The organism is Pseudomonas sp. IPO3747 (assembly GCF_013385245.1).
GTDB lineage: Bacteria > Pseudomonadota > Gammaproteobacteria > Pseudomonadales > Pseudomonadaceae > Aquipseudomonas > Aquipseudomonas edaphica.
In genome coordinates, this window is sequence record NZ_JACAQL010000007.1 from 1 (window position 1) to 102,551 (window position 102,551).

The window sequence follows — 102,551 nt, forward strand, 5'->3', positions numbered from 1 at the left end:
CCAGATGTGGGAGCTGTCGAGCCCCAGCGAGGCTGCGAAGACGGCGGCACAGGCGAGATATAAGGTGCCTGACCCACCGCTTTCGCAGCCTCGCTAAAGCTCGACAGCTCCCACAGGGGATCGGCTTTGTTGCTTGGGTCTTGGTCAGCAGGGCCATCGCGTCGAACGCAGATTTTGCCAGCGACAAAGCTCAAATGTGGGAGCTGTCGAGCCCCAGCGAGGCTGCGAAGGCGGCGGCACAGGCGAGATATAAGGTGCCTGACCCACCGCTTTCGCAGCCTCGCTAAAGCTCGACAGCTCCCACAGGGGATCGGCTTTGTTGCTTAGGTCTTGGTCAGCAGGGCCATCGCGTCGAACACAGATTTTGCCAGCGACAAAGTTCAAATGTGGGAGCTGTCGAGCCCCAGCGAGGCTGCGAAGGCGGCGGCACAGGCGATATATAGGGTGCCTGACCCACCGCGTTCGCAGCCTTGCTAAAGCTCGACAGCTCCCACAGGGGATCGGCTTTGGTTTGAAGTCCGCATTCCCTATTCAGGCAATACCCGAGGAAACACCAGGCGAAACAAGGTAAAGCCACCGGGCAGGCTGCGCACATCAACCTGCCCCTGGTGCAGGGCCATGATTGATTGCACGATGGCCAGGCCCAGCCCGGTGCCGCCTTCGGTACGGGCGCGGCTGCTGTCCACGCGGTAGAAACGTTCGAACAGGTGCGGCAGGTGCTGCGCCTCAATCCCCGGGCCGGGGTTGCTGACCGACAGCGCAACCTGATTGCCATAGGCCTCCACCAGCATTGAAATATGCGACTGCGCCGGGCTGTGGCGAATGGCATTGGACAGCAGGTTGGACAGGGCTCGTTGAATCATCAGGCGATCGCCCTGTACCTGGGCATCGCCGCTGAGGGTCAGGGTCAGTTGTTTGTCTTCGGCACTCAAGGCGAATAAATCCATCACTCGATGGGCCTCTTCTGCCAGCGACACTTGGGTAAATGAGCCTCGCGCGGCCGGATGGCTGACCTGGGCCAGAAACAGCATGTCGGAGACGATGCGCGCCAGGCGTTCGAGCTCTTCGGTGTTGGACTCCAGCACTGCTTTGTATTCCTCCGGTGGCCGCTGGCGGGACAGCGTCACCTGGGCCTTGCCCATCAGGTTGGTCAGTGGCGCGCGCATTTCGTGGGCAAGGTCATCGGAGAACTGCGACAGCTGTTGCACGCCCGCGTCCAGGCGGTCGAGCATCACGTTGAAGCCATGGGCCAGTTCGCCCAGTTCCTGGGGCAGGTTGTCGATGGATAAACGGTGGGTCAGGTCCTGGGTGGTGACCTTGGCCGCCACATGACTGAACTGCTTCAGTGGCGCGAGCCCGCGTTGCACCAGCCACCAGGCGCCCATGCCGATCAGGATCAGCAGCATCGGCAAGGCAATCAACGTGGCGCGCAGGTAGGCACTGAGCAACGCCTGGTCGTCCATGCGGTCCAGCGATAGCAGTACGCGAACCCGTTCGCCATTGGCCAGACGCATCAGGCTGGAGGCGCTGAGCACCTGGTTGCCATTGCTGTCGGCCCAATTGAGGTAGCCGAGGGTTTCCCTGGGCGTGAAGTCCGTCAACAAAGGCTCCTGGGGCTTGGCGCCGATGCTCAGCAAGACGCTTTCATCCGGTGCGGTGCCGACGATGGTCAGGTAGAAGTTGTCGTGGCCGATCACCAGGTCCATCAATGAGTGCGGGCGGGCGCGGATGCGGTTGGCATCCAGGCCTTGGGCCAGGCTGTGCTGGATCTGCTCCATCTTGCTTTCCAGGTTCTTGCGCGCCAGCTTTTCCAACTCGTGGGTCAGTGCCACGTACGCCAGGGTCGCCAGCAACAACACCAGGCCTGCGCCCATCAGGCTGACCGTCAAGCCGAGGCGCATCGACAAACTCCCGGTTCTCATCCACGTGCCTCCAGCACATAACCCACGCCGCGAATGGTGTGGATCAGTTTCACTTCGCTCTGGTCATCGACCTTGGCCCGCAGGCGGCTGATGGAGACTTCCACCACATTGGTGTCGCAGTCGAAATTCATGTCCCATACCAGCGAAATAATCTGCGTGCGGGTCAGTACTTCGCCGGTCTGGCGCATCAGCACCTGCAGCAGCGCAAACTCCTTGGTGGTCAGGTCGATACGCCGGGTGCCGCGATAGGCGCGATGGCGACGCGGGTCCAGTTCCAGGTCCAAAACGCGGAACACGTCCGGCTGGGGGATATGCTCACTGCGCCGCAACAGGGTACGCACCCGCGCCAGCAGCTCGGGAAACTCGAAGGGTTTGACCAGGTAATCATCGGCGCCCATGTCCAGGCCCTTGATCTTGTCGGCCAGGCGGCCACGGGCAGTCAGCATCATCACCCGTTGTGTGCCATTGCGGCGCAATTGCTCCAGCACTTCCCAGCCATCCTTGCCCGGCAGGTTGACGTCGAGGATGACCAGCTCATAGGCGTGCTGCCCGGCCAGGTACAGGCCGTCGATGCCATTGGACGCGCAGTCCACCACATAGCCGCTTTCATTCAGGCCCTGTTGCAGGTAGTCGGCGGTTTTTTGCTCGTCCTCAACCACAAGGATACGCATGGGGGGTTACCTTTTACTGAGGGATAAGGGCTCCATTTCCTTATGGAATCAGGTGTTTTGGGAGTAGGAAAAGTCTGAGCCGTGAAGTAGCTTCAGGGTCAACTGCGACCATTGGTCGCTGCTAAACCTGCCCGCAAAAAAAAACGCCCCGAGGGGCGTTAAAAATTCATCTCTTTCCAAAGGAGCTACAAAAAAGCTTCTAGAGACGAATGTTGCTCGGTGCAAATAAGTTGATGCGAGTATAGGAACTTCAACTTAACGGGAAGCTGAGCTCAATATTACAGTTTTGATACCTGGCTATTTGTGAACAGATGTTAGTTAACGGCAAACGAATGTAAGGGCTCACAGTGCAACCAGTGGATACTCGGCAATCAAGCGAACTTCCTCCAGGTCTGACTCGAACGCACTGGAGCGCACCGTGGCCTGGCGTAAACGCAAGGACAAATCCTTGAGGCTGCCACTTTGCACCACGTACTTGGCCTCGATATCCCGCTCCCATCGGCGTTGATCGGTCAGCGGGTTACCGGCTGCATCGCGGCGCATGTACACCGCGTTGGCATTGCTGTAGTCGGCGCCGGTGCCTTTGGCGTAGCGGGTCATGAATGAGAGGCCGGGAATGCCGAAGGCCTGCATGTCGAGGTCGTAGCGGGCCATCCATGAGCGCTCCTTGGGCGAGTTGAAGTCGCTGTACTGGATCGAGTTATTGAGGAAGATCGAGTCCGACTGGCGCAGGTAGTCGAAGTCGTCATTGCCATTGTTGCGCTGGTGCGAGAGGGCCAGGCTGTGGGCGCCGACCTTGACCCCGAGCCTGGCGCTCCAGATGTTGTTGTTGAATTCGCCCAGCAGTTTTTTGCCTTCGTCCACGGCCTTGTAATAGTTCACGTCACCGAACAAGGACACGTTTTCACTCAATGGGTAACTGGCGTTGGTGCCGACGTAGTACTGGTCCCAGGCGTCCTTCAGGCGGCTGCTGTACGCACTGACACTGAGGTGTTTGTTCACCGCGTATTCGCCGCCGAAATAGCCGATCCAGGGCGAGTCGACCTTACCTGCATAGAAGGTCGCAAAGCCCTTGTTCATGCCGCTTTCACTCGGCTGGCTCATGCCGCTCAAGCGCCCGCCTTGCAGGCTCAGGCCCTCAAAGCTGGTGTTGTGAGCGGTGACGCCGCGAAAGCTTTCCGGCAACAGGCGCGAATCGCCAGCGGCCACCACCGGCGTGGCGGGGAACACATCGCCAGCTTTTATCACCGTATCCAGCACCCGTAGTTTCGCCGCGCCGCCGAATTTGCTGTAGCTGCTTTCGGGGTGGTTGTCGCTGTCTACCGGCAGCACGCCGAACGACCCCTTGCCGCCGCTGCGACCGGTGCCCGAGTCGAGCTTGAGGCCGTACATGACGAACGCATCCAGGCCGAAGCCAACGGTGCCTTGGGTAAACCCGGATTCGAATTTGCCGATCAAGCCCTGCGCCAGGGCTTCAGAGTAACCGTTGCCGGTAGGGCTGGACTGGCCCTTGCGGTCATCGCGGTTGAAGTAAAACGTGCGCGCCAGCACGTTCACGCTGCTGCCTTCGATAAAACCGTCGGGCTTGTCCTCTAAGGCCACGGCCGCCAGGGGCAGTGCGGCGAGCAAGGAAAAGGGAAGGATATGGTTAGTAATGCGCATGGTTCGCTCCTGGGTAGTGGCAGTTTTCAGCTTCTTATAGAGGCGGGCGTTCTTATTGATCTGGCCCGGGCCGATAGTTGCAAACCGTGGATAACGAACTCATGGCGTGAACATTACAATTCTGGAAACTCACGGCCACCTAACAAATAAGTAATGTTTTGGTGAACATTGCGTCAGGGTTGGTTGATTAATCTCGTCACTGAACTTTTCTGACGAGGAACTAATGATGAACGCTTATAAAGTTGCCCTGGGTGTATTGGTCGCGGTCCTGTCTTTTGGCGCGTTGGCCGAAGGCGGCGGGGACCGCACCTTTGCCCTGATGATGGAGCGCAATGAAAAAGCCATGGCTGCTTACGCCGAAAAGAAGGGCAAGCCCGCACCCGAGGTGCAGGCCTACCGCTATGGCATGAAGCTGGACATTGAGAGGGTGGTCAACGTAACGCCGCCGATCCGCTCCTGCGAAGCGGTGCCGTCACGCATGACCTATGAAGACTCCACCGGCAAGCTCAATACCCTGGAATACCAAGTGATGGGTGTGTGTCGAAACAACGGCGGTTAATGGATCCAAAAAAAGACAGCTGGCTGCGGCGAAAAAAACGCTTCAGAAAACGCCCGCAGCGCCGATGCAGGTCAGATACACCTCACCCAATGCCATCGGTGCCCCATGTTCAATACCCGCCTGAAGCAAGAGCTGTCTGCTCTTCGCGAAGAATTGTCGAGCTTGCAGCAGGTCAAGGAGAGCCTGGAAAGTGAAATGCTGTGCCTGACGCTGGATGCCGACGGCCGGGTGGAGTGGGCCAATGCCAACTTCCTGCAAGAACTGGTTTACCAGGCCAGTAACATTGTGGGGCGTCACATTGATGAGCTGGTGCCGCCGCATGTGCGCCAGGACGAATTCCAGCTGCGCTTTAAAAATGCCCTGGTGCGCGGCGAACACTTCGCCGGCACCGTGCGCCTGATGCGTGGCAACGGCAAGGAAGCGTGGCTGCGCTCGATTGTGCAGCCGGTGCGCAACTCGGAGGGGCGCATCAAGCATTTTTCGATTTACTCAAGCGACCTCACCCGCACCATCGAGGCGTCGCGCGAGCATGAAAACCTGATTACCGCGCTGGTGCGTTCCACGGCGGTGATCGAGTTCGACCTCGACGGGCATGTACTCACGGCCAACGATCGCTTTCTCGGCGGCATGGGTTACAGCCTGGCGCAGATCCAGGGCAAACATCACCGCATGTTCTGCGAACCGCAGGAGTACAACAGTGCCCAATACCAACAGTTCTGGAAGCGCCTGAACGCCGGTGAATTTGTTGCGGCACGCTTCAAACGGGTCGACAGCCATGGCCGCACGGTTTGGCTGGAAGCCACGTACAACCCGGTGCTGGACGCCAATGACCGCCTGTACAAAGTGGTCAAGTTCGCCACGGTGATTACCGATCAGGTCAATCAGGAACAAGCCGTGGCCGAGGCTGCCAATATCGCCTACAGCACCTCGCTGCAAACCGACAACAGCGCCCAGCGCGGCACCACCGTGGTAACCCAGGCGGTGGATGTGATGCGTGATCTGGCCAAGCATATGCAACAGGCCGGTGACGGCATCGAGGCGCTGAATGCCCAATCCCAAGTGATCGGCACTATCGTCAAGACCATCAGCGGTATCGCCGAACAGACCAACCTGCTGGCGCTCAACGCAGCCATTGAAGCGGCACGTGCCGGTGAACAGGGCCGTGGCTTTGCGGTGGTGGCCGATGAGGTACGTCAGTTGGCCTCGCGTACCAGCAAAGCTACGGAAGAGATTGTCGGCGTAGTCCGCCAGAACCAGGACATGGCCCGCGATGCAGTGACCTTAATGAACGATGGCCGCCTGCAGGCCGAACAAGGCCTGGCCCTGGCGGCCGAGGCGGGCACGGTGATCGTGGAGATCCAGGACGGCGCGCAAAAAGTCGTCAGCGCGGTGGGCCAGTTCGCCAATCAGCTGTCGAGCTGACCCGTAGGGCGTGTGCTTGAGGTATCGTAGGTTTTTTCTTGCTTGAAGAGCCGACCCTCCATGAGCCCGACCCACCGTCGCCCCGTTCCGCTGTCCAAGGCCTACCGCTTGCTCAACCACGGCCCGACTGTGCTGGTCAGCGCAGCCCACGATGGCAAACGCAACATCATGGCCGCCGCCTGGGCGATGCCGCTGGATTTTGAACCGCCCAAAGTCGCCGTGGTGTTGGACAAGTCCACCTGGACTCGGCAACTGCTGGAAGGCGCCGGCACGTTTGTGTTGCAAGTACCCTGTGTGGCGCAGGCCGATCTGGTGCAGACGGTCGGCAATACCAGCGGTTCCGAGACCGACAAGTTCGCCGCCTACGGCCTGCACACCTTCAGTGGCGAGCACACCCAGGCGCCGCTGCTGGAAGGCTGCGTGGCCTGGCTGGAGTGCCGCTTGCTGCCCGAGCCGCACAACCAGCAGACCTACGACCTGTTCCTCGGCGAAGTGATCGGCGCCTATGCCGACGAGCGCGTGTTCAGCGACGGGCATTGGCACTTCGAAGGGCATGACGAATTGCGCACCTTGCACCATATCGCCGGCGGAAATTTCCTCAGCATCGGTGCGCCGGTTGTCGGGCGCCAGCTGTAAGCCACGGCTGCAGCGTGCTGCAGGCCGGGTGAGTGTTTTTGCCGGCGACCCCGCATTGTGGGAGCTGGCTTGCCTGCGATAGCGTGTGTCAGGCACCCAATATATTGACTGATGCACCGCAATCGCAGGCAAGCCAGCTCCCACAGGTTTAATCGCATTTCAGGTGGGCCAATCAGCGCCCTAGCATCTTCACCCATCGCGACGGCGGCATGCCGTAGGTGCTGCGAAATTGCCGGGTCATATGGCTCTGGTCGGTGAACCCTGCGGTCAGGGCCGCGTCCACCAGCGATTGGCCCTGGGCCAGCAAGCTGCGCACCAAGTCCAGCCGGCGCATGGTCAGGTAGCGGTAGGGGCTGGTGCCGAACAACAAACGAAAGTCTCGCGACAGCGCCCAGCGATCGCGACCGCAGTGGTCGGCCATTTCATCCAGGGTGATGCTGCGGCCCAGGGCGCTGTGGATAAACTCGCGGGCGCGCTCGGCAGCCACATAATCGAACGACTTGCGGCTGATGATCGCGCCGGATGCCGCGTTCAGCGCGTGGGCCAGGTCGAACAGGGCGTCCTGTTCCTGCATCGGGTCAACCGGGCAGTCGAGGTTTTGCAGCAACACTTCGCTGGCGCGGAAAAGGCGTGGGTCAGTCGACAAACCGTTGTGGATAAACGGCAATGGCCGACCACCGAGAATCTGCTGGATCAGCGCCGGCTCCACATAAATCATCCGGTACTTGAACCCCTCCACGCTGCTGGCGCGGCCGTCATGGGATTCATCGGGGTGAATCACCATGGTCCTGCCCGGCAGGCTATGGGTCATGCAGCCACGGTAGTGGTAGCTTTGCACGCCAAACAAGGTGCGGCCGATGGCGTAGGTGTCGTGGCGATGCGGGTCAAACGCAAAGCCTGCAAAGTACGCCTCGATACGGTCCAGGCCGCTGGCGTGCGGGGCGCGGTGCAGCCAGTCGAGGGTGGAAGTGGGGTGGCCCATGATGACTTGTCACATGTAGAGGTGGAAACACGTTAACCGAGTCTGCATCGGTTGTCTGCCGAGGTCTTGTACGATTGTGCAGGCGTTGGGCGAGGCCTATGATCCGGGTTCGTGTACTGCGCTGACGGAGCTGCCCATGGACGTTATCAACCCTGCCTATGTGGCCCCGCTGGTCTCGCTGGCGCTGCTGTGGACAGTCGCTGTCGTAACGCCTGGGCCGAACTTTTTCAACACCGCGCAGTTGGCTGCCAACTGCTCCAGGCGCCATGGCGTTGTGGCGTCGGCGGGTGTAGCCAGCGGCACGATCATTTGGGGCTTGGCGGGCGGCTTGGGCATCAAGTCGCTGTTTACCGCCGCGCCGATGCTCTACCTGGCATTCAAGATCATCGGCGGTTGCTACCTGATCTACCTTGGGCTCAAGTTGTTCAAACGCTCGGCTCCGGCTGCGGGCCAGACGGTTCTGCCCGACGCACCGCGCCGCTCATTGTTCTCTGCCTGGCGGTTCGGGTTACTGGGCAACTTGTCCAACCCCAAGGCTGCGCTGTTCGTCGCGACGGCCTTTGCCTCGACCATGCCGCCATCTCCTTCGCCCGCGCTGCTTACCCTGGCCGTCATCACCATGGCCACCTTGTCGTTCAGTTGGTATTCCAGTGTTGCCCTGGTGTTTTCCAGCGAGCGCATGGCCAGCCTTTACGCGCGTTCACGCAAATGGCTCGACCGCTTTGCCGGTGGTTGCTACCTGCTGTTCGGCGCACATCTGGTAGCGAATCGCTGACCGCTCATGGTAAGAAGCCTTACTTTCAACAGTGAGGCCGGGTCATGAGCAAGGTGCGTGTAGGTATTATTTTTGGTGGCCGTTCGGCCGAGCACGAAGTCTCGTTGCAGTCGGCGCGCAATATCGTCGATGCGCTGGACCGTTCGCGCTTTGAGCCGGTCTTGATCGGCATCGACAAGGCCGGCCACTGGCACCTCAACGACACGTCGAACTTTCTGATCAACCAGGAAAACCCGGCGCTCATCGCTCTTAACCAATCCAACCGTGAACTTGCAGTGGTGCCGGGCAAGGCCAACCAGCAAGTGGTGGAAACCTCCGGTCAGGGCCTGCTGGAACATATCGACGTGATCTTCCCCATCGTCCACGGCACCCTCGGCGAAGACGGCTGCCTGCAAGGCCTGCTGCGCATGGCCGACCTGCCTTTCGTCGGCTCCGACGTGCTGGGTTCGGCGGTCTGCATGGACAAAGACATCAGCAAGCGTCTGCTGCGCGATGCCGGTATTGCTGTCACACCGTTTATCACCCTGACTCGCCGCAACGCGGCGCGTACCTCGTTTGAAGCGGCTGTGAACAAGCTCGGTTTGCCGATGTTCGTCAAACCCGCCAACCAGGGTTCTTCGGTGGGTGTGAGTAAGGTTGGCAACGAGGCCGAGTACCACGCCGCTGTTGAACTGGCCTTGGGCTTCGATGAAAAAGTGCTGGTGGAGTCCGCGGTCCAGGGCCGTGAAATCGAATGCGCCGTATTGGGCAACGACAACCCCATCGCCAGTGGCTGTGGCGAGATTGTGGTGAGCAACGGCTTCTATTCCTACGACAGCAAATACATCGACGGCCAGGCGGCCCAAGTGGTGGTGCCGGCCGATATCAGCGTCGAAGCCAGCGAGCGCATTCGCCACCTCGCCATTGAGGCGTTTGAGGTGCTGGGCTGCGCCGGCCTGGCGCGGGTTGATGTGTTCCTCACCGATGACGGTGAAGTGCTGATCAACGAGATCAACTCACTGCCAGGTTTCACACGTATCAGCATGTACCCGAAGCTGTGGCAGGCGGCGGGGATGAGTTACAGCGAGTTGGTGGGCCGGTTGATCGAGCTGGCGCTGGAGCGGCATGCCGGGCGTAAGGGGCTTAAGATCAGCCGATGAAATGACTCGAGTAACATGTGGCCTCTGTGGCGAGGGAGCTTGCTCCCGTTGGGGCGCGAAGCGGCCCCAACACCAGACAGCACGGTTCTACCTTGAAATAACGTAGTGGCTAAATTGGGGCTGCTGCGCAGCCCAACGCGGGGCAAGCCCGCTCGCCACAAAAGCGCCCTTGGCACTGATCAGGGGTTGCAAGCAATCCACGAATAGATCAACGTCTTCGCTTCTTCAGGGTGATGCGTGCGCCTGCGATAGCTGGCGAAAGTGGAGGATGTGCAATACGTACACACTTCACTGACTTCGATCTGCTCACGCTTAAGCCCTGCTGCTAACAGCAACATTACCCCGAAGCTGCTCAAATCAAACCAGGCACTTCCTGTTTGCCTGGCATAGGGCGGGGCAATTTCGGGGGGCAGCAATGGCGCCGGTTGTACGAAGCTCCACGGTGCCCGGCCGTCAGGCCACAGATGGCCTTGATCCGTTTGAAACTGCGCAATAAAGTCCTCGCTCACTTCATAGCAGCACGGTTTGATTGACGGTCCGATTGCCACCTGCAACTGCTCCACGGCGATGCCTTTGTCGGCAAATTGTTGCACGGCATTGGCGATGATCCCGCCTTGCAACCCCTTCCAACCGCCATGCACCGCTGCGACCGTCGCACCGTCTTCAGCCGCGATAAGAATGGGCAGGCAATCGGCTGTGATCACCGCAATCGGCTGATGCTCGCGCGTGAACACGCCATCCGCCGCCACGCTGTTGGTTGCCAGCTGCGCCTGCCATTCAATCACCGTCGCGCTGTGTACCTGCTTGCAGATGAACACTGCGTCCGGGCGCTGCGGGTCATTGATCGAGCAAAAACCATGGTCGACGCCGCCAAGGGCGCCGAGGTTATCGGCCTGTTGCACAGCACGCTCTCCGTTCGTAGAACATTCAGTCACCGACCGCTTCGCCTTCACGCCGAGGGTCGGCGCCACCGCTCAGGGTTACCTTGCCTTGAGCATCGCGCGTGCGAACAATGGCCTGGATGCCGCTGGTCATATCGATTTCGCTCAACGCGTGGCCCTTGTCACGCAGCGCTTGTTTCAACGCAGGGCTGAACAGGCCGGCCTCCAACTCGGTCGCGCCGTTGCGGCTACCAAAGTTGGGCAGGCTGATGGCGGCTTGCGGGTCGAGGTTCCAGTCGAGCATTGCCACCAGGGATTTGCTCACGTATTCGATGATTTGCGAACCGCCCGGTGAACCCACCGTCGCCAGCAGCTCGCCGCTCTTGCGGTCGAACACCAGGGTCGGCGCCATGGCTGAGCGAGGGCGCTTGCCGGGTTCGACGCGGTTGGCCACGGGCTGGCCGTTTTCTTCAGGGAGAAACGAAAAGTCGGTCATCTGGTTGTTGAGCAAAAAGCCCTGAACCATCACGTGGGAGCCGAACGCCGCTTCTACCGTGGTGGTCATCGACACCGCGCCGCCCTGGTCATCCACTGCCACCACTTGCGAGGTGGAGATGCGCAGCGGCGAGCGGTCCGGCGCGTAGGCCACTTGGATGCCCGCCGGTGTGCCCGGCTTGGCAATGCCCATGCTGCGTTCGCCAATCAATGTGGCGCGCTGTGCCAGGTAGTTGGGGGCGACAAGGCCCGCGACCGGTACTGGGGTGAAGTCCGAGTCGGCCACATACAGCGCACGGTCGGCAAACGCCAGGCGGCCGGCTTCGGCGATCAGGTGTACGGCTTCGGGCACAGGCTCAAGGCCGGCAGGCGATGCACTCTTCACCGGTTTCATCGGCGCGATGGCCAGGCGCGGGTCACGGGCCTCCACTGCCTGCAAGGTGCCGAGGATCTGTGCGACGGCTATCCCGCCCGACGACGGCGGCGGCATGCCGCACACCCGGTATTGCTTGTAGTCGGTGCACAACGGCGTGCGTTCCTTGGCGGTGTAGCCCTTAAGGTCAGCCTGCGAGAGGCTGCCCGCATTGCGATTGCCCTGGACCTTGCGCGCGATTTCATCGGCAATCGGCCCGTGGTACAGCGCGTCTGGCCCTTCCTTGGCGATGCGCTTGAACACAGCAGCCAGCGCCGGGTTTTTCAACAGTGTGCCGGTGGCTTTAGGCGAGCCATCGGCGTTCAGAAAGTAAGCCGCCATTTCCGGCGACTGGGGAATGTAGCGGTCGGCCGCAATCAGTGCGTGCAAGCGTGGGGAAATCGCGAAGCCTTGCTCCGACAGCCTGATCGCCGGTTCAAACAACTTGGACCATTGCAGGTGCCCGGTCTTTTGATGCGCCATCTGCAGTGCCCGCAAGACGCCCGGAGTGCCGACCGAACGCCCGCCAATCTGCGCTTCGGGAAACGCCATCGGCGTGCCGTCGGCCTTCAGGAACAAGCGCTCAGTCGCGCCGGCGGGCGCCGTTTCACGGCCGTCATAGGCGTGTACGTTCTTGCCATCCCACAGCATGATGAACGCGCCGCCGCCGATGCCGGAAGACTGCGGTTCCACCAGGGTCAGCACCGCCTGCATCGCTATCGCGGCGTCAATCGCCGAACCGCCCTGGCGCAACATCTCCCGCCCGGCTTCGGCCGCCAGCGGGTTGGCGGCGGCGGCCATATGGCGTTCGGCGTGGCGGGTGGTGAGGTCGGTGCGGTAACCCGAGCCCAGTTCCGGTGCCAGAGGCTGTTCGTTGACAGGTGTGTGGCAGCCGGCCAGCACCAGGGCTGCGGCAACCATCGACAGTTGACGGCGGGAAATCGTGAACACGCGCTGAACTCCGTTCATTTTGAGAATGATCTGTTGTCCTTGGGCAATCCCTTTTACAGGTAAATCGTGCCTTGCAGGTAGAGTGCTGCATGGCCTGAGATGATCACGCGGTCACCTTTGAGTTCACACCGCAGTTGCCCACGGCGCCTGCCGCCCTGTTCGGCGCTCAACTGCGACTTGCCCAGGCGCTCGGCCCAGAACGGTGCCAGCGAGGTGTGTGCCGAGCCGGTGACCGGGTCTTCATTGACGCCCACATTCGGGCCAAACCAACGGGAAACAAAATCAAAGCGCGTGCTTTTGGCCGTCACTGCTATCCCGCGTTTGGGCAGGCCCTTGAGGCGTGCAAAATCTGGCGTGAGTGCCGCGACCTGGGCTTCGTCATCAACGACAACGATATAGTCATCAGTGGCATACACCTCGGCGTGTTCGAGCCCCAGCGCGCTCAACATGCCGGCTGGCGGCTCGCAACGCTCGGGCTGTTTGGCCGGGAAGTCCATTGCCAGTTCGTCGCCATTGCGCGTCACGCGAAGCTCACCGCTGCGGGTGGCAAAACGCAAGATCTCAGGGGGATTCGGGAGTTTGTGAATCAGCACCCAGGCAGCGGCCAACGTCGCATGGCCACACAGGTCCACTTCGACTTCGGGGGTGAGCCAGCGCAGCTCATACACCTCGCCACGAGGCACGAAAAATGCGGTTTCGGAAAGGTTGTTTTCGGCGGCGATGTGGTGAAGCTGCTCTGTGGGCAACCACTCGGTCAGCGGGCAGACGGCCGCCGGGTTACCACCGAAGACCTGTTGGCTGAACGCGTCGACTTGATAGATATCCAGTTTCATCACAGGTGCTCCATGTAGGGAGGCAGGACACTAGCAGCGGGTTGCGTGGAGCGTCAAAGTACAGATCCTCAGTTTTTTTGCGCGCATGTGTCCTGGTCAGCCCAGGCGCAACACCATCGCCCCGACGGCAATAATGCCGGCGGCAATGATGCGAGCCTGCGTTAGATGCTCTTTGAGCACCCACGCCGAAATCACTACGCCGAACAGGATCGAGGTCTCACGCAAGGCCGAAACCGTCGCGATGGGCGCGTGTGTCATCGCCCACAACGCCAGGCCGTATGACGCCACAGTGCCTGCGCCCCCGACGGCGCCAAGCTGCCAGTTACGGGCGACGTAGTGACAGAACGCTGCACGCCGCGCGGCTAAGGCCCACGCGGCGAGCGGGATGCCGGTCAGCAAAAATATCCACAGCGTGTAAGCCGCGGGTGCGCCGGACTTGCGCACGCCAAGGCCATCAATCAGCGTATAGCCGGCTATCACCAAGGCGTTTATCAGCGCCAGCACCAGTCCTTTTTTATGACCGGTCGAGGGCGCTGCGGCCATGCTCAAGATACCCAGGCAGATCACGCCAATGCCAAGCCAGGCAAACGCCGAGAGTGGCTCGTGCAACACCAGCACACTCACCAACGCCACCAGCAGTGGCGCAGTGCCACGCATGATCGGATAGGTCTGGCTCATGTCGGCAATGCGGTAGGTCGAGGCCACCAGTACGAAATACAACACCTGCAAAACCACCGATGCGCCGATGAAGGGCCAGCTTTCTCTGGCCGGTAGCGCCAGAAACGGGATGGCCGCCAGCGCAATCAATGAAGCGGCGGATGCAATCATGCAGGTGGTCAGCAGCTTGTCGACGCCGCCTTTGACCACCGCATTCCACGTGGCGTGAAGGGCGGCGCCCAGCAGGATGATTGCGAATACGCTGAGGCTCATGCGTCACCGTTCGTGGGGTTGATCAGCGACGTCAATACATGGTCCGCCCACACGCCATTGATCTTCAGGTAGGCCCGCGCGTGCCCCTCACGCTCAAAGCCCAACCGCTCAAGCAGGCGTGCGCTGCGTTGGTTTTCTGGCCTGTAGTTGGCCATGATACGGTGCAGTTTCATCTCTGCGAACACATAGTCAATCGCGGCGCTCAGCGCTTGGCGCATCAACCCTTGGCCTTGGGCCGTCTCATCAAGGGCGTAGCCCAGATGGCAGGCCTCGAATGCGCCGCGCACGATGTTGCTGAAGTTGCAGCTGCCGATTATCCGGTCGTCGCGCAGTATCAGCAGATGCAAGGCTTCGCCGCTGGTGGTTTTCTCGGCCATGGCTTCGAGGCGCTGGGTAATGGCGCCGAGTTCGAAGAAGTCATCATCGCGAGTCGGTTCCCAGGGTTGAAGGTAGGCGCGGTTTTGCACCAGGTGCGTTTGCAAGTCTTGAGCGTGACGAGGGTGAGCTGCGTGCAGTGTCAGCCGTTCGGTGGTGATGCCATGGGTGGGGAAGAGGGGGTTCACGTATCGCCTCCTTGTGGTTGGGGGCGAGTATGCCTGAGGGCTTTTCTGCAGGCATAAAAAAACGGCCTACCTTTCGGTAAGCCGTTTTTAGTACTTGGTGGCTACGCAGGGACTTGAACCCCGGACCCCAGCATTATGAATGCTATGCTCTAACCAACTGAGCTACGTAGCCAAGTGGCGCGCATTATTCGCGTAGAACGCATATGCGTCAAGCGTTTATTTTAAAATTTTATCTACGCTTTCAACTGTTTAAACAAAATCAGGCCAAACGGCGACGAGTGGTGTGGCGGATACGGGTATTTCAGCCACGAAGATCCCACATGGGTTTTGCGGTGTTCTGCTGACGGTATTCAACGCGTGATCGCAAGGGTGTGGCGCTGTAAACACTTTGACGATGATCCCCAAGGTGCCATTCGGCGCGGCTTGTGATCCTATTCTGCGCACGGTAAAGCGTCATTCGGTTGGGCAGATATCCCTGCCGCCCAACGCTTGCCCCCCCAGGGCTTGCTTACGGATGCTGCGGTGTGTGGGTGACGCGCTTCAGGTGTTCGCGCGCCCGTGACAGACGTGAGCGAACGGTACCGATGGGGATGTCCAGCACGTCGGCGGTGTCCTGGTAACTGCCATCGGTTTCCAGGGAGGCATATAACGTCTTGCGCATCTCAGCCGGCAAATGATCGATGGCGTTCAAGGTTTTTTCCAGCCGGCGGTTGACCTCGAATTCCCAATCCAGATTCTTGTTTTCTTCCTGGCCGTGCCACAGCGATTCATCGAACTCGCAATGCACCGGTTTGGCATACAGGCGCCGGAAATGGTTGCGGACCAGGTTCTGCGCAATGCCGCACATCCAGGTACTGAGGGTAGCCTGGCCACTGAACCGCTCTCTGTTACGCCATGCCTCCAGGTAGGTCAGTTGCAGGATGTCGTCGGCGTCTTCGGGATTGAGTACGCGTTTATGAATAAAACGCCGGAGTTTTTTTTGCTGGTCGTCCGTCAGTTGGAGCATGAATTGAGGCGAGTCGCCAACGAGCTGCGCTAAAGCTTCAATAGGAATATTCACGATTTTTTCCTCAGGGTAGACGCTATCGAAATAATTTCGACGGGAACCCCTTTAGCACTGGCTGTGCCAAACAAAAAAATCTTATAACTTGCTGATTTATATATATAAATAAATTGAAATAGTGTGATTTTGCGCAGGTACTTGCAAAACGATTGGCGGCTTTGTGCAGGTATTTTCAAAGCGGGGAGTGTGGGTGGTTTTTATGGAACCGTATGGCACCGGGTTGCCACATAGAGACACAAACTCCCTGTCCTGGCATGCCCATGAAAGTCGAATTCAACCCCGATCTGCACAGAATCCAGCGCTTGGACCCATCCGTTTCAGAGAAGGTCGCCACGACCCCATCGCAGGATGCAGCGCCAGGTTTTGATGCGCTCGCGGGCATCTTCAGCCAGGAAGCTGCGGCCCATGGCACTGCGTTGACCCGACGTGCCATTGGGGGGCCTGTTACGCCGGTCGAGCAGCTCGCGCAGTTGTATGATCGACTGGGCCATCCCGCCCAGAAAAGCCTGGCAAAGATGGTCATCGTGGCCAGGCAGTATCTGGAGCGCCAGCTTAGTCTCGAAAAATTGGTGGACCTCACGGGTGGAGACCCTGCACGTACCTATGTCGTGCTTCGTCAACTTACGGCGCAGGCCGAGGCGCAGGTGCGCCAGACCCAATCCGCGTTGACGCGTGATGCGCAAGTCAAGAGCGAGGCAGCGCTGGCTCGGGCAGCGCTGGCGAGGCTGGAGATTCAGTACAAGAGGGAAATACAGGCGGGCCTTAATATTGCCCTGGCGTTGCAGTCAGGCAGTGACGATCCGGCGCAATGCCAGGCGATACGTACGCTCTACTACGCCAATGTGGTCGTGCGCCAATCCCTGGCCAGCATGATGCAGGCGCTTTTGAAAGAGTACGGTGGCGAGCAGTTTACGGTCGGGCTCAACCTCATGCGCCGGGCCCTGGCGGATGATATTGCGGCGTACGTCTCATCGATTCCCTCCGCCAAATTGCGCACGCTTTTGTTGGGGTTACAGAGCTGCGGTCAATTGGGCGGGGTACTGTCCAATTGCCAGGACCTGATTCAGCGTCTGAACGTTGAGCACGACGCCGTTGACCTGTTGCAGCGTCTGTTGGGTTATGCCGGCAATGGCATAGCCCCCTCCGAGGTTCAACTGCTGGCGGATGAATTGGCTGGGGATGCGGCGGCCCGCCAACTGGCCTCTCTCAATGCGCTCTATCCCGTGATCAAAGGTTTGCCTGCGGCCTTATGGCGCGACTCGCGGGGGCGCGAGGAGGCTTTGCATAACTTCCTGCTGGTGATGGATGAGTTCACGCGCCTGGAGAAGGGCCAGATTGAGCCGAGGGCGTTGATGTGACGGTGCTGGCGTTTATCAACCACTGGCTGCTCAAGGTTGCACAACGTGCTGAAGTCCTTGGTGCTGTGGTGGTACTGGCCATCGTCTTTATTTTCATCGTGCCGCTGCCGACCTGGCTGGTGGACATCCTCATTGCGCTCAATATCTGTATTGCCTGCTTGTTGATCGTGCTGGCGTTGTACCTGCCCGGGCCTTTGGCGTTTTCGTCGTTCCCCTCGATTCTGCTGTTGACCACGATGTTTCGCCTGGCACTGTCTATCGCGACCACGCGTCTGATCCTGCTGGAGCAGGACGCCGGCGACATCGTCGAGGCGTTCGGCAACTTTGTGGTCGGTGGCAACCTGGCGGTAGGGTTGGTGATCTTCATGATCCTCACCCTGGTCAACTTCCTGGTCATCACCAAGGGCTCGGAGCGGGTTGCCGAAGTGGCCGCACGCTTCAGCCTGGACGCGATGCCCGGCAAGCAGATGTCCATCGACAGCGACTTGCGTGCGGGACTGATCGACGGCAATCAGGCGCGGGACAAGCGTGACCAGTTGTCCCGCGAGAGTCAGTTGTTCGGGGCCATGGACGGCGCCATGAAGTTCGTCAAGGGTGACGCTGTTGCAGGCCTTGTGATCGTGCTGATCAACCTGTTGGGCGGTTTTTCCACGGGTATGTTCCAGCATGGCATGAGCGCCAGCGAATCCATTGCGTTGTATTCGGTGCTGACCATCGGTGATGGTTTGATTGCGCAAATCCCTGCGCTGCTGATCTCGCTGACGGCGGGCATGATCATCACCCGCGCCGCACCGGATGGGCGCCGGGGCGTGACTAACATGGGCGCAGAAATTGCCCGTCAGATGACCAGCGAACCCAAGAGCTGGATGATTGCGTCAGTGGGCATGCTCGCGTTTGCGGCGTTGCCCGGCATGCCGACCCTGGTATTTATTCTTATCTCACTGATGACCGGCTCCCTGGGCTATTACCTTGCGCGCCAACGTCAACGGCAAGAGGCGCCCGAGGCCGAGGCCACGCAGGCCGTGCGCCCGGAAGAAAACGGTGACGAGGACTTGCGCGGGTTTGACCCGTCGCGCCCCTATCTCTTGCAATTTTCTCCCGTCTTGCGCGGAACGCCTGAGGTGATCGAGCTGGTTCATGGCCTTCGTCAGACGCGTAATGCACTCGTTGCGAATATCGGGCTCACGCTGCCGCCGTTTGAAGTCGAACTCAACGACTCGTTGGCGGACGACGAAATGCGCTTCTGCGTACACGAGGTGCCGATGATCAAGGCCTCGGTTGTCACCAATGTGGCCGTAGAGCGTAAAGCCTTGGCACAGGTGCCTGAGCACGCAATACCAGGCCTGGCTGAACGCGATGAGCAAGATTGGGTGTGGTTGGCGCAGGATGATCCTTTGCTCGATGACCCCCTGCTGGAGCGCTTCAGTGCGACGAGCTTGATCGTCGAACGCATGAAGCAAGCGATGATGCTGTCCGGCCCCCAGTTTCTGGGAATCCAGGAGAGTAAGTCGATCCTCAGTTGGCTTGAACATAACCAGCCGGAATTGGTACAGGAGCTGCAGCGAATCATGCCGCTGTCGCGTTTCTCGGCAGTCCTGCAACGCCTGGCAGGCGAAGGCGTACCGCTGCGTGCTGTGAGGCTGATCGTCGAGTCGCTGATTGAATACGGCCAGCATGAGCGAGAGCCGGACGCGTTGGCGGACTACGCGCGCATTGCGCTTAAAGCGCAGATTTTTCACCAATACAGTGAGGCCGACGGCCTGCATGCCTGGTTGCTGTCCCCACAGACCGAAAACGTGCTGCGCGAATCGCTGCGCCAGACCCAGACCGGGGTGTTTTTCGCCCTTGATAATGACAGCAGCGCTTCACTGATCAACCTGCTCAACCAAGCCTTCGTGGCCCGGCCAAAAAGCAAAAGCGTGATGTTGGTTGCACAGGATTTACGCAGCCCTTTGCGCACTCTTTTGCTTGAAGAATTCAACCATGTACCTGTGATGTCTTTTGCCGAATTGGGGAGCACCTCAAAGGTAAAAGTGTTGGGGCGTTTTGACCTCGGTCAGACTGACCTGATGCGTGGTACTGCGGCATGAGAAGTGCGCCAGTTTCTGCACAGGAGAGCGCTCAATGATGTTTGAGCTGCGTGTTCTCGATGGCCTGCACCAAGGGGCTGCGCTGCCGCTGTTTGGTGAACAGTGGAGCATCGGTGCTCATGCAGAGGCTGACTTGGTGCTCAGCGATCCGGGGATCGCCGAGCAGCATGCGTTGTTGCGGCTGGTCGGATCCAGTTGGTCGGTGCAGGCCCAGGCAGGGCTGTTGCAGGATGCGAAAGAGCAGGTAGTGGCACAGATCACGAATCTGGCGCTGGGCGAACAGTTTGGCGTGGGCGCCATACGGTTGTATGTCGCCGTGGCGGATCAGCCCTGGCCCGAAGCACCCGCCCCGGCCACACCGGCCAAGGTTTCGGCCAAGGTGACGGCCAGGAAAACGTCCCCGCCGTTGACGTTGTCGTCGTTGGGACACTCGCAGCAAAAGCGCCTGATCAGTGTGGTGCTGGTGGTTGCCGTCATCCTCATGGTGGTGGGTATTGCCTCCACGGGTGAGCGTGATCCCCAGGCCTCGTTGATGCCGGCAGTGCCCCACAGAGTCGAGCTGGCCTCGCCATTCGAGGTGCGCCAACAGTTGCTGAATATGCTCAGTGAGCGTGATTTGAGCCAGCGGGTCAGTTTGCAGGTCATCAATGGCCAGGTTGCACTCAACGGCGATGTTTCCGAGGAGGATCTGGCGTTGGTGACGCGCATGCTCGACCGCTTTGGTGAGCAGTTCGACAGCGTTGTACCGGTGATCAGCCGGGTGCGTGCGCGTAACAATGAGTTGCCGTTCAAGATCGTTCAGATTATCGGAGGGGCGAACGGTCACGTTGTGCTGGAGGACGGAACCCGACTGTTTGTGGGGGACCAAGTGGACGACTTGCGCCTGGTGATGATTGACAACAGCAAGGTGGTTTTCGAAGGCGCGCAGCGTTATGAGGTGCGCTGGTGATTAAGGATTTGCAGGCGCGTCTCGACACTTGGCAGCGGCACCAGACCCAGACGTTGGCAGGTTTTGCTCCGGTGACAATGCGCGGGCGTGTGCAACGTGTGAACGGCATGTTACTGCAATGTCGGCTGCCTCAGGCACGTATAGGTGACTTGTGCCAGGTGGAAAAACAAGGCGATTACATGCTCGCCGAAATTATTGGTTTCGACCAGCAGGATGCCGTGCTCAGTGCGCTGGGTAACCTGGAAGGTGTGCGTGTGGGGGCCAGCGTAGAGCGCCTGGGCATATCCCATCAGGTACAGGTCAGCGAGAAGCTGCTGGGCCAGGTACTGGATGGATTTGGGCGGCCAATTACCGGCGAAGGCGCCAGCGCTTTTGCACTGGTCGACTCACCGGATACCAGCGCTGTGTTGTGCGAAGCGCCTTTGCCCACCGATAGGCCGCGAATCAACCGCGCGCTGGCCACCGGCGTGCGTTCGATCGATGGGCTGTTGACGCTGGGGGAGGGGCAGCGTGTCGGCCTGTTTGCTGGGGCCGGCTGCGGCAAGACCACATTGCTGGCGGAGATAGCCCGCAACGTTGAGTGTGACGTGATTGTGTTCGGCCTGATCGGCGAGCGAGGCCGAGAGCTGCGCGAGTTTCTTGATCATGAACTCGATGATCAACTGCGCGCCAAAGCGGTGTTGGTGTGTGCCACCTCTGATCGTTCGAGCATGGAGCGGGCACGCGCAGCCTTCACGGCGACAGCCTTGGCCGAAGGCTTCCGAAGCAAGGGCAAGCGCGTGCTGCTTTTGATCGATTCCCTCACACGGTTCGCCAGGGCCCAGCGAGAAATTGGCCTCGCCGCCGGCGAGCCTCTGGGCCGTGGTGGCCTGCCACCTTCGGTATACAGCCTGCTGCCGCGGTTGGTCGAGCGTGCCGGGTTGACGCGCGAAGGCGTGATCACGGCGATCTACACAGTGCTGATCGAGCAGGACTCCATGAGCGACCCGGTGGCCGATGAAGTTCGCTCGCTGCTCGACGGCCATATCGTGCTGTCTCGCAAGCTGGCCGAGCGTGGGCACTATCCGGCGGTGGACGTATTGGCCAGCCTTTCGAGGATCTTGAGCAACGTCGCCGAGCCTGGGGATATCCAGGCTGGCACGGCGTTACGTCGGCTGTTGTCGGCGTACCAGCAGATCGAGCTGATGCTCAAGCTGGGCGAGTACCAGCCGGGTAGCGATGTATTGACCGACTTGGCGGTAGACAGTCGCAGCGCAGTGGACAGTTTTCTGCGCCAGGACTTGCGTGAACCCTCGCCAATGGCGGAAACACTGGAGCAACTCAAGGAGCTGACGGCCTATGTCCCATTCTGACGTGTCGATGGCTGAAATCGAGACCCTGCGGCACCTGCGCCGTCATCGGGCCGACCGCGCTGAGCGTGCATTGCGTGAGGCCAAGCGAGCACGGCAAACCCTGCAGGCACATATCCAGGATGCCCAGCAAACCCTTGAGCAAACCCGCCAGGAGGAGGCTCGGCAAAGTGCGCAGTTGCTCAGCCAGCATCAGGGCCAGGTGCTGACGCTCAAAGCGCTGAAGTCCTGGGGGTTACAAGAACGCTCATTGTCGGCAAGCACCCTGCGGGACGAAGGCCAGGTGCAAGCACTGCGAGCGCAGCACACGGAAAAGGAAATAGAGGTTGGCAGTGCCCAGAAGTACGCCACGGAGTGTTTGCGCCAGGTGGAAAAACTTCAGGAACTGTCCAAATTGCTCGCTCAGGAATCAATATGAAACAGGTTTCAAATGCCGCTCCTGAGCAGCGACGCATGCGCGAACTCCGGGAGGAGCGCGAACCCTCCGTGGCGGCCTACGTTCCCGTGGAGCAAGGGCGACTGTTTGCTTATCTGCTTGCAGGCGGTACTGCAGAGAAACGTTTCGGACATTCGCGCATGGACATCAAGGTCTCAGTCGAGGCAGCCAGGGCCGATATGTTGGTCGAACAATTGGTGGCGCCTATACAGGCCGGTGGGCAGTGGCCGCTGCAGTTTGTGCTGTGCATGCCGCGCCTGGGGCGGGTTAACGCACTTGTACACCGTGAGCAGAACACCTGGGCCATTGAGCTGGACGCAGAGGAAGAGGCAACCAACCGTTGGCTGCGTGGCGTGCGGCAGCAATGCCAGGAACGATGCACGCAAGCCTTGGGGCAGCCCGTCAAGTTCTACCTGCCAGGTACCCGTTCATGATGAAGGTGCCCTTTTTGACATTGCCTGTGGTCAAGCACAGCACGGTCGCTGCGCGCCGAAGGCTGGGGCGTGGGCTGCGCTTGCCGTTTAAGGTTGCCGGGCAAGAGGGTGAACTGCTCATTGAACCCGGGCGTGCCCCTGTTGGCGGCGAGGCGTTGTGCTTCGAAACCGCCCTCGGTGTATTGGCGCTCGCTGAAGCGGGGCCGCTGTTGAGCCTGCTGGGCGAATGCCCTGTGCCATTGGCCAAGGCAGGCAACGATCCACATTCTTGGTTCTGGCCGCTGTTTGAGCAGCACCTCAGTCCCCAAGTCAAAGCGCTGTTTGGCTATATGCGATTGCTGGTGACTGCGCGTCCCGCAGGTTTCGGCTGCAGGTTGAGCGTGACGTTGGGGGCCTCTCGGGTCGTAGGTTATGTGTGGCTGGCTCACCAGAGCTTTCTAGCGTTGTGCGATGCCGCACCTTGGCGCTCTATCGCCGCGCCGATGCCGGCGTCGTTCAAGCTGGCCATTACCGTGCCCCTTGGGCGCGCGCAGTTACCGCTGGCACAAGTGCGCAACCTGCGGGCTGGCGATGTGTTGGTGCTTGAGCAGGCTTTTTTTCAACCCCAGGGCAATGGCTACGTGCAGGTTGGCAGGCAGCGCCTTCATGGCTGCATTGACGACGACACCGGGCCGCTGTGCCTGACCCTGACTTCTATAGAGGACACGAGTGTGGACGAGGACTTTTCAGCAGCCTATTACGCTGAGCCGGAAGACGAACCAGTGATGGAAGTGTTCGGGCATGAACCGTTCGATGAGCTGAGCATGTCGCTGAGCGTGCGTTGCGGTGTGCTGAACCTGACCCTGGGCGAACTGCGCAACCTGGTTGAGGGTTCAGTATTGGGTATTACCGGTTATGCGCCGGGAATGGCCGGCCTGTACTACGGTGATCGGCCGATCGGCCAGGGGCAGTTGGTGGAAGTGGATGGGCGCTTGGGCCTGCAAGTGACGCGAGTGGTTTTTTCTCGATGAGTATTCAGGGCATAGATCCCTTCGTACTTGCGCTGTTCCTGGGGGCATTGTCGCTGATGCCCATGCTGCTGATCGTGTGTACGGCGTTCTTGAAGATTGTCATTGTGCTGATGATCACCCGCAACGCTATCGGCGTGCAGCAAGTGCCTCCCAGCATGGCTATCAATGGCATCGCGCTGGCGGCGACGCTGTTTATCATGGCGCCTGTGGGTTACGAGATCGCCGAGAGCGTCAAGGTTTCGCCGCTGGATTTGAGCAGTGTGCAGATGGCTCTGCACACCGGCGGTGAGGCAATCAAACCCTTGCGTGCATTCATGCTGCGCAATATTGACCCGGATGTGTTGACGCACTTGCTGGAAAACACCGGGCGCCTGTGGCCGGCAGCCATGGCGCAGGAAGTCCAGCGAGAAGACTTGATTCTGTTGGTGCCTGCCTTTGTGCTGTCGCAATTGCAGGCGGGGTTCGAGATCGGCTTCCTTATCTACATTCCGTTCATTGTGATCGACCTGATTGTCTCCAATTTGCTACTGGCATTGGGCATGCAAATGGTCTCGCCGATGACCATTTCCTTGCCGCTCAAACTGTTGTTGTTCGTGATGGTTTCCGGGTGGTCACGGCTGCTCGACAGCCTCTTCTTTTCTTATCTCTGAGTGGCGTATGGAACCGATCGTGCTGTTCAAGCAGGGCATGCTGCTGGTCGTGGTGTTGTCGGCACCGCCGTTGATTGTGGCGGTGGTGGTCGGCGTATTGACCTCCCTTGTACAGGCGCTGATGCAGGTACAGGACCAGACCTTGCCGTTTGGCATAAAGCTGGTGGCAGTGGGTGTCACGCTGGTCATGACGGGGCGTTGGATCGGTGTGGAGTTGATTCAGCTGATCAATCTGACATTCGACATGATCTCTCGCTCTGCGCTGAACTGAGGTCTTGCCTGTGCTGCAGTATCTTGACTACCTGCCCAGCCTGTTGATTGGCATGGCGCGAATCTACCCTTGTGCCTTTCTGGTCGCGGCGTTTTGTTTTCAACATATCCGCGGGATGCCGCGCCACGCCATTGTGGCAGTACTGGCACTGCTGCCTGCACCGGGTATATATGCCACCTTCGCCGACCAGGAACTCTCTACGCTGATGCTCAGCGCGTTGGTGCTCAAGGAGGCGGCCCTGGGGACCTTGCTGGGCGTATTACTGTCGATGCCGTTCTGGATGTTCGAGGCGGTGGGGGCGCTGCTGGATAACCAGCGGGGAGCCTTGGCGGGTGGCCAGCTCAACCCTTCGCTTGGGCCGGATGCCACACCCATCGGGCATCTGTTCAAGGAGCTGGCGATTTTTTTGTTGATGGCCACCCTGGGGCTTGGAGCACTGACGCAGGTGATCTGGGACAGCTACTCGGTCTGGCCGCCTACCGTTTGGTTTCCACTTCCGCACGCCAATGGGTTTGGCATGTTTCTCAACCTGCTCGGCGACACGTTCACCCACATGATGCTCTACGCTGCACCTTTTATCGCGGTGCTGCTGTTGTTGGAGTTTGGCGTTGCCCTGTTAGGACTTTATAGCCCGCAGTTGCAGGTGAGTACGCTGGCCCCACCGGTCAAGTGCCTGGCGGGTATTGGTATTTTGCTGTTGTATTTTGAACTGTTGCAGGACCTGATCGTCGGCCGCTTAAGCCTGCTGGGCGAGCTCAAGCACGCCCTGGGGCTGATGTTCAAGGTGGCGATGCCATGAGTGATTCCGGTGAGAAAAAACACCCGGCCAGTGCCAAGAAACTGCGTGATCAACGCAAGAAAGGCCAGGTTGCCCAAAGCCAGGATGTCGGCAAGCTTCTGGTGCTGACAGCCATCAGCGAGATCGCGCTATGGACCGCTGACCGCAGCCTGCAGCGGTTTCAGGAAATGATGCTGCTGCCGATATCCCGCATCAGCCGACCCTTTGTGTCAGCCTTGGAAGAGGTGCTGCTCGACGCCATGGTGGTGTTTTTTTCCTTTGCGTTGCTGATGGCTTCAGTGGCAATCGCCGTCAAGCTGCTCAGTAGCTGGATGCAGTTCGGCTTGCTGTTCGCGCCGGAAATCCTGAAGTTGGATTTCAAGCGCCTCAACCCCCTTAGTCAGCTCAAACAGATGTTCTCCGCCCAGTCGCTGATGAACCTGCTGATGGGGGTCGCCAAGGCGGTGTTGTTAGGCGTGGTGTTGTACGCGGTGATCGGTCCTTCCCTTGGGGCCTTGATCAACTTGGCCAACAGCGACCTGTCCAGTTATATCCTGGCGCTGATTGATCTGTTTCGTTACCTGTTGCATGTGTGCCTGGGCCTGTTGCTGGTGTTGGCACTTCTCGACCTGACGCTGCAGAAACACTTCTTTGCCAAGCGCATGCGCATGACCCAGGTCGAGGTGGTCAAGGAATACAAGGACATGGAAGGCGACCCCCATGTGAAGGGCCAGCGACGGTCGCTGGCGCAGCAATTGGCTCAGGAGGAGCCAAAGGTCAAGTTGCCCAAGCTGGAAGAGTCCGACATGTTGGTCGTCAATCCGACGCACTTTGCCGTCGCGTTGTATTACCGCCCCGGCAAGACACCGCTGCCGTTGCTGGTGGACAAAGGCACGGATGCCGACGCGCGTGCACTGATCAAAAGGGCTAAAGCGGCTGACGTGCCGGTCATTCAGTGTGTATGGCTGGCCCGCACGCTCTACACCAATAAGCTCGGCGCCAGTATCCCTCGTGAAACCCTGCAGGCTGTCGCGCTGATCTACCGCACCTTGCGTGAGTTGGATGATGAAGCCAAGCGCGAAACCCTGGAGTTGCCTGAGCTGGAACAACGCTGATCAACGCGTGGCGCGGGCATCCAATGCATCAAGGTTGGCCAGTGAAAGCAAGCGGCTGACGGCACTATCAAGCGCGTTGTGGTGCGTAGGCAGCGAGCGCCAGATGACCAGGGTCCCTTGGGCGTCGAGATAGACAAAGCAACCGTCGTACCTCACTGCTTGTTCAAAACGTCGCTCCAGTGCCCGCTGCACCTGCCCGGCTTGCAATGCTTCGCGCGCGATGTGTAAGGCCAACCCCGGGCGGGTGCCGGCTTGCAGCGTACACAGGTGGATACCTGGGAGGAGTTGCAGGTGGGCGGCAACGCCTCTGCGCACGTCGGCCAAAAAAACCTGACGATGCAATGCATCGTCAGGCTGTGTCGTGAGGCTCATCGTTCCAGGGAAATGGTCTGGTAGTCTGCCCGCTCCCCAGAGGGGCCGGAGTCTACGCGCATCTCTGGTGGCCACCAGACCACCATTTTGTCACTGCTCGATTGCGGGCGCGTGCAGGAGTCGCCCTTGCAGGTTGGCGTACAGCCGGCGGCGATCATTGCTGCGCCGATCAGGATAATACTCAAGAGTCCGTGCTTCATGGCGTGGTCTTCAAGGGGGCGGTGAGAAGGGAAGGGCGGGGTACGCCGATGTGTTCATCTTTCACAACGGGCCGCATGGCGATAAACACTTCAGCTTCTTCACCCGGTTTAAGCCAGGCGCGTGGCCAGACACTGACCGCCAGCGTTTGTGAGTTGCTGCATTCTTTTTCATCGATGCGCACGTTGCGTTTGATCTGGTTGCGCACGACCACCACCGCCACATTGAACTGCGCGCCGGTATACCACTGGCTGCGCTCGCTGTTGAGCGCCAACAGATCGCGCGTGGCGCACAACGTGTCCAGTTGCAGGGGCATTGGCCCTGCCTTGAAACCGTCTGGGACTTCGCCGCTGACCAGGTGCGCCAGGGTGCTGGTGATATCGCTTCGGTTTATGGGCGGCAGATGGGCGGCTTGCCGGCGCGCCAGAGGCTTGAGGGCAGCCTGCAATTGGGCCTGGTCCTCCTGGGGCAAGTAACGCGAAGGGTCAGATTGGTCGCCGATGACCCGTGGGGTGAGGATGAACAGTCGCTCGCGTCGACTGTTCTGTCGTTCAGTCGAGGAGAACAATGCCTTGCCCAGCAAAGGAATATCGCCCAGGAGCGGTACTTTGCTTTGTTTGTCCTTGTTGTCTGTGACATGGAAACCACCGACCACCAATGAGCGCTTTTCCGCCATTACCGCCTGGGTGCTCACCTTGCCACGGCGAACATCGAGGTCATCGGGCTGTAGGTTGAGTTCGTCGAAGTTACCGTCTTCAATATCCACCACCAAATGGATCTGGTGGCCACCACGGCTGGTGATCACCCGTGGTACCACCTGAAAGCTGGTGCCGACGGTCACGGGTAAAATGGTTGCGTAGTCTCTGCCGGCCTTCAGGTATCGCGTGCGGTTGAAATCGATGACCGCCGGCTGGTTCTCCAGGGTGAGCACGGAAGGGTTGGAGACCAGGGTTGCCAGCCCTTGGGACTCCAGGGCACGTATGTGAGCGTAGAAGCGCCCGGGGTTGCCAATCGACAACTGAGAAGTCGTGCCCGGTGCCACGTTGACGCCGCCGCGCCAGCGGCTGTTTTGAAAGCCCCATTCAACCCCGAACTCTTGCAACTTTGTGCGTTCGATGTCGAGGATGATGGCGTCTATCTCCACCAGCTTGCGTGCAACGTCGAGTTGGGTGATCAACTCGCGGTACATCGTTTGGCGCTCAGGCAGGTCGTAGATCAGAATCGCGTTATTACGCACGTCGGCTTCGACCCGGATTCGGCTGGTTGCGCGTGGGGCGCGAGGGCCGAGTGAGGCGCCCGTCGACAGCCCTCCTGCATTCGTGGGGTTGGCGAGCATCTGCTCCAGCAGAGGGTTGTTCAACCGCGGGACGTTGGGCGTAATCAGGGCCGACGGTGAAGAAGCGCCGGAAGATTGGGTGGCGTTGGCAACTGTGGAGGTGGAGCGCGGCTCCAGTAACCCACGCAGCACGCTGGCCACGCCCGCGATGGTCAGCTTCTCTCCGCGATAATCGATGATCCGGTCCGCCGCGTTGGCGTACTTGAGCGGGTAAGTCAGCACGCTCTGTTTTTCATCCGGAGATCTGCGTTGGCTGCTGAACTGTTTGATCTGCTCGATATAGCGTTTAGGACCGGAGACGAGTACAACGCCATCATCCGGCAATTCACCCCAGCCAAATCGGCTGTCGAGCAGGCCGATATCGGTCAGGGCCTTTTTAAGGTCAGCGATCGTTTCCGACGAAACTTCCAGCCGCGCAGACTCTTGCTGATCCAGCGTGCTGATGTACAGGGTGTTGTTGTACAGGTACCACTGGAAGCGGTGTTCGACCCCCAGCCTGTCGAGCATGGACTGGGGAGTATTAGCGCGTATTTTGCCATTGACCACGCCCTCCAGCAGGCCCTCGATTTGCAGTTGGGTGCCGAAGGTCTGGGCGAAGTCTTCGAGCACTTCGCGTACAGGCTTGTACTGGGTTTCGTAGGCATACGCCGTGTTTTTCCATTCCGCTGGAATGGCGGCAAGGGGGCTTTGCAGAGGTATCAACAGGCACATCAGAACTATTGGAATACGCCAGTCGGCGTGTTTGAAACGCGCACAGGGCGAGCTGATAGACAAGCGTAAACGCTTGTAAATGAGGGTGTTCATATAGGATTCTCTAGTTAATAAAACTGCGCACGCAGTGGAGTTGGCCCACATTTTTTGGGCGTTCTGGCCAGCCGCTTGGCCGTGGATCGCCAGGTGTCGCGCTGATTGAGAAGGGATTCGAGTTGGTTAAACAGAACGGCCTGATGGTCTTCCTGCGTGACGCATTGAAGTAGCCAGAGCTGCCCCGTGGAGGGCTCGACTGAAAGCGCTCCCTGAAAGTACGCCAGGCTTGCTCCACCCAGTTGTAGCCAGGTTTCCATTGTTGTTTGTGCGTGCTTTGGCTGATGGGTAAGTTGAGCGCTGAGCAAAAAACACTGCGGGTAACGACGCAGGGTTATGGCGTCGTCGCCCTCCAGCAGCGTGATTTCTTGCTCTGCCCCCGCCAGCCACTGAGTGAGCCGCGCGCTGAAACACTCAGGTCCCATTGAAAATGATTTTTCCCATCTCGGCTCGGTGGCCGAGAACCGCTCCGGCGGCAGTCGTCTGTAGCATCAAGTTTTGTTTCAGCCTGAAGTGTTCACCCAGCAGTGATGAAAACTCTTTCGAGGTTATTTCATCAGGGATGCCCTGACCGAGTTGTTCGAACTGCCGGTTGTTTTTGCTTAAATCCCTGAAGATTTGCCCGCCCTCGCGTGCGTCGAGTTTCATATGCTGATCTCCGTTGAACGTGTATTTTTTATGTGGTTTGCCTTTGGGATCCGTTCCACGATTTTTTAAATATCTGGATAAAAAATGCAGCAGGCGGTTGAGAAGTTAATCCTCTGAAACAAAGTCTGTGTGAGACACCAACAGGGCATTGATCGAAGAGGCCCAGTCGATACGAAAGCTGCCTTCCTCTGCCTCCAGGATCAACATCTGTGGCTGAACAGACTCGTCACACAGCAGGCGCCAGGGCGCTTCGGTGTGTTGATCCAGCCAATGTTCCACATCCGCCTGATCCTGCGGGTTGCAGACCAACTTTGCGCGGATCGCCGGGGCCTGGGCTGCGAGCATTTGCTTGAGCATGGCAGACACCCGTTGAGTGGGCGTTGTGTCCTCGAGCAAGCTGCGAATGGCACTGTGGGTGACTGATGTGGCGATGCGTTCGATGTTGTCGAGGACCGCTTGCTGCTGCGTGTGCCACAGATGCAATTGGCGATTGGCGCGTTGCCAGAACTCATGTTGAGCCTGCAGCAGCAATTGGTCGCGTTGCACATAGGTCTGGCGCAGGATCTCATCTGCCTGAACCTGGGCACTGTTTAACAATTCGGTGTCGCGGGCGCAGTCCGCCAACGTTTCCAACGGAATCAGCGAGCAGGTCCGTGAAGGAAGCGGCTTGCGTAGCTCAATCGTGCGTTTGCACAGCATCGTCCTGGGCCTCCTCGGCGAAGGAAAACACCGGCTCGTTGTTTGACGCGCCGGTGCGCCATATTGCGGCCTTCCAAATAGTTTCAAGCTTGTCGTGGGCATCGATCAGTCGAGGGTTCTTCTCTAGGGCGAGCACCCGATGGCGGTCAAAGCTCAACCGCAGCCGCTGCCACACAGAGGGTTCTACCCAGGCGCGTAGATAGTGCAGGGGGTCTTCAGTGTGGGTTTGCAGGCTGTTGGGCAGCAGTGCCTTGGAAAGGCGTACGCACCAGAGTTGCAGGTCTTGGCTCAATGGCGTGCGGTTCTTGATCTGGTAAACACCGCCGACCAGCGCGAGGATGAGGTCTCTGCGTTGTTCAGGTTCAAGTACCAACTGCAACAGTGCTGGAGACGGTTCGACAGGCAGGCATGGATCAATTCCCAACGCCGTTGCCATTGCCGCGTGCTGGCTCTGGCAGAGTGTTCTCGAATAGGGCACTGAAGGGACGAAAGGCGTCCAGTCATGGGGCGAATCGAGCCATGGGCAGGCCCACCACTTGGCCCAACTGAGGCTGTCATGCGTCATTCGTGTTCGGCTCGGCTTGTTGGGCGCCGCGCGCCTTTTTCACCCAGAACCCCGCTGCAGCGCACCCCACTAACAGGGCGATAAAGAACAATGTCACCATGGTCTGCCAAAAAGCGAGGTCCCCGGGCTTAATCAGAAACGGCCCGAAGTAGGCGAGTTGCTGCTTTTCCTTGTAGGCGGTAGCCGGTACGAAGATCACGGTCAGTTTTTGCGGGTTTGCAACGGCTGTTGTCATGCCCGGTATGCTACTGGCGACCATCCGCCGAATGCGCGGCAGCAAGCTGTCGGGTTCCAGCCGTGGATCATGCTTGATGAAGACCGATGCCGAGGCCGGCTGTACCGGCTCTCCCGGTGCGACCCGCTCGGGCAGTACCACGTGTACCCTGGCGACGAGAACCCCATCGATATTGGACAAGGTCGCTTCCAGCTCCTGAGACAAGGCATAGATATAGCGCGCCCGTTCCTCAAGCGGTGTCGAGATGACACCTTCCTTGCGAAATACGTCGCCCAGCGTAGAGCGCGCAGTCTTTGGTAACCCGGCGGCGGCAAGCGTGTGGACCGCAGCAGCAATATCATCTGTGCGCACGCGAACGACCACGCCGTCTTTCTCCAGCTGTTTTTGTGCCCGAATGTGCTTGTCTGCCAATTCAGCGATTACCTCATTGGCTTCCTGCTCGGATAACTTGCGGTGCAGTTCGACGCTTTCACCGCATCCGCTCAGCACCGATAAGAGGGTCAGCCACAAGAGAATAAAGCGGCAGCGGCGCATGGTTCACCTATTGCAGGTTAGTGGTTTTCTCAACAAACGAAGTGCAGTGTTTTATTACCTTGACGCCGATGTTGAGGATTTCTTTTGATTCAATAATGGTCTGTGTGGCGTCCGCCATTTTCAGCTCGTTTTGGGTCTTGGTATATTCACGCAGGAGCTTGGGGATTTTTTCGTTGTTGGATTTCAACCGCTCTGATTGGCTCACCAGCGACCGACTGTTTCCTGGGGCGGGGGGGGCCGACGGATAGGGATTGTTCTGCTCCAGTGCTGCACTGAAGAAATGCGCGTCGTGGGCGCTATCACTGCTTTTTTCGACGGGAAACACAGGGGCACCTGAATAGGTTTCCCGCTCTTTTTCAAGCGTTGTGCGCATATAAACCTCCCTCAGGAAAATAGACAGGCTTTCTCTATTTAATACACTAGAGAAAGCCTGTGTTGCTTATTGTACTTTGTTAATTACCTGGCTCCACTTGCTGGCAATCGAAGCATCTTTATCCAGCTTTGCCATCTCGAGCGTTTCTTTGTTTTTTTCCTCAGTGAGCGTTTTCATTTGATCAAAAAGCTGTTTGCTGGTAATGCTGCCGACTGGAGATGTCATGATTTCACCTTTGGGTTGTCTATCGGATAGTTGAGTATTCGTCATGAGGCATTCGATTAATCGTGCTACATCGTTATTTGATAATCGATGCTCGTACACTGAGTGGCGATGCCTCTGGAAACAGTTCCATCGGCCTATTTCTACTTGTTTCAGCGTTTATTGCACTTCCTGAGCGTGCAAACACGCGTTGAGTGAAACACCCAGTTGCTTCATTCGGTAGTAGAGCGTGCGCTTGGCAACCCCCAGTTCCAACGCCACACAATCCACGCTGTAAGTGTGACGATGTAAAGACTCTTCAATGAGCGTTTTCTCAATACGCTGCAGACGGTCTTTCAGGCCCAGTTCCAGCGGTTCTGCATTCGATGCCGATAAAGGCGGCAGCCCAAGGACAAAACGCTTGGCCGTGGAGCGTAGTTCGCGGACATTGCCCGGCCACGTATGACACAACAACTGCTGGAGCAGTTCGGTTGGGGGGTGAGGGGCTATGCAGTTGAAGTGCTCCGCCTCTTGTTTAATCATCTCCAGAAACAACGGTACGATACGCTCACGTCGGTCACGCAGCGGCTGCAGCTTGATGTTAATAACGTTCAGGCGAAAATACAGGTCTCGCCTGAAGCTGCCTTGCTCGACCATGTCATGCAGTGATTGTTGAGCGGACGCGATGACGCGCATGTCGACGGGGATGAAGCGTGTTGAGCCCAGCCGTTCAACCCCTCGTGATTCGAGCATACGCAATAGCTTGGCCTGCAGCGAAAGCGGCATGCTGTCGATTTCATCCAAATACAACGTACCCAGGTGAGCCGCCTCGATAAACCCTGCGCGTGATTGTACAGCCCCGGTATAAGCACCACTGTTGACACCGAATAATTGGCTTTCGGCGAGGCTCTCCGGAATGGCGGCGCAATTGACCGCAACAAAGTTACCTCGACGGCCGGACAGGCGATGTATTCGTTGTGCCAGGGTATCTTTGCCAGTGCCGGTTTCCCCCAGCAACAAGATGTCAACATTCAGTGTCGCGGTGCTATTGATCGTGTTCTCAATATCCGAGCCTTCAATGAATGGCGTATCGGTTTCGCTTTCTTTTTGATCGGCGGCCGACATCGGGTGGGTGCTCCACTAGCGTGATTGTTTACGATTAAAAGGCTGTGATTTAGACGGTGTTTGGGCAGAGCGTAAAGTATAAGATTTATCATCGAGTATGCAGGTAAGAGTAAGCCAGGCTTGCGTAGGAAAAGTCATTAACTTGTCGCTTAACGTCACTCGAGGTTGTTGGGCTGTTTTTGTTACGACAAATAGGAAACGTCTTAAGGTTTCAAATAGATAAGAGGATAGCTATTGTCGAAATACAAACAACCGCCCACAAAAAAGCCGATGCAGTGCATCGGCTTTTTTGTGGGCGGCAAAACCGCGATGGCGCTTAGACGTTGAAACGGAAGTGCATCACGTCGCCATCCTTGACGATGTACTCTTTGCCTTCCAGGCGCCATTTACCGGCTTCCTTGGTACCGGCTTCACCCTTGTACTGGATGAAGTCGTTGTAGGCGATGACTTCGGCGCGAATAAAGCCTTTTTCGAAGTCGGTGTGGATCACGCCGGCGGCCTGCGGTGCAGTGGCACCGACCTTGACGGTCCAGGCGCGGACTTCTTCAACACCGGCGGTGAAGTAGGTCTGCAGGTTGAGCATTTCGTAGCCAGCGCGGATCACGCGGTTCAGGCCAGGCTCTTCCAGGCCCAGGGCCTCGAGGAACATGTCTTTTTCCTCGCCGTCATCGAGCTCGGCGATTTCCGCTTCGATCTTGTTGCACACCGGCACCACGATGGCGCCTTCTTCATCGGCGATGGCCTTGACCACGTCGAGCAGTGGGTTGTTCTCGAAGCCGTCTTCGGCAACGTTGGCGATGTACATCACAGGCTTGGTGGTCAGCAGGTGGAAGCCTTTGATCACGGCTTTCTCGTCGACGCCCATGTTCTTCATCAGGCTGCGTGCCGGCTTGCCTTCGGTGAAGTGTGCGATCAGTTGTTCCAGCAGGCCTTTCTGAACCACTGCGTCCTTGTCACCGCCCTTGGCGTTACGCGCGACTTTCTGCAGTTGCTTTTCGCAGCTGTCGAGGTCGGCGAAGATCAGCTCCAGGTCGATGATCTCGATGTCGCGTTTCGGGTCAACGCTGTTGGAGACGTGAATCACGTTCTCGTCTTCAAAGCAGCGGACCACGTGGGCGATGGCATCGGTTTCACGGATATTGGCCAAAAACTTGTTGCCCAGGCCCTCACCTTTCGACGCGCCGGCTACCAGGCCCGCGATGTCGACGAACTCCATGGTGGTCGGCAGGATACGCTTGGGATTGACGATCGCTGCCAACGCGTCCAGGCGCGGGTCTGGCATCGGCACGATACCGCTGTTGGGTTCGATGGTGCAGAAGGGGAAGTTCTCCGCCGCAATACCGGACTTGGTCAGGGCGTTGAACAGGGTGGATTTGCCGACGTTGGGCAGGCCGACGATGCCGCAATTGAATCCCATGGTGTTTCCCCTCGGTAAGAGTCAGGCCTTCTGGCTGTGCAGGTTTTTCATCGCGCGGTTCCATTCACCGGCGAAGATATCCGGCAGCACGCCGAGGGCAAAGTCGATGCTGGCATCGAGTTTTTCCTGTTCGGCGCGTGGCGCACGACCCAGGACGAAATTTGAAACCATACTGGCAACGCCTGGGTGGCCAATGCCGAGCCGCAGACGGTAAAAATTATTCTGATTACCCAACTGCGCAATGATGTCGCGCAGGCCATTGTGGCCGCCATGCCCGCCGCCTAACTTGAGTTTGGCAACGCCGGGTGGCAGGTCCAGTTCGTCATGGGCCACCAGGATTTCTTCGGGTTTGATCCGGAAGAAGCCCGCAAGCGCCGCGACAGCCTGGCCGCTGCGGTTCATGTAGGTGGTAGGAATCAGCAGACGAACATCCTGACCCTGGTGCGAGAAGCGCCCGGTCAGGCCAAAATATTTGCGATCGGCCACAAGGTTCACACCTTGTGCGTGGGCGATACGCTCAACAAAAAGGGCCCCCGCGTTATGCCGGGTCTGTTCGTATTCGGCGCCTGGATTTCCCAGGCCAACGATCAGTTTAATGGCAGTCACGACAGGGGCCCTTCCTTTGGAGTTGTGGATAACATCGCCGCAACCTGTGTGCGGCGAAAGCGGTCAACAAAAGATCATTTACTCAAGAGTAAACGCCGCGTTATCGCCCGCTTTCTCGCTACGTTCCGGTCCGCGATGTTTCCTCAAGCTCCGACATTACAGAGTGAATTACTCTGCAGCGCCTTCTTCAGCTTCTGGTGCAACGCGTGGAGCGTGAACGTTTGCAACAGCTTTGTCATCACCGTGAGCCAGTGCAACAAACTCAACGCCTTTAGGGGCTTTGAGGTCGGACAGGTGAACGATGTCGCCGATTTCCAGAGCCGACAGGTCGACTTCGATGAACTCAGGCAGGTCTTTCGGCAGGCAGGTCACTTCGATCTCGGCAACAACGTGCGAAACTTCGCCGCCTTTCTTGACCGGAGCTTCTTCACCAACAAAGTGCACAGGCACGATAGCGGTCAGTTTCTGACCGGCTACTACGCGTACGAAGTCAGCGTGCAGCACGTGGCCTTTGGCTGGGTGACGTTGCAGGGCCTTGATGATGACGTTCTGCTTCTTGCCACCAACATTCAGCTCGATGATGTGGCTGTAGGCCGCATCGTTTTCGAGCAGTTTGGCGATTTCTTTGGCCAGCATGCTGATGGATTCAGGGGCTTTGTCGCCACCGTAAACTACAGCTGGAACCAGGCTTGCGAGACGACGCAGGCGGCGGCTCGCACCTTTCCCCAGGTCGGAACGCGCTTCAGCATTCAGAGTAAAATCGTTCATGTTGTATCTCCAAAATAACCACATTCGCCCCAGCGTTTGCGACCAGCGCTAAAGGCGATATGGGCAAAAAAGCCCCGCCCCAACAGAATGCTGGGGCGGGGCGCTTTTCGTCAGTGGGATGTTTCGTAAGGTTTGACCCTTATCGGAACATCGCGCTGATCGATTCTTCGTTGCTGATGCGGCGAACCGCTTCGGCAACTACCGGTGCGATATCCAGTTGACGGATACGCGAACAGGCTTGAGCTGCTGCGGACAACGGGATGGTGTTAGTCACCACCAGTTCGTCCAGCATGGAGTTCTCGATGTTCTCGATCGCTCGGCCCGACAGCACAGGGTGTGTGCAGTAGGCGAAGACTTTTGCTGCACCGTGCTCTTTCAAGGCTTTCGCCGCGTGGCACAGGGTGCCGGCGGTGTCGACCATGTCATCAACCAGAATACAGGTACGCCCTTCGACATCACCGATGATATGCATCACTTCAGAGTGATTGGCTTTCTCACGGCGTTTGTCGATGATCCCGAGGTCCACGCCCAGGGATTTGGCAACAGCCCGTGCACGCACGACGCCACCAATGTCCGGGGACACGATCATCAGGTTTTCAAAGCGCTGGTCTTCAATGTCATCCACCAATACTGGGGAGCCGTAGATGTTATCTACCGGAATATCGAAGAACCCCTGGATTTGGTCAGCGTGCAGGTCAACCGTGAGAACACGGTCGATGCCTACCACGGTCAGCATGTCAGCAACGACTTTCGCGCTGATAGCCACACGTGCGGAACGCGGACGGCGATCCTGACGGGCATAACCAAAGTAAGGGATTACAGCTGTGATTCGAGTCGCTGAGGAGCGGCGGAAGGCATCAGCCATCACGACGAGTTCCATCAGGTTATCGTTGGTCGGAGCGCAGGTCGGCTGAATAATGAAAACATCTTTACCGCGGACGTTTTCATTGATCTCGGCTGTAATTTCGCCGTCGGAGAATTTACCGACAGAGATGTCACCGAGAGGGATATGCAGCTGACGTACGACACGTCGAGCCAGATCGGGGTTGGCGTTCCCCGTAAAGACCATCATCTTGGACACGCGCAGTACCTAGAGGCTGAGGGTAACCTGGATGAGTATTAGAAAATGGCAGGGGCGGCTGGATTCGAACCAACGCATGGCAGGATCAAAACCTGCTGCCTTACCGCTTGGCGACGCCCCTGTATCTGTTGCAACGAGTACCCAGTACTCGGTTCCTTTTAGAGCAGACTTTGCAGCTTGCGATGCAACATCGAAACGTTGCTTCCCTTTGCTACAAACCCTGTAAGGGTCTCTGTAAGAAGGGCCGAGACTTTATCAGCTTCAGCTTTGCTTGGGAAGCCCCCAAACACACAACTTCCAGTTCCGGTTAATTTTGCTTCGGTAAATTTACCTAACAAATTCAAAGCGTTACGTACCTCTGGATAACGCCTTGCTACAACCGGTAAGCAGTCATTTCGACTGTTTCCCTTGGGAACGGGGCGCACTTTAATGGGAGGAGAGTTACGTGTCAACAGTGGATCTGAAAAAATTTCTGCTGTACTTACAGATACTTGCGGAACAAGCACGACATACCAAGGCTCTTCGGGGTATTCCGGGGTGAGTTTCTCCCCGACGCCTTCGGCAAAAGCCGCGTGCCCACGCACGAAAACCGGCACGTCGGCGCCCAGTGTCAGGCCCAGCGTGGCCAGGCGATCGTGGTCCCAGCCCAGTTGCCACAAGTGATTCAAACCGAGCAGCGTGGTCGCGGCATTTGAGCTGCCGCCACCGATGCCGCCGCCCATGGGCAAAATTTTATCGATCCAGATGTCGATGCCGAGTGAGCAACCGGATTGCGCCTGAAGTTTTTTCGCGGCCCTGACGATCAGATTGCTGTCGTGGGGCACGCCTTCGAATTCGGTGTGCAGCTGGATCACGCCATCGTCGCGCACGGCGAAGGTGAGTTCATCGCCGTAATCGAGAAACTGAAACAGCGTCTGCAACTCGTGGTAGCCGTCTTCACGGCGACCCAGAATGTGCAGCATCAAATTGAGTTTGGCCGGGGAGGGCAGTGTCAAGGTGGTGGCGGTCACGTTATTGCCCCAGCTTGCGCGGTTGCCATTCCTTGATCACCAGCGTGACGTCAAGGTCGGTGCCATGCAGTTTGATGCGCTCGGGCAGCCAGTAGGCGCCCTGTTGCACGTAGCTGAGGTATTCAACCTGCCAGCCATCCTGCTCAAGCGTGGCCAGGCGGCTGTCGCCGTTGAGGCTCAGCCTGCTTTTGCTGTCCGGCGCAGGCAGGCCGCGTACCCACCACACAAGGTGCGAAACGGGGAGCTTCCAGCCAATCTGTTGTTCCAGCAGTTCTTCCGGCGTGGCTGCCTCATAGCGGCCTTGATTGGCCACTTCCAGGCTCACTTGCCCTGGCCGGCCGGTCAGGCGCGCAGCACCGCGGCCAAGTGGCCCGGACAAACGGATATCGTAATAGTCCTGGCGCTGCAGCCAGAACAACGTGCCGCTGCCGGAATCTTTCGGCGCGCGAACCCCGACCTTGCCGTCGATCTGCCAGCCGTCGATGCTGCTGAGCTGCTCTTTGTGCTGTTTCCATTGCGCCGGGTTGCCCTGGCCTTCAACGGATTCACGACTGCCGATGCCCGCGCAACCGGCGAGCAGGGCGATGAAACTGAAAACAATAACGTGGCGCAAAAACATAAGCTTAAAGGGTCTCGGATCCGGTCAGGCGCTTGATGGTGCCGCGCAGGATGGGGCTTTCGGGTTGTTCCTTGAGGAATTTTTCCCAGATTTGTCGCGCTTCGCGCTGTTTGCCATTGGCCCACAGCACTTCACCCAGGTGGGCTGCCACCTCTTGGTCAGGGAAACGTTCGAGTGCCTGGCGCAGCAGGCGTTCGGCTTCGTCCAGATTGCCCAGGCGGTAATTCACCCAACCCAGGCTGTCGAGCACGGCCGGGTCTTCCGGGTTGAGCTTGTGGGCTTGTTCGATCAGCACCTTGGCTTCGGCGTAACGCGTGGTGCGGTCCGACAGGGTGTAGCCCAGGGCATTGAGCGCCATGGCATTGTCCGGGTCGCGCTTGATGATCAGGCGCAGGTCTTTTTCCATCTGCGCCAGGTCATTGCGTTTTTCCGCCTGCATGGCGCGGGTGTACAGCAGGTTCAAATCGTCGGGGTATTGCAGCAAGGCTTGTTGCAGCAATTTCCAGGCGCGTTCGCCCTGCTTGTTGGCCGACAGTGTTTCGGCCTGGATCAGGTACAGCTGAATCGCATAGTCCGGTTCGGCATCACGTGCCGCCGCCAGGCGTTTTTCCGCTTCGTCGGTGCGGCCGTTGCTCATCAGGATATCGGCCTGACGCAGCTGGGCCGGCAGGTAATCGTTGCCGGGGCCGACCTGGGCGTACTCAAGCAGCGCAGCCTGCGGGTCGTTGCGTTCTTCCGCGATGCGGCCGAGGTTCAGGTGCGCCGAATCCACATGGCTTTCGCGCTCGATCAGCTCCTCCAGATAACCCTTGGCCTCGTCCCAGGCCTTGGCTTCCAGGCAGACCAGTGCCAGGGAGTAACGCAGCTCGTCGTCGTCGGGGTATTGCTGGACCAGGTTGGCGAACTGCACTTTGGCGTCTTCCATGCGGTCTTGCTCCACCAGCATTCGCGCATAGGTCAGCAGCAAGCGCTTGTCGCCCGGGTATTTCTTGATGCTTTTTTCCAGCAGTGGAATCGCTTCCTTGCCGCGATTAAGGTTCTGCAGCAAGCGTGCGCGCAGCAGAATCGGGGCGATCTCGCCGTCTTCCGGCGGGTTCTGCTCCAGCAGCTTGAGGGCGGCATCGGCTTCATCATCCTGCTGCAGCAGCAAGGCTTTGCCGAAAATCAGTTGGCTGTTTTTCGGATGCTTTTGCAGCAGGCGGTCAAAACTCTTCATCAAGCCATTGCGCGTGTCCTGGTCAGTGTCGGCAGCCGACAGCGCGAGGAAGTCGAAATGCGTGTCGCCCTTGCCCTGCAGGACTTTCTCCATATACACCATGGAGTCGTCATAGCGCCCGGCGCGTGCCAGTTGCACGGCCGCCGCACGTTGCGCTTCCAGGTCTTGCGGAGCGTTTTTCGCCCAGATCAGCGAAGTATCCAGCGCGGCCTGGTCAGCGCCCAGGTATTCGGCGATGCGAAACGCACGCTCCGAAATGCCCGGGTCCTGGGTGTTGATGGCCTGGGTCACATAGTTATCCAGGGCAATATCGAAACGATTGCGCTGGCCGGCGAGTTCCGCGGTCAGCAGGCTGTAGATCGTTTCTTCATTGAACGAGGAGTAAACCTTGGGCTTTTCAGGGGCTGGGGCGCTGTCTTCGACCGGCGGCGTACCGTCCGGCGACACGGGTGCCAAGGCCTGGCAGCCGCTGAGGAAGACAAAAGCAAGGAGCAACGCGGAAGATCTATTCATATAGGAAGAGGACGACTAACCTGCGGTCGGATCATCATGACACAAGCCTTCGGCCAAACATAACCGAGTCTCAGTGGGCGCCTTTATAGGCACAAGCTACTAGGACAATAGACGACGGTGGTTGTTCTGGATCTTTCGAAGTAGGACAATTGTCGGCTTCCCGACATCATCAGCGATATTGAATGGCCTTCCTCGCACTCGGTATTAACCACAAGACTGCAACCGTAGACGTGCGCGAGCGCGTGGCGTTTACGCCAGAGCAGTTGGTTGAGGCCTTGCAGCAGCTCTGCCGGCTCACCGACAGCCGCGAAGCTGCGATCCTTTCGACCTGCAATCGCAGCGAGCTTTATATAGAGCAGGAACATCTCTCAGCGGATGTGGTGCTGCGCTGGCTGGCCGATTATCACCATTTGGATCTCGAGGACCTGCGCGCCAGTGCATATGTGCACGAAGAGGATGCGGCAGTTCGTCACATGATGCGCGTCGCCGCAGGGCTCGACTCGCTGGTGTTGGGCGAGCCGCAGATCCTCGGCCAGATGAAATCCGCCTACGCCGTGGCCCGCGAGGCTGGCACCGTCGGCCCGTTGCTTGGGCGTTTGTTCCAGGCTACGTTCAATTCGGCCAAGCAGGTGCGCACCGATACCGCCATCGGTGAAAACCCGGTGTCCGTCGCGTTCGCCGCCGTGAGCCTGGCCAAACAGATTTTCAGTGACTTGCAGCGCAGCCAGGCGCTGCTGATCGGCGCCGGTGAAACCATCACCTTGGTCGCTCGCCACCTGCATGACCTGGGCGTCAAGCGTATCGTGGTCGCCAACCGCACCCTGGAGCGCGCGAGCATCCTGGCCGAGCAGTTTGGCGCCCACGCGGTGTTGCTCTCGGACATCCCGGCCGAGCTGGTGCGCAGCGATATCGTCATCAGCTCCACCGCCAGCCAGTTGCCGATCCTGGGCAAAGGCGCGGTCGAGAGCGCGCTGAAGCTGCGCAAGCACAAACCGATCTTCATGGTGGATATCGCTGTTCCCCGTGATATCGAGCCTGAAGTCGGCGAGTTGGACGACGTTTACCTCTATAGCGTCGATGATCTGCACGAAGTGGTCGCCGAAAACCTCAAGAGTCGCCAGGGCGCAGCCCAGGCCGCCGAGGAAATGGTCAGCACCGGCGCCGAAGACTTTATGGTGCGCCTGCGTGAGCTGGCGGCGGTCGACGTGCTTAAGGCGTATCGTCAGCAGGGTGAACGCCTGCGCGATGAAGAATTGATCAAGGCCCAGCGCTTGCTGGCCAACGGCAGCAGCGCCGAAGAAGTGCTGATGCAATTGGCACGTGGCCTGACCAACAAATTGCTCCACGCCCCCAGCGTTCAGTTGAAAAAGCTTACCGCCGAAGGCCGCCTCGATGCGCTGGCCATGGCCCAGGAACTCTTTGCCCTCGGTGAGGGCGCGTCAGATAGCTCTTCGGATAAAAAACCGCAATGAAAGCGTCACTGCTCAATAAACTGGACGTGCTCCAGGACCGTTTCGAAGAACTGACCGCCTTGCTCGGCGATGGCGAGGTCATCTCCGATCAGACCAAGTTCCGCGCCTATTCCAAGGAATACGCCGAAGTTGAGCCGATTGTGGCCACCTATAAAAGCCTGATGAAAGTGCAGGCCGACCTCGAAGGCGCCCAGGCGCTGCTCAAGGACAGCGACCCGGACATGCGTGAAATGGCCGTGGAAGAAGTCCGCGAAGCCAAAGAGAAGCTGGCCGAGTTGGAAGGCGACCTGCAACGCATGCTGCTGCCCAAAGACCCGAACGACGGGCGCAACGTGTTCCTCGAAATCCGCGCCGGCACCGGTGGCGACGAGGCGGCAATCTTCTCCGGCGACCTGTTCCGCATGTACTCGCGCTACGCCGAGCGACGTGGCTGGCGGGTCGAGATTTTGTCCGAGAATGAAGGTGAGCACGGCGGCTATAAAGAAGTCATCGCCCGGGTCGAAGGTGACAACGTCTACGGCAAGCTTAAATTCGAGTCCGGCGCGCACCGCGTGCAGCGGGTTCCGGCGACTGAATCCCAGGGCCGTATCCACACCTCGGCGTGCACCGTGGCCGTGTTGCCCGAGCCGGACGAGCAGGAAGCCATTGAGATCAACCCGGCGGACTTGCGTGTCGACACCTACCGTTCGTCGGGCGCCGGTGGTCAGCACGTGAACAAGACCGACTCGGCGATCCGGATCACCCACTTGCCGTCGGGCATCGTGGTCGAATGCCAGGAAGAGCGTTCCCAGCACAAAAACCGTGCGCGGGCCATGTCCTGGCTGTCGGCCAAGCTCAACGACCAGCAGACCAGCGCCGCCGCCAACGCGATTGCCAGCGAGCGCAAGCTGCTGGTGGGCTCGGGCGACCGCTCCGAACGCATCCGCACCTACAACTTCGCCCAAGGCCGGGTCACCGACCACCGGGTCAACCTCACGCTTTACTCCCTCGACGAAATTCTCGCCGGCGGCGTTGATGCGGTGATCGAGCCTTTGCTGGCCGAATACCAGGCCGATCAATTGGCGGCGATAGGTGAATAAATGACCATTATTGCCAGCCTCCTGCGCGCCGCTGACCTGCCTGACTCGCCCACCGCGCGTCTGGATGTGGAACTGTTACTGGCCGCTGCCTTGGGCAAATCGCGCAGCTACTTGCACACCTGGCCGGAAAAAATCGTCAGCAGCGAAGATGCGCTGACCTTTGCCGATTACCTGCAGCGTCGCCGCACGGGTGAGCCGGTGGCCTACATCCTCGGTCAGCAGGGTTTCTGGAAGCTCGACCTGGAGGTCGCGCCGCACACGCTGATCCCGCGCCCGGAAACCGAGCTGCTGGTGGAAGCCGCCCTTGAATTGTTGCCGGCCACGCCTGCCAAGGTCCTCGACCTGGGCACCGGCAGCGGCGCGATCGCCCTGGCCCTGGCCAGCGAACGCCCGGCCTGGCAGGTCACTGCCGTTGACCGTGTGCTCGAAGCCGTAGCCCTGGCCGAACGCAACCGCCAGCGCCTGCACCTGAAGAACGCCACGGTGTTGAACAGCCATTGGTTCAGCGCGCTGCAAGGCCAGCGCTTCGAATTGATCATCAGCAACCCGCCTTACATTGCCGATAATGATCCGCACCTGGTGGCAGGCGATGTGCGCTTTGAACCGGCCAGCGCCTTGGTGGCGGGCCATGATGGGCTGGACGATCTGCGGTTGATCATCGCTCAGGCCCCAGCCCACTTGAATACCGGTGGCTGGCTGCTGCTCGAACACGGTTACGACCAAGCTGCGGCGGTACGTGATTTGTTGTCGGGTGAGGGCTTTGAAGAGGTCCACAGCCGCATCGACCTCGGCGGCCACGAACGCATCACGTTGGGGCGCCGCCCGTGCTGACCGACCAGGAGCTGTTGCGCTATAGCCGACAGATTCTGTTGCAACATGTCGACATCGAAGGCCAGCTGCGTCTTAAAAACGGCCATGCGCTGATTGTCGGCCTCGGCGGCTTGGGTGCGCCAGTCGCGTTGTACCTGGCCGCTGCCGGCGTGGGCGAGTTGCACCTGGCAGACTTCGACACTGTCGACCTGACCAACCTGCAACGCCAGATCATCCACGACACCGACAGCGTCGGGCAGGCCAAGGTCGATTCGGCCATGCGTCGCCTGGCCGGCATCAACCCCGAAATTACGTTGGTCGCCCATCGCACTGCGCTGGATGCCGATTCACTCGCCGCCGCAGTGGCCGCGGTAGACGTGGTGCTCGATTGCAGCGACAACTTCGCCACCCGTGAAGCCGTCAACGCCGCTTGTGTTGCGGCTGGAAAACCATTGGTCAGCGGTGCGGCCATTCGCCTGGAAGGGCAATTGTCAGTGTTCGACCCGCGCCGCGACGAAAGCCCGTGCTACCACTGTTTATATGGGCACGGCAGCGACACCGAGCTGACCTGCAGCGAAGCCGGTGTGGTCGGTCCGTTGGTCGGGCTGGTCGGTAGCCTGCAAGCACTGGAAGCGCTGAAGTTGCTGGCAGGCTTTGGTGAACCCTTGGTGGGGCGCTTGCTACTGATCGACGCCTTGACCACGCGTTTTCGCGAACTGCGCGTCAAGCGCGACCCCGGCTGCAGCGTTTGCGGGACGGCCCATGGTTAAGGACGCGCCCATCGGTGTGTTCGATTCCGGCGTCGGCGGCCTGTCGGTGCTGGATGAAATCCAGCAGTTGTTGCCCCATGAGTCACTGCTGTACGTGGCTGATGGCGGGCATATCCCCTACGGTGAAAAATCCCCGGCGTTCATTCTTGAGCGTAGCCGTTTGGTCGCCGAGTTTTTTCGTGAACAAGGCGCCAAAGCCTTTGTGATTGCCTGCAACACCGCAACCGTCGCCGCCGTGGCTGATTTGCGCCAGGACTATCCCGACTGGCCTTTGGTGGGTATGGAGCCGGCGGTCAAGCCAGCCGCCGCTGCCACCCGCAGTGGCGTGGTCGGCGTGCTCGCCACCACCGGCACATTGCAAAGTGCCAAGTTCGCAGCATTACTCGACCGCTTTGCCACCGACGTGCGGGTGATTACCCAGCCGTGCCCGGGCCTGGTGGAGTTGATCGAAACCGGTGACCTCAACAGCACCGCGCTGCGCCAGCTGTTGCAGGGCTATGTCGACCCGCTGCTGAGCGCCGGTTGTGACACCATCATCCTCGGCTGTACCCATTACCCCTTCCTCAAGCCGCTTCTGGCACAGATGCTTCCTCCTAGCATCATCCTGATCGACACCGGCGCTGCCGTGGCGCGTCAGCTCAAGCGTCTGTTGGGCGAACGTAACCTGCTGTCGCCCGGCAAGCCTGAGCCAGCGCAGTTCTGGACCAGCGGCGACGTCGATCACCTAAGAAATATCCTACCGACACTCTGGAAATCTCCCGGTGTTGTGCGTAATTTTGGCTTGTGAAAAATTCGTGAAACATCGCGGTTAGAAGCTGAACTTCTGGCATCGCGCAAGCTTCTATAGCGTTAGCCTGTACAAAACCATACGACTTCGATCTCAAAGGATGTGCTCTTATGAAGCGCTTGTTCTGTTTGGCTGCGATTGCGGCCGCTGTGGTGGGACACTCAGTTTCGGCCCAGGCCGCCGGCCTGGAATTTGGGGTGGGGGGCACCAGCGATTCGACCATGACCTATCGGTTGGGGCTGACGTCGGATTGGGATAAAAGCTGGTGGCAGAGTGATACGGGCCGACTGACCGGCTATTGGAGCGGCGCTTACACCTACTGGGATGGCGACAAACGCGCGAGTGTCAGCAGCCTGTCGTTCTCGCCGGTGTTTGTGTACGAGTTTGCCGGGGAGAAGGTCAAGCCCTATATAGAAGCCGGGATCGGTGTCGCGGTGTTTTCACGTACGCGGGTTGAAGACAACAACATCGGCCAGGCCTTCCAGTTCGAAGACCGACTGGGCTTTGGTTTGCGCTTTGCCGGTGGGCATGAAGTGGGCATTCGCGCCACGCACTATTCCAATGCGGGCATCAGCAGCAATAACGACGGGGTAGAAAGCTACTCGTTGCACTACACCTACCCGTTGTAACTCTCAAGCCTGAGCAAAACCATGTGGGAGCTGGCTTGCCTGCGATGCAGACACCTCGGTTTATCAGTTACACCGAAGTGATGCTATCGCAGGCAAGCCAGCTCCCACATTTTATATCCACCACATTTTGGCTCAGCGATACGCCGTCGCAATGCCCTGGCGCTCTTCCAGGCACTCCGGCGCACCCATCTCGAATTCCCGACAGATCAACGGCCGCAGCTCGTAGATCGTGCACATCATCGTGTCCCGATCCAGCGCCGCGCACCAGCCGTCATCCAGGCGCAGCATCACTTCACCGCCCCAGTCGTCGGTATCGATATAGCGTTGCGGCACACCCGTGTCGGTAATCAGCATGACTTCCAGCTGGCAGCAGCAGGCCGCGCACGTCGAGCAGGTGACGGCGGGTTCGGTGATTTGAGTGTGGGGGATGTTGGTCATAGGCGCGCAGTGTAAGGCAAGCGCGCTGGGTGCGCATGAATGCTCTGACGGACGTCAGTGGCCAAGCTGTCGCGCCACCCAGTGCATGACGGGGAACAGGATCGCCCAAAGCAGCGCCAGGCCGATCAGCGTTAGCGTTGTGTCGTAGCCGAAACGCACACCGGCCAATTGGCTGCCGGCGTAGTAAGACAACGGCCCGCCCACCGCACCCAGCAGGCTGGCGCGCCACCAGGGTTGTGCGCTCCAGGCCAGGCAATGGCGCAGCGTAGTCGCGAGCAGTGCCCATAGCATGATTAGCCAGAAGGGAATCAGCGGCCCTGGAAAACCGAAGTGAAACACGCCAAAGGTGCGCAACGAGGTATCGACCACGGTGCCCAAAAGGGTCACGGCCAGGAGCACTTGGCCGTCTTCAGACCATGAGCTTGTCCACAGCAGGTGGATGACCAGCACGCCAGCGCCCACCCATAACCAGCGGGTGTCACCGCCCAGCACACAGGCAAACCAACCGCACTGGAACAGCACGGCATTGGCCAGCGTTTTAAGCACTGAAACGCCCGAGCAACGGCGGGTTGATCGCCGCAGGCTTGGCCAGCAGCAACTGCGCGGTACCGATCGTTCGCTCCATAAACCCACCTTCGCAGTAGCACAAGTAGAATTCCCACAGGCGCAGGAAGTATTCATCGTAGCCCAACTCGGCAAGGCGGCCATGGGCGCGACGGAAGTTCTCATGCCACAGGCGCAAGGTGCGCGCGTAGTGCAAGCCGAAGTCTTCCATGTGCAGCAGGTTCATGTCGGTGTCGCGGCTGACGATCTGCAACATGTTCTGCACGGAAGGCAGGGCGCCACCGGGGAAAATATAGCGCTGGATAAAGTCGACGCTGTTCTTGGCCTGCTCAAAACGCTGCTCACGAATGGTGATGGCTTGCAGCAGCATCAGGCCGTCGCTTTTGAGCAGGTGCGCGCATTGCTTGAAGTAGGTGGGCAGGAAGCGATGGCCGACCGCTTCGATCATCTCGATGGACACCAGCTTGTCGTACTGACCGGTCAGGTCGCGATAATCTTGCAGCAGCAGCTTCACCTGATCCTTGAGGCCCAAGGCCTCGATGCGTTTTTCGGTGTAGGCAAACTGTTCTTTGGACAAGGTCGTGGTGGTGACCTTGCAGCCATAGTGCTGCGCCGCATACAACGCCATGCTGCCCCAGCCGGTGCCGATTTCGAGCAAATGGTCAGTGGGTTTGAGCGCAAGCTTCTGGCAGATGCGTTCCAGCTTGTTCAACTGCGCCTGTTCCAGGCTGTCGTCGGGCGTCAGAAACTGCGCCGCCGAATACATCATGGTCGGGTCGAGGAATTCCTCGAACAGGTCGTTGCCCAGGTCATAGTGGGCGGCGATATTTTTCTGCGAGCCCTTGCGGGTGTTGCGGTTAAGCCAGTGCAGGCCTTGGGTGAACGGTCGCGCCAAGCGCGCCAGGCCGCCTTCCATTGCGTCAAGCACATCAAGGTTGCTGACCATCACACGCACCACGGCGGTGAGGTCCGGGCTGCTCCAGTAACCGTGGATAAACGCCTCGCCGGCGCCGATCGAGCCATTGGCGGCCACCAAGCCCCAGACCGCCGAATCGTGGATCTGGATTTCGCCCAACAAATGCGCTTCGCGTGCGCCGAACACCTGGCGTTCACCCTCTTCAATCACTACCAACTGGCCGTGGCGCAGTTGGCTGAGCTGGCGCAGTACACCTTTGCGCAACAGCGCACTGGTCACGCCGTTGACGTTCAGGCGGTTGGTCTTGACCGATAAGCTAGGGGATTTCATGGCGGCGATCCTTGGTATACCCGACTGCGGTGCGAGAGGCGCCATCGGCGGCCTGATGGGAAAAAATCGGTGTGCGTTTGAGCAACAGGCGCATGGCTTGCCAGTAAATCGCCAGGCAGGTCTTGGCGGTCATCCACGGGAAGCGCCACAGGTAACGATGCAGGCTGGCGCGGGTCAGCGTTTCTTTTTGCAGGCTCAAGGTGGCGTCGAAGACTTTTTGCGTGCCCCGCCAATCGGCCATGTGCACACCCAGCCTGTCGGCCGGGGGGCTGAAACTCATGCGGTATTCCAGGTCGCGGGGTAAAAACGGCGACACATGGAACGCCTTGGCCACGGCGAAGTGCTGGTGTTCCTCGGCGCCGAGCGCCTGGGCCGGCAGCACATAGTGGTAACGCTCGCGCCACGGGGTGTTGGTTACTTCACACAGGATCGCGGCCAGTTGCCCGTCGGCCTCGAAGCAGTAGAAGAAACTCACCGGGTTAAAAGCCAGGCCCCAACTGCGGGCCTGGGTCAGTAGGCAGATAACGCCCCGGGGCTCGCGCCCCAGTGCCTTGCCGACTTCCTGGCGCACGGCATCGCTCAAGCTCATGCCGTGACGCGTGAATTCACGCAGGTAGTCCTGCTGGCGAAAGCCGAAGGGCGCCAGGCGGCTGTTGCCGGCCAGGTGTGATAGGCCGAGCACTTCGTCTTGTTCGCTCAAGTCCAGGTACAGCAGGCCGATGCGGTAGCGAAAGGCGTGGGCCTTGGGCGCAAACCGGCGATGGGCGATCCAGCCGCTGTACAGGGCGCTGTTCATAGGGTTTCGCCAAAGGCCTGGGCCACGCGTAATGCGCTGCTCACGCCGTCTTCATGAAAACCGTTGGCCCAGTAGGCGCCGCAGTAAAAGGTGTGCCGCGCACCGTGCAATTCTTCCCAGCGGTTTTGTGCGGCCACTGCCGCAAGGCTGTATTGCGGATGCGCATAGGTGTAGCGCGCGAGGATCTTCAGCGGGTTGATCATCGGCGTCTGGTTGAGGCTGACGCAAAAGGTGGTGTCGCTGTGGATGCCTTGCAGGATGTTCATGTCGTAAGTGACGGCCGCCTGGGTTTGCGCGCTGCCGCTCAGGCGATAATTCCAGCTGGCCCAGGCCAGTTTGCGATCGGGCAGCAGGCGCGTGTCGGTGTGCAGCACCACGTCATTGTCGGCGTAGGGCAGGGCACCAAGAATGTCCTGCTCAGCCTGGCTCGGGTCGGCCAGCAACGCCAAGGCCTGGTCGCTGTGACAGGCGAACACCACGCGGTCAAAGGTCTCGCTGCCGGCGAGGCTGTGGATAACCACGCCGTCGCCTGTGCGTTCGACTTTATCCACAGGGCAGTTCAGGCGGATCTGCTCGCGAAAACTGCGGGTCAAAGGTTCGATATAACTGCTGGAACCACCTTCGATCACGCACCATTGCGGCCGATTGTTCACCGACAGCAACCCGTGGTTCTTGAAGAACCGCACAAAGAACTGCAACGGAAAACCGAGCATGTCCGCCAGCGACATCGACCAGATCGCCGCGCCCATCGGCACGATGTAATGGCGGATAAAGCGTGGGCCATAACCCCCGGCCTCGAGGTAGTCGCCCAGGGTCATATCGGCACTGATGCGTTGCTCTTGCAGGTCCAGCGGTGCCTGGCGATTAAAGCGCAGAATGTCGCGCAACATGCCCCAGAATCCCGGCGAGAGAATATTGCGGCGCTGGGCAAACAGGCTGTTGAGGTTATTACCGTTGTACTCGAAACCTGCGTTCTGGTCGCACACCGAAAAGCTCATTTCGGTGGGCTTGAAGGTCACGCCAATCTGCCCGAGCAGACGGATGAAATTAGGGTAGGTCCAGTCGTTGAACACGATAAAACCGGTGTCCACGGCATAGGGTTTACCTTTGACCGTGACGTTGACCGTGTGAGTGTGCCCGCCAATGCGCTCGCCCGCCTCAAACAGCGTGATGTCGTGGCGCCGACTGAGCAGGTAAGCGCTGGTCAGCCCGGCGATACCGCTGCCGATGATGGCGATCTTCACAGGTCGTCCTTCTTCGGTGGCGGGCTGCGCAGCATGCGTTTGCCGATAATCAGTTGCGCGCGGTTGGGCAGTTTCGACAATGGCCACAAGGTGGCGATAAACATCGCGGGGAAGGCGATTTCCAGCGGGCGCTTTTCCAATTTGGCGAAGATATGCCGCGCAGCCTTTTCGGCGGACCAGCTCAGCGGCATCGGGAAATCATTGCGTTCGGTCAGCGGGGTGTCGACAAAGCCCGGGCTGATCACCGTGACGTCGATGTTCTCCGGCGACAGGCTGATGCGCAGCGATTCGAACAGGTAACGCAGCCCGGCCTTGGACGCGCCATAGGCTTCGGCGCGTGGCATTGGCAGGTAGGTCACGGCGCTCGCAACGCCGACCAGATGTGGGGTGAGCCCTTTGCGCAACAGCGGCAGTGCAGCTTCGATGCAATAGCTGCTGGCAAGCAGGTTGGTGCGCACCACGTGCTCGACGATGGAGGAGTCGAATTGCCGGGCGTCGACATACTCACAGGTGCCGGCGTTGAGGATCACCGTATCCAATGAACCCCAGACCTCGCCGATGCGTTCGCCGATCTCGCGCACGGTCTGGCTGTTGGTCAGGTCGCCGGCTACCACCAGCACTTGGCCTGGATAACGCTGGGCGAACGCTTCCAGCGGGCCTTTGCTGCGCGAGCTGAGCGCCACATGCGCGCCACTGTTGAGCAGTTCGACGGCCAGTGCGGCACCGATGCCACTGCTGGCGCCGGTCAACCAATAACGGCGGGGCGGTACAAGGCTCATCCCATTCTCCTTTTTAGCCAACTGACCACACGGCCGACTACCGGTAAGTGTTCATAGAGCAACGCGCCCGCATCGAAATAATCGCGATGGCGGTAGACCTTGTCGCGCCACATCAGGTGCGAGCAACCTTCCACCCGGATTACCTTGCCATTGGCCAGGCGCGGGTGGCAAAAACTCATTTTCCAGCGCAGGTAGCCTTCACCTTCGGCGACCTGGTCGAAGCCATGGAAGTCAAAACGCAACTGGCTGATGTTGCTGTACATCTCGGTGAAGTAACCGCGCAAAGCGGGCAGCCCATGCACTTCGTGCAGCGGATCGGTGAAGGCAATGTCCTGGCTGTACAAGCTGTCGAGCAGGTGCAGGTTGTGCTTGTCCAGCGTGGTAAAGGCTTGGGCGAACCGGTGCAGGAAGTCACTCATGTTCGGCGACCTCCTGGCGTGAAGGCAGGTTGCGGAAGGCGGCGAGGGCGCGCTCGCGGGATTTTTTCAGGTCGACAATCGAGCGTGGGTAATCTGCCGCGCCGAACAGGCCACCGGCGGCTTCGGGGTTGTGCACTTCTTTTTTGTTCAGCGCCGCCAACTCTGGCAGCCAGTGCTTGATGAACACCCCTTCGCTGTCGAACTTTTCCGACTGGCTCAACGGGCTGAAAATCCGGAAGTACGGTGCCGCGTCGGTGCCGGTGGACGAACTCCACTGCCAGCCGCCGTTGTTGGCGGCCAGGTCGCCGTCGATCAAGTGGCGCATAAAGAAGCGCTCGCCTTCGCGCCAGTCGATCAGCAGGTTCTTGGTCAAAAACATCGCCACCACCATGCGCAGGCGATTGTGCATCCAACCGGTTTCCAGCAGTTGGCGCATGGCTGCGTCAATGATCGGCAGGCCGGTGCGCGCTTGCTGCCAGGCGGCCAAGTCCTTGGGCGCATCGCGCCAGGCCAGTGCCTCGGTTTCGGGGCGGAACGCACGGTGGCGTGAGACCCGTGGGTAACCGACCAGAATGTGTTTATAGAACTCGCGCCACAGCAACTCGTTGATCCAGGTGATGGCGCCGATATCGCCGCTTTCGAACTCGCCCTGGTTGGTTTGCAGGGCGGCGTGCAGGCACTGGCGCGGCGAAACCACACCGGCGGCGAGGTAGGCCGAGAGCTGGCTGGTGCCGGGTTTGGCCGGGAAGTCGCGTTCGTCTTTGTAGTAGCTGATCTGTTGGTCGGCGAAGGCGTCAAGGCGACGCCGGGCTTCTTCTTCACCGGCGGGCCAGAAAGCGCGCAAGGTCTCGCTGGGCGGCGCGAAACCGTCGACCTGATCCGGGATGGCGTCGCTGTGCACATCCTGCGGTGCCTGTTGTTGCGGCGTGGCCACCAGGCGCGGCAAGGCGCTGTGCAGGCGGCTGTAGCAGACCTTGCGGAACTGACTGAACACCTGAAAGTAAGTGCCGGTTTTGGTCAGCACGCTGCCGGGTTGGAAAAACAGTTGGTCGAGGTAGCTGTGGAACGTCACACCGTCAGCCTCCAGGGCGTTGGCCACGGCCACATCGCGACGGCTCTCGTGGATGCCGTATTCCTCGTTGACGTGCACCGACTCCACTGACAGTTCCCGGCACAGTTTGCCCAGCACGGCGGGCGCCTGGTCCCAGGTGTCGGCGGTGCGAATCAGCAAGGGAATGTTCAGTTCGCCAAGGGCCTGGCTCAGGTGCTTGAGGTTACGCAGCCAGAAATCGACTTTGCAGGGTGCATCATCATGGGCCAGCCATTGCTGCGGCGTGATCAGGTACACGGCGGCAACCGGGCCGCGCTGGCAGGCGGCGGCGAGGGCGGTGTTGTCGTGTAGGCGCAAGTCGGTGCGCAGCCAGATCAAATGCATTTAGACAATTCCACGCTGGATCAGTAACTGGTGGGCTGACAAGGGGTCTTCGGCCACGAACAATTCAGGAGTGTCACGGGTTAATACGGCTAACTCGTCCTGGTGGATGCATACCGTTGGTCCGGCAATCAAAATTGGGCAACTGATGCCGCCCAACAGTTTGCCGAGTGCCGACAAGTGGAGGGCTTTGCTTGAGTACAGCAGCACCGCACGCGGTTGCAGGTGTTCCACGGACAGGGCCAGTTCGCCGGTCGGCAAAGGCCAATCAAAAACCTCCACGGGGCAGTCGGCGCTGCTGGCCAGCCAGGCGCTAAGCCACAGGTGTGGCTCCAGGGGCACGTCTGACTGGTTGACCAGCAGCAACGGCGCGCCCTGGAGCTGGCGGTTGTTGTGGTAAATGCGCGCGCCGAACTTGCTGCGCAGCCAGGACAGAAAAAACACTCGCTCCATTTGCGCGCCGAACTGGCCCTGCCAGCGTTGCTCCAGCGCGTTGAGCAGCGGCAGCATCAATTGCTCACACAAGGTGCGCGGCGGGTACAGCGCCATGGCCTGGTTGAACAGGTCGTCGACCCGGCGTTCGGCCAATTCGCTGATTGCGGTGAGCAGTTTATGACGCAGCACATGCCATTCATTTTCGACGCTGTCGGGGCTGGCCTGGGCGGAATCGATCAAGCCTTTGACCTGGCTGACCGGCACACCACGGTTGAGCCAGGTCAGAATGGTGTGGATGCGTTGTACATGTTCGGCGCTGAACAGCCGATGGCCCTTGGGCGTGCGCTGGGGCACGATCAGGCCATAACGGCGCTCCCAGGCGCGCAGGGTCACGGCGTTGACGCCGGTCTGGCGCGCCACTTCGCGAATCGGCAGCCAGCCGTCTTCGATGGCTTGGGCGATGTCTTCGACAGGGTCGTCTTGCAGGGCAGGTGTCATGGTCTAGATCGCATTACGCAGGCTGAGGTTTTCCGGGTGCGGCTGCAGGTACGCCTGCTGCGCGATGTAGCGGTCCGGGTGTTGGCGAAAGTGATGTTTGAGCAAGGTCAGCGGCACTACCAGCGGCACGATGCCGGTGCGGTATTGGCCGATGACGGTTTGCATTTCCTGCTTGTCATCGGCGCTGATGGCTTGTTTGAGGTAGCCGCTGATGTGTTGCAGCACATTGGTGTGGGTGCCGCGTGTGGCGCACTTTTTCAGGCCGGTCATCAGCTCGCTGAAATAGCCGGCGGCCAGTTCATCCAGGTTGATGCTCTTGCCCATGCTGCCCAGCAGGTGGCCAAGGCTTTTGTAATGCACAGGGCTGTGGGCCATCAGCAGGTATTTGTAGCGCGCGTGGAACGCCAACAGGCGGTGACGGGTGATGCCCTCAGCCAGCAATTCTTGCCAGCTGGCGTACACGAACACGCGGGTGAGGAAGTTCTCGCGCAGCACCGGGTCATTCAACCGGCCGTCTTCTTCCACCGGCAGGTTGGGGTGGCGTGCGCAAAACGCCTGGGCATAAATGCCGCGCCCGCCGCCATCAACGGGCGTGCCGTTGTCGCGGTAGACCTTGACCCGCTCCAGCCCGCACGACGGCGACTTCTGCATGAAGATGTAGCCGCACAGGTCTGTGTGTTCCACAGCCATCTGCTGGCCGTAATCATCCAATGGCTGCGTCACATTGAGGTCACGGTGCACGGTGCCGACCGCCTGCGGGTGGACAGGGTCGCCCACCAGGCGAATCGGTTCGCGGGGGATGCCCAGGCCGATCGCCACTTCGGGGCACAACGGCACGAAGTCGAAATAGTCGGCGAGCGTTTGGCTGCACAGCAGGGATTGTTTGTGTCCGCCGTTAAAGCGCACGTTTTCGCCGAGCAGGCAGGCACTGATGGCGATCTTCGGTTTTGCGCTGCTGGACATGCTCAACCCTCTGCGAAATTCCTATACAGATTTATAACTCTGTACAACTAAATCTCATCATAGGTTTGATGCTGTACAAGTCAAATTATTTGTATAAGTATTTTCAGCGCCCGCTATTTCCAACCCATGCGCCAGTCTTCGGCATTTTGCAGGGTTTGCCACGGGAGGCGTTCGGCGCGGCGGGTCATGACCGCTTGCAGCTCGATTTCGAGCACGGTGCCTTCGTCATCACGGAACAGTTCGGTGACGAGGAAGTGTTTTTCCTTGTTGCGCGGGCGTGCTGCTGTCCACTTCGACAACAGCAATTTCGTCGGGTTGAGACGGTTCATTGCAGGTGTTCGATCAGGCGGCGTGCGGCCTCCTGGCCGCTGAGCCACGCGCCTTCGACCCGCCCGGACAGGCACCAGTCACCACACACATACAAGCCCAGGTCGGCGTCGGCCAGCACGCCAAATTCATGCCGCTCCGACGGCCTGGCGTAGAGCCAGCGATGGGCCAGGCTAAAGGACGGTGCGGGCATGGCGCTGTGCAGCAGTTCGGCGAAGGCACCGTGCAGGTGTTCGATTACCGCCTCTTTGGGCAAGTCGAGATTGGCCTTGCTCCAGGCGCTGGTGGCATGCAACACCCAGGTGTCGAGGGTGGCGTCACGCCCGGGTTTACTGCGGTTGCGCGCCAGCCAGTCGAGCGGGCTGTCTTGCACAAAGCAGCCTTGCATCGGCGTATCCAGCGGCGTGTCAAAGGCCAGCGCGACGGCCCAGGTGGGGTCCATCTTCACCCCGGCGGCGGCACTTGCAAGCTTGGGCGCAGCGGCCAGCAGGGCGGTGGCCTGGGGCGCCGGCGTGGCAATGACTACGTGGCTGAACGGGCCATGATTGCCGCCGTCGGCGTCCAGCAGGTTCCAGTGCTGCTTGCCTTGGAACACTTCGGTGATGCGGCAACCGAACTCAACCGGCAAGTCGTCAAGCAGTGCGCGGGTAATAGCGCTCATGCGCGGCGTGCCGACCCAGCGGATCTGCTCGTCGGGGGAGGGCGTGAGCTGGCCGGACTTGAAGTTGTACAGCTGCGGTTTCCACTGTTCGGCCCAGCCGTTGCTTTGCCAGCGCTGTACTTCGTTGACGAAGCGCCGGTCGCGGGCCGTGAAGTATTGTGCGCCCATGTCCAACGCGCCGGCATCGCTGCGCTTGCTGGACATGCGGCCACCACTGCCACGGCTTTTATCGAAGAGTTGTACAACGTGCCCCGCGTCTCGTAACGCTCGGGCGGCGGAAAGACCGGCGATGCCGGTGCCGATGATCGCGATGGGAACAGTCATTGGGGGCCTCGTTTTACCTTTGGGTACAGACTACGCCGACACCCATAGCTGTACAATATTGTTTTTTGGTATAAGTTTTGGCGTACCTGTTCTAACGGCGTGACCTAAGGTTAAGGGTGAGGGGTTAAGAAGGAGGCCTGAACCGGCCTCTGAAACCAACGTAACGCCCACTTACAAAAGATCCATGCTTATAAAATAGACTAGCGATGGGCGGCAAACGTTACATGAGGAGAAACCCATGCATATTTTGCTGACCGGCGGTACGGGCTTGATCGGTCGCCAACTCTGTCTGCACTGGCTTGCCCAAGGGCATCGCCTGACCGTGTGGAGCCGCGAGCCGGATACCGTGGCCAAATGGTGCGGTGCCGAGGTGCTCGGTGTTGGCCGCTTGCAAGACGTGATCGGCACGGTGGATGCGGTGGTCAACCTGGCGGGCGCGCCGATTGCCGATCGCCCATGGACCAAAAAGCGCAAGGCATTGCTGTGGAGCAGCCGCATCGGCCACACCGAAACCTTGCTGGCTTGGATGCAAGGCCTGGCGCAAAAGCCGGCGGTGTTGATTTCCGGCTCTGCAGTGGGCTGGTATGGCGACGGCGGCGAGCGCGAACTGACCGAAGCCAGTGGCCCGGTGCAGGATGATTTCCCCAGCCAACTGTGCATCGCCTGGGAAGAAACCGCGTTGCGCGCCGAAGCCTTCGGCACCCGCGTGGTGCTGGTGCGCACTGGCCTGGTGTTGGCGGCCAAGGGCGGCTTTTTGTCGCGCCTGCTGCTGCCGTTCAAACTGGGGCTGGGCGGGCCGATCGGCAATGGTCGGCAGTGGATGCCGTGGGTCCATATCAAAGATCAAATCGCCCTGATTGATTTTCTTCTGCACAACGACGACGCCAGCGGTCCTTATAATGCCTGCGCGCCACACCCGGTACGTAATCGCGAGTTTGCCAACACCCTGGGCCAGGTGCTGCACCGCCCAGCGTTCATGCCGATGCCGGCGTTTGCCTTGAAGGTCGGTCTGGGCGAGTTGTCCGGGTTGTTGCTGGGCGGGCAGAAGGCCGTCCCCGAACGGTTGCTGGCCGCCGGTTTCACTTTTCAGTTCACTGAGTTGCACGCGGCACTGGAAGACTTGTCCAGCCGCCTCTAGCCATAGGATGTTGCATGACGGATCACGCGTTGTTACTGGTCAACCTGGGTTCACCGGCGTCCACTTCGGTGGCCGATGTGCGCAGCTACCTTAATCAGTTCCTGATGGACCCTTATGTGATCGACCTGCCGTGGCCGGTGCGGCGCTTGCTGGTGTCGCTGATCCTGATCAAGCGCCCTGAGCAATCGGCGCATGCCTACGCCTCGATCTGGTGGGAAGAGGGTTCGCCGCTTGTGGTCCTGAGCCGTCGCTTACAAGCGCAAATGACCCAGCAGTGGACCCACGGCCCGGTGGAGCTGGCGATGCGCTACGGCGAGCCGTCGCTTGAAACCACCCTCACGCGCCTCGCGGCTCAAGGCATTCAAAAAGTCACCCTGGCGCCGTTGTATCCGCAGTTCGCTGACAGCACCGTGACCACGGTGATCGAAGAAGCCAAGCGTGTGGTCCGCGACAAGAAGCTCAACGTGCAGTTTTCTATCTTGCAGCCGTTCTACGATCAGCCGGAATACCTCGACGCCTTGGTCGCCAGCGCTCGGCCGTACGTGGCACAGGAATTCGATCACTTGTTGCTGAGCTTCCATGGGTTGCCTGAGCGCCATCTGAAAAAACTCGACCCCACAGGCCAGCATTGCTTCAAGGATGCTGACTGCTGCAAGAACGCTTCGCCCGAGGTGCTTGCCACCTGCTACCGCGCCCAGTGCTTCAGCGTGGCGCGCGACTTTGCCGCGCGCATGGGCTTGCCGGAGGGCAAGTGGTCGGTGGCGTTCCAGTCACGGCTGGGCCGTGCCAAGTGGATCGAACCCTACACCGAGGCCCGCCTGGAGACCTTGGCCCAGCAAGGCGTGAAAAAGCTGCTGGTGATGTGTCCGGCGTTTGTAGCGGACTGCATTGAGACGCTGGAAGAGATTGGTGATCGCGGGCTGGAGCAGTTCCGCGAGGCAGGGGGCGAGGAGTTGGTGTTGGTGCCGTGCTTGAACGATGAGCCGCAGTGGGCGGTGGCGCTCAATACGCTGTGCGAGCGGGCGCCAGTAGCGCTGTAGTCCGAGTGTCGAAACGATAGAGATCAACTGTGGGAGCCGGGCAAGCCCGCTCCCACAGTGTTTTTCAGGGTCTATTCGTGGTGCGGTTCACCGAGGAAGGTCAACGAAGTAAACAGCCCGCGGGTGGCCACGTCGGCGTTGTCCTTGAGCGGAATCTCCACCTGCGCGGCAATCACATTCAACCCTTCATTACGCACCAGCACCTGGGCGCGGCCGTCCTTGTCGGTCTCAGTGCTCAAGGTGTTCGGCGCATTGCGATAATCGCCCACCAGCTTGATCCCCGCCGCCGGTTTGCCGTCCAGCAGCACCCGCACCGGCAGTGACTTGCCTGGCCCTACGGTCAGCGGGTCGACTTCCGGCAGGATCAGCAGCTTGATCTGATCCAGTTTGGGCAGCTTCGCCCCCGGCTGGTAAATCGCCAGGCTGTACTTGAAGGTCTGGGTCGACTCAATCGCGCCTGGCACTTGGCTACGGCCCTGGTTGATCCACTTCTTGTCCGGCGTCTGCGACCACATCCCGTTATCCAACGCCACGGCTAAAACGGCGGGCGATTTGAGTGGCTTGAGGCGTGCGTGGTCGGCCAGGCGCTCCACGGTGACCGGGATCATTTTGCCGCTGGCGTCATACGCCCAGGCGCCGCTGATTTTCTGCGCCTTGAAGGCATTGTCTTCGGCGCCGTGGCCGTAGATCACTTCGATATTGCCGCGTCGTTGTTCGGTCCACAGGCCGTGGGCCGAGACTTGGCTGGCAAACAGCAGGCCGATCACGGCCAGGGATTTGAAGGCTTGCATGGGGCATCCTTTTACAGGTTAAGGGTCAGGCTGACGGTGAAGTTGCGCGGCTCGCCGGGAGTGACCCAGTAATTGCTGTAGGAGCGCTCGTAGTACTTTTCGTCGAATAGGTTGTTGAGGTTCAGGCCCACCGTGACGCTATCGCTGGCTTTGTAATGCGCCAGCAGGTCGACGGTGTGGTAGGCGGGCAGTTCGAACTGGCTGCCGGCCTCGCCGGAGCGATCACCGACGTAGGTGAACGCCGCGCCCAGGTCCGAGCCGCGCAGCGCGCCATTCTGGAATTCATACACACCCAGCAGACTGCCGCTGCGCTTGGCTACGCCCAGAATCCGGCTGCCGGTGGGGATGGATTTGTCGCCCTTGGTCACTTCGGCGTCGATATAGGCAAAGGCGCCGATCACGCGTACCGCGTCCGTCACTTGCCCGCTCAGTTGCAGGTCAAAGCCCTGGCTGCGCGCCTTGCCTATGGCGCGGCTGTTGTTGAGGGTGGCCGGGTCCTGGGTCAGAACATTTTCTTTTTCGATATGGAAGGCGGCGAGCGTGGTGCTCAAACGGTCGTCGAACAGCTCGCTCTTGATCCCCACTTCATAGCCCACGCCTTCTTCGGGCTTGAAGGATTTGCCGCCGGCATCCACACCGTTGTTGGGTTTGAACGAGGTTGACGCGTTGGCGAACACCCCGACTTGCGGCGTTAGCTGATAGAGCAGACCGGCGCGTTGAGTCAGGGCGTCGTGGGTATGCCGGCTCTTGGCGTGGTTGCGGGTGAAGTCGTCGGTGCGTTGTTCGACATGCTCGAAGCGCGCACCGAGCATGCCGCGCAGGCGGTCGGTGAAGATGATCTGGTCTTGCAGGTTCAGCGCCTGGCTTTTCGTCTGTTCGAAGACGTCGGTGCCGGTGCGTGCGCCGTTGGGTTTGGTCTGGCCGTAGATCGGGTTATAGATGTCGATGGGGTAGAGGCTGCCGGCAACCGCCGACACGCGTTCCTTCTTGCGGTAGTCCTCGTATTCGCCGCCGATCAACAGTTCGTGCTGCCAACTGCCGATGTCGAACTGGCCGCGCAGTTCCAGCTGGGTGATGCTGTCGTGCCAACCGGTGGAGCGTTCGCGCAGGCGGCGGTTAACGGTATGGCCGTTGGCATTCAGCGCACGACTTTCCGAGGCGTCACCCCACAGGCTGCCCTGTTTGTAGTGGCTGGCCAGGCGCAGTTTCCAGGCGTCATTAAGGTGATGTTCCAACGCGGCCTGGATGCGATTGTTGTGGTTGCGGATATTGCCGTCGTTGGGTTCGCCGAGGAAGGTCGAGCGGGACATGCCATGGTTGGCGACGATGCCCCGGTCGAAGGTGGAGCTGTGGCGCACGAACTCGCTTTCTACGAGAAGGCTGGTGTCGGGGTCCAACTGCCAACTGAATGATGGCGCGACGAACACGCGCTGGGCGTCGACGTGATCGCGGAAGCTGTGGTTGTCTTCCACGGCCAGGTTGACCCGCGACAGCACGCGGCCTTCGCTGTCCAGCGGCGTGTTCACATCCAGTGCGGTGCGATAGCGGTCCCAGCTGCCGGCACTGGTTTGCACGGTGGTAAAGGCTTCGGGCTGCGGCTTCTTGGTGACAATGTTCACGGTGCCGCCCGGATCGCCACGGCCGTACAGGCTGGCTGCGGGACCTTTGAGCACTTCAATGCGCTCGATGTTGGCCGCGTCCGGGGTGCTCGGGTAGCCACGGTTGGCGCTGAAACCGTCCTGGTAGAACTCCGACGTGGTGAAGCCGCGCACGCTGTACTCGTAAAGCGTCAGGCCGCCGAAGTTGTTTTGCTTGGACACGCCGCCGGCAAACTCCAGAGCACGTTCCACGCTGGTGCTGCCCAGGTCCTCGAGCACCGTGGCAGGAATCACGCTGATTGATTGTGGGATGTCGCGCAGATCGGTGTCAGTTTTGGTCGCGCTGGCGGAACGGGTGGCGCGGTAGCCTTTGACGGGGCCGGTGGCGGATTCATAGGCGTCGGAGGTGACGCTGATGGTGTCCAGTTCGACAGTGTTGTCATCGGCGTAGGCGGGGTCCAGCAGCAAACCCAAGGCCAGGCCAGCAACGGGGGCGAATCTTTGAGACGGCATGATAGAGCGTTCCAATAGCGATATTGAAACAATATAACATGACCATTGAGAATGGATTTCTTTTGAAATATTCGGTAACAGGAGCCCGCGAACGGGCTCCCGTAGCCGTTATTCCTCTTCTTTCACCGGGGCGGGTGGCGGGCGCAGGCCGATCTCTGCCGACAGCTTGATCTCTTTGCCGTTGCGCATTACCAGGATCGACACCTTATCGGTCGGCTTGATCCGCGCCACCTGGTTCATCGACTTGCGGCCATCACCGGCCGGTTCCCCGTCGATGCTCAGGATCACATCGCCCAACTGCAGGCCGGCTTTCTGCGCCGGGCCGTCGCGGAAGATCCCGGCCACCACGATGCCCGGGCGCCCGGTCAAGCCGAACGACTCGGCCAGTTCCTTGGTCAACGGCTGTACTTCGATGCCCAGCCAGCCACGGATTACCTGGCCGTGCTCGATGATCGACTTCATCACTTCCATTGCCAGCTTCACCGGGATCGCAAAGCCGATGCCCTGGGAACCGCCGGACTTGGAGAAAATCGCCGTGTTGATACCGGTCAGGTTGCCATTGGCATCCACCAATGCGCCGCCAGAGTTCCCCGGATTGATCGCCGCGTCAGTCTGGATAAAGTCTTCGTAGCTGTTGAGCCCCAACTGGTTACGCCCGGTGGCGCTGATGATGCCCATGGTCACGGTCTGGCCGACGCCGAACGGGTTGCCGATGGCCAGCGCGACATCACCGACGCGCAGCCCTTCGGATCGGCCGATGGTAATCGAGGGCAGGCTCTTGAGGTCGATCTTCAGCACCGCAAGGTCGGTTTCCGGGTCGCTGCCGACCACGCGGGCCAGGGTTTCACGGCCGTCGCGCAGGGCCACTACAATCTGGTCGGCGCCGGTGGTCACGTGGTTGTTGGTGAGGATGTAACCTTCCGGGCTCATGATCACCCCGGAACCGAGGCTGGATTCCATCCGGCGCTGCTTGGGCCCGTTGTCGCCGAAATAGCGGCGAAACTGCGGGTCTTCAAACAACGGATGCGCCGGTTTATTGATGACCTTGGTGGTGTACAGGTTGACCACTGCAGGCGCGGCGATGACCACCGCGTCGGCGTAGGTGACCGGGCCTTGCACCACCGAGCTGCTTTGTGGGGCCTGTTGCAGGTTCACATCAAGGCTGGGTAAGCCCACCCATTGGGGATAACGCTGAATAATCAGCATCGCGATCAGCACGCCAGCCAACAATGGCCATCCAAAAAAACGCAGTGCCTTGAGCATCAAGTAAGTCCTGACAGGTTGCAGGGGGCGGGATAGCGCCCATAATGTCGCGCATTATACGAGGCTGCGAGCGCCTCGGAACGGGATATTTAGGAGTCTTTTATGGCTGTCCCCCTTAGCACCCTGGTCGAGGAAGCGGACCGCTACCTTGGCAGCGCAAAAATTGCCGATTATTGCCCCAATGGCTTGCAGGTCGAGGGGCGCCCGCAGGTGATGCGCATTGTCAGCGGCGTCACGGCCAGCCAAGCGTTGCTGGACGCCGCCGTCGAAGCCCAGGCCGACCTGGTGCTGGTGCACCACGGTTATTTCTGGAAAGGCGAAAACCCGTGCATTACCGGCATGAAGCAGCGCCGCCTGAAAACCCTGCTCAAGCACGACATCAGCCTGCTGGCCTACCACCTGCCGCTGGACCTGCACCCGGAAGTGGGCAACAACGTGCAACTCGCCCGTCAGCTGGATATCACCGTCGAAGGCCCGCTGGACCCCAGCAACCCGAAAATCGTCGGCCTGGTCGGCTCCCTGGCCGAACCCTTGTCGCCGCGTGATTTTGCCCGACGCGTGCAGGATGTAATGGGTCGCGAGCCACTGTTGATCGAAGGCAGCGAGATGATCCGCCGGGTGGGTTGGTGCACCGGCGGCGGCCAAGGCTACATTGATGATGCTATTGCCGCAGGCGTTGACTTGTATCTGAGCGGCGAAGCGTCCGAGCAGACCTTCCACAGCGCGCGGGAAAACGACATCAGCTTTATTGCTGCGGGCCATCACGCTACTGAGCGTTATGGCGTGCAGGCACTGGGTGACTATCTGGCACGGCGTTTCGCGCTGGAACATCTGTTCATCGATTGCCCCAACCCAATCTAAGGAACACCAAGGCTCAAATGTGGGAGCTGGCTTGCCTGCGATTGCATCACCTCGGTTTGCCTGAATGACTGAGGTGCCTGTAGAGCAGACAAGCCAGCTACCACAAGCCAAACTGAGGGGCATATTCATATACCGTTTCGATCTAGCTGGCTCCCTGAATAGAAGAAGGTGCTGTGCTAGCATGCCCCGCTCGAACACGGCCCGCTGGCCGTCCATAAGATCGTTTTTCCGTGAGTAGCCATGGTCGACAAACTGACGCATCTGAAACAGCTGGAGGCGGAAAGCATCCACATCATCCGCGAGGTCGCCGCCGAGTTCGACAACCCGGTGATGCTCTACTCGATCGGTAAAGACTCCGCCGTGATGCTGCATCTGGCGCGCAAGGCCTTCTTCCCGGGCAAATTGCCGTTCCCGGTGATGCACGTCGACACCCGCTGGAAATTCCAGGAGATGTACAAGTTCCGCGACAAAATGGTCGAAGAACTGGGCCTGGACCTGATCACCCACGTCAACCCTGATGGTGTGGCGCAGGGCATCAACCCGTTCACCCACGGCAGCGCCAAGCACACCGACATCATGAAGACCGAAGGCCTCAAGCAGGCCTTGGACAAGCATGGTTTCGACGCAGCCTTCGGCGGTGCCCGTCGCGATGAAGAGAAGTCCCGCGCCAAAGAGCGTGTGTACTCGTTCCGTGACAGCAAACACCGCTGGGACCCGAAGAACCAGCGCCCGGAGCTGTGGAACGTCTACAACGGCAACGTCAACAAAGGCGAGTCGATCCGTGTGTTCCCGCTGTCCAACTGGACCGAGCTGGACATCTGGCAGTACATCTACCTCGAAGGCATCCCGATTGTGCCGCTGTACTTCGCCGCCGAGCGCGACGTGATCGAGAAGAACGGCACGTTGATCATGATCGACGACGACCGCATCCTCGAGCACTTGTCCGACGAAGACAAAGCCCGAATCGTCAAAAAGAAAGTACGTTTCCGTACCCTTGGCTGCTACCCGTTGACGGGCGCGGTGGAGTCCGAAGCCGAGACGCTGACGGACATCATTCAGGAAATGCTCCTGACGCGAACTTCCGAGCGCCAGGGCCGGGTCATCGATCACGATGGCGCAGGCTCGATGGAAGATAAAAAACGTCAGGGTTATTTCTAAGGGGCTGTCACCAATGTCGCATCAATCTGATTTGATCAGCGAGGACATCCTCGCCTACCTGGGCCAGCACGAGCGCAAAGAGATGTTGCGCTTCCTGACCTGCGGCAACGTCGACGACGGCAAGAGCACCCTGATCGGGCGCCTGCTGCACGACTCCAAGATGATCTACGAAGATCACCTGGAAGCCATTACCCGTGATTCGAAAAAATCCGGCACCACGGGCGATGATATCGACCTGGCCTTGCTGGTTGACGGCCTGCAGGCCGAGCGTGAACAGGGCATCACCATCGACGTTGCCTACCGCTACTTCTCCACCGCCAAGCGCAAATTCATCATCGCCGATACCCCCGGCCATGAGCAGTACACCCGCAACATGGCCACCGGTGCGTCCACCTGTGACCTGGCGATCATTCTGATCGACGCCCGCTACGGCGTGCAGACCCAGACCCGCCGCCACAGCTATATCGCCTCGTTACTGGGCATCAAGCACATCGTGATTGCCGTCAACAAGATGGACATCAATGGCTTTGACCAAAGCGTGTTCGAGTCGATCAAGGCCGATTACCTGAAGTTTGCCGAGGGCATTGCGTTCAAGCCGAGCACCATGGCGTTCGTACCGATGTCGGCGCTCAAGGGCGACAACGTGGTGAACAAGAGCGAGCGTTCGCCCTGGTACACCGGCCAGTCGTTGATGGAGATTCTTGAAACCGTCGAGATCGCCAACGACCGCAACTACACCGACCTGCGTTTCCCGGTGCAGTACGTCAATCGTCCGAACCTGAACTTCCGTGGTTTCGCCGGCACCCTCGCCAGCGGCATCGTGCACAAGGGCGATGAAGTCGTGGTGCTGCCGTCGGGCAAGAGCAGCCGCGTCAAATCCATCGTCACCTTCGAGGGTGAGCTGGAACACGCAGGCCCAGGCCAGGCCGTGACCCTGACCATGGAAGACGAGATCGACATCTCCCGTGGCGACCTGTTGGTGCATGCCGACAACGTGCCGCAAGTCACCGACGCTTTCGACGCCATGCTGGTGTGGATGGCCGAAGAGCCGATGCTGCCGGGCAAGAAATATGACATCAAGCGCGCCACCAGCTACGTGCCGGGTTCGATCACCAGCATCGTGCACCGCGTGGACGTGAACACCCTGGCCGAAGGCCCGGCAAGTTCGCTGCAACTGAACGAGATTGGCCGGGTCAAGGTCAGCCTCGACGCCGCCATTGCGTTGGATGGCTATGACAGCAACCGCACCACTGGTGCGTTTATCGTCATCGACCGTTTGACCAACGGTACTGTGGCTGCGGGCATGATTATTGCGCCGCCGGTGGGCCATGGTGGCGCTGCGCAACACGGCCGCCTTGCTCATGTAGCCACCGAAGAGCGCGCCCAACGCTTCGGCCAGCAACCGGCTACCGTGTTGTTCAGCGGCCTGTCCGGCGCCGGCAAAAGCACCTTGGCCTACGCGGTTGAGCGCAAGCTGTTTGACATGGGCCGTGCGGTATTCGTACTGGATGGCCAGAACCTGCGCCGCGACTTGAACAAGGGCTTGCCGCAGGACCGCGTCGGGCGTACCGAAAACTGGCGCCGTGCTGCTCACGTGGCGCGTCAGTTCAACGAAGCCGGCCTGCTGACCCTGGCCGCGTTTGTTGCCCCGGATGCCGAAGGCCGTGAACAGGCCAAGGCGTTAATCGGCAGCGACCGCTTGCTCACCGTCTACGTGCAGGCCTCGCCGCTGGTGTGCGCCGAGCGTGATCCGCAAGGCCTGTACGCGGCGGGCGGGGACAACATCCCAGGCGAGTCCTTCCCGTACGACGTGCCGTTGAATGCCGACTTGGTGATCGACACCCAGGCCACGTCGCTGGAAGACAGCGTCAAGCAAGTGCTGGAGCTGTTGCGCCAGCGCGGCGCGATCTAAACCTCGCCGCCACAAAAAAGCCCGCCACCGATCATTCGGTGGCGGGCTTTTTACTTTCTCAAGGTCTGGCGCGGTCACTGTGGGAGCTGGCTTGCCTGCGATAGCGGTGGGTCAGCAACATACCCATCAACTGACAGTCAGCTATCGCAGGCAAGCCAGCCCACATTAGATTGCATTCACAGGTCGGTCAGTGGCGGCCTGGGTATTCCGTGTGAAGCTTATCCAGCAGCGCATCCTTGTCTTCCCACAACCGGTTGATCCACCCCTGGAACGCCAACCGATACTCCCCATCCTGCTCATAATTCTTGCCGATAAACCCGGCTGGAATCTGCACTTCCTCAAAGTGCACCACCACGTCTTTCACATTCCCGCACAACAAATCCCAATACCCTGGACGCCCGGCCGGGTAGTGGATGGTCACGTTCACCAATGACTTGAGCTGCTCGCCCATGGCATCCAGCACAAACGCAATGCCACCGGCCTTGGGCTTGAGCAGGTAACGGAACGGCGATTTCTGCTGTGCGTGCTTGCCCGGCGTATACCGCGTGCCTTCGGCAAAGTTGAAAATACCCACCGGGTTGTCGCGAAACTTCGCGCAGGTCTTGCGCGTGGTTTCCAGGTCTTTGCCTTTCTTCTCCGGGTGCTTCTCCAAGTAAGCTTTGGTGTAGCGCTTCATAAACGGGAAGCCCAGCGCCCACCATGCCAGGCCAATCACCGGCACCCAGATCAGTTCCTGCTTGAGGAAGAACTTCAGCGGCCGAATCCGGCGATTGAGCACGTATTGCAGCACCATGATGTCGACCCAGCTCTGGTGGTTACTGGTCACCAGATACGAGTGCTGGTAGTCCAGGCCTTCAAGGCCAGTCAGGTGCCAGCGTGTGCGTCGCACCAGGTTCATCCAGCCCTTGTTGTTGGTCACCCAGGCTTCGTGGGTGTGGTTCATCAGCCATTCGCTGAAGCGTTTGGCAAATGGCAGCGCCTTGAACAGCGCGACAACAAACAGGAACGAACACAGCAGGATCGTGTTCAGCGCCAACAACAAGGACGCGATTACCCCGCGTACGGCGGCAGGTAGAAAATCCAGCATTTAGATATCCATAGGTCGGTTGGCGGCTTGAATCGCCGTCAGGGCGATGGTGTACACGATGTCGTCCACTTGTGCACCGCGCGGCAGGTCGTTCACCGGTTTGCGCAAGCCTTGCAGCATGGGGCCCAGGCTTACGCAGTCGGCGCTGCGTTGCACGGCCTTGTGCGTGGTGTTGCCGGTGTTCAGGTCCGGGAACACGAACACCGTGGCTTTACCGGCGACCTGGCTGTTGGGCGCCAACTGCCTTGCCACGGTTTCATTGGCCGCGGCATCGTATTGCAATGGGCCGTCGATCAGCAGCGAGCTTTGCTGTTCGTGGGCGAGCAAGGTGGCTTCGCGGACTTTCTCCACTTCTTCGCCGCTGGCCGAATCACCGCTGGAATAGCTGATCATCGCCACCCGTGGCGTAATGCCGAAGGCAGCGGCGGAGTCGGCACTTTGCAGGGCGATTTCCGCCAGTTCCACGGCGCTTGGGTGCGGGTTCATCACGCAGTCGCCGTACACCAGCACCTGCTCGGGGAACAGCATAAAGAACACCGACGACACCAAGGTGCAGCCCGGCGCCGTTTTAATCAGCTGCAGGGCAGGGCGGATGGTGTTGGCGGTGGAGTGAATAACCCCGGAAACCAGGCCGTCCACTTCATCCAGCGCGAGCATCATGGTGGCGATCACCACCGTATCTTCCAATTGTTGCTCGGCCATCGGCGCGTTGAGGCTCTTGCTCTTGCGCAGTGCGACCATTGGCTCGACATAGCGCTGGCGAATCAGGTCCGGGTCGAGAATCTCCAGGCCTTCGGGCAATTCGATGCCGTGGGCGCGGGCGACGGCTTCCACGTCGGCAGGTTTGGCCAGCAGCACGCAGCGCGCAATGCCCCGGGCCTGGCAGATGGCGGCGGCCTGCACGGTCAACGGCTCGCTGCCCTCGGGCAACACGATGCGTTTGTTGGCGGCCTGGGCGCGCTGGATCAACTGATAGCGGAACACCGCGGGCGACAGGCGCATTTCCCGTGGCGTGCCGCAGCGTTGGTGCAGCCAGCGTGCATCGAGGTGGCTGGCGACGAAATCGGTGATGATCTCCGCGCGCTCGCGGTCATCAATCGGGATTTCTTTGTTCAGGCTGTTGAGCTGGTTGGCCGTGTCGTAGGAGCCAGTGCTCACGGAAAGGACTGGCAGCCCGGCCTGGAAGGCGCCACGGCACAGGTCCATGATGCGCGGGTCGGGCAGGGTGTCGCTGGTCAGCAACAGGCCGGCCAAGGGGACGCCGTTGATCGCGGCGAGGCTGACGGCCAGGATGATGTCGTCACGGTCGCCCGGCGTTACCACCAGCACGCCCGGCTTTAGCAGCTCCACGGTGTTACGCATGGTGCGCGCGCAAATGATGATCTTGGTCATGCGCCGGGTTTCGTAGTCGCCGGCGTTGAGGATCTGTGCGCCCATCAGGTCGGCCACGTCGCGGGTGCGCGGGGCGTTGAGTTCGGGCTGGTAAGGGATGCAGCCGAGCAGGCGGAAATCGCCGCTGCGCAACAGGGGCGAGTGCTCCTTGAGGCGCGCCGAGAAGTCTTCCATGCTTTCGTCGGTGCGCACTTTGTTGAGGATCACGCCCAGCACTTTCGGGTCTTTGGGGCCGCCGAACAGTTGGGCCTGCAATTCCACGCGGCCCGATAGTTCGGTGAGCACTTCGTTTTCCGGCGCCGACACCAGGATCACTTCTGCGTCGAGGCTCTTGGCCAGGTGCAGGTTGACCCGCGCCGCATAGCTGGCGCTGCGGGTCGGCACCATGCCTTCGACGATCAGCACGTCTTTGCCCACGGCGGCTTGCTGGTACAGGGTGATGATTTCTTCGAGCAGCTCGTCGAGCTGACCGTCACCGAGCATGCGTTCCACATGGGCCAGGCCCAAGGGTTGTGGTGGCTTAAGGCCGTGGGTGCGCGCCACCAGTTCGGTGGAGCGCTCGGGGCCGGTGTCACCCGGATGTGGCTGGGCAATCGGTTTGAAGAAGCCGACTTTCAGCCCGGCCCGCTCAAGGGTGCGCACCAGCCCAAGGCTGATGGAGGTCAGACCCACACCAAAATCGGTGGGCGCGATAAAAAAAGTCTGCATGCGAATTCTCTGGAGGTGCATGGCTTCGGTGGCGTTCTATGGCTGAGCGCCTACCGGGAATCAGGCACCAAGGTTATCGTTATTCAGGCGCTTGCGCACACCAGCCGCACGTAAAGGGTTGGCCTATTTTTTCAAGACGTTGCGCGGTATCGAGTACCCAGGCGCGCGACTGCCATGGCGGCTGGTGGCGCAGGTGCTGGGTGTGGCCGCAAGACAGCTCGGCCACCCAATGGTTGTCCTCATCCTGATGGAAACCGATGATGAAGGATGCCGTTGATCGGTTCCGTCTGTCCGGGTTCTGTTCGCTTTCGGGCAAATCCTTGTTTAGACTTGTCCGTTCTTCATTCTTATGCAAAAGGTCTCGCCCCATGACGATCGCCGCTAACAAGGCTGTCTCCATCGACTATACCCTGACCAACGACGCTGGTGAGGTCATCGACAGCTCCGCCGGCGGCGCGCCGCTGGTCTACCTGCAAGGTGCAGGTAACATCATCCCGGGCCTGGAGAAGGCTCTGGAAGGCAAGAACGTCGGTGACGAACTGACTGTCGCCGTAGAACCTGAAGATGCTTACGGCGAATACTCCGCCGAACTGGTCAGCACCCTGAGCCGCAGCATGTTCGAAGGCGTTGATGAGCTGGAAGTGGGCATGCAGTTCCACGCATCCGCTCCGGACGGCCAGATGCAGATCGTCACCATCCGCGATCTGGACGGCGACGACGTGACTGTCGACGGCAACCACCCTCTGGCTGGTCAGCGCCTGAACTTCCAAGTGAAGATCGTTGCTATCCGCGACGCCTCCCAGGAAGAAGTGGCCCACGGCCACGTCCACGGTGAAGGCGGTCATCACCATTGATTGTGGTTTGATCAATAGGTAGCAAAAACGCCCCGACTGGTTCGGGGCGTTTTTTTGCGCCCGAAAATACACTGCAGTTCAAGTGTGGGAGCGGGCTTGCCCGCGATGAGGGCGTGTCAGCCGCCTTATACATCACTGACCCACCGCAATCGCGGGCAAGCCCGCTCCCACATTTTTGATCTTATCGCGCACAAACAAAAATGCCCCGGACCTTTCGGTTCGGGGCATTTCTTAACTGTTACGCAACCTGAGTTACGTGGCAGTTGTTACCACTTAGGCTGCTGCAGCGACGTTCAGAGCCTTGATGTGGCCATTCAGGCGGCTCTTATGACGAGCGGCTTTGTTCTTGTGGATGATGCCTTTATCGGCCATACGGTCGATAACAGGCACAGCCATGTGGGAGCGGGCTTGCCCGCGATGGGGGCGTGTCAGCTGGCCTGTTCACCACTGAACCACCGCAATCGCGGGCAAGCCCGCTCCCACATTTTGATCCGTGCGCCCAAGTTATTGAGCACAAACAAAAATGCCCCGGACCTTTCGGTTCGGGGCATTTCTTAACTGTTACGTAACCTGAGTTACGTGGCAGTTGTTACCACTTAGGCTGCTGCAGCGACGTTCAGAGCCTTGATGTGGCCATTCAGGCGGCTCTTATGACGAGCGGCTTTGTTCTTGTGGATGATGCCTTTATCGGCCATACGGTCGATAACAGGCACAGCCAGAACGTAAGCAGCTTGAGCTTTTTCAGCGTCTTTGGTGTCGATGGCTTTAACTACATTCTTGATGTAGGTACGAACCATGGAACGCAGGCTGGCGTTGTGGCTGCGACGCTTCTCAGCCTGTTTTGCACGTTTTTTGGCGGAAGGTGTGTTGGCCACCGTCGAGCTCCTCGAAAGACTTTTTAGGAAATAGCAAACAAAATAGGCCGCGAATCATGCCGATGACTTGATGGGTTGTCAAGGGCGGCTGATGCGAACTGCTGAGTGGTCGATCTGAAGAGGCGGGTGATTTATTTCCGGCGCTTGACCTGTAAACTCGCGAGCTTTGGCTCTGTGCTGTTGCAGGCGCGCAGTATCGCATAAGTGGGCGCTTTGTTCGCCTGCTCTTTATCTAAAGGCGCAAACTCTTTCAATGAATCTGCTCAAATCGTTGGCTGCCGTCAGCTCTATCACGATGATCTCCCGGGTTTTAGGGTTTGTGCGTGACACCCTGCTGGCACGCATTTTCGGCGCCAGCATGGCCACGGATGCGTTCTTTATTGCCTTTAAACTGCCCAACCTGTTGCGGCGGATCTTCGCCGAGGGCGCATTTTCCCAGGCGTTCGTGCCGATCCTGGCCGAATACAAAACCCAGGAGGGTGAAGAGGCGACCCGTACCTTTATTGCCTATGTCTCGGGCTTGCTGACCCTGGTACTGATGCTGGTAACCCTCGTCGGCATGCTTGCCGCGCCCTGGGTGATCTGGGCCACGGCCCCCGGTTTTGCCAATACCCCGGAAAAATTCGCGCTGACCACTGACCTGTTGCGGGTGACCTTTCCTTATATATTGCTGATCTCGCTGTCATCCCTGGCCGGGGCGATCCTCAATACCTGGAACCGTTTCTCGGTGCCGGCCTTCGTGCCGACGTTGCTGAACGTCAGCATGATTATTTTTGCGCTGTTCCTGACGCCGTACTTCGACCCGCCGGTTATGGCCCTAGGCTGGGCGGTGCTGGCCGGCGGCCTGGCGCAGTTGCTTTACCAACTGCCGCACCTGAAAAAAATCGGCATGCTCGTGCTGCCGCGGCTGAACCTCAAGGACACCGGCGTATGGCGCGTGATGCGCAATATGCTGCCGGCGATCCTGGGCGTGTCGGTGAGCCAGATTTCCCTGATCATCAACACTGCGTTCGCATCCTTGCTGGTGTCCGGTTCGGTCTCCTGGATGTACTACGCCGATCGCTTGATGGAGTTGCCGTCCGGCGTACTGGGTGTAGCCTTGGGCACAATCTTGCTGCCGACGCTGTCGCGCACCTATGCCAGCAAGGACCGCCAGGAGTACTCGCGCATCCTCGACTGGGGCCTGCGCCTGTGCTTTATGCTGGTGTTGCCGTGTTCCCTGGCCCTGGGCATTCTGGCTGAGCCGTTGACCGTGTCGCTGTTCCAATACGGCCAGTTCAGCGCGTTTGACGCGTCAATGACCCAGCGCGCACTGGTCGCCTACTCCGTCGGTCTGCTCGGCATTATCGTGATCAAAGTGCTGGCGCCGGGCTTCTACGCCCAGCAAAACATCCGCACGCCGGTCAAGATCGCAATCTTCACCCTGATCGTCACGCAACTGCTCAACCTGGTGTTTATCGGCCCGTTGGCCCATGCCGGCCTGGCCCTGGCGATCAGCGCGGGTGCCTGCATCAACGCGGGCCTGCTGTTTTATCAACTGCGCAAGCAGCAGATGTATCAGCCGCAGCCGGGCTGGGGCCTGTTTGCCCTCAAGCTGCTGGTGGCGGTGGCGATGATGTCGGCGGTGTTGTTGGGCCTGATGCACTTCATGCCCGCCTGGGATCAAGGCCATATGCTTGAACGCTTCATGCGCCTGGGTGTTCTGGTCGTGGCAGGTGTGGTGGTGTACTTCGGGATGTTGCTGTTACAAGGCTTCCGTCTGCGTGATTTCAATCGAAAGTCGCTTGGCTAGAGACTTTGCCGTGATAAAACGGTTGTTTTATCGATTCGATCCATTTGGCCTGCGCTGTTGCCTGTCGTCCGGGGCCGGGTGTGGTTATAATCGACCACTTTATGAGCAAGAAGCGCGTTATGCAGCTGGTTCGAGGTCTCCACAACCTGCGCCCCGAGCATCGGGGCTGCGTCGCCACTATTGGCAACTTTGACGGTGTTCACCGTGGCCACCAGGCTATCCTGGGCCGGCTGCGTGAACGTGCGGTCGAGTTGGGCGTGCCCAGCTGCGTGGTGATTTTTGAGCCACAGCCGCGGGAATACTTTACCCCCGAGACGGCTCCGGCGCGCTTGGCCCGCCTGCGCGACAAGCTGCAACTGCTGGCTGAAGAGGGCGTGGACCGTGTGCTGTGCCTGGCCTTCAATCAGCGTTTGCAAAGCCTCAGCGCCGCCGAGTTCGTTGACCGTATCCTGGTAGATGGCCTGGGCGTGCAGCACCTGGAGGTCGGCGACGACTTCCGTTTCGGCTGCGACCGCGTCGGCGATTTCGACTTCCTGCAACACGCTGGTGTGAATCAAGGTTTTACCGTCGAAGCCGCGCAAACCGTCGAACTGGACGGCCTGCGCGTGAGCAGTACCCAGGTGCGTAACGCACTGGCGGCTGCCGACTTCGCCTTGGCCGAGCGTTTGCTCGGTCGCCCGTTCCGCATTGCCGGGCGGGTATTGCACGGTCAGAAGCTGGCGCGCCAACTGGGCACGCCAACCGCCAACGTGCAGCTCAAGCGTCGTCGTGTGCCACTCACCGGGGTTTACCTGGTGAGTGTCGACATCGACGGCCAATCGTGGCCGGGAGTCGCCAACATAGGCGTCAGGCCCACGGTTGCAGGTGATGGCAAGGCCCACCTGGAAGTTCACCTTTTGGATTTTGCCGGTGATTTGTATGACCGGCGTTTAACGGTGGTTTTCCACCAGAAGCTGCGTGAAGAGCAGCGTTTCGCCTCCCTTGAGGCGTTGAAAACGGCGATCAATGCGGATGTCGCCGCCGCCCGTGCACTAGCCGCACCTAGCGCCCATCGCTAACCGAAGAGCCTTAAATGACCGACTATAAAGCCACGCTAAACCTTCCGGACACCGCCTTCCCAATGAAGGCCGGCCTGCCACAGCGCGAACCGCAGATCCTGCAGCGCTGGGACAGTATTGGCCTGTACGGAAAGTTGCGCGAAATTGGCAAGGATCGTCCGAAGTTCGTCCTGCACGACGGCCCTCCTTATGCCAACGGCACGATTCACATCGGTCATGCGCTGAACAAAATTCTCAAGGACATGATCCTGCGTTCGAAAACCCTGTCGGGCTTCGACGCGCCTTATGTTCCGGGCTGGGACTGCCACGGCCTGCCGATCGAACACAAAGTCGAAGTGACCTACGGCAAGAACCTGGGCGCGGATAAAACCCGCGAACTGTGCCGTGCCTACGCCACCGAGCAGATCGAAGGGCAGAAGTCCGAATTCATCCGCCTGGGCGTGCTGGGCGAGTGGGACAACCCGTACAAGACCATGAACTTCAAGAACGAGGCCGGTGAAATCCGTGCCTTGGCTGAAATCGTTAAAGGCGGTTTCGTGTTCAAGGGCCTCAAGCCCGTGAACTGGTGCTTCGACTGCGGTTCGGCCCTGGCTGAAGCGGAAGTCGAGTACGAAGACAAGAAGTCCTCGACCATCGACGTGGCCTTCCCGATCGCCGACGACGACAAGCTGGCCCAAGCCTTTGGCCTATCCAGCCTGCCAAAGCCTGCAGCCATCGTGATCTGGACCACCACCCCGTGGACCATCCCGGCCAACCAGGCGCTGAACGTGCACCCGGAATTCACCTACGCCCTGGTGGACGTCGGTGATCGCCTGCTGGTGCTGGCCGAAGAAATGGTCGAAGCCTGCCTGGCGCGCTACGAGCTGCAAGGTTCGGTCATCGCCACCACCACCGGCACTGCGCTGGAACTGATCAATTTCCGTCACCCGTTCTATGACCGTCTGTCGCCGGTGTACCTGGCTGACTACGTGGAGCTGGGTTCGGGTACTGGTGTGGTTCACTCCGCGCCGGCCTACGGCGTTGATGACTTTGTGACCTGCAAAGCCTACGGCATGGTCAACGATGACATCCTCAACCCGGTGCAGAGCAATGGCGTGTACGCGCCGTCGCTGGAGTTCTTTGGCGGCCAGTTCATCTTCAAGGCCAACGAGCCGATAATCGACAAACTGCGTGAAGTCGGTTCGCTGCTGCACACCGAAACCATCAAGCACAGCTACATGCACTGCTGGCGTCACAAGACCCCGCTGATCTACCGCGCTACCGCGCAGTGGTTTATCGGCATGGACAAAGAGCCGACCAGCGGCGACACCCTGCGTGTGCGCTCGCTCAAAGCCATCGAAGACACCAAGTTCGTCCCGGCCTGGGGCCAGGCGCGCCTGCACTCGATGATCGCCAACCGTCCGGACTGGTGCATCTCCCGCCAACGTAACTGGGGCGTGCCGATCCCGTTTTTCCTGAACAAGGAAAGCGGCGAGCTGCACCCACGTACCGTTGAACTGATGGAAGCAGTGGCGCTGCGCGTTGAGCAGGAAGGCATCGAAGCCTGGTTCAAGCTGGACGCCGCCGAACTGCTGGGCGACGAAGCGCCGCTGTACGACAAGATCAGCGACACCCTCGACGTGTGGTTCGACTCGGGTACCACCCACTGGCACGTGCTGCGCGGTTCGCACCCGATGGGTCACGCCACCGGCCCGCGTGCCGACCTGTACCTGGAAGGCTCGGACCAACACCGTGGCTGGTTCCACTCGTCGTTGCTGACCGGCTGCGCCATCGACAACCACGCGCCGTACCGCGAACTGCTGACCCACGGCTTCACCGTCGACGAGACGGGCCGCAAGATGTCCAAGTCGCTGAAAAACGTGATCGAGCCGAAAAAGATCAACGACACCCTGGGCGCCGACATCATGCGTCTGTGGGTCGCCTCGACCGATTACTCGGGCGAAATCGCCGTGTCGGACCAGATCCTGGCCCGTAGCGCCGATGCCTACCGCCGTATCCGTAATACCGCACGCTTCCTGCTGTCGAACCTGACCGGTTTCAACCCGGCCACCGACATCCTGCCGGCCGAGGACATGCTCGCCCTGGACCGTTGGGCCGTAGACCGTACGCTGTTGCTGCAGCGCGAGTTGCAGGAACACTACGGCGAATACCGTTTCTGGAACGTGTACTCCAAGATCCACAACTTCTGCGTGCAGGAGCTGGGTGGTTTCTACCTCGATATCATCAAGGACCGCCAGTACACCACCGGCGCCAACAGCAAGGCGCGCCGCTCGGCGCAGACCGCGCTGTACCACATCTCTGAAGCGCTGGTGCGCTGGATCGCACCGATCCTGGCCTTCACCGCTGACGAACTGTGGGAATACCTGCCGGGCGAGCGTAACGAATCGGTGATGCTCAACACCTGGTACGAAGGCCTGACCGAATTGCCGGCCAACTTCGAACTGGGCCGCGAGTACTGGGAAGGCGTGATGGCCGTCAAGGTTGCGGTGAACAAGGAGCTGGAAGTTCAGCGCGCGGCCAAGGCCGTCGGTGGCAACCTGCAAGCCGAAGTCACCCTGTTTGCCGAGGAAGGCCTGACCGCCGACCTGGCCAAGCTGAGCAACGAACTGCGCTTCGTACTGATCACCTCGACCGCGAGCCTGGCACCGTTTGCCCAGGCACCCGCGGACGCAGTGGCCACCGAAGTGCCGGGCCTCAAGCTCAAAGTGGTCAAGTCGGCCTTTCCTAAGTGCGCCCGTTGCTGGCACTGCCGTGAAGACGTCGGCGTGAACCCGGAGCATCCGGAAATCTGCGGTCGTTGCGTCGACAACATCAGCGGTGCTGGCGAGGTTCGCCACTATGCCTAATGCTTCCAGTCGTTTCGGACGTCTGGGTTTGCTCGTGCTGAGCGTGCTGGTCCTGGTCATTGACCAGGTCAGCAAGGCTCATTTCGAAGGCTCCCTGCAGATGTTCCAGCAGATTGTGGTCATTCCTGACTACTTCAGCTGGACCCTGGCCTACAACACCGGTGCTGCCTTCAGCTTCCTGGCGGACAGCGGCGGCTGGCAGCGCTGGCTGTTTGCCTTGATCGCGGTGGTTGTCAGCGCTGTGCTGGTGGTCTGGCTCAAGCGTCTGGGCCGTGATGATACCTGGCTCGCCATTGCCCTGGCCTTGGTGCTGGGCGGCGCGCTGGGCAACCTGTACGACCGCATTGCCCTGGGCCATGTGATCGACTTTATTCTGGTGCATTGGCAGAACCGCTGGTACTTCCCTGCGTTCAACTTTGCCGACAGCGCCATCACCGTCGGTGCAATCATGCTGGCGTTGGACATGTTCAAAAGCAAGAAAACCGGAGAGACCGTCAATGACTGATCAGGTATTGGCTGAGCAACGCATCGGCCAGAACACGGAAGTCACTTTGCATTTCGCACTGCGCCTGGAGAATGGCGACACGGTCGACAGCACGTTCGACAAAGCCCCGGCGACCTTCAAAGTCGGTGATGGCAACCTGCTGCCGGGCTTTGAAGCGGCACTGTTCGGTTTCAAGGCCGGCGACAAGCGCACCTTGCAGATCCTGCCGGAAAACGCCTTTGGCCAGCCCAACCCGCAAAACGTGCAGATCATCCCGCGCTCGCAGTTCCAGGACATGGACCTGTCGGAAGGCCTGTTGGTGATCTTCAACGATGCGGCGAACACCGAGCTGCCCGGCGTGGTTAAAACCTTCGATGACGCGCAAGTGACCATCGACTTCAACCACCCGTTGGCCGGTAAAACCTTGACGTTTGACGTTGAAATCATCGACGTTAAAGCGCTCTGACTGACGAAACCGGCGCTTATGGGGCCGGCTTGTGTGGGAGCTGGCTTGCCTGCGATAGCATCACCTCGGTGTACCTGATACACCCGGTCGTCTGCATCGCGGGCAAGCCCGGCTCCCACAGGGGCTCACTCCTGTAGAGTTGAGTTGATCCAATTTCTTGCCCTGCAAGACACGAGGCACAGCATGCAAATCAAACTCGCCAACCCCCGTGGCTTCTGCGCCGGTGTGGACCGGGCGATCGAAATCGTCAATCGCGCCCTGGAAGTGTTCGGGCCGCCGATTTACGTGCGCCATGAAGTCGTCCACAACAAATTCGTGGTTGAAGACCTGCGCGCACGCGGGGCTATCTTTGTCGAAGAACTCGACCAGGTGCCGGACGACGTTATCGTCATCTTCAGCGCCCACGGCGTGTCCCAGGCAGTACGTACCGAAGCGGCGGGCCGTGGCCTCAAGGTGTTTGACGCCACCTGCCCGCTGGTGACCAAGGTGCATATCGAAGTCGCGCGCTATAGCCGCGACGGCCGTGAATGCATCCTGATCGGCCACGCCGGTCACCCGGAAGTCGAAGGCACCATGGGGCAGTACGACGCCAGTAATGGCGGCGCCATCTACTTGGTAGAAGACGAAAAAGACGTGGCCGAGTTGCAGGTTCAAAACCCTGATCGCCTGGCCTTCGTGACGCAAACCACCCTGTCGATGGACGACACCAGCCGTGTGATCGATGCCCTGCGCACACGTTTCCCGGCAATTGGCGGCCCACGTAAGGATGACATCTGCTACGCCACGCAAAACCGCCAGGACGCGGTCAAGCAACTGGCCGACGAATGCGATGTGGTTCTGGTGGTCGGCAGCCCCAACAGCTCCAACTCCAACCGCTTGCGCGAACTGGCTGAACGCATGGCCACGCCGGCCTACCTGATCGATGGCGCTGAAGACATGCAGCGCAGTTGGTTCGACGGCGTTGAGCGTATTGGCATCACCGCAGGGGCTTCCGCTCCAGAAGTGCTGGTGCGCGGTGTGATCCAGCAACTGCAGGCCTGGGGCGCCACCGGCGCGGATGAATTGGCCGGTCGCGAAGAGAACATCACGTTCTCCATGCCCAAAGAGCTGCGGGTTCGTTCGCTGCTCTGAGTGCCACGGTGCCGGAGCCGCACAGCGCCTGCTCGGTGGCCTCACTGCGCAGGCTGATGCGCCCGCTGGGCGCCAGCACCACTTGATAGAGGCTCTGTACCGGGTCGGTGCCGCAGATGTGCACCGTACCGGCGCGGAAGCCACCTCCCGCAAACACCGGCTCACCCAGCCCGCTGAAGCGTACCTGGCTCTTGACTGGCCCATTGCCCGCCATCAGCACGCGCCCATTGCCCTGCCGTTCCAGCAGTATAGGGTTGTCGGTACCCGGCTCGCCGCGCCCGCTTGTATCCACGATGATTTGCCATCCTCGGCTCCAATCGTTCTCCAGCGCCTGAATGATCACTGCGCGATTGCGGGTGATTGCCTCAGTGCGCGCCAACCGCAGGCCTTCGGCAAGTGAGTGTGCCGCGCTGCGTTGCTGCTGCGACGCAAGCAACCCCTTGAAGGCGGGCACTGCCACGGTCACCAGGATGCCGCCCAGTAACAGGCCGAACAGAAGTTCGATCAGGGTGAAACCGCGTTGTTGCATAGTCTGTCCCTCCATGGGCAAGGGTAAAAATGGGTTTGGAGACCTAGGTATAGCGCCCGGCGGCGGGGCTGAATGATGGCCTTTATGTCCAAAGTATTTCCCTTTGTTCCGATAGCAGCGCGAGCCAAAAACCGGCGCTAGTCTTGGGTCTCACAGCAGCATTGCGCTGCTTTTTTCAGCCTTCGACACGGATGACGACGGTAATGCTTGCCTGCCCGAACAGACTTTTTCCCTGCGTGCTGCCTCGACAGCAAACCGGCATGACCTTGATCGAAGTGCTGGTGGCGGTGCTGATTCTCGCCGTCGGGTTGCTGGGCGCCGCAGTGACCCAGCTCAATGCACTCAAGTACACCGACAGCTCAAGGATGACCAGCCAGGCCAGTTTCATTGCCTACGATATGCTCGACCGAATCCGCGCCAACTCAGGCGCCGACTATGCATGGGGGGTCGCGCAAACCGCCCCCGTCCTTAGCGCGACGGCCAGCGTGCGGGACCTGGACCTGCATGACTTCGAAGCCAATATCATCGGCTTCGCCGGCGAGGACGCCAAAGGCTCGGTGGTGATCAGCAGTGGCGAGGTAACCGTGAGCATCAGTTGGGATGATGCCCGTGGGGCGAATACGCCCGGGGCGCGGGAAACCTTCATCCTCACCAGCCGCATTACCAGCGACCCGCAGGCGCCTCAATGAGAAGCTTTGTCCGTGGCTTCAGCCTGGTGGAGTTGTTGCTCGCGCTGGCTGTCGGGTTGCTGCTGGTGCTGGGTGTCAGCCAGGTGACGATCAGCGCTCGCGCGACTCAAGCCAGCCAACAGGCCGCCATGCTGCTGCAGGATGACGCGCGGTTTGTGCTGGGCAAGATGATCCGGGATATCCGCCAGGCGGGCATGTTCGGCTGCCTGGCGACAGCCGCTATCGACAACGCACCCCCAGCCTTTGATCAACCTGTGGGTTGGCATTCTGCAGGCAGTTCCTGGTCGCTGACGCTGGTCACCGCCGATGTCGCAGGTGAGGGCGGCACGCCTGACTGGACGGTGCTCTCTGACTGCCTCGGCACGGCCCAGGCCTACGCGGGGAATTCACCGCCACCGACGCCAGGGCAGATCCGCTTTGCGCTGCGCCAACTCACCTACACCTATGAAACTGGGCAATTGAAGGTCAGTACGCATGCGGCGCCGGCCAAGGCGGTGCTGTTGGACAACGTGCAGGCCTTCGACATCAGTTTCGGCGTGGCGGGCAAGCCAGGTTCGCCGCAGGTAGCGCGCTATGACGCCAGCCCGGCGGATGAATCGCTGATCCGCAGCGTACGCCTGCGCATGACGCTGCAAGACCCGACCGGGCGCGTGAAAGATCAGGCCTACAGCGTCGTCGCAGCCCTGCGAAACCGGTTGGGGTAGGGCAGCATGTTCAATCATCAACGCTTTTATGCAGGGCAAGCCGGCATGGTTTTACTGATCAGCCTGGTGTTTCTGCTGGTGCTGTCACTGATCGGCCTGGCATCGATGCAAGGGGCGGTGTCCCAACAAAAGATTACCGGCAGCGTATGGCATCGAAACCAGTCATTCCAAAGCGCCGAAAGTGGCCTGCGGTTGGGTGAGTCGGTGATCCGGCGGGCAGGCGCGACACTGCCGGTGTGTCGGGCAATCAATTCCTGTGCGCCGCCGGTCGAGTCGTCGCAGGTGATAGAGGCAGGCACAAACCCCGTGTCAGCAGTCACTTGGGTTGCCCTGAAGGGCGGCCTGTATGGCGTGCAATCCCTGGGAGCGGGCGTGGGGATGGCGGGTTTGCCTGCCGAAACACCGGCCGCGTTGTACCGCGTGACGGCGGTTGGGAGCAGTGGCCAAGTGCGCACGGTGCTGGAGGCGGTCTATGCACAGGCAGAGGGCGGTCTGAGCGTTCATCGGGTGCTATGGCGACAACTTCACTAGTAAGGAGCGTATCAATGGGCAAGGATTGCCAAGGTTTTACCCTGATCGAGTTACTGGGCGCGGTCGCGATCATCGCGTTTTTGGCCGGGATTGCTTACCCCGCGTATACCGGGCAGGTGAAAAAAGCCTACCGCGCGCAGATCGTTGCACTGTTGATTGAGCAGGCGCAGCACCTCGAACGTTTTTACACGCGCCACGGCACTTTTATTGATGCAAGCGGCGCCAGTGCCGGCAATGATCACTATAGAATCAGCACTGCATTGAGCCCCCAGTCATTCACACTGGTCGCCTCGCCTGCAGTCGGCGCCATCATGGCAAATGACCCATGCGGTGAGTTCAGCTTGTCCAGCACCGGCGTGCGCAGCAACCCGGGCGCGATACCTGAAATGTCGCGCCAGGCGTGTTGGGGGCAATGATGAGAGTACTGGATGAATGGGCGCCGGGTGCGCTTTTCCCTTTTTATCGGCTGGATCAAATGATGGCTAAGCAACAGCAAGTGGTGATTGTCGGTGGCGGTGTCATCGGCTTGTTGACCGCGTTTAACCTGGCCACGGAGGGGCAGGCCGTGGTGCTGCTGGAGCGGTCGGGGCTTGGGCAGGAGTCTTCCTGGGCGGGTGGCGGCATTGTTTCGCCGCTGTATCCATGGCGCTACAGCCCGGCGGTCACCGCACTGGCCCATTGGTCGCAGGATTTTTACCCGCAGTTGGCAGAGCGGCTGTTTGCGGCCACCGGGGTTGATCCAGAGGTTCACACCACAGGCCTGTACTGGTTGGACCTGGAAGATGAAGCCCAAGCGTTGGCTTGGGCTGCCCGAGAAGGTCGCCCGTTGAGCAAGGTAGATGTGTCGGCCGCCCATGATGCCGTGCCGGTGCTGGGCGGTGGATATTCCCAGGCGATCTACATGGCGAACGTGGCCAATGTGCGCAACCCGCGTCTGGTCAAATCCCTCAAGGCTGCGCTGTTGGCGTTGCCGGGCGTGACCCTTCATGAGCAGTGCGAAGTGGAGGGGTTTGTTATTGAAGGTGGCAACGTCGTGGGTGTAAATACCGCTGCGGGGCCGATCCTGGGCGATCAGGTGGTGCTGGCTGCGGGCGCCTGGAGCGGCGAAATACTCGGCAAGCTGGGTCTGTCGCTGCCAGTGGAGCCGGTCAAAGGCCAAATGATTTTGTACAAATGTGCGTCGGATTTTTTGTCGAGCATGGTGCTGGCCAAAGGGCGTTATGCGATCCCGCGGCGTGACGGGCACATTCTGATCGGCAGCACGCTGGAGCATGAAGGGTTCGACAAGACCCCGACCGAGTCGGCCTTGGAAAGTCTCAAGGCATCGGCGGTGGAGTTGATTCCCGCGCTGGCAGACGCGCAGGTCGTAGGTCACTGGGCCGGTTTGCGCCCCGGTTCACCGGAAGGTATCCCTTACATCGGTGAAGTGCCCGGTTTCAAAGGGCTTTGGCTCAACTGCGGGCATTATCGCAATGGGCTGGTGCTCGCGCCGGCATCCTGTCAACTGTTCGCTGACTTGCTGTTGGGGCGTCCCCCGATCATTGACCCGGCGCCGTATGCGCCCGCCGGTCGGATCAACGCTGAATAGACTTCGGCCCTTGTTCCAGGTGCGCCTGGGTGCAGTACCACTCCTGGCGTGAATTGAGTGCGCGATCCTGCGGCAGGTGCACGCCGCAGTGGGCGCAGCGCACCATCAGGGCCGCGCCCGGCTCGGCGGAGCGTTGCTGTTTAGCCGCCGGGCTTTTGAATTTGCGCCAGAACCATACCGCGGCAGCAATGACGGCAATCCAGAACAGTAGACGAAGCATGATGGGCAGTTTCTCGACAGGGAATGCGCCAGTTTAGCCAAGCGCGTGGCAAGCGCACAGCGCAATAACAAGACGCCCACAAAAAAGGAGCCTCGAGAGGCTCCTTCTTGATGACGCTGTGTGCAATCAGTCAAACACGCCGAAGGTCATGTAGCTGAACCACGAACGGTCTTCATTGTTGCCCAGGGCCTGCGGTGCTTCTTCTTCGATCACGTCGCCATTGGCGTCATGCGGCTTGAGCTCCGAAGGAATGGCTTCCTTGGCGTCCTGGAACTGCTTCATCACGTCCTGGTTGGCGCGGGTTTCGCCCGGCGGCAACGGTGGGCGGGAACTGATCAGGCCCAGGGTGTATTTGCTCAACCAGGAACGGTTGTCTGCTTCAGCTACCCGAGGCACGAACTGGCCGTCTTTCAGACTTGGGGAGTCCGGGTAGTTGAGCTTCAGGGTTTCCAGGCTGGTGGTTGCCAATGCATCCAGGTGCAATGCCTGGTAAGCCTGGGTCATCACCGCCAGGCCATCACCCACGGATGGGGTCTCCTGGAAGTTCTCAACTACATAACGACCACGGTTGGCGGCAGCTACATACGCCTGACGGGTCAGGTAGTAGTCGGCCACGTGAATCTCGTAGGACGCCAGCAGGTTGCGCAGGTAGATCATGCGCTGCTTGGCGTCCGGCGAGTAGCGGCTGTTGGGGTAGCGGCTGGTGAGCTGGGCGAACTCGTTGAAGGAGTCGCGGGCAGCACCAGGGTCACGCTTGGTCATGTCCAGCGGCAGGAAGCGTGCCAGCAGGCCAACGTCCTGGTCGAACGAGGTCAGGCCCTTCATGTAGTAGGCGTAGTCCACGTTCGGGTGCTGCGGGTGCAGGCGGATGAAACGCTCGGCGGCGGATTTTGCAGCTTCCGGCTCCGCGTTCTTGTAGTTGGCGTAGATCAGCTCGAGCTGTGCCTGGTCGGCATAGCGCCCGAACGGATAGCGCGACTCCAGGGCCTTCAGCTTGGCTGTGGCACTGGTGTAGCTATTATTGTCCAAGTCTTTTTGAGCTAATTGATACAGCTCGACTTCGCTCAGGTTTTCGTCGACGACTTCCTTTGTTGACGAGCAAGCAGCAGTCATGGCGAGGATGGCGATCAGCAGCAGGTGTTTCACTTGCATGGCGGCTTGCGTCCCTATGACGGCCGCTGTCTTGGGCGGGGCCGTCCTGTTATGATGAGCGCCCCGTTGAAAGCCTCGGGGCAAAAGACGCCGTATTTAACCACAAGCGCGCAGCCGAAACCAAAGGCTGTGCCACGCCTAGTCTGAGCATGTCCGATAAAATTGAACTTCGCGCAGAGGTGCCGTCCGAATTGGGCGGCCAACGCCTCGATCAAGTCGCCGCACAATTATTCGCTGAGCACTCGCGCTCGCGCCTTTCCGCCTGGATCAAAGACGGCCGCCTGACTGTGGATGGAGCGGTTATCCGCCCGCGAGACATAGTCCATGGCGGTGCGATTCTTGAGCTGACTGCCGAGCAGGAAGCCCAGGGAGAATGGGTCGCCCAAGACATCGAGCTGGATATCGTCTATGAAGACGATGACATCCTGGTCATCAACAAACCTGCAGGCCTGGTGGTTCACCCGGCGGTCGGGCACGCTGATGGCACTTTGCTCAATGCCTTGTTGCACCACGTGCCGGACATCGTCAACGTGCCGCGCTGCGGCATCGTGCACCGCCTGGACAAGGACACCACCGGCTTGATGGTGGTGGCCAAGACCATTCAGGCGCAGACGCAGTTGGTCACACAATTGCAGGCCCGCAGTGTCAGCCGGATCTACGAATGCATCGTGATCGGCGTGGTGGTGGCGGGTGGCAAGATCAACGCCCCGATCGGCCGCCACGGCCAGCAGCGCCAGCGTATGGCTGTGATGGAAGGCGGCAAGCCGGCCGTCAGCCACTACCGTGTGCTGGAGCGTTTCCGCTCCCACACGCATGTGCGGGTGAAGCTGGAGACCGGCCGCACGCACCAGATTCGCGTGCATATGGCGCACATCAACTTCCCGTTGGTCGGAGATCCGGCCTACGGTGGTCGCTTCCGTATTCCGCCAGCGGCCAGCCAGACCATGGTTGAATCGCTGAAAACCTTCCCGCGCCAGGCACTGCATGCACGTTTCCTGGAGCTGGATCATCCGACGAGCGGTAAGCGGATGAGCTGGGAATCGCCTCTGCCGGACGATCTGGTCTGGTTGTTGTCGCTGCTCAAGCAGGATCGCGAGGCGTTTGTAGGATGAGTGACTGGCTGATTCCTGACTGGCCCGCGCCGTCGGGAGTCAAAGCCTGCGTCACCACCCGTGCGGGCGGCGTCAGTCTGGCGCCGTTCGACAGCCTTAATCTGGGCGATCATGTCGAGGACAGTCTTGGGGCCGTCCTTGAAAATCGCCGCCGTCTTACCGACGCTTTTACTATCCAGCCTGCCTGGTTACGCCAGGTTCACGGGATAACCGTGGTGGAGGCTGACCCTTCGCGTATCGCTGAAGCCGACGCCAGTTGGACCAGCACACCCGGCATTGCCTGCACCTCAATGACCGCCGATTGCCTGCCCGCGTTGTTCTGCAACCGCGCCGGCACACGTGTGGCGGCTGCCCATGCCGGTTGGCGCGGGCTGGCGGCTGGTGTATTGGAGGCTGCGTTTGAAAGCTTGAATGCCGAGCCCGATGAAGTACTGGTGTGGCTAGGCCCGGCCATTGGCCCGCAAGCGTTTGAGGTCGGCCCCGAAGTGCGTGAAGCCTTCATGCAGCAATTGCCGACCACGGCCGAGGCCTTTGTACCTAGCCGCAACCCCGGCAAGTACATGGCCGATATTTACCAGTTGGCGCGCCTGCGCCTGGCCGCGCGCGGTGTCACCGCTGTATATGGTGGCGGTTTATGCACCGTTACCGACCCACGCTTCTTTTCCTATCGTCGCAGCCCGCGCACCGGTCGGTTCGCCTCCCTTATCTGGCTTGAGCGCTAGACTCTCCTGACTTGGGTCAATGCTGATCCACATCAAGGATCAGTTGCTTGAATCTTCCAGAATCCACCCCATCTATAAGGGTATCTGGCAGGTTTCTTCATTCAGGATGTGTATTTCTAGCTCCGGCCTGCTCAAAAGGAAGGTGACTAATGCGTATTGATCGTTTAACCAGCAAATTGCAGTTGGCACTCTCGGATTCCCAATCCCTGGCGGTCGGCCTCGACCACCCGGCGATTGAGCCTGCGCACTTGATGCAGGCGCTCCTGGAACAGCAAGGTGGTTCTATCAAGCCCTTGCTGATGCAGGTGGGCTTTGACGTCAACAGCCTGCGCAAGGAGTTGAGCAAAGAGCTCGACCAACTGCCGAAAATCCAAAACCCTACCGGCGACGTGAACATGTCGCAGGACTTGGCGCGTCTGCTTAACCAGGCCGATCGCCTGGCCCAACAGAAAGGTGACCAGTTCATCTCCAGCGAACTGGTGCTGCTCGCCGCGATGGACGACAACAGCAAGCTTGGCAAATTGTTGCTCGGCCAGGGCGTGAGCAAAAAAGCCCTGGAAAACGCCATCAACAACCTGCGTGGCGGCGAGGCGGTGAATGACCCCAATCATGAGGAGTCGCGCCAGGCCCTGGACAAATACACCGTCGACCTGACCAAGCGCGCCGAAGAAGGCAAGCTGGACCCGGTGATCGGCCGTGACGACGAAATTCGTCGCACCATCCAGGTGTTGCAACGCCGCACCAAGAACAACCCTGTGCTGATCGGTGAGCCTGGCGTGGGTAAGACCGCGATTGCCGAAGGCCTGGCCCAGCGCATCATCAATGGTGAAGTGCCGGACGGCCTTAAAGGCAAGCGCTTGTTGTCGCTGGACATGGGTTCGCTGATCGCCGGTGCCAAGTTCCGTGGCGAGTTCGAAGAACGCCTGAAGTCCCTGCTTAATGAACTGTCGAAACAGGAAGGGCAGATCATTCTGTTTATCGATGAACTGCACACCATGGTCGGCGCCGGCAAGGGCGAAGGTTCGATGGACGCCGGCAACATGCTCAAGCCGGCGTTGGCGCGCGGTGAGTTGCATTGCGTTGGCGCGACCACGCTCAACGAATACCGCCAGTACATTGAAAAGGACGCGGCCCTTGAGCGCCGCTTCCAGAAAGTATTGGTGGAAGAACCGAGCGAAGAAGACACCATCGCCATCCTGCGTGGCCTCAAAGAGCGTTATGAGGTGCACCACAAGGTGGCGATCACTGACGGCGCGATCATTGCGGCGGCCAAACTGAGCCATCGCTATATCACCGACCGTCAGTTGCCGGACAAGGCCATCGACCTGATCGACGAAGCGGCCAGCCGCATTCGCATGGAGATCGATTCCAAGCCGGAAGTGCTCGACCGCCTGGATCGGCGCCTGATTCAGCTGAAAGTTGAATCCCAGGCACTTAAGAAAGAAGAGGACGACGCAGCGAAGAAACGCCTGGAAAAACTTCAGGAAGAAATCCTGCGTCTGGAACGCGAGTATTCGGACCTCGAAGAAATCTGGACCTCGGAAAAAGCCGAAGTGCAGGGTTCTGCGCAGATCCAGCAAAAGATCGAGCAGTCCCGTCAGGAGCTGGAAGCAGCGCGCCGTAAAGGCGACCTGAACCGCATGGCCGAGTTGCAGTACGGGGTGATCCCGGACCTGGAGCGCAGCCTGCAAATGGTTGACCAGCACGGCAAGCCCGAGAATCAGCTGCTGCGCAGCAAGGTGACCGAGGAAGAAATTGCCGAAGTGGTCTCCAAGTGGACCGGCATTCCCGTGTCGAAAATGCTTGAAGGCGAGCGCGACAAGCTGCTGAAAATGGAAAGCCTGCTGCACCAGCGCGTCATCGGCCAGGAAGAGGCCGTGGTGGCAGTGTCCAATGCGGTACGGCGTTCGCGGGCCGGTTTGTCCGACCCGAATCGTCCGAGCGGCTCGTTCATGTTCCTCGGCCCAACCGGCGTGGGTAAGACCGAGCTGTGCAAGGCATTGGCCGAGTTCCTCTTTGATACTGAAGAGGCCATGGTGCGCATCGATATGTCCGAATTCATGGAGAAACACTCGGTGGCGCGCCTGATCGGTGCTCCACCAGGCTATGTGGGCTATGAAGAAGGCGGTTACCTGACCGAAGCCGTGCGGCGTAAGCCTTACTCGGTGATCCTGCTGGATGAGGTCGAGAAGGCCCACCCGGATGTGTTCAACATCTTGCTGCAGGTGCTGGAAGATGGCCGGTTGACGGACAGCCACGGGCGCACTGTGGACTTTCGCAATACGGTGATCGTGATGACCTCTAACCTGGGCTCGGCGCAGATCCAGGAGCTGGTCGGTGATCGTGAGGCCCAGCGCGCTGCGGTGATGGATGCGCTGACCTCGCACTTCCGTCCGGAATTTATCAACCGGGTCGATGAAGTGGTGATCTTCGAGCCTCTGGCGCGGGATCAGATCGCGGGTATTACCGAGATCCAGTTGGGCCGTCTGCGTAGCCGCCTGGCCGAGCGTGAGCTTGACCTGGAGCTGAGCAGCGAGGCGTTGGACAAGTTGATCGCGGTGGGTTACGACCCCGTGTACGGCGCACGGCCTCTGAAACGTGCGATACAGCGCTGGATCGAGAACCCGTTGGCGCAGTTGATCCTGTCGGGCAGCTTCATGCCGGGGACCAGCGTGGCGGCCACGGTGGAAAACGACGAAATCGTCTTCCACTAAGCCCGGCCTGTATGGCGATAAGAGGAGGCCCCGCATTGCGGGGCCTTTTTTTTCGATAGGGCGTTGAACTGTAAGGCAAAGGCTTGTAAAGTGCGCCCCGCAGCAACGTCAGCCCACGGGTTTCTTCTCCCCAAGAAGAAATCAGAAACAAGCGCAAATCATTGTCTTAAAAGCAATTTAAAGGGTTGACAGGGGTTTTTAAGATTGTAGAATAGCGCGCCTCAGAGACGTGAACGTAGCGATACGGACAAGCCGATGAGAAGGTTGTAAAGCAGTAGAAGTTGTAAATTTGAAATATGTAGTTCCGTGATAGCTCAGTCGGTAGAGCAAATGACTGTTAATCATTGGGTCCCAGGTTCGAGTCCTGGTCACGGAGCCAATTTCAAAACCGGGGTATAGCGCAGTCCGGTAGCGCGCCTGCTTTGGGAGCAGGATGTCAGGAGTTCGAATCCCCTTACCCCGACCATTTTTGGGTCGTTAGCTCAGTTGGTAGAGCAGTTGGCTTTTAACCAATTGGTCGTAGGTTCGAATCCCACACGACCCACCATTTTTGAGACCAGTTAACGCTGGAATCGAATCTTAAGATCAGAGGCCAAAAGCACTGATCGAAGAAGGCGACTGAGAGGTCGCCTTTTTTTTACCGGGGTATAGCGCAGTCCGGTAGCGCGCCTGCTTTGGGAGCAGGATGTCAGGAGTTCGAATCCCCTTACCCCGACCATATTAAAAATCCTCGTATCGAAAGATACGGGGATTTTTTTTGTGCGCGCAAATCTTAAATATTACGCAAAAAATGTGGGAGCTGGCTTGTCGAATCGTCGCACCGCTGCGATAGCGGTGTATCAGCCTGTGCATCTTGTGCTGATCGATCGCCATCGCGGGCAAGCCAGCTCCCACATTAGTTTGTGTTGTTAATGGAGCTTGAGCCGCGGCTCAGTCCCGCGCCCAATCTTGCTGCCCAGCATCAACATCGCCGTGCGGAAGAACCCGTACAGCGCCATCTGGTGCATGCGGTACAGCGACACGTAGAACATCCGCGCCAGCCAGCCTTCGAGCATCACGCTGCCCGTCAGGTTGCCCATCAAGTTACCCACCGCCGAAAAACGCGACAGCGAGATCAGAGAACCGTAGTCGGTGTACTTGTAGGACGGCAGGTCCTTGCCTTCGATCCGCAGTTTCAGCGACTTGGCCAACAGTGAAGCCTGCTGGTGAGCGGCCTGGGCGCGTGGCGGCACATTGCGGTCGGTGCCCGGTTGCGGGCAGGCGGCGCAGTCGCCAAAGGCGAAGATGTTTTCATCACGGGTGGTTTGCAGCGTCGGCAATACCTGCAATTGATTGATGCGGTTGGTTTCCAGCCCGTCAATATCCTTGAGGAAGGCCGGTGCGCGGATACCCGCAGCCCAGACCTTGAGGCTCGCTGGAATGACCTGGCCGCTGCTGGTGATCAAGGCATCCGCGGTCACTTCGCTGACCGCCGAGTTGGTCAGTACCGTTACCCCAAGTTTCTCCAGGGTTTTGTGCACAGGCCCGCCGATCCGCTCCGGCAGCGCGGGCAATACCCGTGGGCCGGCTTCGATCAGGGTGATGTGCATGTTTTCCGGTTTGATGCGGTCCAGGCCATAGGCAGCCAGCTCATGGGCGGCGTTGTGCAGTTCAGCGGCCAATTCGACGCCCGTCGCACCAGCGCCGACGATAGCGACGCTGATGTTCTCTTCCACGTCGGTCTGGCCCGCATGGGCGCGCAGATAGTGGTTGAGCAATTGTTGATGGAAGCGCTCGGCCTGTTTGCGGGTGTCGAGGAACAGACAGTGTTGCGCCGCGCCCTCGGTGCCGAAATCGTTGGTGGTGCTGCCGACTGCGATCACCAGGCTGTCATAACCCAGCACGCGCGCAGGCACCAGCTCACGGCCTTCTTCATCGAGGGTCGCGGCCAGCTGGATTTTTTTCTGTTCACGGTCAAGCCCGCTCATGCGCCCCAGTTGGAACTCGAAGTGGTTCCATTTGGCCTGGGCGACGTAATTGAGCTCGTCTTCCGAAGAGTTCAGCGAACCGGCGGCCACTTCGTGCAGCAGCGGTTTCCAGATATGGGTGAGGTTGGCGTCCACCAGCGTGATGCTGGCGGTGCCGCGCTTGCCCAGAGTCTTACCCAGGCGGGTAGCCAACTCCAGGCCGCCGGCGCCGCCGCCGACGATAATAATACGATGGGTCATGGGGATATCTCGCAAGGCTAAAAGAAATCGGAGCAGTTACCCTCGCGAGCGCGATGCAGCTCATAGCGTCAGGTAACTCAAAAGGCGGCTCAGCAGGCCGAGCCCGATCACCACCAACAGCACCACACCCAGGAGCAGCCACGGCCGGAAAGGCTTGCGCTCGACTCGGTTTTGGGAGAGTTGCAGGTACTCTTCGACATGCTGTTGGTCATCGGGGTTCAGGCGGCTGGTCATAAAGGCCTCGTCAGGTAGACGTTGCAAAAGGGCGCCACGTTACAGCCAGAAGGTTGGCGGGCTCGCCACAAGCGTAGCCGGTGCCCGCGTCACAGGCTGATGCCCACATCGAATACTATGCTGCGCCCCAGGTTGTTGCGCAAGAAGTCCGGTGCGTCCGGGTGGGCAAACAGTACGCGCGCAAAGGTCGGGCCTACCAACGACAGCGAGCGCCAGCCTTGGCGCAGGTATTCGGTAGGCGGTGGGAAATGGCTGTTGAGGTCCAGCACTTCACGCTTGAGGCTGGTGAAGGCAATCAGGTCCAACTCGCCCAGGTCTATGCCGCGTTCTTTGTAGTTATGTGCCTTTTTGCGCAACGTCGGCGCCAGGCGCAGCAGGAATTCATGGGCCGGAATGCGCCGTGGCTTGGCTTCGCGTCGCACCAACTGGCTCAAGGAAAACGCACTGCGCCGCCGCAGCAACTCATCACGCCATTCGTCGTTCAGGCGCCGGCCTTCATCCAATACGAAAAAAACTTCGAAACTGGCGTCGCGAAACAACACGTCCGGCGGCTCTTGGCCGGCGGGGTGAAACTCTTCGGCACGGTAAGGCACGTTCAAGCCTTGCAGCAGGCGCTGGCAGACCCAACGCTCACGCTCCCATTTGCGGGCATTGGACAGGAACGCATTGGCTTGTTCGGCCGCTACGGTGAGCAGGCGCAAATAATCTGAGTCATCCATATTGGCAGCTTAGCGTCCAATTGATGACCGCAGGAAGTCTTGCTTTGAAACGCCGGTGTAGACTGCTCATTCAACAGCAACTGCATGGACGAGGTGTGTGGTGAGGTTTTCTGCAAAGGCATTACGCTCGTGATCAGCGCTGCAGTGTTGGCGCCGCAAACGCTCATCATTGGCTGGCTGTTTTACGCGCCATTGGTCATGTGGGCGATCCTGCGCGCACCGTGGGTCGAGTTGTTTGCCGACCGGCGGCGCCAGCATTTGCTGTTCGGCACCGTGTTTGCCCTGTTTATGCTCTGGCTGGTACGGCGGGATTTCGACACCGGTGTGTCTTACCACTTTATCGGCATGACCGCCGTGACCCTGCTGCTGGATTGGCCCCTGGCTATCGTCGGCGGGTTGGCCGCGCAATTGGGTTTGGTGCTGCTGGGGCGCCAGGACCTGGCGGCGGTCGGGGTCAATGGTTTGCTGCTGATTGGCTTGCCGGTGCTGGTCACCGAGACCTGCGCGCTGCTGGTGGAGCGGGCGCAAACGCGCAACCCCTTTGTGTATATCTTCTGTTCCGGCTTTTTCGCCGCAGCGCTGTCGGCACTGCTGTGCCTGCTGGCGGCGTTGGGATTGTTGTGGTTTGACGGCCGTTTTGCCATGCCCGAGTGGCTGGAAGACTTCGTCGGTTACCTGTGGCTGATCATCTTCCCCGAGGCGTTTATCAACGGCATGGTCATCAGTGCCCTGGTGGTGTTCTGCCCGGAATGGCTGGAGACCTTCAACCGTACGCGCTACCTGTCGGCGCCGTGGAAGGATGACGATTCGCGGCGTTGATCCAGATCAAATCCCAGGCGGCCGCGCAGGCCCATGCTCTGCGAAATTTTACTGAGCAGGGCGGGGCACAGACTATGAGTGTGTACGAATGGGCGCGGCAAGAGTTGCGCAGAAGCCAGGATGCGGCACAGGAAATTGGTTTTGACCCAGGTCTTACCCTGCGCGCCATGCTCAGTGCGGTGGTGCAGCAGAGCAAGGGTGTGCGCAGTTTTGAAGACCTGGCCGACGAGCTGCAATACCTTGCAGAAAACCTCGACGACCAGCAGGAATACGCCTTTATGCGGCCTTAGTGGCGCGGCGGCAGGTCTTCTGAGAACAGCTCGTCCTCGGCATCCGGGCTCACCGGAATCTTGTGTTCTTCCGCGGCCCAGGCGCCAAGGTCGATAAGCTTGCAGCGGTCCGAGCAGAACGGCCGGTTGAGGTTGTCGGGTTTCCATTCCACGGGTGCGCCGCAGGTTGGGCAGTCGACGGTCAAGGGTTGGCTCATGATCGGCCTCCACGCAAAGTAAGGTAAAAGTGGTGCAGTCGCTCGACCTCGCTGTGCAGCCAGGCGAGGTCCTTGTCGTTGACCAGCACGTCATCGGCATGGTTCAGACGGCCTTCACGGCTGGACTGAGCCTTGAGGATCGCCTGCACCTGCTGTTCGCTGATGCCGTCGCGCTGCAGGGTACGCTGAATCTGCAGCGATTGCGGCACGTCGATCACCAGGATGCGCTGGGTCATGCTGTACTGGCCGGACTCGATCAGCAGCGGTGAGACCAGGATCGCGTAAGGCGATTGGGCGCGCGCCAGATGGCTGCGAATTTCTTCGCCAATCAACGGGTGCAGCAGGGCTTCCAGCCAGCGACGTTCTTCGGGAACTTCAAAGATCAGCTTGCGCAGGGCCGCGCGGTCCAACTGGCCGTCCGCCTGCAACACGCCTGCACCAAAATGCTCGGCAATGCGTGCGAGTGCTGGCCGGCCGGGTTCGACCACCCAGCGTGCGGCATGGTCGGCATCGACCAGGTCAATGCCCAGGTCGATAAAGTGCTGGGCGGCCGCGCTTTTACCGCTGCCGATGCCGCCGGTGAGGCCTAAAATCCAGGGTGTTGCGACACAAGTGGTCATCTGAAACCGACAGACTGCAAATAGAAGTCGGTTATTTGACCACCCCAGAGCAATGCAATCCAGCCGGCAATTGCCAGGCACGGGCCAAATGGCATCGGCACCGATGCCTGGGACTTGCGCAAACGCATCAGGACAAGGCCTGCGAACACGCCCAGCAGCGACGCTATCAGCAGCGTCATCGGCAGAATCTGCCAACCACCCCAGGCACCGAGCAGGGCCAATAGCTTGAAGTCGCCATAACCCATGCCGTCCTTGCCGGTGACCACTTTGAACACCCAGAACACGCTCCACAGGCACACATAGCCTACGACTGCGCCCCATAGCGCATCGGGCAGCGTCGCCAACAAACCGCCGCTATTGAGGACCAGCCCCAGCCACAGCAGTGGCAACACCAGCACATCCGGCAGCAGTTGATGATCGATGTCGATCAGGCTCATCGCCAGCAGGCCCCAACTCAGCAGCATCACTGCGCCAGCTTGCCAGCCGAAGCCAAAATGCCAGGCGACCATGGCCGAGAGCAGCGCACAGGCCAGTTCGGTAAAGGGGTAACGCGCGCTGATAGACTCGCGGCAGCGGGCGCAGCGCCCCTTGAGTAGCAGGTAGCTGAGTACCGGGATATTTTCCCAGGGGCGAATCGGCTGGCTGCAATGCGCACAGCACGAGTTGGGATGCATCAGGTTGTAGACAGGGCCGGCGGGGTCGGCCGGCAGGCCGAGTATTTCCTGGGCCTGGGCGCGCCATTCGCGTACGAGCATCTTCGGCAGGCGCCACACCAGCACATTGAGAAAGCTGCCGACGATCAGGCCGAGCACCAACGCCATCCCGACAAAGACCCAGGGTTGTTCACCCAGCAGCAGGCTCAAAACGCCGACCCCAACTGGAACACCGGCAGATACATCGCAATCACCAACGCGCCGACAATGCCCCCCAACACCACCATGATCAGTGGCTCCATCAGGCTGGTGAGGTTATCGACCAGGTTTTCCACATCGGCTTCATAGTGGTTGGCGACTTTATCCAGCATGAGGTCCAGGGTGCCCGACTCTTCACCGATGGCCGTCATCTGGATGGCCATGCCGGGGAACAGCCCGCTGTGGGCCATGGACTGGTTCAACGGCACACCTGTGGATACATCGTGCCGCATATGTTCGATCGCCTTTGTGAACAACCCATTACCTGCCGCGCCTGCCACGGAGTCCAGAGCCTGCACCAATGGCACGCCCGCGGCAAAGGTGGTTGAAAGTGTACGGGCGTAACGGGCGATGGCTGAGCGCCTCAGCAGTGTGCCAGCCAGGGGCGCGTTCAACAAAGCGGCATCCAGCCCGTCACGAAACCCCGGGTAAGCCCGATAGGCATGGCGCAGCGCAGTTATTGCCATACCCAGCCCCAGGGCAAGCATCCACCAGGCGTGCTGCAGGAAGTTGGACAGCGCAATCACCAGCAAGGTAAAGCCTGGTAGTTGGCCGTTTACCCCGGCGAAGAGGTTCTGGAACTGCGGCACCACGTGGATAAGCAAAACTGCACTGACCAGGCAGGCGACGACGATTACGGCGATAGGGTAGGTCATGGCTTTTTTGATTCGCGCCTTGAGCTGCTGGCTTTTTTCCAGGTGAATCGCCACCCGTTCGAGCAATGTTTCCAGGGCGCCTGCCTGTTCGCCTGCGGCAACCAGGTTGCAATACAAATCATCAAAGTGACGCGGCTGTTTGCGCAGCGCTGCTGCCAGGCTACTACCGGCGGCAATCTCCTGCTTCAAGCCTTTTATCAACGCGCGCATCTGCCGGTTTTCGAAGCCTTCGCAGATGATGTCGAGCGCCTGCAGCAGCGCAATGCCGGCCTTTAACAGGGTCGCCAATTGGCGCGTGAACAGCGCGATGTCGGCGGGTTTTATCGGCGCGGCAAAATATGGCCGGTGCGAAGCCTTTTTGCGCACGCGTCCGGGGTAAATCCCCTGCTGGCGCAGCTGTGCCTTGATCAGTGCCAGGTTATGCCCGGTGGCTTGCCCGGACACCCGGCGGCCTTTGCGGTTGGTGCCTTCCCAGGCGTAGATCGTTGAAGCTTCATTCATGGCACAGGTCCGCACACAGGTCGTCGTAGATTTATAGCTTAGTCAGATGACGGATTCGGACCGCTCGTGGGCGCGCGATAAAATGTCAGAATGTGCGTCTTACCCACAATTGGGCGCTCACGGATGAGTACACTGGCGCCGCTGCACACTGCGGGGCGCAGGACGCGCCTTGATAAGGTTTTTATTCTGGAGAGTGAATGTGATGCGTCAGAAAGGCTTTACCTTGATCGAGTTGTTGATCGTCGTGGCAATCATCGGCATTTTGGCCACCATCGGTCTGCCCATGTACACCAAGCACCAGGCCAAGGCCAAGTTCACGGCGGGGCTGGCTGAAATTGCGGCGTTGAAGGCCGGTTTTGAAGACACCCTTAACCAGGGCACTGTGCCGACCTTGCCTTTGATTGGTGGCACCAGCCCGACTGCCAACTGCACGATCACCGTAACCGGCGATGTGGCCACGGGCGTCGGTTCCATTACCTGCGAAATCCTCGATGCACCTGCGCCGGTACTGGGCAAGACCATCACCTTGACGCGCAGCGCCACCCAGGGTTGGGCCTGTGCCACCACGGTCGAGGCGCAGTACGCCGCCAAGGGTTGCGGCGCCGACGGGGCGTAATGCCTGCCGGGCGGTCAGCGAGTTTGTTGCTGCCTGCCCAATGCGGTGCTAGCTTTAGCCCACCGCCCGTGTAGCTCAGTTGGTAGAGCAGCGCACTCGTAACGCGAAGGTCGCAGGTTCGACTCCTGTCTCGGGCACAAGGCAACACTGTTTCAACGGCGACACTGTTTCAAAGGCAACGTTTTCAGATGATCCCAGAATGGTTCTGAAGGCCAGACGAGGCGGCATTCGTGCCCACTCTTTTGTATCTGCGCAACCTTGATGACCCAGATGCATCCCCATTCCATGATCTAAGAGAACAACATGACCACACAAGAAATGACCCAGGAACAGCGGCACGAAGCAGCCCTCAAAAAATACGTCGCGGAATCGCCGGAACTGCTCGACGAGATCAAGGACCTTAGCGCCGATGATCAAAAGGACCAGATCCAGTGGGCCTTCGAGGATGAGGCCGAGGCCCAGGGCCTACAGCCATGGGAACTGACCCTCAAGTACACCTCGACGCCGCAAGAGTTCGAAGCGGCGCGCCTGGCCTTGCACAAGGAGGCCGCCGAGGTACTGGGCGTTGACTGGAACGAGTATTGCGGGATGAATAATCTCGCGATCTGAGCGCGAAATTGAAGGAGCGAGCAACCTCGCTCCTTTTGCTCGGATGTTGCTTGCTCAGATGCTCAGGCGCATCGACAAATCCACCGCCTTCACATCCTTGGTCATCGCACCGATGGAAATGTAATCCACCCCGGTCTGCGCGATAGGCAGCAAGGTGGTTTCATTGATCCCGCCGCTGGCTTCCAGCTTGGCCTTGCCGGCATTCAGGCGCACGGCCTCACGCATGTCATCCAGGCTCAACTCGTCGAGCATGATGATATCGGCGCCCGCCGCCAAAGCTTCACGCAGCTCCTCCAGGCTTTCCACTTCGATTTCCACCGGCTTGCCCGGCGCGATCTTGTGGGCGGCGGTAATCGCCTCGGCAATCCCGCCACAGGCGGCGATATGGTTTTCCTTGATCAGGAACGCGTCATACAACCCGATGCGATGGTTGTGGCAACCGCCGCAAGTCACGGCGTACTTCTGCGCCAGGCGCAGGCCCGGCAGGGTTTTGCGGGTGTCCAGCAACTTGACCTGAGTGCTGGCGACAAAGTCCGCCAAGTACTGCGCGCGCGTGGCGACGCCTGACAACATCTGCAGAAAATTCAGCGCACACCTTTCGCCGCTCAGCAGTGAGCGTGCCGGGCCTTCAAGGTGGAACAGCACTTGATTGGGGCTCACACGCTCACCGTCGGCCACCTGCCAATGCACCGCAACCCGTGGGTCGAGCTGGCGGAACACCGCGTCCACCCAGGCGGTGCCGGCGATAACGGCTGCGTCGCGGGTAATGATGGTGGCCTTGGCCAGCCGTTCGGCCGGGATCAGTTGCGCAGTGATGTCGCCGCTGCCGATGTCTTCCAGCAGTGCGCGGCGCACGTTGGCTTCGATTTCGGCGGTGAGGTCGGCAAGACGGAGATTCGGCATAACAGGCTCCACAAACAAAGTGCCTCGATTATAGGGGCAGCGCGCCGCCGAACCCATACTCGCCACTCATTTACAGCGCATTGGCAGAGTTCACTGGCGCAACAGCCCCCATTTGCAAGATAATCTCGCGCCTTGCGATTGGCGTCATAGCTTTGACGTCCTTGGAGATAACCGGTGTTTGCAGCCCGATGGGGCCTGTAGCCGATTTTTCCCCAACTCATCACCGCCGTTTCAGGAGGCCAGGATGCACATTGACGGAAAGGTGGTGCCCATCAATCGGGCACAGGCCACGCCATCGCCGCTCGCGCGCCTGCCGGTGGTGTTGCTGCAGGTTCGCGACAAGGCTGCACAGCAGTTGCAGCAAGGTTTGCAGGAGCTGTTCGATAACGCTGACGACACCTTGTTTGAAATGGCCGACAAGGCCCGCAGCAACGTCGACCACCATATTTTCTTTGAAGCCATGCGTGACCTGCGCCTCAAACGCAAGAATTTCGAGCGCGTGTTCATGGAGCAATTGTTCGCCGCATTTATCGACCTGGGCCAGGCCGAGCGCGGTGAGTTTCACCTGGTGCCGATGGTGTCCTATGAGGCGGCGCCGGGTACGTCCAGTGATGAGCTGGAAAAAGCCGTCGCGCTGGAGGCCATGCTCGGCCGGGTGCGCCATCGCGATGGCCTGGCGCTGGGGCAATTAACCGCGCGCCTGGGCGCGTTGCTCGGCAACCCCCTGGATGAGCGCGATAACCCGCTTGGCCCGGCACTGCTGTGCGAGTTCTTCCTGCGTGCGGGGCGCAGCCTGGGTGTGGAGATTCGCGTCAAGCTGATCATGCTCAAGCTGTTCGAAAAGTATGTGCTCAGTGACGCCGACCAACTGTACGCCGAGGCCAACCAACTGCTGGTTGCCACTGGCGTTTTGCCGCAGCTCAAGGCTGTGCCGTCACGCCGCCCAGGTGGGCGTGAAGCTCGCGAGCAGCAGCGCGAAGGCAGTGTGCAGGCCGTTGATCAGCCCATGGATGAAAACGGCCAGCAAGCCTTCGCCGCGTTGCAGAAGTTGCTCGCTGCCGTGCGTGGCAGCGTCGCGCCCACCCTGGAAGCCAGCGCCGAACCCCAGCCCATCGCCACCCGCGATTTGCTGCGCCTGCTCTCCCACCTGCAGCAATATGTGCCGGAGCCCGAGGCCGAAGACGACTTCGACCTGCGTAACCAGCTTGAGCAGTTGCTGACTCGCGTGAGCGTCAAGAGCGGCAAGTCCCGTGTGGTGGAAGACGCCGATGAGGATGTGATCAACCTGGTCGCGCTGTTGTTCGAGTTCATCCTCACTGACCACTGCGTGCCTGACGTATTCAAGGCCTTGATCGCACGCTTGCAGATTCCGCTGTTGAAAGTGGCGGTGCTGGACAAGAGTTTTTTCAGCCGCGCCAGCCACCCGGCGCGACGTCTGCTCAATGAAATCGCCAGCGCCGCCATGACATGGAGCCCGCGCGATGATTATCAGCGTGACAGCCTGTACCTGCGCACTGAGCAGGTGGTGCAACGGCTGTTGAATGAGTTCGTTGAAGACCTGGCGATTTTCCGCCAGGTGCTGGCGCAGTTCAGTGCCTCTACTGCCGACGAGCGCCACCGCAGCGAATTGCTCGAACAGCACACCTGTGAGGCCGAAGAAGGCCGGGTGCGCAAAGACGCCGCGCGTCAGCGGGTGGCCGAGGTGCTCAATCGACGGTTGGTGGGCCGAGTGTTGCCGCAGTCCGTGGTGCAGTTTATCCAGCAGGCCTGGAGCCAGGTGCTGTTGCTGGCCAGCCTCAAGCAGGGCGAGCAGTCAGTGCAATGGCAGGCGGCCGTGCGCACCATGGACGAATTGATCTGGAGCGTCAGCCTGCAAAAAGACACCGAGGCCGGCCGGCACTTGCTTGAGCAACTGCCCGGCCTGCTCAAAGCCTTGCGTGATGGGTTGACCAGTGCTGCGTTCGACCCCTTCAGCACCCGCGAATTTTTTGTACGTTTGCAGGCCATGCACCTGCAGTCGTTCGAAGGCGAGCGCCTGGACACGCTGATCGAGGTGCGTGAGCCGTTTTCGCTCAGTAACGAGGTGCCTGACGCCATCCCGAGTCTGCCCAGTGATGATCCGGAGTTGCTCAAGGTCCAGCAGTTGCACATTGGTCACTGGTTTGAGTTCCAGCAGGAGGACGGCAGCCGGCTGCGTTGCAAGCTGAAGGCCATCATGGCGCCGGCCAACCGCTATATTTTTGTCAGCCGCACCGGGCTCAAAGCCCTCGAGAAAAGTGCCGGCCAATTGGCCATGGCCCTCAAGCAGGGCGCGCTGCGCAGCCTTGATGAGGGGCTGCTGTTCGACCGCGCGCTGACGTCGGTGATTGGCACGCTGCGCCAACTCAATCGCGGCAAGTGATCGCAACCGCAGGGCTGAACGCGGCATACTGGTAACACCTCGTCTCATTCAAGGAACCCGTATGCAGTTGGACCCCACCAGCGGTTGGTGCCAGGGCATCCGTCATTGCCCGTCGCCCAACTTCAACGAGCGCCCCGCCGGCGAGATCTCACTGTTGGTGGTGCATAACATCAGCCTGCCACCGGGGCAGTTTGCTACTGGCAAAGTGCAGGAGTTTTTCCAGAACCGCCTGGACGTCACGGAGCATCCCTACTTTGAAAGCATTGCCAGCCTACGGGTGTCTGCGCATTTTCTGATTGAGCGCGACGGCTTGGTGACACAATTTGTGTCGTGCCTGGAGCGTGCCTGGCATGCCGGGGTGTCCAGTTTCGAGGGGCGTGAAGTGTGCAATGACTTTTCCCTCGGGATCGAACTGGAAGGCACGGACGAGCTACCGTTCACCGATGCGCAATATGTGTCGCTGATCGACCTGGCCCGGCAACTGTTGTCGGCCTACCCAGGCATTACCCAGCAGCGTATTTGTGGTCACAGTGATATCGCACCGGGACGCAAGACCGATCCAGGCCCGGCTTTTGATTGGACGCGCTTTCGCAGCGCCCTGCAGGATGGAGGACACGCACGATGAGTTTCCTGGTGTTGGTGCTGGCGGTGTGGATCGAGAAGTTCTCGGCCCTGCGTCGGCGGTTGCAACGTGACGGCGGATGGCTGCGCGAGCTGGCCAAGCTGGAGTCGAGCCCGCGCATGGGCAAGCAGCCTTGGCTGATCCTGGTACTGCTGGTGTTGTTGCCGGTGGCCGTGCTGGGGTTGTTGCTGTTGGTGCTGGAGCCCGTGGCTTATGGCCTGTTGGCACTGCCGGTGCATTTGCTGGTGGTGATCTACAGCCTGGGGCGCGGCGACCTGCTGGGCGAGCTTGGGCCGTTTCGCGACGCCTGGCGGCGCGGCGACCTGCAAGCTGCCGAGCACGTCGCCGAGCGCGACCTGAAGGTGGCCGCCGACAGTGGCGAGCAACTGCTGGAGCGGGTTCAAGGCCATTTGCTGTGGCAGGCCTACCAAAGCTTTTTTGCGGTGATTTTCTGGTATTTCCTGCTTGGCCCGGTCGCGGCCCTGGCTTATCGCCTGTTGGCATTGGCCAGCGAGAACAGCCAGAACCCGCTGGTCGCCGAACGCGCCGGGCAATTGCGTCACGCATTTGACTGGCTGCCGGTGCGTCTGTTGGCGGCCAGCTTTGCCCTGGTGGGTAACTTTGTCGCGGTCAGCCGGGTGATGCTGCATGAGCTGTTGAGCTGGGACATCAGCGCTGCGCAACTGATGGAAAAAGTTGGCTTGGTGGCGGCTGAAATTCCACCACCGGTGGTGGGGGCCGATGGCATCAACAGCCTGGATCGTCTGTGGGAACTGCTGCTGCGGGCTGCGGTGCTGTGGTATGCGGGGTTTGCGATTTGGACGGTGTTGCCTTAGCTCCGTACGGTCAAAATGTGGGAGCTGGCTTGCCTGCGATGGCGGCTTGTGGGTGTACATATCCATTGCTGCGGTAACGGCTGCTTAGGGTTCCGCCCTTACGGCGGGTCACTTTTGTAAAGACACAAAAGTAACCAAAAGGTCTTCGCCCCA

General features: G+C 59.8%; 106 protein-coding genes, 7 tRNA genes and 3 pseudogenes. 55 read left to right on the top strand and 61 right to left on the bottom strand.

The window, feature by feature from the left end; genetic code table 11:
• Nucleotides 1-527: 527 nt before the first annotated feature.
• The 3 genes from HX790_RS10780 to HX790_RS10790 all read right to left on the bottom strand — a co-directional run bounded on the left by HX790_RS10780 (nt 528) and on the right by HX790_RS10790 (nt 4,255).
• Complete coding sequence (locus HX790_RS10780; protein WP_099549205.1) at nt 528-1,922, bottom strand: heavy metal sensor histidine kinase; 1,395 nt, start codon at nt 1,920-1,922, stop codon at nt 528-530.
• Nucleotides 1,919-2,593: a heavy metal response regulator transcription factor gene (locus HX790_RS10785; RefSeq protein ID WP_176991522.1), complete on the bottom strand. Its 675-nt coding sequence runs from the start codon at nt 2,591-2,593 to the stop codon at nt 1,919-1,921. The genes HX790_RS10780 and HX790_RS10785 overlap by 4 nt, the downstream gene beginning before the upstream one ends.
• A gap of 342 nt (nt 2,594-2,935) precedes the next feature.
• Nucleotides 2,936-4,255, bottom strand: a complete 1,320-nt coding sequence (locus HX790_RS10790) for an OprD family porin (protein WP_169986784.1) — start codon at nt 4,253-4,255, stop codon at nt 2,936-2,938.
• Between the two features lie 226 nt (nt 4,256-4,481).
• On the opposite strand from HX790_RS10790, the gene HX790_RS10795 reads away from it, so the two are divergent.
• The 4 genes and pseudogenes from HX790_RS10795 to HX790_RS10805 all read left to right on the top strand — a co-directional run bounded on the left by HX790_RS10795 (nt 4,482) and on the right by HX790_RS10805 (nt 6,872).
• The gene (locus HX790_RS10795; RefSeq protein WP_017137675.1) at nt 4,482-4,814 is read left to right on the top strand and encodes a DUF2790 domain-containing protein; all 333 of its coding nucleotides are present in this window, start codon (nt 4,482-4,484) and stop codon (nt 4,812-4,814) included.
• 195 nt (nt 4,815-5,009) lie between these two features.
• Nucleotides 5,010-5,696: pseudogene (locus HX790_RS29835) on the top strand (PAS domain-containing protein); the annotation flags it as partial.
• A 108-nt stretch (nt 5,697-5,804) separates the two neighbouring features.
• Nucleotides 5,805-6,236: pseudogene (locus HX790_RS29840) on the top strand (methyl-accepting chemotaxis protein); the annotation flags it as partial.
• 60 nt (nt 6,237-6,296) lie between these two features.
• On the top strand, nt 6,297-6,872 hold the full coding sequence (locus HX790_RS10805; RefSeq protein ID WP_017137673.1) for a flavin reductase family protein: 576 nt from the start codon (nt 6,297-6,299) through the stop codon (nt 6,870-6,872).
• Nucleotides 6,873-7,044: 172 nt separating this feature from the next.
• Here the strand turns inward: HX790_RS10805 and HX790_RS10810 are convergent, their stop codons facing one another.
• Nucleotides 7,045-7,854, bottom strand: a complete 810-nt coding sequence (locus HX790_RS10810; protein WP_176991523.1) for an AraC family transcriptional regulator — start codon at nt 7,852-7,854, stop codon at nt 7,045-7,047.
• Between the two features lie 136 nt (nt 7,855-7,990).
• On the opposite strand from HX790_RS10810, the gene HX790_RS10815 reads away from it, so the two are divergent.
• A complete protein-coding gene (locus HX790_RS10815) occupies nt 7,991-8,629 on the top strand; it encodes a LysE family translocator (RefSeq protein ID WP_170036135.1) in 639 nt (212 codons plus the stop codon).
• A gap of 44 nt (nt 8,630-8,673) precedes the next feature.
• On the top strand, nt 8,674-9,768 hold the full coding sequence (gene ddlA / locus HX790_RS10820) for a D-alanine--D-alanine ligase (RefSeq protein WP_176991524.1): 1,095 nt from the start codon (nt 8,674-8,676) through the stop codon (nt 9,766-9,768).
• Nucleotides 9,769-9,947: 179 nt separating this feature from the next.
• On the opposite strand, the gene pgeF (HX790_RS10825) is transcribed toward ddlA, so the two are convergent.
• The 7 genes from pgeF (HX790_RS10825) to HX790_RS10855 all read right to left on the bottom strand — a co-directional run bounded on the left by pgeF (HX790_RS10825) (nt 9,948) and on the right by HX790_RS10855 (nt 15,893).
• Nucleotides 9,948-10,670: a peptidoglycan editing factor PgeF gene (gene pgeF, locus HX790_RS10825; RefSeq protein ID WP_176991558.1), complete on the bottom strand. Its 723-nt coding sequence runs from the start codon at nt 10,668-10,670 to the stop codon at nt 9,948-9,950.
• 25 nt (nt 10,671-10,695) lie between these two features.
• Nucleotides 10,696-12,525, bottom strand: coding sequence for a gamma-glutamyltransferase (ggt, locus tag HX790_RS10830; protein ID WP_176991525.1), 1,830 nt, complete (start codon nt 12,523-12,525; stop codon nt 10,696-10,698).
• Nucleotides 12,526-12,560: 35 nt separating this feature from the next.
• The gene (locus HX790_RS10835; protein WP_017137667.1) at nt 12,561-13,340 is read right to left on the bottom strand and encodes a PhzF family phenazine biosynthesis protein; all 780 of its coding nucleotides are present in this window, start codon (nt 13,338-13,340) and stop codon (nt 12,561-12,563) included.
• A 96-nt stretch (nt 13,341-13,436) separates the two neighbouring features.
• Complete coding sequence (locus HX790_RS10840) at nt 13,437-14,270, bottom strand: EamA family transporter (protein ID WP_176991526.1); 834 nt, start codon at nt 14,268-14,270, stop codon at nt 13,437-13,439.
• Nucleotides 14,267-14,833 (bottom strand): ribosomal protein S5-alanine N-acetyltransferase, encoded by a 567-nt coding sequence (gene rimJ, locus HX790_RS10845; RefSeq protein ID WP_176991527.1) that lies wholly within the window; start codon nt 14,831-14,833, stop codon nt 14,267-14,269. The genes HX790_RS10840 and rimJ overlap by 4 nt, the downstream gene beginning before the upstream one ends.
• 95 nt (nt 14,834-14,928) lie before the next feature.
• A tRNA-Met gene (locus HX790_RS10850) sits at nt 14,929-15,005 on the bottom strand.
• A 336-nt stretch (nt 15,006-15,341) separates the two neighbouring features.
• Nucleotides 15,342-15,893 carry an RNA polymerase sigma factor gene (locus tag HX790_RS10855; RefSeq protein WP_017137665.1) on the bottom strand — a complete coding sequence of 184 codons (552 nt, stop codon included), beginning with the start codon at nt 15,891-15,893 and terminating at the stop codon, nt 15,342-15,344.
• Between the two features lie 263 nt (nt 15,894-16,156).
• Here HX790_RS10855 and HX790_RS10860 point away from each other — a divergent pair, with 263 nt between their 5' ends.
• From HX790_RS10860 to sctU, 11 genes are read left to right on the top strand one after another with little or no spacing between them, the layout of a single operon-like run.
• Nucleotides 16,157-17,254 (top strand): TyeA family type III secretion system gatekeeper subunit, encoded by a 1,098-nt coding sequence (locus HX790_RS10860; RefSeq protein ID WP_176991528.1) that lies wholly within the window; start codon nt 16,157-16,159, stop codon nt 17,252-17,254.
• Nucleotides 17,251-19,344: a type III secretion system export apparatus subunit SctV gene (gene sctV / locus HX790_RS10865; protein WP_099549211.1), complete on the top strand. Its 2,094-nt coding sequence runs from the start codon at nt 17,251-17,253 to the stop codon at nt 19,342-19,344. Before HX790_RS10860 ends, sctV begins: the two co-directional genes overlap by 4 nt.
• A 37-nt stretch (nt 19,345-19,381) precedes the next feature.
• Complete coding sequence (locus HX790_RS10870; RefSeq protein ID WP_026013747.1) at nt 19,382-20,293, top strand: FHA domain-containing protein; 912 nt, start codon at nt 19,382-19,384, stop codon at nt 20,291-20,293.
• Entirely contained in the window at nt 20,290-21,645 is a 1,356-nt protein-coding gene (locus tag HX790_RS10875; protein ID WP_017137661.1) for a FliI/YscN family ATPase, read from the top strand. The genes HX790_RS10870 and HX790_RS10875 overlap by 4 nt, the downstream gene beginning before the upstream one ends.
• Nucleotides 21,632-22,060, top strand: coding sequence for a YscO family type III secretion system apparatus protein (locus tag HX790_RS10880; protein ID WP_176991529.1), 429 nt, complete (start codon nt 21,632-21,634; stop codon nt 22,058-22,060). Before HX790_RS10875 ends, HX790_RS10880 begins: the two co-directional genes overlap by 14 nt.
• Nucleotides 22,057-22,512, top strand: coding sequence for a type III secretion system HrpP C-terminal domain-containing protein (locus tag HX790_RS10885; RefSeq protein ID WP_099549213.1), 456 nt, complete (start codon nt 22,057-22,059; stop codon nt 22,510-22,512). The genes HX790_RS10880 and HX790_RS10885 overlap by 4 nt, the downstream gene beginning before the upstream one ends.
• On the top strand, nt 22,512-23,522 hold the full coding sequence (locus HX790_RS10890) for a FliM/FliN family flagellar motor switch protein (protein ID WP_026013746.1): 1,011 nt from the start codon (nt 22,512-22,514) through the stop codon (nt 23,520-23,522). Before HX790_RS10885 ends, HX790_RS10890 begins: the two co-directional genes overlap by 1 nt.
• Nucleotides 23,519-24,172: a type III secretion system export apparatus subunit SctR gene (sctR, locus tag HX790_RS10895; RefSeq protein ID WP_017137657.1), complete on the top strand. Its 654-nt coding sequence runs from the start codon at nt 23,519-23,521 to the stop codon at nt 24,170-24,172. The genes HX790_RS10890 and sctR overlap by 4 nt, the downstream gene beginning before the upstream one ends.
• A 7-nt stretch (nt 24,173-24,179) precedes the next feature.
• Complete coding sequence (sctS, locus tag HX790_RS10900; protein WP_099549214.1) at nt 24,180-24,443, top strand: type III secretion system export apparatus subunit SctS; 264 nt, start codon at nt 24,180-24,182, stop codon at nt 24,441-24,443.
• Between the two features lie 10 nt (nt 24,444-24,453).
• Nucleotides 24,454-25,242: a type III secretion system export apparatus subunit SctT gene (gene sctT / locus HX790_RS10905; RefSeq protein ID WP_099549215.1), complete on the top strand. Its 789-nt coding sequence runs from the start codon at nt 24,454-24,456 to the stop codon at nt 25,240-25,242.
• Nucleotides 25,239-26,336 (top strand): type III secretion system export apparatus subunit SctU, encoded by a 1,098-nt coding sequence (gene sctU, locus HX790_RS10910; protein ID WP_099549216.1) that lies wholly within the window; start codon nt 25,239-25,241, stop codon nt 26,334-26,336. The genes sctT and sctU overlap by 4 nt, the downstream gene beginning before the upstream one ends.
• On the opposite strand, the gene HX790_RS10915 is transcribed toward sctU, so the two are convergent.
• The 19 genes from HX790_RS10915 to HX790_RS11005 form a co-directional block, all read right to left on the bottom strand.
• On the bottom strand, nt 26,337-26,708 hold the full coding sequence (locus HX790_RS10915; protein WP_017137654.1) for a hypothetical protein: 372 nt from the start codon (nt 26,706-26,708) through the stop codon (nt 26,337-26,339). It lies immediately after the preceding gene.
• Nucleotides 26,705-26,908 (bottom strand): HrpT family type III secretion system protein, encoded by a 204-nt coding sequence (gene hrpT, locus HX790_RS10920; RefSeq protein WP_017137653.1) that lies wholly within the window; start codon nt 26,906-26,908, stop codon nt 26,705-26,707. Before hrpT ends, HX790_RS10915 begins: the two co-directional genes overlap by 4 nt.
• A complete protein-coding gene (gene sctC, locus HX790_RS10925) occupies nt 26,905-29,046 on the bottom strand; it encodes a type III secretion system outer membrane ring subunit SctC (protein ID WP_017137652.1) in 2,142 nt (713 codons plus the stop codon). The genes hrpT and sctC overlap by 4 nt, the downstream gene beginning before the upstream one ends.
• A gap of 14 nt (nt 29,047-29,060) precedes the next feature.
• Complete coding sequence (locus HX790_RS10930; protein WP_169986804.1) at nt 29,061-29,471, bottom strand: type III secretion protein; 411 nt, start codon at nt 29,469-29,471, stop codon at nt 29,061-29,063.
• Nucleotides 29,461-29,694: a hypothetical protein gene (locus tag HX790_RS10935; protein WP_099549219.1), complete on the bottom strand. Its 234-nt coding sequence runs from the start codon at nt 29,692-29,694 to the stop codon at nt 29,461-29,463. The genes HX790_RS10930 and HX790_RS10935 overlap by 11 nt, the downstream gene beginning before the upstream one ends.
• A 105-nt stretch (nt 29,695-29,799) precedes the next feature.
• Nucleotides 29,800-30,393, bottom strand: coding sequence for a type III secretion system stator protein SctL (gene sctL, locus HX790_RS10940; protein ID WP_017137650.1), 594 nt, complete (start codon nt 30,391-30,393; stop codon nt 29,800-29,802).
• The gene (locus HX790_RS10945; protein WP_176991530.1) at nt 30,371-30,958 is read right to left on the bottom strand and encodes a type III secretion protein; all 588 of its coding nucleotides are present in this window, start codon (nt 30,956-30,958) and stop codon (nt 30,371-30,373) included. Before HX790_RS10945 ends, sctL begins: the two co-directional genes overlap by 23 nt.
• Nucleotides 30,948-31,727: a type III secretion system inner membrane ring lipoprotein SctJ gene (gene sctJ, locus HX790_RS10950; protein ID WP_017137647.1), complete on the bottom strand. Its 780-nt coding sequence runs from the start codon at nt 31,725-31,727 to the stop codon at nt 30,948-30,950. Before sctJ ends, HX790_RS10945 begins: the two co-directional genes overlap by 11 nt.
• Before the next feature lie 7 nt (nt 31,728-31,734).
• Nucleotides 31,735-32,100 carry a hypothetical protein gene (locus HX790_RS10955; protein WP_138454137.1) on the bottom strand — a complete coding sequence of 122 codons (366 nt, stop codon included), beginning with the start codon at nt 32,098-32,100 and terminating at the stop codon, nt 31,735-31,737.
• 66 nt (nt 32,101-32,166) lie between these two features.
• Nucleotides 32,167-32,370, bottom strand: a complete 204-nt coding sequence (locus HX790_RS10960) for a hypothetical protein (RefSeq protein WP_138454138.1) — start codon at nt 32,368-32,370, stop codon at nt 32,167-32,169.
• A 111-nt stretch (nt 32,371-32,481) separates the two neighbouring features.
• Nucleotides 32,482-33,426: a sigma 54-interacting transcriptional regulator gene (locus HX790_RS10965; protein ID WP_176991531.1), complete on the bottom strand. Its 945-nt coding sequence runs from the start codon at nt 33,424-33,426 to the stop codon at nt 32,482-32,484.
• A gap of 316 nt (nt 33,427-33,742) precedes the next feature.
• Nucleotides 33,743-34,843: a redox-regulated ATPase YchF gene (gene ychF / locus HX790_RS10970; protein ID WP_017137643.1), complete on the bottom strand. Its 1,101-nt coding sequence runs from the start codon at nt 34,841-34,843 to the stop codon at nt 33,743-33,745.
• Between the two features lie 21 nt (nt 34,844-34,864).
• Nucleotides 34,865-35,449 carry an aminoacyl-tRNA hydrolase gene (gene pth / locus HX790_RS10975; protein WP_010213318.1) on the bottom strand — a complete coding sequence of 195 codons (585 nt, stop codon included), beginning with the start codon at nt 35,447-35,449 and terminating at the stop codon, nt 34,865-34,867.
• A gap of 168 nt (nt 35,450-35,617) precedes the next feature.
• Complete coding sequence (locus HX790_RS10980) at nt 35,618-36,217, bottom strand: 50S ribosomal protein L25/general stress protein Ctc (protein ID WP_017137642.1); 600 nt, start codon at nt 36,215-36,217, stop codon at nt 35,618-35,620.
• 139 nt (nt 36,218-36,356) lie between these two features.
• The gene (locus tag HX790_RS10985) at nt 36,357-37,298 is read right to left on the bottom strand and encodes a ribose-phosphate pyrophosphokinase (protein ID WP_003208392.1); all 942 of its coding nucleotides are present in this window, start codon (nt 37,296-37,298) and stop codon (nt 36,357-36,359) included.
• 46 nt (nt 37,299-37,344) lie between these two features.
• Nucleotides 37,345-37,419: transfer RNA gene (locus HX790_RS10990), tRNA-Gln, on the bottom strand.
• 37 nt (nt 37,420-37,456) lie between these two features.
• Nucleotides 37,457-38,260: a 4-(cytidine 5'-diphospho)-2-C-methyl-D-erythritol kinase gene (ispE, locus tag HX790_RS10995; protein ID WP_178110933.1), complete on the bottom strand. Its 804-nt coding sequence runs from the start codon at nt 38,258-38,260 to the stop codon at nt 37,457-37,459.
• 49 nt (nt 38,261-38,309) lie between these two features.
• Nucleotides 38,310-38,927, bottom strand: coding sequence for a lipoprotein insertase outer membrane protein LolB (lolB, locus tag HX790_RS11000; RefSeq protein ID WP_017137640.1), 618 nt, complete (start codon nt 38,925-38,927; stop codon nt 38,310-38,312).
• Between the two features lie 4 nt (nt 38,928-38,931).
• Nucleotides 38,932-40,656, bottom strand: a complete 1,725-nt coding sequence (locus HX790_RS11005) for a tetratricopeptide repeat protein (protein ID WP_017137639.1) — start codon at nt 40,654-40,656, stop codon at nt 38,932-38,934.
• Nucleotides 40,657-40,838: 182 nt separating this feature from the next.
• Here HX790_RS11005 and hemA point away from each other — a divergent pair, with 182 nt between their 5' ends.
• The 6 genes from hemA (at nt 40,839) to HX790_RS11035 (ending at nt 46,203) form a co-directional block, all read left to right on the top strand.
• A complete protein-coding gene (gene hemA, locus HX790_RS11010; protein WP_017137638.1) occupies nt 40,839-42,128 on the top strand; it encodes a glutamyl-tRNA reductase in 1,290 nt (429 codons plus the stop codon).
• Nucleotides 42,125-43,207, top strand: coding sequence for a peptide chain release factor 1 (gene prfA, locus HX790_RS11015; RefSeq protein WP_099549221.1), 1,083 nt, complete (start codon nt 42,125-42,127; stop codon nt 43,205-43,207). The genes hemA and prfA overlap by 4 nt, the downstream gene beginning before the upstream one ends.
• Nucleotides 43,208-44,038, top strand: coding sequence for a peptide chain release factor N(5)-glutamine methyltransferase (prmC, locus tag HX790_RS11020; RefSeq protein ID WP_099549222.1), 831 nt, complete (start codon nt 43,208-43,210; stop codon nt 44,036-44,038).
• Nucleotides 44,032-44,787 (top strand): molybdopterin-synthase adenylyltransferase MoeB, encoded by a 756-nt coding sequence (locus HX790_RS11025; protein WP_099549223.1) that lies wholly within the window; start codon nt 44,032-44,034, stop codon nt 44,785-44,787. Before prmC ends, HX790_RS11025 begins: the two co-directional genes overlap by 7 nt.
• The gene (murI, locus tag HX790_RS11030; RefSeq protein ID WP_169986812.1) at nt 44,780-45,574 is read left to right on the top strand and encodes a glutamate racemase; all 795 of its coding nucleotides are present in this window, start codon (nt 44,780-44,782) and stop codon (nt 45,572-45,574) included. The genes HX790_RS11025 and murI overlap by 8 nt, the downstream gene beginning before the upstream one ends.
• Nucleotides 45,575-45,684: 110 nt before the next feature.
• Nucleotides 45,685-46,203, top strand: coding sequence for an acyloxyacyl hydrolase (locus HX790_RS11035; protein ID WP_017137633.1), 519 nt, complete (start codon nt 45,685-45,687; stop codon nt 46,201-46,203).
• A 132-nt stretch (nt 46,204-46,335) separates the two neighbouring features.
• Here HX790_RS11035 and HX790_RS11040 read toward each other — a convergent pair whose 3' ends face one another.
• From HX790_RS11040 to HX790_RS11095, 12 genes are all read right to left on the bottom strand, one after another.
• Complete coding sequence (locus tag HX790_RS11040) at nt 46,336-46,641, bottom strand: YkgJ family cysteine cluster protein (RefSeq protein ID WP_176991532.1); 306 nt, start codon at nt 46,639-46,641, stop codon at nt 46,336-46,338.
• Nucleotides 46,642-46,695: 54 nt separating this feature from the next.
• Nucleotides 46,696-47,187 (bottom strand): DUF2878 domain-containing protein, encoded by a 492-nt coding sequence (locus HX790_RS11045; RefSeq protein ID WP_176991533.1) that lies wholly within the window; start codon nt 47,185-47,187, stop codon nt 46,696-46,698.
• Nucleotides 47,180-48,451, bottom strand: coding sequence for a cyclopropane-fatty-acyl-phospholipid synthase family protein (locus HX790_RS11050; RefSeq protein WP_099549226.1), 1,272 nt, complete (start codon nt 48,449-48,451; stop codon nt 47,180-47,182). Before HX790_RS11050 ends, HX790_RS11045 begins: the two co-directional genes overlap by 8 nt.
• Entirely contained in the window at nt 48,438-49,247 is an 810-nt protein-coding gene (locus tag HX790_RS11055; protein WP_176991534.1) for a DUF1365 domain-containing protein, read from the bottom strand. The genes HX790_RS11050 and HX790_RS11055 overlap by 14 nt, the downstream gene beginning before the upstream one ends.
• Nucleotides 49,244-50,491 (bottom strand): FAD-dependent oxidoreductase, encoded by a 1,248-nt coding sequence (locus HX790_RS11060; protein ID WP_176991535.1) that lies wholly within the window; start codon nt 50,489-50,491, stop codon nt 49,244-49,246. The genes HX790_RS11055 and HX790_RS11060 overlap by 4 nt, the downstream gene beginning before the upstream one ends.
• Nucleotides 50,488-51,270: an SDR family oxidoreductase gene (locus tag HX790_RS11065; RefSeq protein ID WP_017137627.1), complete on the bottom strand. Its 783-nt coding sequence runs from the start codon at nt 51,268-51,270 to the stop codon at nt 50,488-50,490. The genes HX790_RS11060 and HX790_RS11065 overlap by 4 nt, the downstream gene beginning before the upstream one ends.
• Nucleotides 51,267-51,689, bottom strand: coding sequence for a nuclear transport factor 2 family protein (locus tag HX790_RS11070; RefSeq protein ID WP_017137626.1), 423 nt, complete (start codon nt 51,687-51,689; stop codon nt 51,267-51,269). The genes HX790_RS11065 and HX790_RS11070 overlap by 4 nt, the downstream gene beginning before the upstream one ends.
• Nucleotides 51,682-53,124: a deoxyribodipyrimidine photo-lyase gene (phrB, locus tag HX790_RS11075; protein ID WP_017137625.1), complete on the bottom strand. Its 1,443-nt coding sequence runs from the start codon at nt 53,122-53,124 to the stop codon at nt 51,682-51,684. The genes HX790_RS11070 and phrB overlap by 8 nt, the downstream gene beginning before the upstream one ends.
• A complete protein-coding gene (locus tag HX790_RS11080; RefSeq protein ID WP_176991536.1) occupies nt 53,125-54,054 on the bottom strand; it encodes a MerR family transcriptional regulator in 930 nt (309 codons plus the stop codon).
• Nucleotides 54,055-54,057: 3 nt separating this feature from the next.
• Entirely contained in the window at nt 54,058-55,017 is a 960-nt protein-coding gene (locus HX790_RS11085) for a DUF523 and DUF1722 domain-containing protein (protein ID WP_099549229.1), read from the bottom strand.
• A 113-nt stretch (nt 55,018-55,130) separates the two neighbouring features.
• Nucleotides 55,131-55,346: a TIGR02450 family Trp-rich protein gene (locus tag HX790_RS11090; protein ID WP_017137622.1), complete on the bottom strand. Its 216-nt coding sequence runs from the start codon at nt 55,344-55,346 to the stop codon at nt 55,131-55,133.
• Nucleotides 55,343-56,329 (bottom strand): NAD(P)/FAD-dependent oxidoreductase, encoded by a 987-nt coding sequence (locus HX790_RS11095; protein WP_017137621.1) that lies wholly within the window; start codon nt 56,327-56,329, stop codon nt 55,343-55,345. The genes HX790_RS11090 and HX790_RS11095 overlap by 4 nt, the downstream gene beginning before the upstream one ends.
• A 238-nt stretch (nt 56,330-56,567) precedes the next feature.
• On the opposite strand from HX790_RS11095, the gene HX790_RS11100 reads away from it, so the two are divergent.
• Both HX790_RS11100 and hemH read left to right on the top strand, forming a co-directional pair.
• Nucleotides 56,568-57,467 carry a TIGR01777 family oxidoreductase gene (locus HX790_RS11100; RefSeq protein WP_099549230.1) on the top strand — a complete coding sequence of 300 codons (900 nt, stop codon included), beginning with the start codon at nt 56,568-56,570 and terminating at the stop codon, nt 57,465-57,467.
• 14 nt (nt 57,468-57,481) lie between these two features.
• Complete coding sequence (hemH, locus tag HX790_RS11105; protein ID WP_138451169.1) at nt 57,482-58,507, top strand: ferrochelatase; 1,026 nt, start codon at nt 57,482-57,484, stop codon at nt 58,505-58,507.
• Nucleotides 58,508-58,578: 71 nt separating this feature from the next.
• Here hemH and HX790_RS11110 read toward each other — a convergent pair whose 3' ends face one another.
• The 3 genes from HX790_RS11110 to algW form a co-directional block, all read right to left on the bottom strand.
• Nucleotides 58,579-59,298, bottom strand: coding sequence for a DUF4198 domain-containing protein (locus HX790_RS11110; protein ID WP_017137618.1), 720 nt, complete (start codon nt 59,296-59,298; stop codon nt 58,579-58,581).
• 11 nt (nt 59,299-59,309) lie between these two features.
• Complete coding sequence (locus HX790_RS11115; RefSeq protein ID WP_176991537.1) at nt 59,310-61,409, bottom strand: TonB-dependent siderophore receptor; 2,100 nt, start codon at nt 61,407-61,409, stop codon at nt 59,310-59,312.
• Nucleotides 61,410-61,517: 108 nt separating this feature from the next.
• On the bottom strand, nt 61,518-62,672 hold the full coding sequence (gene algW, locus HX790_RS11120; RefSeq protein WP_017137616.1) for a Do family serine endopeptidase AlgW: 1,155 nt from the start codon (nt 62,670-62,672) through the stop codon (nt 61,518-61,520).
• A 102-nt stretch (nt 62,673-62,774) separates the two neighbouring features.
• Here algW and HX790_RS11125 point away from each other — a divergent pair, with 102 nt between their 5' ends.
• The 3 genes from HX790_RS11125 (at nt 62,775) to cysN (ending at nt 66,603) form a co-directional block, all read left to right on the top strand.
• On the top strand, nt 62,775-63,533 hold the full coding sequence (locus HX790_RS11125; protein WP_017137615.1) for a Nif3-like dinuclear metal center hexameric protein: 759 nt from the start codon (nt 62,775-62,777) through the stop codon (nt 63,531-63,533).
• A gap of 240 nt (nt 63,534-63,773) precedes the next feature.
• Nucleotides 63,774-64,691 carry a sulfate adenylyltransferase subunit CysD gene (gene cysD, locus HX790_RS11130; RefSeq protein WP_017137614.1) on the top strand — a complete coding sequence of 306 codons (918 nt, stop codon included), beginning with the start codon at nt 63,774-63,776 and terminating at the stop codon, nt 64,689-64,691.
• A 13-nt stretch (nt 64,692-64,704) separates the two neighbouring features.
• Entirely contained in the window at nt 64,705-66,603 is a 1,899-nt protein-coding gene (gene cysN / locus HX790_RS11135; RefSeq protein ID WP_017137613.1) for a sulfate adenylyltransferase subunit CysN, read from the top strand.
• 187 nt (nt 66,604-66,790) lie between these two features.
• On the opposite strand, the gene HX790_RS11140 is transcribed toward cysN, so the two are convergent.
• The 3 genes from HX790_RS11140 to HX790_RS11150 form a co-directional block, all read right to left on the bottom strand.
• Nucleotides 66,791-67,690, bottom strand: coding sequence for an acyltransferase (locus HX790_RS11140; protein ID WP_169986836.1), 900 nt, complete (start codon nt 67,688-67,690; stop codon nt 66,791-66,793).
• Nucleotides 67,691-69,790 (bottom strand): phosphate acetyltransferase, encoded by a 2,100-nt coding sequence (pta, locus tag HX790_RS11145; RefSeq protein ID WP_176991538.1) that lies wholly within the window; start codon nt 69,788-69,790, stop codon nt 67,691-67,693.
• A 79-nt stretch (nt 69,791-69,869) separates the two neighbouring features.
• Nucleotides 69,870-70,160, bottom strand: a complete 291-nt coding sequence (locus HX790_RS11150) for a DUF3565 domain-containing protein (protein WP_017137610.1) — start codon at nt 70,158-70,160, stop codon at nt 69,870-69,872.
• On the opposite strand from HX790_RS11150, the gene HX790_RS11155 reads away from it, so the two are divergent.
• Nucleotides 70,159-70,644, top strand: a complete 486-nt coding sequence (locus HX790_RS11155; RefSeq protein WP_003188398.1) for a peptidylprolyl isomerase — start codon at nt 70,159-70,161, stop codon at nt 70,642-70,644. The genes HX790_RS11150 and HX790_RS11155 overlap by 2 nt on opposite strands.
• A gap of 273 nt (nt 70,645-70,917) precedes the next feature.
• Here the strand turns inward: HX790_RS11155 and rpsT (HX790_RS11160) are convergent.
• Nucleotides 70,918-71,046, bottom strand: a pseudogene (gene rpsT / locus HX790_RS11160) (30S ribosomal protein S20); the annotation flags it as partial.
• A 194-nt stretch (nt 71,047-71,240) separates the two neighbouring features.
• Nucleotides 71,241-71,519, bottom strand: a complete 279-nt coding sequence (gene rpsT / locus HX790_RS11165; protein ID WP_003171647.1) for a 30S ribosomal protein S20 — start codon at nt 71,517-71,519, stop codon at nt 71,241-71,243.
• A 253-nt stretch (nt 71,520-71,772) separates the two neighbouring features.
• Here rpsT (HX790_RS11165) and murJ point away from each other — a divergent pair, with 253 nt between their 5' ends.
• The 6 genes from murJ (at nt 71,773) to ispH (ending at nt 79,296) form a co-directional block, all read left to right on the top strand.
• Nucleotides 71,773-73,311, top strand: a complete 1,539-nt coding sequence (murJ, locus tag HX790_RS11170) for a murein biosynthesis integral membrane protein MurJ (RefSeq protein WP_176991539.1) — start codon at nt 71,773-71,775, stop codon at nt 73,309-73,311.
• 119 nt (nt 73,312-73,430) lie between these two features.
• The gene (gene ribF / locus HX790_RS11175) at nt 73,431-74,369 is read left to right on the top strand and encodes a bifunctional riboflavin kinase/FAD synthetase (RefSeq protein WP_016971190.1); all 939 of its coding nucleotides are present in this window, start codon (nt 73,431-73,433) and stop codon (nt 74,367-74,369) included.
• A 14-nt stretch (nt 74,370-74,383) separates the two neighbouring features.
• A complete protein-coding gene (gene ileS / locus HX790_RS11180; RefSeq protein ID WP_017137608.1) occupies nt 74,384-77,215 on the top strand; it encodes an isoleucine--tRNA ligase in 2,832 nt (943 codons plus the stop codon).
• Nucleotides 77,208-77,720: a signal peptidase II gene (gene lspA, locus HX790_RS11185; protein ID WP_017137607.1), complete on the top strand. Its 513-nt coding sequence runs from the start codon at nt 77,208-77,210 to the stop codon at nt 77,718-77,720. Before ileS ends, lspA begins: the two co-directional genes overlap by 8 nt.
• A 7-nt stretch (nt 77,721-77,727) precedes the next feature.
• A complete protein-coding gene (fkpB, locus tag HX790_RS11190; RefSeq protein WP_010213263.1) occupies nt 77,728-78,165 on the top strand; it encodes an FKBP-type peptidyl-prolyl cis-trans isomerase in 438 nt (145 codons plus the stop codon).
• A gap of 183 nt (nt 78,166-78,348) precedes the next feature.
• Complete coding sequence (gene ispH, locus HX790_RS11195) at nt 78,349-79,296, top strand: 4-hydroxy-3-methylbut-2-enyl diphosphate reductase (RefSeq protein ID WP_017137605.1); 948 nt, start codon at nt 78,349-78,351, stop codon at nt 79,294-79,296.
• Here ispH and HX790_RS11200 read toward each other — a convergent pair.
• Nucleotides 79,250-79,825, bottom strand: a complete 576-nt coding sequence (locus HX790_RS11200) for a GspH/FimT family protein (protein ID WP_138451313.1) — start codon at nt 79,823-79,825, stop codon at nt 79,250-79,252. The genes ispH and HX790_RS11200 overlap by 47 nt on opposite strands.
• Before the next feature lie 203 nt (nt 79,826-80,028).
• On the opposite strand from HX790_RS11200, the gene pilV reads away from it, so the two are divergent.
• From pilV to thiO, 5 genes are all read left to right on the top strand, one after another.
• Nucleotides 80,029-80,514, top strand: coding sequence for a type IV pilus modification protein PilV (gene pilV, locus HX790_RS11205; RefSeq protein ID WP_138451311.1), 486 nt, complete (start codon nt 80,029-80,031; stop codon nt 80,512-80,514).
• Nucleotides 80,511-81,218 (top strand): prepilin-type N-terminal cleavage/methylation domain-containing protein, encoded by a 708-nt coding sequence (locus HX790_RS11210; protein ID WP_176991540.1) that lies wholly within the window; start codon nt 80,511-80,513, stop codon nt 81,216-81,218. Before pilV ends, HX790_RS11210 begins: the two co-directional genes overlap by 4 nt.
• Nucleotides 81,219-81,224: 6 nt before the next feature.
• A complete protein-coding gene (locus tag HX790_RS11215) occupies nt 81,225-81,749 on the top strand; it encodes a PilX N-terminal domain-containing pilus assembly protein (protein WP_176991541.1) in 525 nt (174 codons plus the stop codon).
• Between the two features lie 14 nt (nt 81,750-81,763).
• Nucleotides 81,764-82,165 (top strand): type IV pilin protein, encoded by a 402-nt coding sequence (locus HX790_RS11220; RefSeq protein ID WP_017137600.1) that lies wholly within the window; start codon nt 81,764-81,766, stop codon nt 82,163-82,165.
• Nucleotides 82,166-82,227: 62 nt separating this feature from the next.
• On the top strand, nt 82,228-83,337 hold the full coding sequence (gene thiO, locus HX790_RS11225; RefSeq protein WP_017137599.1) for a glycine oxidase ThiO: 1,110 nt from the start codon (nt 82,228-82,230) through the stop codon (nt 83,335-83,337).
• Here the strand turns inward: thiO and HX790_RS11230 are convergent.
• Nucleotides 83,324-83,557 carry a PP0621 family protein gene (locus HX790_RS11230; protein WP_017137598.1) on the bottom strand — a complete coding sequence of 78 codons (234 nt, stop codon included), beginning with the start codon at nt 83,555-83,557 and terminating at the stop codon, nt 83,324-83,326. The genes thiO and HX790_RS11230 overlap by 14 nt on opposite strands.
• A 126-nt stretch (nt 83,558-83,683) precedes the next feature.
• Entirely contained in the window at nt 83,684-84,709 is a 1,026-nt protein-coding gene (locus tag HX790_RS11235) for an outer membrane protein assembly factor BamD (protein WP_017137597.1), read from the bottom strand.
• Nucleotides 84,710-84,858: 149 nt separating this feature from the next.
• On the opposite strand from HX790_RS11235, the gene rluD reads away from it, so the two are divergent.
• From rluD to HX790_RS11270, 7 genes are all read left to right on the top strand, one after another.
• On the top strand, nt 84,859-85,821 hold the full coding sequence (gene rluD / locus HX790_RS11240; RefSeq protein WP_017137596.1) for a 23S rRNA pseudouridine(1911/1915/1917) synthase RluD: 963 nt from the start codon (nt 84,859-84,861) through the stop codon (nt 85,819-85,821).
• Nucleotides 85,818-86,543: a peptidoglycan editing factor PgeF gene (pgeF, locus tag HX790_RS11245; protein ID WP_176991542.1), complete on the top strand. Its 726-nt coding sequence runs from the start codon at nt 85,818-85,820 to the stop codon at nt 86,541-86,543. The genes rluD and pgeF (HX790_RS11245) overlap by 4 nt, the downstream gene beginning before the upstream one ends.
• Before the next feature lie 149 nt (nt 86,544-86,692).
• Entirely contained in the window at nt 86,693-89,257 is a 2,565-nt protein-coding gene (clpB, locus tag HX790_RS11250; protein WP_017137594.1) for an ATP-dependent chaperone ClpB, read from the top strand.
• Between the two features lie 303 nt (nt 89,258-89,560).
• A tRNA-Asn gene (locus HX790_RS11255) sits at nt 89,561-89,636 on the top strand.
• A gap of 10 nt (nt 89,637-89,646) precedes the next feature.
• A tRNA-Pro gene (locus HX790_RS11260) sits at nt 89,647-89,723 on the top strand.
• 5 nt (nt 89,724-89,728) lie between these two features.
• A tRNA-Lys gene (locus HX790_RS11265) sits at nt 89,729-89,804 on the top strand.
• A gap of 94 nt (nt 89,805-89,898) precedes the next feature.
• Nucleotides 89,899-89,975 (top strand) — tRNA-Pro (locus HX790_RS11270).
• 190 nt (nt 89,976-90,165) lie between these two features.
• Here HX790_RS11270 and HX790_RS11275 read toward each other — a convergent pair.
• The 3 genes from HX790_RS11275 to HX790_RS11285 all read right to left on the bottom strand — a co-directional run bounded on the left by HX790_RS11275 (nt 90,166) and on the right by HX790_RS11285 (nt 92,417).
• The gene (locus HX790_RS11275; RefSeq protein WP_017134502.1) at nt 90,166-91,464 is read right to left on the bottom strand and encodes an NAD(P)/FAD-dependent oxidoreductase; all 1,299 of its coding nucleotides are present in this window, start codon (nt 91,462-91,464) and stop codon (nt 90,166-90,168) included.
• A gap of 60 nt (nt 91,465-91,524) precedes the next feature.
• Nucleotides 91,525-91,698, bottom strand: a complete 174-nt coding sequence (locus tag HX790_RS11280; protein WP_017134503.1) for a DUF3094 family protein — start codon at nt 91,696-91,698, stop codon at nt 91,525-91,527.
• Nucleotides 91,699-91,787: 89 nt separating this feature from the next.
• Nucleotides 91,788-92,417 (bottom strand): DUF1780 domain-containing protein, encoded by a 630-nt coding sequence (locus tag HX790_RS11285; protein ID WP_017134504.1) that lies wholly within the window; start codon nt 92,415-92,417, stop codon nt 91,788-91,790.
• A 129-nt stretch (nt 92,418-92,546) separates the two neighbouring features.
• On the opposite strand from HX790_RS11285, the gene HX790_RS11290 reads away from it, so the two are divergent.
• Nucleotides 92,547-93,236, top strand: coding sequence for an energy-coupling factor ABC transporter permease (locus HX790_RS11290; RefSeq protein ID WP_176991543.1), 690 nt, complete (start codon nt 92,547-92,549; stop codon nt 93,234-93,236).
• Between the two features lie 74 nt (nt 93,237-93,310).
• A complete protein-coding gene (locus tag HX790_RS11295) occupies nt 93,311-93,526 on the top strand; it encodes a hypothetical protein (protein WP_003171680.1) in 216 nt (71 codons plus the stop codon).
• Here HX790_RS11295 and yacG read toward each other — a convergent pair.
• The 4 genes from yacG to HX790_RS11315 are packed head-to-tail and all read right to left on the bottom strand — an operon-like array spanning nt 93,523 to nt 96,411.
• On the bottom strand, nt 93,523-93,723 hold the full coding sequence (yacG, locus tag HX790_RS11300) for a DNA gyrase inhibitor YacG (protein ID WP_017134507.1): 201 nt from the start codon (nt 93,721-93,723) through the stop codon (nt 93,523-93,525). The genes HX790_RS11295 and yacG overlap by 4 nt on opposite strands.
• A complete protein-coding gene (coaE, locus tag HX790_RS11305; protein ID WP_176991544.1) occupies nt 93,720-94,343 on the bottom strand; it encodes a dephospho-CoA kinase in 624 nt (207 codons plus the stop codon). The genes yacG and coaE overlap by 4 nt, the downstream gene beginning before the upstream one ends.
• Nucleotides 94,340-95,206, bottom strand: a complete 867-nt coding sequence (locus tag HX790_RS11310; protein ID WP_305729033.1) for an A24 family peptidase — start codon at nt 95,204-95,206, stop codon at nt 94,340-94,342. Before HX790_RS11310 ends, coaE begins: the two co-directional genes overlap by 4 nt.
• A complete protein-coding gene (locus tag HX790_RS11315; RefSeq protein WP_176991545.1) occupies nt 95,203-96,411 on the bottom strand; it encodes a type II secretion system F family protein in 1,209 nt (402 codons plus the stop codon). Before HX790_RS11315 ends, HX790_RS11310 begins: the two co-directional genes overlap by 4 nt.
• A gap of 202 nt (nt 96,412-96,613) precedes the next feature.
• On the opposite strand from HX790_RS11315, the gene HX790_RS11320 reads away from it, so the two are divergent.
• From HX790_RS11320 to HX790_RS11330, 3 genes are all read left to right on the top strand, one after another.
• Nucleotides 96,614-97,027 (top strand): pilin, encoded by a 414-nt coding sequence (locus tag HX790_RS11320; protein WP_017134511.1) that lies wholly within the window; start codon nt 96,614-96,616, stop codon nt 97,025-97,027.
• A gap of 64 nt (nt 97,028-97,091) precedes the next feature.
• Nucleotides 97,092-97,164, top strand: a tRNA-Thr gene (locus HX790_RS11325).
• Nucleotides 97,165-97,330: 166 nt separating this feature from the next.
• Nucleotides 97,331-97,636, top strand: a complete 306-nt coding sequence (locus HX790_RS11330) for a DUF6388 family protein (protein WP_017134512.1) — start codon at nt 97,331-97,333, stop codon at nt 97,634-97,636.
• Between the two features lie 54 nt (nt 97,637-97,690).
• Here the strand turns inward: HX790_RS11330 and nadC are convergent, their stop codons facing one another.
• Complete coding sequence (nadC, locus tag HX790_RS11335; protein WP_026013482.1) at nt 97,691-98,539, bottom strand: carboxylating nicotinate-nucleotide diphosphorylase; 849 nt, start codon at nt 98,537-98,539, stop codon at nt 97,691-97,693.
• A 244-nt stretch (nt 98,540-98,783) separates the two neighbouring features.
• Between nadC and HX790_RS11340 the strand changes: the two genes are divergently transcribed.
• The 3 genes from HX790_RS11340 (at nt 98,784) to ampE (ending at nt 102,398) form a co-directional block, all read left to right on the top strand.
• Complete coding sequence (locus HX790_RS11340) at nt 98,784-100,940, top strand: DUF1631 domain-containing protein (protein WP_176991546.1); 2,157 nt, start codon at nt 98,784-98,786, stop codon at nt 100,938-100,940.
• A gap of 61 nt (nt 100,941-101,001) precedes the next feature.
• Nucleotides 101,002-101,565 carry a 1,6-anhydro-N-acetylmuramyl-L-alanine amidase AmpD gene (ampD, locus tag HX790_RS11345; protein WP_099550501.1) on the top strand — a complete coding sequence of 188 codons (564 nt, stop codon included), beginning with the start codon at nt 101,002-101,004 and terminating at the stop codon, nt 101,563-101,565.
• Nucleotides 101,562-102,398 carry a regulatory signaling modulator protein AmpE gene (gene ampE, locus HX790_RS11350; protein WP_138451122.1) on the top strand — a complete coding sequence of 279 codons (837 nt, stop codon included), beginning with the start codon at nt 101,562-101,564 and terminating at the stop codon, nt 102,396-102,398. Before ampD ends, ampE begins: the two co-directional genes overlap by 4 nt.
• Nucleotides 102,399-102,551: the final 153 nt, after the last annotated feature.

Coding starts and splice junctions, on each gene's coding strand:
- HX790_RS10780 (WP_099549205.1), bottom strand. CDS start 1,922: ATGAGAACCGGGAGTTTGTCGATGCGCCTCGGCTTGACGGTCAGCCTG.
- HX790_RS10785 (WP_176991522.1), bottom strand. CDS start 2,593: ATGCGTATCCTTGTGGTTGAGGACGAGCAAAAAACCGCCGACTACCTG.
- HX790_RS10790 (WP_169986784.1), bottom strand. CDS start 4,255: ATGCGCATTACTAACCATATCCTTCCCTTTTCCTTGCTCGCCGCACTG.
- HX790_RS10795 (WP_017137675.1), top strand. CDS start 4,482: ATGAACGCTTATAAAGTTGCCCTGGGTGTATTGGTCGCGGTCCTGTCT.
- HX790_RS10805 (WP_017137673.1), top strand. CDS start 6,297: ATGAGCCCGACCCACCGTCGCCCCGTTCCGCTGTCCAAGGCCTACCGC.
- HX790_RS10810 (WP_176991523.1), bottom strand. CDS start 7,854: ATGGGCCACCCCACTTCCACCCTCGACTGGCTGCACCGCGCCCCGCAC.
- HX790_RS10815 (WP_170036135.1), top strand. CDS start 7,991: ATGGACGTTATCAACCCTGCCTATGTGGCCCCGCTGGTCTCGCTGGCG.
- ddlA (WP_176991524.1), top strand. CDS start 8,674: ATGAGCAAGGTGCGTGTAGGTATTATTTTTGGTGGCCGTTCGGCCGAG.
- ggt (WP_176991525.1), bottom strand. CDS start 12,525: ATGAACGGAGTTCAGCGCGTGTTCACGATTTCCCGCCGTCAACTGTCG.
- HX790_RS10835 (WP_017137667.1), bottom strand. CDS start 13,340: ATGAAACTGGATATCTATCAAGTCGACGCGTTCAGCCAACAGGTCTTC.
- HX790_RS10840 (WP_176991526.1), bottom strand. CDS start 14,270: ATGAGCCTCAGCGTATTCGCAATCATCCTGCTGGGCGCCGCCCTTCAC.
- HX790_RS10860 (WP_176991528.1), top strand. CDS start 16,157: ATGAAAGTCGAATTCAACCCCGATCTGCACAGAATCCAGCGCTTGGAC.
- HX790_RS10870 (WP_026013747.1), top strand. CDS start 19,382: ATGTTTGAGCTGCGTGTTCTCGATGGCCTGCACCAAGGGGCTGCGCTG.
- HX790_RS10880 (WP_176991529.1), top strand. CDS start 21,632: ATGTCCCATTCTGACGTGTCGATGGCTGAAATCGAGACCCTGCGGCAC.
- HX790_RS10885 (WP_099549213.1), top strand. CDS start 22,057: ATGAAACAGGTTTCAAATGCCGCTCCTGAGCAGCGACGCATGCGCGAA.
- HX790_RS10890 (WP_026013746.1), top strand. CDS start 22,512: ATGAAGGTGCCCTTTTTGACATTGCCTGTGGTCAAGCACAGCACGGTC.
- sctR (WP_017137657.1), top strand. CDS start 23,519: ATGAGTATTCAGGGCATAGATCCCTTCGTACTTGCGCTGTTCCTGGGG.
- sctS (WP_099549214.1), top strand. CDS start 24,180: ATGGAACCGATCGTGCTGTTCAAGCAGGGCATGCTGCTGGTCGTGGTG.
- sctU (WP_099549216.1), top strand. CDS start 25,239: ATGAGTGATTCCGGTGAGAAAAAACACCCGGCCAGTGCCAAGAAACTG.
- HX790_RS10915 (WP_017137654.1), bottom strand. CDS start 26,708: ATGAGCCTCACGACACAGCCTGACGATGCATTGCATCGTCAGGTTTTT.
- hrpT (WP_017137653.1), bottom strand. CDS start 26,908: ATGAAGCACGGACTCTTGAGTATTATCCTGATCGGCGCAGCAATGATC.
- sctC (WP_017137652.1), bottom strand. CDS start 29,046: ATGAACACCCTCATTTACAAGCGTTTACGCTTGTCTATCAGCTCGCCC.
- HX790_RS10930 (WP_169986804.1), bottom strand. CDS start 29,471: ATGGGACCTGAGTGTTTCAGCGCGCGGCTCACTCAGTGGCTGGCGGGG.
- HX790_RS10935 (WP_099549219.1), bottom strand. CDS start 29,694: ATGAAACTCGACGCACGCGAGGGCGGGCAAATCTTCAGGGATTTAAGC.
- sctL (WP_017137650.1), bottom strand. CDS start 30,393: ATGCTGTGCAAACGCACGATTGAGCTACGCAAGCCGCTTCCTTCACGG.
- HX790_RS10945 (WP_176991530.1), bottom strand. CDS start 30,958: ATGACGCATGACAGCCTCAGTTGGGCCAAGTGGTGGGCCTGCCCATGG.
- sctJ (WP_017137647.1), bottom strand. CDS start 31,727: ATGCGCCGCTGCCGCTTTATTCTCTTGTGGCTGACCCTCTTATCGGTG.
- HX790_RS10955 (WP_138454137.1), bottom strand. CDS start 32,100: ATGCGCACAACGCTTGAAAAAGAGCGGGAAACCTATTCAGGTGCCCCT.
- HX790_RS10960 (WP_138454138.1), bottom strand. CDS start 32,370: ATGACGAATACTCAACTATCCGATAGACAACCCAAAGGTGAAATCATG.
- HX790_RS10965 (WP_176991531.1), bottom strand. CDS start 33,426: ATGTCGGCCGCCGATCAAAAAGAAAGCGAAACCGATACGCCATTCATT.
- ychF (WP_017137643.1), bottom strand. CDS start 34,843: ATGGGATTCAATTGCGGCATCGTCGGCCTGCCCAACGTCGGCAAATCC.
- HX790_RS10980 (WP_017137642.1), bottom strand. CDS start 36,217: ATGAACGATTTTACTCTGAATGCTGAAGCGCGTTCCGACCTGGGGAAA.
- ispE (WP_178110933.1), bottom strand. CDS start 38,260: ATGCTGCACATTCTGGGTCGCCGTGAAGACGGCTACCACGAGTTGCAG.
- lolB (WP_017137640.1), bottom strand. CDS start 38,927: ATGTTTTTGCGCCACGTTATTGTTTTCAGTTTCATCGCCCTGCTCGCC.
- HX790_RS11005 (WP_017137639.1), bottom strand. CDS start 40,656: ATGAATAGATCTTCCGCGTTGCTCCTTGCTTTTGTCTTCCTCAGCGGC.
- hemA (WP_017137638.1), top strand. CDS start 40,839: ATGGCCTTCCTCGCACTCGGTATTAACCACAAGACTGCAACCGTAGAC.
- prfA (WP_099549221.1), top strand. CDS start 42,125: ATGAAAGCGTCACTGCTCAATAAACTGGACGTGCTCCAGGACCGTTTC.
- prmC (WP_099549222.1), top strand. CDS start 43,208: ATGACCATTATTGCCAGCCTCCTGCGCGCCGCTGACCTGCCTGACTCG.
- murI (WP_169986812.1), top strand. CDS start 44,780: ATGGTTAAGGACGCGCCCATCGGTGTGTTCGATTCCGGCGTCGGCGGC.
- HX790_RS11035 (WP_017137633.1), top strand. CDS start 45,685: ATGAAGCGCTTGTTCTGTTTGGCTGCGATTGCGGCCGCTGTGGTGGGA.
- HX790_RS11040 (WP_176991532.1), bottom strand. CDS start 46,641: ATGACCAACATCCCCCACACTCAAATCACCGAACCCGCCGTCACCTGC.
- HX790_RS11050 (WP_099549226.1), bottom strand. CDS start 48,451: ATGAAATCCCCTAGCTTATCGGTCAAGACCAACCGCCTGAACGTCAAC.
- HX790_RS11055 (WP_176991534.1), bottom strand. CDS start 49,247: ATGAACAGCGCCCTGTACAGCGGCTGGATCGCCCATCGCCGGTTTGCG.
- HX790_RS11065 (WP_017137627.1), bottom strand. CDS start 51,270: ATGAGCCTTGTACCGCCCCGCCGTTATTGGTTGACCGGCGCCAGCAGT.
- HX790_RS11070 (WP_017137626.1), bottom strand. CDS start 51,689: ATGAGTGACTTCCTGCACCGGTTCGCCCAAGCCTTTACCACGCTGGAC.
- phrB (WP_017137625.1), bottom strand. CDS start 53,124: ATGCATTTGATCTGGCTGCGCACCGACTTGCGCCTACACGACAACACC.
- HX790_RS11080 (WP_176991536.1), bottom strand. CDS start 54,054: ATGACACCTGCCCTGCAAGACGACCCTGTCGAAGACATCGCCCAAGCC.
- HX790_RS11085 (WP_099549229.1), bottom strand. CDS start 55,017: ATGTCCAGCAGCGCAAAACCGAAGATCGCCATCAGTGCCTGCCTGCTC.
- HX790_RS11090 (WP_017137622.1), bottom strand. CDS start 55,346: ATGAACCGTCTCAACCCGACGAAATTGCTGTTGTCGAAGTGGACAGCA.
- HX790_RS11095 (WP_017137621.1), bottom strand. CDS start 56,329: ATGACTGTTCCCATCGCGATCATCGGCACCGGCATCGCCGGTCTTTCC.
- HX790_RS11100 (WP_099549230.1), top strand. CDS start 56,568: ATGCATATTTTGCTGACCGGCGGTACGGGCTTGATCGGTCGCCAACTC.
- hemH (WP_138451169.1), top strand. CDS start 57,482: ATGACGGATCACGCGTTGTTACTGGTCAACCTGGGTTCACCGGCGTCC.
- HX790_RS11110 (WP_017137618.1), bottom strand. CDS start 59,298: ATGCAAGCCTTCAAATCCCTGGCCGTGATCGGCCTGCTGTTTGCCAGC.
- HX790_RS11115 (WP_176991537.1), bottom strand. CDS start 61,409: ATGCCGTCTCAAAGATTCGCCCCCGTTGCTGGCCTGGCCTTGGGTTTG.
- algW (WP_017137616.1), bottom strand. CDS start 62,672: ATGCTCAAGGCACTGCGTTTTTTTGGATGGCCATTGTTGGCTGGCGTG.
- HX790_RS11125 (WP_017137615.1), top strand. CDS start 62,775: ATGGCTGTCCCCCTTAGCACCCTGGTCGAGGAAGCGGACCGCTACCTT.
- cysD (WP_017137614.1), top strand. CDS start 63,774: ATGGTCGACAAACTGACGCATCTGAAACAGCTGGAGGCGGAAAGCATC.
- cysN (WP_017137613.1), top strand. CDS start 64,705: ATGTCGCATCAATCTGATTTGATCAGCGAGGACATCCTCGCCTACCTG.
- HX790_RS11140 (WP_169986836.1), bottom strand. CDS start 67,690: ATGCTGGATTTTCTACCTGCCGCCGTACGCGGGGTAATCGCGTCCTTG.
- pta (WP_176991538.1), bottom strand. CDS start 69,790: ATGCAGACTTTTTTTATCGCGCCCACCGATTTTGGTGTGGGTCTGACC.
- HX790_RS11155 (WP_003188398.1), top strand. CDS start 70,159: ATGACGATCGCCGCTAACAAGGCTGTCTCCATCGACTATACCCTGACC.
- HX790_RS11150 (WP_017137610.1), bottom strand. CDS start 70,160: ATGGGGCGAGACCTTTTGCATAAGAATGAAGAACGGACAAGTCTAAAC.
- murJ (WP_176991539.1), top strand. CDS start 71,773: ATGAATCTGCTCAAATCGTTGGCTGCCGTCAGCTCTATCACGATGATC.
- ribF (WP_016971190.1), top strand. CDS start 73,431: ATGCAGCTGGTTCGAGGTCTCCACAACCTGCGCCCCGAGCATCGGGGC.
- ileS (WP_017137608.1), top strand. CDS start 74,384: ATGACCGACTATAAAGCCACGCTAAACCTTCCGGACACCGCCTTCCCA.
- lspA (WP_017137607.1), top strand. CDS start 77,208: ATGCCTAATGCTTCCAGTCGTTTCGGACGTCTGGGTTTGCTCGTGCTG.
- ispH (WP_017137605.1), top strand. CDS start 78,349: ATGCAAATCAAACTCGCCAACCCCCGTGGCTTCTGCGCCGGTGTGGAC.
- HX790_RS11200 (WP_138451313.1), bottom strand. CDS start 79,825: ATGCAACAACGCGGTTTCACCCTGATCGAACTTCTGTTCGGCCTGTTA.
- pilV (WP_138451311.1), top strand. CDS start 80,029: ATGCTTGCCTGCCCGAACAGACTTTTTCCCTGCGTGCTGCCTCGACAG.
- HX790_RS11210 (WP_176991540.1), top strand. CDS start 80,511: ATGAGAAGCTTTGTCCGTGGCTTCAGCCTGGTGGAGTTGTTGCTCGCG.
- HX790_RS11215 (WP_176991541.1), top strand. CDS start 81,225: ATGTTCAATCATCAACGCTTTTATGCAGGGCAAGCCGGCATGGTTTTA.
- HX790_RS11220 (WP_017137600.1), top strand. CDS start 81,764: ATGGGCAAGGATTGCCAAGGTTTTACCCTGATCGAGTTACTGGGCGCG.
- thiO (WP_017137599.1), top strand. CDS start 82,228: ATGGCTAAGCAACAGCAAGTGGTGATTGTCGGTGGCGGTGTCATCGGC.
- HX790_RS11230 (WP_017137598.1), bottom strand. CDS start 83,557: ATGCTTCGTCTACTGTTCTGGATTGCCGTCATTGCTGCCGCGGTATGG.
- HX790_RS11235 (WP_017137597.1), bottom strand. CDS start 84,709: ATGCAAGTGAAACACCTGCTGCTGATCGCCATCCTCGCCATGACTGCT.
- rluD (WP_017137596.1), top strand. CDS start 84,859: ATGTCCGATAAAATTGAACTTCGCGCAGAGGTGCCGTCCGAATTGGGC.
- pgeF (WP_176991542.1), top strand. CDS start 85,818: ATGAGTGACTGGCTGATTCCTGACTGGCCCGCGCCGTCGGGAGTCAAA.
- clpB (WP_017137594.1), top strand. CDS start 86,693: ATGCGTATTGATCGTTTAACCAGCAAATTGCAGTTGGCACTCTCGGAT.
- HX790_RS11275 (WP_017134502.1), bottom strand. CDS start 91,464: ATGACCCATCGTATTATTATCGTCGGCGGCGGCGCCGGCGGCCTGGAG.
- HX790_RS11280 (WP_017134503.1), bottom strand. CDS start 91,698: ATGACCAGCCGCCTGAACCCCGATGACCAACAGCATGTCGAAGAGTAC.
- HX790_RS11285 (WP_017134504.1), bottom strand. CDS start 92,417: ATGGATGACTCAGATTATTTGCGCCTGCTCACCGTAGCGGCCGAACAA.
- HX790_RS11295 (WP_003171680.1), top strand. CDS start 93,311: ATGAGTGTGTACGAATGGGCGCGGCAAGAGTTGCGCAGAAGCCAGGAT.
- yacG (WP_017134507.1), bottom strand. CDS start 93,723: ATGAGCCAACCCTTGACCGTCGACTGCCCAACCTGCGGCGCACCCGTG.
- coaE (WP_176991544.1), bottom strand. CDS start 94,343: ATGACCACTTGTGTCGCAACACCCTGGATTTTAGGCCTCACCGGCGGC.
- HX790_RS11315 (WP_176991545.1), bottom strand. CDS start 96,411: ATGAATGAAGCTTCAACGATCTACGCCTGGGAAGGCACCAACCGCAAA.
- HX790_RS11320 (WP_017134511.1), top strand. CDS start 96,614: ATGCGTCAGAAAGGCTTTACCTTGATCGAGTTGTTGATCGTCGTGGCA.
- HX790_RS11330 (WP_017134512.1), top strand. CDS start 97,331: ATGACCACACAAGAAATGACCCAGGAACAGCGGCACGAAGCAGCCCTC.
- nadC (WP_026013482.1), bottom strand. CDS start 98,539: ATGCCGAATCTCCGTCTTGCCGACCTCACCGCCGAAATCGAAGCCAAC.
- HX790_RS11340 (WP_176991546.1), top strand. CDS start 98,784: ATGCACATTGACGGAAAGGTGGTGCCCATCAATCGGGCACAGGCCACG.
- ampD (WP_099550501.1), top strand. CDS start 101,002: ATGCAGTTGGACCCCACCAGCGGTTGGTGCCAGGGCATCCGTCATTGC.
- ampE (WP_138451122.1), top strand. CDS start 101,562: ATGAGTTTCCTGGTGTTGGTGCTGGCGGTGTGGATCGAGAAGTTCTCG.